Origin of the sequence: Variovorax sp. YR634 (assembly GCF_900106655.1) — a bacterium.
GTDB lineage: Bacteria > Pseudomonadota > Gammaproteobacteria > Burkholderiales > Burkholderiaceae_C > Variovorax.
This window is the reverse complement of record NZ_FNOL01000013.1, coordinates 1-112,805: the sequence shown is the minus strand read 5'-3', so window position 1 is coordinate 112,805 and position 112,805 is coordinate 1. Positions and strand designations below refer to the sequence as shown.

Genomic DNA, 112,805 nt, shown 5'->3' with positions numbered 1-112,805 from the left:
GTGCCGTCGTAACCGGCTATGCCCTGGAGCCTTCGACGACGCCCAGCCTTCATGCGCTCGCAGCGGCCCAAAGCAGCGCCACATCGGTGATCGGCGACGTTCGGGATCTTGAGTCGCTGCGCGTCGCGCTGCGGGAATCGCGCGCGGAAGTCGTGTTTCACCTGGCGGCCCAGCCACTGGTGAGGCGCTCCTACGTCGAGCCAGTTGAGACCTACGCCACCAACGTGATGGGCACGGTTCACCTGCTGGAGGCTGTTCGCACATGCGACACCGTGCGGTCCGTGGTAGTTGTCACGAGCGACAAATCCTACGAGAACAAGGAGTGGGCCTGGGGCTATCGCGAATCGGACCCCATGGGCGGCTACGACCCCTACAGCAATAGCAAAGGCTGCACGGAACTTGTCGCCGCGGCCTACCGGAATTCGTTTTTCAATGAGTCCGCTTACGCCAAACACGGCGTGGCGGTGGCAACCGTTCGCGCTGGCAACGTGATCGGCGGCGGCGACTGGTCGGAAGACCGGCTCGTCCCCGACCTACTGCGAGCCTTTGGCGCAGGGCAGAGCGCGCTCATCCGCAACCCGCATTCGGTGCGCCCCTGGCAGCACGTTCTCGAACCGTTGCAGGGATATCTCATGCTTGCGCGGAAGCTATATGTCGAAGGTCCCGCGTGGGCTCAGCCCTGGAACTTCGGGCCGGCCGACTCCGATGCTCGCCCTGTATCGTGGATCGCCGATCGGCTGACCCATGTCTGGGGCGGCAGTGCAACATGGCACACCGACCCGGCGACAGACCATCCTCATGAAGCGAACTGGCTCAAACTGGATTGCTCGAGGGCGCGGCAAGTACTGGGTTGGGTCCCGCGCTGGAATCTCGAGCAGGCGCTTGACGCGATCGTCGAGTGGCAGCTGGCTTGGCACAAAGGCGAGGACATGTCGAGCATCACACTCTCGCAAATCAAACAATTTGAAAGCACCCCACAAGATGACTGAAATCTCATTCAAGCAGAACGAACTGCGCAAGAAAATCCTGGCGATGGTTGCGGAATACGGTGCGCTGTCGAGCACGCCCGCCTTCGTGCCCGGCGAATCGTTGATACCGCCTTCGGGCAAGGTCGTCGGTGCGCCCGAAATGCAACTCATGGTCGAGGCCTCGCTGGATGCATGGCTCACGACGGGGCGCTTCAACACGATGTTCGAAAGCCGGCTTGCAGGATTTCTAGGCGTCAAACACTTGCTGACGGTGAACTCCGGCTCCTCGGCCAACTTGGTCGCGTTTTCGACGTTGACCTCGCCCAAGCTTGGCGACCGAGCCATTCTTCCGGGTGATGAAGTGATCGGCGTGGCGGCAGGCTTTCCCACCACCGTCAATCCAATCCTCCAATGCGGTGCGGTGCCTGTGTTTGTCGACGTCGATATCCCGACGTACAACATCAACGCCGACCTTCTCGAGGCCGCCATCGGCCCGCGGACCAAGGCCATCATGCTGGCCCACACGCTAGGCAACCCATACAACCTCGCCGTCGTCAAGGCCGTGTGCAAGAAGCACAACCTCTGGCTCGTCGAAGACTGCTGTGACGCATTGGGCTCGCGCTACGAGGGCCAACTCGTTGGCACTTTCGGCGACATCGGTACGCTGAGTTTCTACCCCGCCCACCACATCACGATGGGCGAAGGCGGCGCAGTGTTCACCAACAGCGACGAGCTTCGCCTGATCGCCGAATCGATCCGCGACTGGGGCCGCGATTGCTATTGCCCTCCCGGCAAGGACAACACCTGCGGCAAGCGCTTCTGCTGGAAGCTGGGCGACCTGCCAGAAGGCTATGACCACAAGTACACCTATTCGCACCTGGGCTACAACCTCAAGATCACCGACATGCAGGCAGCATGCGCGCTCGCGCAGCTCGACCGTCTGGATGGTTTTGTGGACGCCCGCAAGAAGAACTTCAACTACCTGAAGGACCGCCTGCGCAGCTGCGAGGAGTTCCTGATCCTGCCGGAAGCCACCCCCGGTTCCGATCCCTCGTGGTTCGGCTTCCCGATCACACTGCGCGAAGCGGCAAACACCCGCCGTGTCGACTTGCTGACCTACCTCGACCAGCAAAAGGTCGGCACGCGTCTGCTCTTCGCGGGCAATCTGCTGCGTCAGCCTTACATGATCGGTCGCAACTACCGGGTCGTCGGCGAACTCACCAACACCGACCGAATCATGAACGACACCTTCTGGGTCGGCGTGTATCCGGGCTTGTCGGAATCGATGCTCGACCACGTGGTGGAAAGCATCGAAACCTATCTGGGCCTGCGATTTGACTGATGGACTGCCGCCTGTCGCGCGTCAGGATCTCGACGAGATCCTGCGCCTGACCGCGCCCGACACTTGGGAGGCGTTGAGGCGGCAGTCCGTGTTCATCACCGGCGGCACTGGTTTCGTCGGCAAGTGGCTGCTCGAGGCTTTGCTGCACGCCGACCGCTCGCTGGGCCTCGGGATGGGCATTTCTGTCTTGACCCGCTCGCCCGATGCATTTGCGGTTGCCAGTCCACATCTGGCACAGGCGAGTGCCGTTGAACTGGTGCGCGGCGACATCCTTGATTTACCTCAGCCCACTCGGCCCTACACATCTGTCATTCATGCCGCGCTGCCGGTGACGACGCTTCACGACAGCCTTGTGGGCCTCGAAACGGTGGCGGCTGCAGGCACCCAGGGGGTCTGTCGTTTCGCCGCGGCCGCTGGCGCGCGCAGGTTGCTGCACGTCAGCTCCGGCGCCGTGTATCCACCGCCCGATGGGCCCACGCCGCTGCCAGAAGACCAAGGCTGGGAGGAGGATCTTGGATCTTCCAACGTTTACGCCCGTGCCAAGCGACGGTCTGAAGCCGTCGTGAACGAAGGCGGCTGGCCGTTCGAAACCGTGATCGCGCGATGCTTCGCATTCTCCGGTCCGTACCTGCTTCCCTCCAGCGGCGTCGCGTTGGCTGGCTTCATGGAACGAGCCATCGAGGGGCAGCCTCTCGTCATCCAGGGTACCGGAAAGGCCGTGCGCACCTACCAGTACGCGGGCGACATGGCGCGCTGGTTGCTGACCTGTCTTGTGCATGGAACGAAGGGCAGCAGCTACAACGTCGGCAGCGACGAGCCTGTCACCATTCTTGAACTCGCGCGCACGGTCGGTCGCCTCGCCGGCAACGCGGAGGTCCGCGTCGAAGGTCGTGCCGCTGAAGGCTTGGCAGGCGCGTTCTACATACCCGATACGCAGCGCGCTCAAAGTGAATTGGGCCTGCGCAACAGCGTCGGCCTTGAAGACGGAGTGCAACGCATGCTCCAGTGGCGCCGCAGCAAGGTCGCTACCTCATTGACATCACACGAATGAAACCAAGCTTCGAACCCTCCGCATTGCGCAAGACCGTGGTCGAGATGGCGTGCGCCGGCAACGCGGTGCATCTGGGCTGCGCCTTCTCGATCACCGAACTGCTGTCGTGCCTCTACGCATCCCACCTGCGTTACGACGAAAGCGATCCGGACAGCGCCTCGCGCGACTACCTGGTCTTGAGCAAGGGGCACGGCGTCATGGCACAGTACGCCTGCCTCTACGAGCTGGGTTGGCTGAATCGCCAGGATATCGACGAATACTTTCATGACGGTTCGCGACTCAAGGGATTGTCCGATGCGCATATCCCGGGTTGCGAAGTTACCTCCGGGACGCTGGGGCATGGCTTGTCCGTGGGCGTCGGCCTAGCGCTCGCTGCCGCGCGCCGCAATACGGGCCAGCGCTGCTACGCGATCGTGGGCGACGGTGAAATGAACGAAGGCGGAATTTGGGAGGCCATGCTCTTCGCCGCCCACACCAAACTCGACAACCTCATGGTGATCGTCGACAAGAACGGTTTCCAGGCGATGGGGCCGACTGACGAAGTCATGAAGCTCGGGGACCTCGAAGCAAAGTTTTCGGCGTTCGACTTCGACACCCTCAGCATCGACGGTCACGACATGGCCGCGATTTCATCCGCCATCGAGAAGCTCAACGCGATGAAGAACGGCCGGCCCAAGGCGTTGATTGCACGCACCGTCAAAGGAAAGGGCGTGTCTTTCATGGAGAACGTCAATGCCTGGCACTACTCGCGGCTGACACCCGAACTGCGCGCACAGGCGATGCAGGAACTCGAAGGGAGCAAGGCATGAGAGCCGCTTTCTCCAGTGCGCTGGTCGCAGCTGCAAAAAACGACGAGCGTGTCGTGTTGTTGACGGGCGATCACGGCTATGCCCTGTTCGACGAGTTTCGTCGGCAGTGCCCTTCGCAATACATCAATGCTGGCATCGCCGAGCAGAATATGGTGGGTGTCGCCGCAGGCATGGCCAAGGCGGGCTTCCGCCCCATCGTCTACGGATTGAGTGCCTTCGTGCCTGTGCGTGTGCTCGAACACATCAAGATCGACGTCTGCTACGAAAATCTGCCCGTCATCTTTACCGGCGACGGTGCGGGCCTTGTCTACAGCACGCTCGGAACCAGCCATCAGAGTTTCGAGGACATCGCCTGTCTTCGCGCCGTGCCCCAGATCGACATCATGTCGCCCTGCGACGCGCATGAGCTGACAGCCTGCATGTCGAGCGCACTGGCATTGGCCAGCCCTGTTTATATGCGTATGGGCAAAGCCGACGTTGGCGCTGTGTATAAAACTCTGCCTCAGCTCGACCGCGGAGCGCTCGTGAAAGTGCGCACCGGCACACACCCTGTCTCTCTCGTAGCAACAGGATCGATGGTCAACACCGCGTGCACGCTGGCACAAGAACTCGACGCTTCCGTCTGGAGTGCACCGTGGATCAAGCCCCTGGACACCTTGCAAGTTCGCCGAATTGCGGCCGAGGCCAAGGCCATCGTGACACTGGAAGAGCACTCCGTTGCAGGTGGCCTCGGCGGTGCGCTGCTGGAAGCTATGGCCGAGGAAGCGCCGGTTCCCGTGTTGCGCATCGGCATCGGAGAGCGCTTCTCGCACACGGCTGGCAGCCATGCGCACGCGATGCGCGAGCACGGCCTGGATATCGCAACCGTGCGAGACAGATTACAGCCCTTCGCGTCGCGCTGGAAACCGGACTGACGTGCTGCGCCTTCAACTGCTGCGCTTTCTGCTGGTAGGAGCGCTGAACACGGCAGTGGGCTACTGCCTGTTCGCGCTGTTCACTTGGATGGGCCTGGCGTATCCCGCAGCGATTGCCTTGGCGACGCTCCTTGGCATCGCCTTCAATTTCCAGAGCACCGGCCGGCTTGTTTTCGGGGGTGCTCCGCTGTCGCGGCTCCTGCGCTTCGTTGCTGTCTATGTCGTGATCTACGGCTTGAACGTTGGCGGGGTCGCCGTGCTGTTGCGCACCGGCGCCAACGTCTATCTCGCCAATGGGCTTGTCATTCTTCCCTTGGCCCTTGTCGCCTTCGTTCTCCAGCGGCGCTTCGTCTTCACAGCATTATGAAACACATCACCGTCGTCACGCCCTGCTACAACGAAGAGGACAACATCGAAGAGGTCTACCGGCAAGCGCGCGCGATCTTCGAATCCATCGAAGACGTCAGCTACAAGCACCTGTTCATCGACAATTTTTCGAGCGACAAGACGCCTGACATCCTTCGCCGCATGGCGTTGGAAGATCCCAACGTACAGGTCATTTTGAATGCGCGCAATTTCGGCCATATTAGGTCGCCGTATCACGGTCTATTGCAGGCAGAAGGCGATGCGGCTATTTTGTTGGTCGCCGACCTGCAGGATCCACCAGAGTTGATGCGCGAATTCGTGCGGCACTGGAAGGAGGGTGCGAAGCTGGTGGTTGGCGTCAAACCCAGCGCAGACGAATCAGGGCTGATGTTTGCGGTACGCAGGGCCTACTACCGGTTTATTACGCGCATCGCGGATGTCAAACTGATCCAGAATTTCACCGGCTTTGGTCTTTATGACCGCCGGGTCCTCGAAGTCCTGCGAAGAATTGACGATCCTTATCCGTATTTACGCGGCCTGGTTTCGGAGGTTGGATTCGAACCGATCAAGCTTCCCTACAACCAGCCTTTGCGCAAACGTGGCATCACGAAGAATAACTTCTACAGCCTATACGACATGGCCATGCTGGGCATCACGTCGCATTCGCGCGTGCCGCTGCGTATTGCGACCATCGCCGGGTTCCTCTTGTCAGGGCTGAGCCTGGCGATCTCCCTTGTCTACCTACTGCTCAAACTCGTGTTCTGGAATCAATTCGCGGCAGGCACTGCGCCAATCTTATTTGGATTGTTCTTTTTCACATCGGTCCAATTGTTTTTTATTGGTTTGTTGGGCGAATACGTGGGCGCCATCCTAACGCAAGTCATGAAGCGACCGCTGGTTGTGGAGCGCGAACGGATTAATCTGGACGCCGCGCCTGATGCTTGAAATCTCTTCATCGAAGTCAACGCGAACCGAAAATAGACTCGGAGGGCTCGACGCAATCGCCATAGCCGCGCTGGCGGTACTTGTTCTTTGGGGTGCATGGAAATTGATGGGAGGTAGCACCATCGATTGGAAGGCGCCTCTGATGTATGAAGGCGATTCAATATTACATCTTCTACTGATAAAAAGACTCTGGGATGGGCATGGCTACCTGCTCAATACCGCCGCTGGATTCCCGTTTGGGTCGTCATTTCACGATTTTCCTGGCTCTGACGGTTTCAGTCTTGCGGCATTATGGCTATTTGCAAAGATTACAAAAAGCGTTGCCATCAGCTTTAACGCATACTATTTGCTTGGCTTTCCCGCTGCTGCCATATCTGCGTTTGCAGTATTTCGATCCCAAGGCATCGTGCGCGTGCCTGCAATTGCAGCAGCAATACTTTTCGCTTTTTCCCCATTTCATTTTTTAAGACTCGGGCATTTGTATTACACCTGGTATTTTGTCATACCAATTTTCTTTTGGTACGGCATCCGGATCAGTGAAAACCTCACCCCCGTATTCAAGAAAAGATCACAATCTTCTTCCCGCTGGGGTCATGCGTTTGCGCTTTTCCTACTTTCATCTTTTGGAGTTTATTACGCATTTTTTGGTTGCATCGTCATAGGTTTGTCAGGTTTTTTTGGCACAATTAAGCATCACTCCCTGCAACCATTCAAACACGCCATTATTGCAGGACTCATTATTGCGCTCGGTGTTTTAGCAAACATTGCACCAAACATTGCATATTTCTCTGAGCATGGAAAGAACGATGTCATTGCAGTGCGCAGCCCATCGGAGGCTGAAGTACACGGGCTCAAGCTCATTCAAATGTTGCTGCCACAACGGTTGCATCGCTCGGCCAAACTACGAGAGATTGCCGAGCAATACAACAACAATTTCCCCCTCGTCGCCGAAAACTCTTTTGCATCCCTTGGCGCAATTGCGAGTATTGGATTTCTTTTAATGCTCGGCATTGCGGTGCTTCCAAGGCGTTCGCAGATCGAAGAATCTTCGATTCTTTTGTTGGCATTTTTGACAATTTCATTGGTTCTGATTGCAACGATAGGTGGCTTTTCTGCCATTTTTGCCGAATTTGTTTCAGCGCAGATCAGAGCATGGAATCGCATTAGTATTTTCATTGCATTTTTGGGCATTTTTGGTTTCGCATATGTGTTAAGCCAAGTGCAGCCTCGCGCCCCAATTTATTGCACCGTCCTGACGATTTTACTGATTGCATTTGGCATCTGGGACCAGTCTCCAGCGCAAAATGTGAAGCACATCAGTCACATCCAGGAGAGTTATCGAAGCGATGCCGTCTACGTCAAGGAAATAGAGGCTGTGGCAGGTCCAACTGCGGCGGTCTACGAATTGCCTTATATGCAATTCCCGGAATCCCCCGGCGTAGGGACACTCAATTCGTACGACTTGGGCAAGCCTTACTTGCACTCCAAAAACATGCGATGGAGCTTTGGCACCATGGCAGGTCGCGAGGGAGATAATTTTTTTCAGGAACTATCGCAACAACCACTGTCAGTCCAGCTAGAGATCGTTCGTCATCTGGGTTTTACAGGTCTCTACATCGACCGGCGCGGTTATGCCGATGGGGGAGTTGCAATCGAGGGTGAGTTACACAAACTGGTGCCGAACTCGTTACCGCTCACAAACACCCAAGGCAATGTCGCGTTTTACCAGCTTGCAACAACGAATACGACAGCACAAATGCCGCTTTCGCTCGCAGCGCGTTCGCTGCTGGACAGTTTCTCACTGTCCATTAAAGATGGGAATGTTATTTTTGGTGAGATTTCGCCATGGCAAATCAACTTCAGTCGCTCTGCATTGATGCAATTGCGCGCAGTCACTGGACTGCAAAAGTACGAACCCTGGGGAGTCTGGTCAGAGGGTGCAACGATCGCTTTGCGATTCAGGGAAGCATTGCCAAAAAAATTTACATTGACACTGACTGCCAAGGCCTTTGGGCCCAATATTGGTCAACCATTCATTGTGAAAATTCAAGACGTTCAACGAACATTCGTTCCGCAAACTGAATTTGAAACCGTCAAACTGGAAGTTGAATTAAAAAATTCAACCGACCTACTGCTTATCTCCGTACCTCATCCTGTATCGCCAAAAAGCTTGGGAATCAACGAAGATGTTCGCGTGATAGGACTAGGGCTGAAGGAATTGAGAGTAACACCCCAATAACGCCGCGGACAATGCCCGACCGCTTGCCCCTCTTAGTCAAATAGCATCGCGACATTCAGTAGCAGGCCCGATCGATCTTTCTCGGACAATTTGGGAGGGATATCGGTCAGGGGCCATGCGATATTCAATGTTGAGTCATTCCACAAGATACATCGCTCGGCGGCTGGCGCATAAAAATCGGTAGTCTTATACAGAAAATCGGCAGTCTCACTCAAAACGAAAAAGCCGTGCGCAAAACCCTCGGGCACCCACAGCTGTCGATGGTTTTCTTCAGTCAACTCAACCCCCACCCATTTACCGAAAGTTGGCGAACTGCGCCGTATGTCCACAGCCACGTCGAAGACGGCACCTCGTACAACCCGCACCAGTTTTCCTTGGGTCTGCGTCAATTGGTAGTGCAGTCCACGCAGCACCCCCTTGGCCGACCGCGAATGATTGTCCTGAACAAACTCTACATGCCGCCCCACGGCCTCATCGAAGACCTTGCCGTTAAAGCTCTCATAGAAAAACCCTCGCGCATCGCCAAACACCTTGGGTTCGATTACGAGGACGTCGGGAATGGCGGTGGGCGTGGCTTTCACGAGCGAACCTCGTCGCTCAGCAGGTGCTTGAGATATTTCCCGTAACCACTCTTTTCGAGCGGTGCCGCAAGCTTCGCGAGCTGCTCAGTAGTGATGAATCTGTTGCGCCACGCAATCTCCTCCGGACAGGCGATCTTCAGTCCCTGGCGATGCTCAAGCGTCGCGATGAACTGGCCGGCTTCGAGCAGGCTGTCGTGCGTGCCCGTGTCCAGCCATGCGTAGCCTCGCTGCATGATTTGCACATTCAACTGGTCGCGGTCGAGATAGGCTTGGTTCACTGCGGTGATCTCCAACTCGCCTCGCGCGCTGGGCTTCACGGCCTTGGCAATATCCACCACATGGTTGTCGTAGAAATACAGCCCCGTGACAGCGTAGTTGCTCTTGGGCTTGAGTGGTTTTTCCTCGATGCTGCTGGCCTTGCCATTGGCATCGAACGCGACCACGCCATAGCGCTCAGGGTCCTGCACATGGTACGCAAACACGGTCGCACCGCTCTGCTTGGTATCGGCGTCCGACAGCAGATGCACGAAGTCGTGCCCGTAGAAGATGTTGTCCCCCAGCACCAGTGCACTCGGAGAGTTCCCGACGAACTTGTCCCCGATGATGAACGCCTGCGCCAGCCCGTCAGGGCTCGGCTGCACCGCGTACTGCAGGTTGATGCCCCACTGGCTGCCGTCGCCCAGCAGTTGCTGGAAGCGCGGCGTGTCCTGCGGCGTGCTGATGATCAGGATGTCGCGCATGCCGCCCAGCATCAAGGTGCTCAGCGGGTAGTAGATCATCGGCTTGTCGTACACCGGCAGCAGCTGCTTGCTGAGCGCCAGGGTCGCGGGGTGCAGGCGGGTGCCCGAGCCACCGGCCAGGATGATGCCTTTGCGTTGCGTCGTCTTGGTCATGTTCTTTTTCTCGTGAAAGTTCAAAGAATCTCGCGCAGCATGCGCGCGACGCCTTCCTGCCAGGGCGGCAGGCGCAGGCCGAACGTGGCCTGCAGCTTGGTGGTGTCCAGGCGCGAGTTGTGCGGGCGCTTTGCCGGGGTCGGGAAGGCACTGGTCGGCACGGCCTCGACGGCCTCCGGGCCGGCCTTGAGTTCGACACCCGCTACCTTGGCTTGCTCGATCACGAAGCGCGCATATCCGTACCAGCTGGTCTCGCCGCCGGCGATGGCGTGATAGAGGCCAGCCTTGGCCGGGTCCTGCAGCGTCGCCCGGATGGCATGCGCCGTCACGTCGGCCAGCAGCTCCGCACCCGTGGGCGCGCCGAATTGGTCGTCGATGACGGTCAGCTTGTCGCGCTCCTTCGCCAGCCGCAGCATCGTCTTGGCAAAGTTGCCGCCGCGCGCCGCGTACACCCAGCTGGTGCGGAAGATCAGGTGCTTCGCGCAGTGCTGGGCCACCAATTGTTCGCCTTCGAGCTTGGTGCGCCCGTACACGCTGAGCGGGCCGGTCGCGTCGTCTTCCTTCCAGGGCCTGGTGCCGCTGCCGTCGAAGACATAGTCGGTCGAGTAATGCACCATCAGCGCGCCGATCTGCTGCGCCGCCTCGGCCACGATTCCCGGCGAGGTCGCGTTGAGCTTGCGCGCGAAGTCAGGTTCGCTCTCGGCCTTGTCGACGGCCGTGTGCGCCGCCGCATTGACGATCACGTCGGGGCGAACCTTCAATACCGTCTCGGCCAATTGCTCCGGCCGGCTGAAGTCGGCGTTGAAATCCGTGCTGTCGAAATCGAGCGCGACCAGTTCACCCAGTGGCGCCAGGCTGCGCTGCAGCTCCCAGCCGACCTGTCCGCCCTTGCCCAGCAGCAGCAACTTCATGCCGCAGCCTTCGTCGTGTCGTATTGCTTCTCGACCCACTCTCGATACGCGCCGCTTTGCACGTTGCGCACCCACTCGCCATTGGCCAGATACCACTCGACGGTCTTGCGGATGCCGGTATCGAAGGTCTCGGCGGGCTTCCAGCCAAGCTCGGCCTCGAGCTTGCGCGCATCGATGGCGTAGCGGCGGTCGTGGCCGGGGCGATCGGTGACGTAGGTGATTTGTTCCTTGTACGGCTTGCCGTCGGCGCGGGGACGCAGTTCGTCGAGCAGCGCACACACGGTGTTGACGATCTCGATGTTGGGCTTCTCGTTCCAGCCGCCCACGTTGTAGGTCTCGCCCAGCTTGCCGGCTTCGAGCACGCGGCGGATGGCGCTGCAGTGGTCCTTCACGTAGAGCCAGTCGCGCACCTGCATGCCGTCGCCGTACACGGGCAGGTTCTTGCCGGCCAGTGCGTTGACGATCATCAGCGGGATGAGCTTCTCGGGAAAGTGGAAGGGGCCGTAGTTGTTGGAGCAGTTGGTGGTCAGCACCGGCAGGCCGTAGGTGTGGTGCCAGGCGCGCACGAGGTGGTCGCTGGCGGCCTTGCTGGCCGAGTAGGGGCTGTTGGGCTCGTACTTGTTCTCTTCGGTGAAGGCGGGGTCGGTCTTCGACAGCGAGCCGTAGACCTCGTCGGTGGACACGTGCAGGAAGCGGAAGGCCGTCTTCTGCTCGGCTGGCAGCGCGCTCCAGTGCCCGCGCACGGATTCGAGCAGGCGGAAGGTGCCCAGCACGTTGGTCTGCACGAAGTCTTCGGGACCGTGGATGGAGCGGTCCACGTGCGATTCGGCGGCGAAGTTGACCACGGCGCGCGGCTTGTGCTCGGCCAGCAGGCGATCGATGAGGGCGCTGTCGCCGATGTCGCCCTGCACGAAGATGTGTTTCGGGTTGCCCTTGAGCGACGCGAGGGTCTCGAGGTTGCCTGCGTAGGTCAGCTTGTCGAGGTTCACGACCGGCTCGTCGCCGTTGGCGATCCAGTCGAGTACGAAATTGGCGCCGATGAAGCCAGCGCCGCCGGTAACCAGGATCATGAAGTCCCCTGCTGATATATGGAACGATCGCCTTGCGGCAAATCAACAGGCGATTATCCCATTCGGCCAGAGGAGAGAAATCAAAGGTTGGCGCCCGCGCAAGCCCCGCCTACAATCACCCCCACTGCAGGAGAGCGGGCTACCCCGGTGGCCCTACCGAAGGCGCAAACTCCCATAAACGCTCAGGTCGGTCCGAACAAGGGACCTGTACTGCACCAACTGAAACGCCGTCTGGAGAGCCATCACACCGCCCAACGTGGTCGTGATGCACCGAAGGAGCAAACCCTCTGCGGGCGCAGCGGGTGAATCTCTCAGGTACCGAGGACAGGGGGAGCGGCAACTTGGACAGCGGTCGTCCGGTTGCTTTGCTATTTATTCAATAGCACACCACGCCCGTCGTTCAAGCACTGCAACCTCAAAGGTACTTGAAATGCGCGTGATCGTTCTTGGCGCCGGCCTGCTCGGCGTGACCTCGGCTTACTACCTCCAGCAACTCGGCCACGAAGTGACCGTGATCGACCGGCAGGCCACCCCGGCCGCCGAAACCAGCTTCGCCAATGGCGGGCAGATTTCCGTCAGCCATGCCGAACCCTGGGCCAACCCCAGCGCACCGCTCAAGGTGCTGCAGTGGCTGGGCAAGGAAGATGCTCCGCTGCTCTTCCGCATCCGCGCCGACATGCGCCAGTGGCTTTGGGGCCTCCAGTTCCTGCGCGAATGCACGCCGGCGCGCACCCGCCACAACATCGAGCAGATCGTGCGTCTCGGAACATACAGCCGCTCGATGTTGCAACAGTTGCGCCGCGACACCGGCCTGAACTACGACCAGCGCACGCAGGGCATCCTGCACTTCTATACGACGCAAAAAGAGTTCGACGGCGCCCTCGCGCCCGCCGAGCAGATGCGCGCCCTGGGCTGCGAGCGCCAGGTCATCTCGGCCGACGAAGCCGTGAAGATCGAGCCCGCCCTCGCCCACATCCGCCCGAAGCTGGCCGGCGCCACCTACACGGCCGAGGACGAGTCCGGCGACGCCAACCGCTTCGCGCGCGAACTGGTGGGCCTGGCCACCGCGGCGGGCGTGAAGTTCCTGATGAGCCACACCGTGACCGCGCTGCGCGAAGCCGGCGGCAGCATCGATCACGTCGAAGCCACCGACAGCGAAGGCCGCTTCCAGCGCATCCGCGGCGACGCCTTCGTGCTGGCGATGGGGTCACTGAGCCCGCTGTATGCCGCGCCGCTGGGCATCCGCCTGCCGATCTACCCGGCCAAGGGCTATTCGGTGACGCTGCCCGTCAAGGACGCGTCGAAGGCCCACCAGGTCTCGCTGACGGATGACGAATTCAAGCTCGTGTTCTCGCGCTACACCTCGGAGTCGGGCGACCGCCTGCGCATCGCCGGCACGGCCGAGCTCAACGGCTACGACCGCGACCTGAACCGCGTGCGCTGCGAAGCCATCGTGCGCCGCGTCGAAGAGCTGTTCCCCGGCGCCGGCGACACCACGCAGGCCCAGTTCTGGACCGGCCTGCGCCCCGCCACGCCGAGCAACGTGCCGCTGATCGGCAAGACCAGGCTGCCGAACCTGTTCCTCAACACGGGCCACGGCACGCTCGGCTGGACGCATGCCTGCGGCTCGGGCAAGTCGATCGCGCGGATCGTGAGCGGGCTGGCGCCGGAGGTCGATTTCGCGTTCACCGGCATGCCTGCGCCCGCGCCGCGCGCGCTGCAGCCGGCCTGATCGCGTTCAGTCCTTGCTGGTAAACACCGTCAGCACCCCGGTATAGCCATACAGGTGATGCCGGGCAATCTCGCCCGCAGCGAAGAACCCGACCAGCGGCACGTCGCCCAGCGCGTGCCGCACGATCTGCAACTCAGCGCCCGGTGCGCCGAAGTGCGGCCCGCCGCGCCCCGAGCAGCTCACGTACACCGCCCCTGCGATGCGCCGTGCCGGATGCGGCGCCGCCTCGGCCTCGCCCGCCGCCACGGCGCGCGCAGTGGCGAGTGTCTGCTCTTCGGGCTCCAGCTCCTCGCGGATTTCCGCGCAGATGCGCATCAGGTCGGCCCGCGCGGCCTGCGCGTTGCGGCGGCAGAAGGTCAGCCGCATGCCGGCCTCGGCCACATCGGCAATGGCGATGCCGCGCCGCGTCGGGTCCAGCCCGATGATGTGGCGCACCAGCACGTCGGCGCCCAGGTCGCCGGTGCGGCGGATGCCGTCGCTACCGGCATCGGCCAGGCCGACCAGCGTGTTGCGCACGGCGTCGATGGCCTCCTGCGGCCGTTCGAGCGACACCTGCAGATCGGCCAGCAGCACGTCGAGCGCCGGCTCGCCGTCGAGCTTCAGCAGCAGATTGCCGTCGGCCTCGGTGATCTCGCGCTCGCGCACCGCCCCCGAGCGCAGCGGCTGGCAGCCCTGCGTGACGCGCGACACCAGCCGTACGCCTTCGCCGAACACCACGCCCGACAGGCCGCCCGAGAACACCCCACCCGCCGCCCCGTGCCCGCGGATGTTGCCGTTGCCGCCGACTGCGAATTGCAGCGCGCTGCCGCGCCCCGAAGACAGCCCGCCGAACAGATAACCCGTGTCAGTGCGCCCCGCCATCTCGGCGATCAGCTCGGCCAGGTCGGGCGTTGCCGGGTCGGCGTGCACCAGTGCCGTGTGCGCCTCGAAGCCGCTCATTTCGGAATTGCCCAGCGGCGCCACGCCCGAGAACACGCGGTACTGGTCGCTGGGCAAAGCGCAAAGCATCAGGCTCATGCCGGGTTCGTCGAAGTACTCGGCGTTGTTGGCCGACACGCCGATGCCGACGGTACCCGACCAGTCGGTCACTTCGGGCAGCTCGGCGCTCAGGTGGTCGAGGATGTCCTGCGCCTCGCTCGCATAGTGGTCGGTGATGTAGAGCAGCCCCAGCGTCGGCGACGAGGCGTAGTCGGGCAGGGCCATCTGTGCGCGCAGCTGGGCCAGCACGAGGCCGGCCGCCATGCGCCATTGCGGATGGGTGGCGTGACCGGAGGGAAACAACTTCATGATGCGTGCCAACCCGTTCTCTTCAACAAATGGATGTGTATGACGTCAACGCCGGGCGGAGGTTCGCTTGCGCGCGGCTGTCGATGTCTTCTTTTTGGCAGCCGGCGCTGCAGCCTTCTTGGCCGCAGCAGGCTTGCGGGCGGCCGTTGTTGCCGGCTTGCCCATGACCTTGCCGACCGCATCGGCCAGCGGCTGGGCCATGGCCGGCACCTTCAGCTGGGCCGCGTCCTGCAGCGCCGAGCTGGCGATCTGCTGGAACTGTTCGGTGAGCGAGCCCCACCACTGCATGGGATCGACCACGCCGGCGCCATCGGCAGCCGCGGTCTTTGCCTTGGCCGAAGCCGGCCTGCTGCGCGGCTTCGTCGGTGCTGGCGCTTCCTCTTCTGGCAATTCGTCTTCTTCCTCTACCTCTTCTGGCTCAGGCTCCGGAGCCGCTGCGGCGGGTGCAGGCGCCGGCGCCATCGCGGCTGCCTGCTTGGTGAACGCGCTGGCGATGTCTTCCATCCGCACGTTCATGCCGCGCAGCGTCGACAGCGTCATCTTCTGCACTTCGAGCGCCTGGATCGTGGCCTTCAGGGCATGGCCGTTCTGCTCGAGCCAGTACTGCACCGTCTTGAGCTCCTGGATGCGCTTGTCGACCTCTTCCACGCTCAGCGTGGGCGCCACCCAGCTCGCAAGGCTCGGAATCCCTGGCACCGACCCGGCGCCGGTGCCCGCTGCGGCGCCACCGGCGAGGTTCTTCAGGAAGTCGAATCCGGGGACGAACTGGCTGAAGTCGAAGGGCTTGCTGGCGGTGCTCATGCGGGTGGTCTCCTGGGTGGGTTTTCTTGTGTTGCCAGCTTACTCCAAGCCTCCGGCCTTTTGGCCCGGACCTCCCCACCTTTTACCTGCCATCAGAGCTCGTTTCGGACCTTGCTGAACACCTTCCAGAAGGTCGCATCCTGCGACGTGGCGAAGTTGATCCGCATCATCGTGCTCGGCGGCCGGCGCGCATGGAACAGCGAGCCCGGCGCCAGCAGGTAGCCCTGGTCGAGCATGCGCTGCGTCAGCGCGTCGGTGTCCACGCCTGTGTCGACCCAGCCGAACAGCCCCGCCGGCTCCGAGGCGAAGGTGCAGCCGTGCGACATCGCCAGCTTCACCGCCCGCCCCCGCGCCCCGTCGAGGCGGATGCGCACGCGCTCCGAATGCCGGCGCAGCTGCCCCTGGTCGATGCACCACGACAACGCCCGCTCGAACAGCGTGGGTGAGGTGAGCGTGGCCAGCAGCTTGGTTTCGAGCAGCCGCTCCTTCAGCGCCGGGGGCGCGGCCAGGAAGCCGATGCGCCAGTTGGGCGCCAGGATCTTGGCAAAGCCGCTCACGTAGATGGTGCGCTGCAGCCCGTCGAGCGCGCTGAGCCGCGTGGCGTGCTCGGGCGCGAGGTGGCTGTAGGTGTCGTCCTCGACGATGTGGAAGTCGTATTCGTTGGCCAGCTTCAGCACCCGGTGTGCGCTGCCCGGCGTGAGGCTGTAGCCGGTCGGGTTGTGCAGCACGCTCACACTGACGAAGAGCTTGGGTTGGTGCAGCGCGCAGTACTGCGCCATCACCTCCAGGTCGGGCCCGTCGGCGCGCCGCGGCACCGGCAGGATGCGCATGCCCAGCGCCTCCAGCCGCGCGAACTCCAGCGCCCAGCCGGGCTCCTCGACCATCACAGGGTCGCCGGCGCGCAGCAGCGTGCGGCTCACGATGTCCAGCGCATGCGTGGCGCCGATGGTGGTCACGATCTGGTCGGGCGAGGCCGGCACGTTGATGCCCACCAGCTTCTGCGAGAGGCTGCGCCGCAGGCTCATGTCGCCGGCCGGCTCGCCGTACTGGAGCGACAGCTCCTGCAGGGCGGCTGTACTGGTCATGCGCCGCACGGCCGTGGGCATGAAGGTGGACGACATCCAGTCCGGCGGAAACACCCCCATGCCCGGCTGCGGCTTGTCGCTCGGGCGGTGGAACATGCTGCGGATCAGCGAACTCGCGTCGGCCGGTATGCGCGAGGCCATCATCTGCACCGCCATCGCCGCTGGCATGCCGCTCGCGCCACCGGCGTCCGCGCCGTGGTTCGGACGGCCGTCCTGTACTGGTGCCGAATCCCGCACATAGAAGCCGCGCTGCCGGCGGGCCTCGACCAGCCCCTGCGCCAGCAGCTGGTCGTACGCGGCGACGACGGTGTACGGGCTCACGCCCTGCTGCCGCGCGCATTCGCGCACCGAGGGCAGGCGGGCGCCGGGCGGCAGCAGGCGGGTGCGGATGCGCTCGGCCAGGCGGTCGGCCAGTTGCCCCGTCAGCGACTGTGTGGAAGTGCGTGTCAGCATGCGTTGTTTTGGGCTGTGCCGGCTTCTGTGTCGAAGGAGTGACCAATACAGATTGCCCGATTGTTCGACCAACTGTACTGGAACTGTAATGGTCTCAAGTTTAGAGTGTGTGTCATGAACTGGCAAGAATTCACCGCGCTGCTGGTGCTGGCCACGGCGATGAGTTTCTCGCCCGGTCCCAACACCACGCTCTCCACCGCCCTGGCGGCCAACGGCGGCCTGCCGCGCGCCATGCGCTTCGTGGTCGCGGTGCCCGTGGGCTGGACGCTGCTGCTGGCGCTGTGCGCCGCCGGCATCGGCGCGCTGGTGGTGGCAATGCCTTCGCTGCGCCTGGCCATCAAGGCGCTGGGCATCGGCTACCTGCTGTGGCTCGCGTACAAGCTCAGCGGCAGCGCCACGCTCGGCAAGGCCGACGGCACCAAGCTGTCGGTCGGCTTCGGCCAGGGCGTGATGCTGCAGTTCGTGAACATCAAGGCCTGGCTGCTGGCGCTCACGCTGGTGGCCGGCTGGATCGCCGGGCAGCCCGATGCGCTGCGCCGCTTCGCCATCGTGGCGCCGGTGATGCTGACCTATGCCTTCATCAGCAACTTCGCCTACGCACTGGTCGGCGCGTTGCTGCGCGAATGGCTGGCCAAGGGTTCGCGGCTGCTGTGGTTCAACCGCGCGATGGGCTTGGTACTGGTGCTCACGGCCTGGTGGATGGTGAGCGTATGAAGCTCGCCATGAAAGACGAGACGCTGGGCATGTGGCTCGGCGTTGTAGGCGTGGCCATGTTCGCCGTCACGCTGCCGATGACGCGCCTGGCCACCGGCACGCAAGACGCACCGCAGCTGTCGCCGTGGTTCGTCACGCTCGGGCGCGCGGCGCTGGCGGGCGTGCTGTCGGCCATCTTCCTGCTGGCAACGCGCTCGCCGCGGCCTGCAGCGCACCAGTGGAAGCCGCTGGCCTTCGCGGTGCTGGGCAATGCCATCGGCTTTCCGCTGCTGCTGGCCTATGCGCTACGCGTGGTCACGGCCAGTCATGCGGCGGTGGTGACTGCCCTGCTGCCGCTGGTCACGGCCGCCGTCGCGGCCCTGGTGCTGCACCAGCGCGCGCGGCTCGGCTTCTGGCTCTGCGCCATTGCGGGCAGCCTGCTGGTGGTGGCGTTCTCGGTGCTGCGCGCGAGCCAGAGCGGCCATGGCTTCGGCTTCGAATGGGCCGATCTGCTGCTGGTCGGCGCGGTCATTGCCGCCTCCATCGGCTACATCTACGGCGCGCAGGTCACGCCGTCGCTGGGCGCCGAGCGCGTGATCTGCTGGGTCTGCGTGATGGCGCTGCCCTTCACGCTGCCGGCCGCGCTGGCGCTGTGGCCGCAGCAGCCCGTCGCCACGTCGGCCTGGCTGGGCTTCGTCTACGTCGGCACGTTCTCGATGTGGATCGGCTTCTTCGCCTGGTATCGCGGCCTGGCCCTGGGCGGCGCGCTGCGCGTGAGCCAGACCCAGCTGCTGCAGCCCTTTCTCTCGATCCTCGCGTCGATCCCGCTGCTGGGCGAGCCGCTCGACATGGTCACGCTGGGCTTCGCCGTCGCGGTGGTGGCCACGGTGGTCATCGGCAAGCGCCTCTCGCAGCCGCAAGACAACAAGGCCCGCGTCGTATACCGTGGCGACATCCAGCCGGATTGAGCGCCGCCGCGCCTGCCCGCATCATTCGAATCTCACCTCACCGCCTGAAAGAAGAAAGCCATGAACTGGAAACTCGCCGCCCGCGCCGCCAAGATGAATCCCTCGGTGCTGCGCGAAATCCTCAAGGTCACCGAGCGCCCCGGCATCATCAGCCTGGCCGGCGGCCTGCCCTCGCCCAAGACCTTCCCGATCCAGGCTTTTGCCGACGCCTGCGCCGAAGTGCTGCACAACGACGGCCAGGCCGCCCTGCAGTACGCCGCCAGCGAGGGCTACGCGCCGCTGCGCCAGGCCGTGGCCGACATGCTGCCGTGGGACGTCGACGCCTCGCAGGTGCTCATCACCACCGGCTCGCAGCAGGGCCTCGACCTGGTCGCCAAGGTGCTGATCGACCCGGGCAGCAAGGTGCTGGTCGAAACGCCCACCTACCTCGGCGCGCTGCAGGCCTTCGGCCCGATGGAGCCGCACCCCGTGGGCGTGGCCAGCGACGATGACGGCGTGATCGTCGAAGACCTGCTGGCCAAGGCCAAGGACGCACGCTTCGTCTACCTGCTGCCCAACTTCCAGAACCCCACCGGCCGCACCATGACCGAAGAGCGCCGCGCCGCCGTGTCGGCCGCCGCCGCTGCTGCCAACCTGCCGATCGTCGAGGACAACCCCTACGGCGAACTCTGGTTCGACGAAGCCCCGCCGCTGCCGCTGGCCGCGCGCAACCCCGAAGGCGTGATCTACCTGGGCTCGTTCTCGAAGGTGCTGGCCCCCGGCCTGCGCCTGGGCTTCCTGGTGGCACCGAAATCCATCTACCCGAAGCTGCTGCAGGCCAAGCAGGCGGTCGACCTGCACACGCCGATCTTCACGCAGCGCATGGTCTCGGCCGTGATGAAAGACAAGTTCCTCGACCGCCACGTGCCCACCATCCGCGCCCTCTACAAGCGCCAGCGCGACGCGATGATCGCCGCGCTCAAGCGCGAGATGGCCGGCCTGGACGTGAAGTTCAACGCGCCCAAGGGCGGCATGTTCCTCTGGGCGCGCCTGCCCGAGGGCATCGACACCGTGACGCTGCTGCCCAAGGCGGTGGAGCGCAACGTGGCCTTCGTGCCCGGCGCGCCGTTCTACGCGGGCGAAGGCGATCCGCGCACGCTGCGCCTGTCGTTCGTGACGGCCAGCGTCGAAGAGATCGACACCGCCATCGCCGCGCTGGCGCAAACGCTGCGCGAAGAGCTGGTGCTGCTCGGCGACAAGAAGCTGGCCGCCGCACAGGTCTGAAAGCACAAACCAGGAGCCTCCCTTGATCGGCCTTGCAACGCTGTCGCTCTTCCTGCTCGCGGTTCTGGCGCTGTTCCTGTCGCCCGGCCCGAACATGGCTTTCGTGCTCTCGCACGGCGTGGCCCATGGCCCGCGCGGCGGTTTTGCGGCGGCCATCGGCATCTCTGCGGCCGACCTGGTGCACACGCTGTTCGCGGCCACCGGCGTCACCGCGCTGGTGGCCGCGTGGCCGTCTTCGTTCGACGTGCTGCGCTATGCGGGGGCGCTGTACCTGGTGTGGCTGGCGGTGCAAGCGCTACGCACCGGTGGCGGACTTCGCATCGGCGCGCAGGCGCAGCCCGCCGGCTTCGGCCGCATCGTGCGCATGGCGCTGCTGAACAACCTCGTCAATCCGAAGGCGCTGCTGTTCTTCATGGTGTTCCTGCCGCAGTTCGTCGATCCCTCGCGCGGCAGCGTGCCGCTGCAGCTGGTGCAGCTCGGCGTGGTGCTGTCGATGGCCGCGCTGGCCTTCAACACGCTGCTGGGCGCGTGCAGCGGCCAGGTCGGCCGCTGGCTGCACAACCGGCCCGGCGCGGCGCGGTTCCAGAGCGGCCTGCTGGCCGCCGTGATGCTGGGGCTGGCCGTACGCCTGCTCTTCCTCGATCGTCCCTCGCCCCGCTGAAGCGGGCAGCAAAGAAAAGATAGAAAGAAACCGACCATGCTCAACATCTGGGGCCGCATCAGTTCGATCAACGTCCGCAAGGTGGTGTGGTGCGCGCAGGAGCTCGGGCTCGACTTCCAGCGCACCGAGGCCGGCGGCAAGTTCGGCGTGGTGCAGACGCCTGAGTACCTCGCGCTCAATCCGAATGCGATGGTGCCCACCATCGACGACGGCGAAGGCGCCGAGCGCGTGACGCTGTGGGAATCGAACGTGATCGTGCGCTACCTCTGCGCGAAGCATTCGCACGGCAACTTCTACCCGAGCGAGCTGCCCGCGCGCTTCGACGCCGAGCGCTGGATGGACTGGCAGCAGACCACGCTCAACCGCACGAGCCGCGACGCCTTCATCCAGTGGGTGCGCACGCCGCCGTCGGAACGCCAGAGCGCGCTCATCGAGGCGTCCGTCCGCGACAGCGAAGCACTGTTCTCGATGCTCGACGCGCATCTTGCGAGCCAGCCGTACATGGCCGGCCAGCGCTTCACCATGGCCGACATCCCGGTCGGCTGCGAGGCGCACCGCTGGTTCAACCTGCCGGCTGCCGAATACCGCCGGCCGAACTGGCCGAACGTCGAACGCTGGTATTCAGAGTTGCTTTCCCGCCCGGGCACGCGCGGCGTGCTCGACCTCCCCCTCGAATGAATCCGATGAAATCCCGCCCCTTCAAGCAAGTCGACGTCTTCACCGCCACCGCCTACTACGGCAATCCGCTCGCGGTGGTGATCGATGGCCAGGACCTCGACGACGCCGCCATGCAGCGCTTTGCGCAATGGACCAACCTGTCCGAAACCACCTTTCTGCTGCCGCCCACCGATCCGGCCGCCGACTATCGCGTGCGCATCTTCACGCCCGGTGGCGAGCTGCCCTTTGCCGGCCACCCGACCATCGGCAGCTGCCATGCGTGGCTGCAGGCCGGCGGCAAGCCCAAGGCTGCGGGCCTGGTGGTGCAGCAGTGCGGCGCCGGCCTGGTGCCCCTGCGGCGCGACGGCGAGCGCCTGGCCTTCGCCGCACCACCCCTGAAGCGCAGCGCTCCGAGCCCCGCGCTGCTGGCCAAGGTGGCCGGCGCGCTGGGCCTGAAGGCGCAGCAGGTCATCGCGGCGCAGGTGCTCGACAACGGTCCGGTCTGGTTCGGCCTGCTGGTGAACGACGCCGACGCCGTGCTGGCGCTGCAGCCCGACCACCGCGCCCTGAAAGAGCTGGGCGTGAAGGCCGGCGTGGCGGGCGTGCCCGCGGCGCACGACACCGCGCTGCTCATCGGCCGCTCGAACCGCGAGGCGCGCGCCTTCGGCAACCGGCCCGCGACCCCGAACGAAGACGGCGCGAAGATCGACCTCGAAGTGCGCGCCTTCGCCGAGCCCATCGGCGTGCAGGAAGACCCGGTTACCGGCAGCCTCAACGCCAGCCTGGCCGAATGGCTGATCGCCGACGGCCACATGCCCGAGCGCTACCTTGCCGCGCAGGGCCAGTGCCTGGGCCGCGCGGGCCGCGTCTACATCGAGCGCGACGCCGAAGGAAAGATCTGGGTCGGCGGCGACGCCGTGACCTGCGTCGACGGCCACGTCACGCTGTAAGCACAACGCCCGAGGCCCGCCATGCACGCGCAACTCGACCACCTCGTGATTGCCGCCGCCTCGCTCGCCGAGGGCGTGGCCTGGTGCGAGGCAACGCTCGGCGTCACGCCGGCCCCGGGCGGCTCGCATCCGCTGATGGGCACGCACAACCGCCTGCTGAACATCGCGAGCGACGCCTTCCCCGCGGCCTACGCGGAAATCATCGCGATCGAGCCGGGCAAGCAGCCCTCGCGCCCCAAGACGCACCGCTGGTTCGACCTCGACGATGCCGCGCTGCAGGCCGGGCTCGCACAGCATGGCCCGAAGCTGATTCATTTCGTCGCCCGCGTGCCCGACGCGCATGCGGCAACGCGGGCGCTCGCACATGAAGAGCACGCGCACATCGACCGGGGCCAGTTGCTCGAAGCCTCGCGTGACACGCCCGCCGGCCGGCTCGAATGGCAGATCACCGTGCGCGACGACGGCCAGCGGCTGTTCTATGGCGCACTGCCCACGCTCATCCAATGGGGCCCCGTGCACCCCACCGACGCCATGCCGAAGTCTGGCCTCGCCATGCGCGCGCTGCGCGCCGTGCACCCGCGCGCGCCCACGCTGGTCGCCGCGCTGTCGGCCATCGGCATGACCGGCATGGACATCAGTGCCGGCCCGCCCAATCTCATCGCCGTGCTCGACACGCCGCGCGGCCCCGTCACGCTCGAATCGCAAGGACTCTGACCCGATCATGCTGAGCCTCACCGAAATCGCCTGGTTCGCCCTCGCCTCGCTGCTGCTGGCGCTCACGCCGGGGCCGAACATGATCTATTGCGTCTCGCGCACGCTGGTGCAGGGTCGACGCGCGGGGCTCATCTCGCTGGGCGGCGTGCTGCTGGCGTTCCTGGCGCATCTGTTCGCCGCGGCGCTCGGGCTCACCGCGCTGCTGCTGGCAGTGCCGCTGGCGTTCGACGCGATCCGCATCGCCGGCGCGGCCTACCTGCTGTGGCTCGCGTGGCAGGCGGTCAGGCCCGGCGGCAATGCACCCTTCGAGGCGCGCGCACTGCCGGCCGATCCGCCGGGCAAGCTGTTTCGCATGGGCTTTCTCACGAACCTGCTGAACCCGAAGGTGGCGATGTTCTATCTCTCGTTCTTTCCGCAGTTCATCCACCCCGAGCGCGGCTCGGTGCTGCTGCAGAACCTGCAACTGGGCATCGCGCAGATGGCGACCAGCGCGGTGGTCAACACGGTGATGATCGTCGGCGCCGCCAGCATCACGGCCGTGCTGTCGCAAAGCGCGGGCTGGCTGCGCGCGCAGCGCTATGTGATGGGCAGCGTGCTGGCCGCGCTGGCCGTTCGCGTGGCACTCACCGAACGCAAGTAAGGACATCCCGTGAAATTCACCCGCGAAGAAATCGAAGCCGCGCAGCGCACCGTGCATGCGGCCATGCCGCCCACGCCGCAGTACGCCTGGCCGTTGCTTTCGCATCGCCTGGGCGCCACCGTATGGGCCAAGCACGAGAACCACACGCCAGCTGGCGCCTTCAAGATCCGCGGCGGCCTGACCTACTTCGAAACCCTGGCGCGCGAGCAGCCCGGAGTGCTCCACGCCATCAGCGCCACGCGCGGCAACCACGGCCAGTCGGTCGGCTTCGCCACGCGGCGCCACGGGCTGGCCGCGACCATCGTGGTGCCGCACGGCAATTCGACCGAGAAGAACGCCGCGATGCGCGCGCTCGGCGTCACGCTGGTCGAGCATGGCGACGACTTCCAGGCGGCCTCCGAGCATGCGGCCGTGCTGGCCGAACGCGACGGCTTGCACCGCGTGCCCTCGTTCCACCGCGAACTGGTGCGCGGCGTGTCGACTGCGTATGTGGAGTTCTTCGACGCGTTGAAAGACGCGCCACCGGACGTGCTGTTCGTTCCCATCGGCCTGGGCTCCGGCTTTGCCGCCGCGGCTGCAGCGCGCGCGCATTGCGGCGTGTCGACCAAGCTCATCGGCGTGGTGTCGGCGCATGCCACGGCGTATCGCGATTCCTTCCGCGCCGGCAAGCCCGTCGAGTCGCCCGTCACCACGCGGCTGGCCGACGGCATGGCCTGCCGCGTCCCGGTGCCCGAATCGGTCGAAGTGATCCTGCGCGAAGCCGACGACGTTGTCACCGTCACCGACGACGAGATCGCAGAGGCCATGCGCATCCTTTTCAGCGACACGCACAACGTGGCCGAAGGCGCCGGCGCAGCCGCACTGGCGGCCGCGCTCCAGCAGCAGGAACGCTGGCGCGGCAAGACGGTGGGCGTGTGCGTGAGCGGGGGCAATGTCGATACCTGCATGTTCGCCGGCGTGCTCGGGCGCAACGCGTCTTGACGCTCCTCTACAGCATCGACTCGGGAATCACGAGCGACTGCAGATAGAGCTTCGCGCGCGTCGCCAGGTCGGCGCCGGGCTCCTCGTCGGTCACCTTGACCGGCTGGTCGCCGTCCACTCGCCACCATTCCAGCTCACTGTCGCTGCCCGGCTTGAGCCGCACCTGGAAGGCCGAGTGCTGCATGAGTTCGCCGAAGAAGGCGCGCGCCTCCTCGGCCAGCGCGGGGCAATCGATGCGCAGGCCGAACTCGGTGTTCAGCGCGTCCGAGCGCGGGTCCATGTTGACCGAGCCCAGGAAGAGGGTCTTCCTGTCGATCACGAGCGCCTTGGTGTGCAGCCGCACCTGCGTGCCTGCGCCGATGCTGCCGACGAACAGCGCCCGGCCCGCGTTCGGGTGGATCTCGTAGATCTGCATGCCGTCGCCCAGCAGCCGGGCTCGGTAGCGGCGGTAGCCGGTGTGGACCACCGGCTCGTCGGTAGCGGCCAGCGAGTTGGTGATGAGCGTCTGGCGAATGCCCCGTGCCGCGTTGCGGCGCATGCCGTCGAGTGCCACCGGACCCGGCACGAAGTACGGCGACGACGTGATGATTTCAACCTGCGCCTGTTGCGCCGCCTCGCCCAGCAGGCGGCGGCTGGTGTCGATGAGCGCACCGCTGGGCAGGCGCTGCGTCTCCGCCTGGCCCCAGGCCTTGGCCGGCGAATCGGCAAAGGCCTGCGCCGTGCCGAACGCAAGCTTCACACGGCCCGCCCCCAGTTCGTCGCCGAGGGTGACGCGGCCCAAGGGATCGACGGTGCGGAACGGCACCGGCTCGGGCGTGTCGGCGCCATCCACCCGCGCATCGAAGTCCCGGCGCGCGGCTTCGGTGTCGCCCGACGGGCGCAGCACCGACGCTGCGGTGCGCACCTGCGGCGCATTCCAGTACTCGTCGAAGATGCTCGCCATCTGCGGCAGCACTGCGCCCGCCACCAGCACGTCGTAGTCGAAGAAGTTGTCGTCGGTGTCGCGCATGAAGTAGACGTCGCCGAGGTTGCGCCCGCCGGCCACGGCCAGCACGCCGTCCGCCACGAACAGCTTGTTGTGCATGCGACGATTGACGCGGGCAAAGTCGAACAGGGCGAAGCCGAAGCGGGTGGCCATGCCGCCGCGCGTGGGAAAGGGATTGAAGATGCGCACTTCCACGTTCGGATAGGCGCCCAGGCCCTCGAGCAAGGGGCCGATGTCTTCCGTGTACAGATCGTCCACGAGCAGCCGCACGCGCACGCCGCGCTGGGCCGCGTTGCGCAGCTCCCGCAGCACCAGCCGACCGGTCGCGTCGTCATGCAGGTGGTAGTACTGCAGGTCGAGCGAGCGTTGCGCGCCGCGCAGCAGCACGAGGCGAGTGTCCATGCTGGCAAGGCCCAGCATCAGGCGAAAGCCGCTGGCTCCGGGCTCTGCCCCCTCCATCGACGCGGTGGCGATCCGGTCTAGCGGCGTGGCGGGGCCCTGTACGGGCAGCGAGGTGCTGGCGGTGCGCGGCCCTTCGTCGGGAAGCGTTGCGCATCCGGCGAGCGACAGGGCAACGCAGGCTGCAGCGGCCAGCAGGAGCTTGCGAGTCAGTGCGACAAAAGAGGCTGCGGCGGGCATGGCGGTGCCATTCAAGCACGCATCGGCAGCCCGGGCAGCAGTTTGTCGAGCGTGATCGGGTAGTTCCGCACGCGCACGCCGGTGGCGTTGTAGATCGCGTTCGCCACCGCCGCGCCCGAGCCGCAGGTGCCCAGCTCACCGATGCCCTTCGACTTGATCGGGCTCGCGAGATCGTCGGCGTCCTGCAGGTAGATGGCGTCGATGTCCGGAATGTCGGCGTGCACCGGCACCAGGTACTCGGCCATGTCGTGGTTGACGAAGTAGCCGTGGTGCACGTCGACCACTGCCTCTTCCGTGAGCGCCGCGCCCACGCCGAACACCATGCCGCCGATGGCCTGGCTGCGCGCGGTCTTCATGTTGAGGATGCGGCCCGCCGCGAACACGCCGAGCATGCGGCGCACGCGCGTCTCGCCGGTGTCGATGTCCACCCCCACTTCGCAGAAGTGGGCGCCGAACGCGGCCTGCGCGTAGCGGCGGTGCAGGTCGCCGGGCTCGACGTTGCCGAGCACGCTCAGGCCTTCCGCGCCGGCCAGCTCGCCGAGCTCGTGCGAGCGGCGCCCAAGGGCGATGCGGCCGCGCTCGAAGCGCGCCTTCTGCGCGTCGAAGCCGGCGCGCTCGGCGAGCAGGCGGCACAGCTGCTGGCAGCCATCGAACACCGAGGCACCGGCGCTCGACGCGCCTATCGAGGCGATCGAGCCCGCGCCCATGGGAAACGCGGTGTCGCCCAGCCGCACGCCGATGCGGTCCATCGGAATGCCCGTCATCTCGGCCGCGATCTGCGCCAGCACGGTGTAGGTGCCGGTGCCGATGTCGGTCATCGACGTCTCGATCAGCAGCCGGCCCTGCGCGTCGAGGCTCAGCTTCGCGCTCGACGGCCGCAACGAGTGGTGATGGATGGCGCTGGCCACGCCCATGCCGACCAGCCAGCGGCCGTCGCGCACCCGCCCCGGCACAGTGCTTCTCTTCGCCCAGCCGAAACGCTGCGCGCCTTCTCGCAGGCATTCGACCAGCTTGCGGCCCGAGTACGGGCGCGACGGCCCGCGCTCGGGGTCATGTTGGCTGTCGTTGAGGATGCGCAGCTGCACCGGGTCGATGCGCAGCTTCTCGGCGAGTTCGTCGAGCGCCACCTCGAAGGCCAGCTGGCCGCTGGCGGTAGCCGGTGCGCGCATGGCCGCGGCCTCGGGCAGGTCGAGCGCGGCCAGGCGGTGCGCCGTCATGCGGTTGGGGGCGGCATAGAGCAGGCGCGTCTGGCGCGATGCGCCCTCGTAGTAGTTGCGGCCCGGCAGGTTGCTGGTCCAGGTCTCGTGGCCGATGGCGGTGAGCCGGCCGTCGGGCGTGGCGCCGAGCCGCACGCGCTGGATGGTCGCGGCGCGGCGCGTCGTATGGTTGAGCAGCTGCTCGCGCGCCAGCGCCGTCTTCACCGGCCGGCGCAGTTCGCGCGCCGCGAAGGCAGAGAGCACCGCGTCCGCATGCGTGCGCAGCTTGGAGCCGAAGCCGCCGCCCACGAAGGCCGAAACCACGCGCACCTGCGCGGCCGGCACGTCGAGCATGGCGGCCACGTCGCCTGAGGCCCAGTTCGGCATCTGGTGCGAGGTGTAGATCGTGAGCCGGTCGCCGTCCCAGCGCGCGGTGGTGGCCTGCGGCTCCATCATCGCGGGATGCTGGTCGGGCGTGGTGTAGTTCTGGTCGAGCGTGATGGGCGCGGTGTCGAATGCGCCCTGGAAGTCGCCCACCGCCGTGTCGGCCGCGCTCTCGCTGCCGGCGCTCGGGTCGTCGCCGGGCTTGGGGGCGCTCGCCTGCGCGGCCGCAAGATCGAAGCGGCCCGCGCTGCGCTCGTAGTCGATGCGGATCATGAACGCGGCCGCGCGCGCCTGCTCGAAGGTCTGCGCCACCACGAAGGCCACTGCCTGGCCGTGCTGCTGAACTTCCGGCCCCGAAAGCTGCGAGACCACGTTGGCACGCCCCTTCGGCACCATGCGCGGAACGTTGGCGTAGGTGTAGACCAGCAGCACGCCCGGCGCACGCTGCGCCTCGGCGGTGTCGATGCGCGTGATGCGGCCCTTGGCGATGCCGGCGAGCACGACCCAGCCGTAGACGGCATCGGGTACTTCGTCGTGGCACTCGTAGCTGTAGTGCGCGCGGCCGCTGACCTTGAGCGGCCCGTCGATGCGGTCGAGCGGGCGGCCCAGCACGCGTTCGCGGTCCAGGGCGCTCGGCCCTGCGGCTTCGGTGAATTGCATGGTGCCTGCTCCCTTCAGGTGGTTTCGATCGCCTGCGCCAGCGTGGCGTGCAGGGTGCGGCGCAGCAGCGGAATCTTGAAATCGTTGTGCCCGTGGCCGCGCGCATCGGCGAGCAACAGGTCGGCAACCGCATCGCGTGCCTGCGTGCCGCCGTCGGTGCCTATCAGCCGCCGCTCGGCTTCCTCGTTGCGCCACGGCTTCGCGGCCAGGCCGCCGAAAGCCAGGCGTGCGGCGGTCACGGTGCGGCCCTCGCGCACCACCACGGCCGCGACCGAGACCAGCGCGAAGGCATAAGACGCGCGGTCGCGCACCTTGCGGTAGAGCTGCACGCCGCCGAGCGGCGCGGGCAGGGTCACGCCGGTGATCAGCTCATCCGGTGCCAGCACGGTCTCGACCTCCGGCGTGGTGCCCGGCAGGCGATGCAGTTCGGCGATGGGGATATGGCGCACGGCACCGCTGGCCGACACGGTTTCCACCTGCGCATCGAGCGCGCGCAGCGCCACCGCCATGTCGGATGAATGCACCGAGATGCACTGCGCGCTCGCGCCGAGGATCGCGTGGATGCGGTTGAAGCCTTCCATGGCCGCGCAGCCGCTGCCCGGCGTGCGCTTGTTGCATGGCTTGGTCGTGTCGTAGAAATAGAAGCAGCGCGTGCGCTGCAGCAGGTTGCCGGCGGTGGTCGCCTTGTTGCGCAACTGCGCGCTGGCGCCGGACAGCAAGGCGCGCGACAGCAGCGGATGGCCGCGACGCACGCGCGCATCGGCGGCGAGGTCGCTGTTGCGCACCAGCGCGCCGATCTTCAGCCCGCCGTCGGGCAGGGCTTCGATGCGGTCGAGCCCCAGGCGATTGACGTCGATCAGGTGCGTGGGCTGCTCGATGTCGAGCTTCATCAGGTCCAGCAGGTTGGTGCCGCCCGCGATGAAGCGCGCGCCCGGATGCTGCTGCATTGCCAGCGCCGCGGCGGCTGGCGTGGCGGCGCGTTCGAAGGTGAAGGCCCTCATGTCGCAACTCCCGCCACTTCGCGGATGGCCGCGATGATGTTCGGATAGCCCGCGCAGCGACAGATGTTGCCGCTCATGCGCTCGCGCATTTCCTCGCTGCTGAAGACCGTTGGCGCCGAGAGGTCGTGCGTGACATGGCTCGGCATGCCGCCGCGCATCTCGCCGAGCATGCCGACCGCCGAACAGATCTGGCCCGGCGTGCAGTAGCCGCACTGGTAGCCGTCGTGCTTGACGAAGGCGGCCTGCATCGGGTGCAGCTTCTTCGGCTCGCCCAGGCCCTCGATGGTCGTCACCTGGTCGCCCTCGTGCAGCACCGCCAGCGTGAGGCAGCTGTTGATGCGCCGCCCGTTGACCAGCACCGTGCAGGCGCCGCACTGGCCGTGGTCGCAGCCCTTCTTGGAACCCGTGAGGTGCAGCTGCTCGCGCAGCAGGTCGAGCAGCGTGACGCGCGGGTCGATGGAGAGGGCGTGCAGTTGGCCGTTGATGCGCAAGCTCACATCCGTTGTCGGGCCCTGCGCGGCGGCGTCATGCGCCACCGGCTCGGCATCCACCGCCAGCGGCAACGCGGCAGCCGCCACACCGGCCGCGCCGGTCACCAGCACCGTGCGGCGGGTGTAGCCGTCTGGGGTTTCGGGATTCATCGTGGGTTCCCCCGGTGTTTTTGCTTCAGAGTCGGCTGTCGTTCACAGCGCTTGCGGCAGACCGCGCGGGCGGCATCGTGGAGATGACGACGCTGTTGACGCGCGAGCCGCTGGTCACGTTCTGGTCGGGCGCATTGGCGGCCGCCACCGCGACCTGGCGCATGGCCTCGCGCGAGACGGTGGAGGTGAAGGGATCGGGCCCGCGCGAGCCGCGCGTCACGTTCTGGTCGGGGGCGTGGGCCGTGGCCACGGCCTGGGCCGCCACGTCGTCGCGCGCGAGCAGGCCAGGGCCCTGGTGCACGCCGTCGTAGCTTTCTGCATGGGCCGCACCGGCCAGGATCAGGATGGCCAGGAGGCCGAGGGTCTTTCGCATGTGAACTCCTTTAGAAGACTGGGTTGGCGCCTTGCGGCGCGACCGCTTTGGCGGCTGGAGTCACTGTAGGAAGCCCGCTTTATGCGACCTTTAAGCGAGAGTTACCTGAGCGTTAAGCCGCGCGGCCCACCCCGTGATCGCGCAGGTGATCGCGCAGGTGGACGCGCGCCTGCAGCCCCGCAGGCCGGCCCTGAGCGTCATGGCGGTTGGCCAGCACGATGCGCAGGCCGTTGCGCAGCGCGGCCATGCGCGCGATTGCCAGGCCCAGGCCGCTGCCTTCGGTCGGGTTGCCCGGCACCCGGAAGAAGCGGTCGAAGGCGCGGTCGATCAGCTCGGGCGGAATGCCCGGCCCGTTGTCCAGCACATCGACCACCGGTCGCCCTTCCACCTCGTGCAGCCGCACGTCGACCACCCCGCCCTCGGGCGAATGGCGCAACGCGTTGTCGATCAGGTTGTCGAAGACGCTGCGCAGCTCGGCCGGGGGCGCGGTCACCGTCGCGGAGGTCTCGCCCTCGAAGCCGATGTCGATGCGGCGGCGGTCGGCCACGACCATCAGCTGGGCCACGCTGTCGCGCAGCACCGAGGCCACGTCGAGCGACTCCGGCGCCTCGGGCTCGGTGCTGCTTTCCTGGCGCGACAGGCGCAGCAGCTGCTCGATCAGGTGCTGGGCACGCGTCACGCCGCCCTTCAGGTGCGTGTAGTGCTCGGCGATGCTCTCGGCCGGCACTTCGGCGCGCATGTTGTCGAGTTGCAGGCCGATGGCGGCGATGGGCGTGCGCAGCTCGTGCGCGGCGTCCTGCACGAAGCGGCGCTGCGCGGCAAAGGCCTGGCGAAGCCGCCCGAGCAGGCTGTTGAAGGCCTCCACCAGCGGCGCGATCTCGTCGGGCACGCGCGACACCGACAGCTCCGAGAGGCTGCGCTCGTCCTGCGCCGCGACGTCGAGCACCACGCTGCGCAGCTTGCGCGACGAGGCCCACACCACCAGCCACAGCACGGCCAGCGACAGGGGCAGCAGCAGCGCGATGGGCGCCGTCGAAGACAGCGCGCGCTTGGCCACCAGCCGGCGCACGAAGCCGCCGTTCTGGATCACCTGCACCTGGAAGCGGTCGGCGTCGGCCACCGGCGCCGTGGAATAGATGCGCCAAACACCGTCGTCGCCGGAGCCCATGCGCACGGTGCTCAGCCCCTCCGCCGGCTGGCGGGCCACGGCCAGCGCGGGCCATGAACTGACCAGCAGTTCGCCCCGCCCGTTCCAGATCTGGATGACGAAGGCGCCGCGACCGAAGATGCTGCGTTCGTCCGCTGGCCTGAGTTCGGGCACTGCCACGTTGCTGGCGTAGGAGTCGGCCAGCATCTGCATCTGGTCGTCCTTGAAGGTGACGATGAGCCTGTCGTAGCTGGCGTAGGTGAACCACGCGACGCCGGCCGCCGCGAGAAGATGCACCACCACCAGCCACATCAGCAGCCTGTTGCGCAGCGAACTCGGCGAGTACCAGGGCCGGCCTGGCGCGGCGGTCATTGGAGAACTCATGAATCCACCACGCGCCAGCCCAGGCCGCGCACGTTGCGGATGGTGTCGGCACCGAGCTTGCGTCGCATGTTGTGGATGATCACGTCGACCGCGTTGCTCATCACCTCCTCGCCCCATCCGTAGATGCGGTTCTCGAGTTGCTCGCGCGACAGGATCGCGCCCGGCCGCTCGAGCATGGCGTGCATCAGCGCGAACTCGCGGGCCGAGAGCGTTTCGCGCGTGCCCTGGTAGAGCACCTCGCGCGTGGTGAGGTCGAGCTGCACCTTGCCGCTGCCGATGATGGAGTTGGAGGCGCCGTGGCGGCGGCGCACCACCGCACGCATGCGCGCCAGCAGTTCGGGCAACTCGAAGGGTTTGAGCAGGTAGTCGTCGGCGCCGAGGTCGAGCCCCTCCACGCGCTGGCCGAGGCCGTCGCGCGCGGTGAGGATGAGGATCGGCGTGTCGTTCTTGAGGCCGCGCGCGTGGCGCAGCACCTCGATGCCGTCCATTCCGGGCAGGCCCAGGTCCAGCAGCACGCAGGTGTAGTCGCCATCGGCCAGTGCGCTGCGCGCGAGCAGGCCGTCGCGCACCCAGTCCACCGCCCAGCCCGATCTCTCGAGGCCGCGCAGCAGGCTCTTCCCGATCATTTCGTCGTCTTCGACAAGCAGCACGCGCACGCCGTCTCCCGTTGTTTGGTTGGTGCGCCGCGAAGGTAGCGCAGAACCGTTAGGTCAACGTTAACGCCACGGGGGCGCCATCAACTCAAGGCAGTGGGCCGGTGTTTGCCGTGCCCAGCGGCAGTCGCGACACCTCTGCCAGCAACAGCGCCAGTTGCCTCGCCGCCGCATCGATCACCGCCTGGCCATGCTCCGCCGTGGCGGCAGCCGCGTTGCCGGCGGCACCGTGGGCGTTGTAGTCCTCCATGGCCCAGCCGAGCTTGGCGCTCTTGCCGTTGCCCAGGATCGCGTAGTCGGCCGCGCGCTGCTCGGAAGTGGAGCGAAAGTCTTGCGCCTCGCCCATGCGCACGAGTTGCGGCGTCAGCGCCAGCATCATCGAAGTCTCGATCTCGCCCGCGTGCACGCCGAAGCGGTGCTCCTGCGCGCTGAACTGCGTGCCCGCGTCGCCCAGCGGCAGGTTGAACCAGCTCACGCTGTAGACGATGAGCCCGTGTGCCGCGCGCAGCTCGCGCGCCACGATGTCCATCGCGCCCACATGGCCGCCGTGCGCATTGAACAGCACCAGCTTCTTCACGCCCGCGCGCGCCACGCCGGCACCGATCTCGTTCCACAGGCGGATCAAAGTCTCGGCCGACAGCGTGAGCGTGCCCGCGAAGCGCGCGTGCTCGGGGCTCAGGCCGATCTGCTGGGTCGGCAGGAAGAGCACCGGTAGCTCGGCCGGCAGCAGGGGCAACGACGCGGCGACGATGCCGTCTGCCAGCACCGTATCCACGCCCAGCGGCAGGTGTGGGCCGTGCTGCTCGGTAGCGCCCAGCGGCAGCACCGCGACGGTGGTTGCCGCATCGAGCGACGCGAAGTCGCGCGTGGTGAGGCGGGACCAGAAGCGGGGAAGTAGCGAAGGCGAAGGGGCCTGGGTAGCAGCGTTCATCGCGCGATCTTAGGCCGGTCGCGAGCCGGCATCGATGGCTTCCGGACCACAAAAGTAAACGACGGGGATGCCAAAAACGCGAATCTGTTCACACATACAACCAGTTCGTGACACTTTGGTTTGCCATTGTTAATGATCCTCTCTAGAGTGATTCCCAAGTGAGTTTTCAAGGTTGCCGGCCTGTCACATACGCCGGCGGCCCGGTTTTCGCTGCGGCTTCGGTCGCCGGAAACCGCCGTCCGAATTCAAGGGAGCAGAGTGTTCATCCAGAAAAAAGCTGGAGGCACGGTCATGGCCGGGCGCAAAGCTGCGCTCGCCTGCTCGTTGTCTCATCGCCTTGCACATACATCACAAGGATTTCCACCTCTAGCAGCCTGCGCACTGGCCCTCGTCACGCCCGCAGTGCTCGCGCAGCCGTCTGCCGCTATCGCCGCCACGACCTACGACGTCCGGCAGCACGATGCGCTGATCGTCGCGCGGCGCGAAGGCCGCGTTACCGCGACCCAGGCGCTCCAGCAATTGAAGGCCTGGCTTGCGGCGCCCATCGGCGACGAGGCCCGCCAGCGTGTGGCTTCCGATGCCATCGTGATCGCCGCGGGCGACGGCCAGTTCGCCGAAGCCGTGGCGCTGGGCCGCCAGCTCGCACCGTCGAAGCTGAACGACTATGCCCTGGGCCCGCTCGCGCTGGCCGCGCGGCGCACCCATGAGCTCGCCCTGCAGGGCGAGGCCGTGGCCGTCTGGCGCGCCCGGCAACCCGGAGCGCGCGAGCCGCGCCTGCACGAAGCCTGGTGGCGCATCGACAGCGGCGACGTCGCGGGCGCGCAGGCGCTGTACCGCGCGCTGTCGCAGCCGGCGCCCACGCAGATCGAAGACCGCGTCGCGCTGCTGGAGCTGCGCGCCGCCCTGGCGCGCGCGGCGAAAGACCCGCTGCAGGCGCTCGCTGCCTACACCGAGGCCGGCGCGCTGCGGCCCGAACGCCGCGACATCCGCCGCGAGGCCGACTTCCTGCTCGCCAGCGCCGGCGCCGCATCGAGCGCCTTCGAAGACGCAGAGGCGGCGGAGCGTGCCGCGCCGGGCAGCTTCTCGCCGCTGGCGCTCTCGCCCCTGCAGCAGGAGGCGCTGGCGCAGCGGCTGCGCTGGGCGATCCAGGCGCGCGACCAGCGACTGGGCGCGGAGCGCCTCGTCGCGCTCGACCGCGTGCTCGCCGACCAGGAGGCCGCGATGGCACGGGCCGATGCCGCGGCCCTGAAGGCGGACGCCAGCGACGCCGATGCATGGCGCACCGTGCGCGTGCGCCTGCTGTCCGACCGCCTGCTGGCGCTGGTCGAAAGCGGCCGCCCGGCCGACGCCATCGCGCTCTACGACACGGCGCGCGCCACTGGCATGGAGCTGCCCTTCTACGGCCTCGGGGCCGCGGCACGCGCCCTCGCGCAGGAGCGCCGCTCGGCCGAGGCCGTGCCGGTCTACGAGGCGGCCGTGGCACGCGGCGGCGCCGAGCTGCAGACGCCCGACCCGCTCTACTTCGGATTGCTCTACGCCTACCAGGACACAGGCCGCTTCGAGGACGCCGAGGCGCTGCTGCAGCGGCTGGAGCACGGCACGCCGGCCCTGCTGCGCCTCACGCCCGAAGCCGGCCGCCCCAACGGCGAGTACACCGACGTGAGCGGCCTGCGCGGCCTGACGCAGCTCTACACCGACCGGCCGGCGCTGGCGCAGCAAAGCTTCTCGGTGCTGACGCGCGAAGCGCCGCTCAACCCGGGCTATGCCTACGGCGCGGCCCTCACCGAGCGCCTGCGCGAACACCCCGAAGCCGCGCTCGCGCGCTTCGAGGCGCTGGCAGCCGACTCGCCCTACGACATCAGCGCGCGCACCGGCCATGTCGAGGCCCTGCTCGATGCCGGCGAATTCGCCGAAGCCCGCCGGCGCGCCGAATCGCTCGCGGCCGACCTGCCGGACTCGGTGCAGGTGCGCGACATGGAGCGCAAGCGCCGCGCCCAGGTCGGCCCGCGGCTCGACGTGGACGCCGAAGCCTCCTCCGGCGGCGCGGCCATCTCCAGCCGCGAGTGGCGCATCGACAGCCGGCTCAGCTCCGGCCTCATCGACGACCAGTGGCGCGTGTTCTACGACCAGTCGCTGGGCCGCGGCGTCACCGACATCGGCAACGCCAACTGGGCGCGCGGCGGCCTCGGCCTGGGCTGGCAGCGCGGCCGCTGGTTGGCCGAAGGCGCGCTGCAGCACGCCAACAGCGGCCCCTACCGCAACAGCGTGGCCGGCCGGCTCGACTACCGCGCAGGCGACGCGTGGCGGCTGTCGGCCACCTATGACGGCGACAGCAAGGAGCTGCCGTGGAAGGCGCGCGTGGCCGGCATCGGCGCGCGCGAGGCCGGCGCGAGCGTGGGCTATGTGGTGAACGAGTCGCGCCGCTTCGACCTGAAGTGGCAGCAGCTGGACTTCAGCGACGGCAACCTGCGCAACGGCTTCGACATCGGCTGGAGCGAGCGCTGGGTCAGCACGCCGGGCTTCCAGCTCGAAACGAAGCTTGGCGCCGACGCGAGCCGCGGCCGCGCCATCGACACCGCGCCCTACTTCAACTCCTCGAGCGACAGCAGCGTGCAACTCAGCGTGCGCGCGCAATGGCTCAACTGGAAGAGCGACGACCGCCAGTTCTTCCAGGCCGTGGAGCTCGGCGGTGGCAGCTACCGGCAGGCCGGCTTCGGCAGCGGCCCGATGTGGACCCTGCGCTACGAGCACCGCTGGAACCTCGGCCCCAGGCTCGCGCTGCGCTACGGCCTGAGCATTTCCAGCCATCCCTACGACGGCGTGCGCGAACGACAGCGCGGCGTCTTCCTGAACCTCTCGACGCCCCTGCCGTGATGCGAAGAACGACGAAGAACCCTTTCACCTTCCTGCGCGCGGCCCTGCCATGGCTGCTGCTGGCGCTCTGCCTGCCGGCCCTCGCACAGCCGCTGCCGAGCGCCGACCCCGACGACGGCCTGAGCTTTCGCGTGATCTCCTTCCACGACGTGCGCACCAACGTGCGTGCGAGCTTCGAGACCTCGCCCGACGAGACTGCCGTGGACGAGCGCACCTTCGCCGAAGTGTTCGCCTGGCTGCAATACAGCGGCTACCACCCGGTGAGCCTGCAGCAGATCGTCGACGCGCGCGCCGGCGGCAAGCCGCTGCCGCCCAGGCCCGTGCTGCTGACCTTCGACGACGGCTACCGCAGCGCCTACACCAAGGTGTTTCCGCTGCTCAAGCGCTATAACTACCCCGCGCTGATGGCGCTGGTGACCAGCTGGCTCGAAGTGCCCCAAGGCCAGCAGGTGCACTGGGGCGACAAGCCCGCGCCGCGCGAAGACTTCCTGCTGTGGAGCGAAGCCGCCGAGATGGCGCGTTCGGGCCTCGTCGAGTTCGCGAGTCATACCGACGCAATGCACACCGGCATCCTCGCCAACCCGCAGGGCAACATGCTGCCGACCGCGGCCACGCACCGCTACGACCCGAAGACCGGCCGCTACGAGGACGACGCCGCCTACACCCGGCGCATCGAGACCGACCTGCGCCGCAGCCGCGAGCTCATCGAGAAACGCACCGGCGCGAAGGTGCGCGCCATGGTGTGGCCCTACGGCGCCTACAACGACGCGGCGCTGAAAGCCTCCGCGCGCGCGGGCATGCCCATCACCTTCACGCTGGACGACGGCTCGAACACGCCCGCCGTGCCGCTCTCGCGCATCCGCCGTGCGCTCGCTGCCTACGACAACGAGGCGCCCGAATACGCGCAGCTGCTGCGCAGCCCCGTGGGCGGCGAGGTGCGGCCCGTCAACCGCGTGATGCACGTCGACCTCGACTACGTGTACGACCCCGACCCGGCCCAGCAGGAGCGCAACCTCTCGGCACTGATCGACCGCGTGGCCGCCGTGCGCCCGCGCTCGGTGTTCCTGCAGGCGTACGCCGACCCCGACGGCGACGGCGTGGCCGACGCGCTGTACTTTCCCAACCGCCACCTGCCGGTGCGCGCCGACCTGTTCGGCCGCGCTGCGTGGCAACTGCGCAGCCGCACCGGCGTGAAGGTCTACGCGTGGATGCCGGTAACGGCCTTCCGGCTGCCGGCCTCGAACCCGCTCGCCACGCACACGGTGGCGGCGCAAGGCGGCGCGATGCCGGCCGACCGCTACCACCGGCTCACACCCTTCGACCCCGCGGTGCGCGCGCTGGTCGGCGACATCTACGAAGACCTTGGCAGCCACGCCTTCTTCGAAGGCCTGCTGTTCCACGACGACGCGACCCTGTCGGACGACGAGGACGCGAGCCCCGCCGCGCTGGCCACCTATGCGCAATGGGGCCTGCCGGCCGACGTGGCCGCGATCCGCGCGAACCCCGAGCTGATGGCGCGCTGGACCACCGCCAAGACCCGCTACCTGATCGCGTTCACGCAGGAGCTCGCCGCGCGCGTGGGAGCCTGGCGGCCCGCGCTGGAAACTGCGCGCAACCTCTACGCGCGCCCGGTGCTGGAGCCCCAGGCCGAGCAGTGGTTCGCGCAGAACTACGAAGCCTCGCTCGCCGCCTACGACTACGTCGCGTTGATGGCGATGCCGCGGATGGAGCGCGAGACCGATGCGGACGCGTGGCTGGGCCGGCTCGCGCGTCGCGTGGCTGACACGCCGCGTGGCCTCGACGGCACGGTGTTCGAGCTGCAGGCGCGCGACTGGCGCACCGGCAAGCCCGTGCCCGACGCGGAGCTCGCGCGCCAGTGGACGCTGCTGCAGCGCGCCGGCGTGCGCCACCTGGGCTACTACCCCGACGACTTCCTCGATAACCAGCCATCGCTGGAGACCGTGCGCCGCGCGATCTCGGTGCGCACGCTGCTGCCGCGTGCATTGCGCGCGCAAGCCACGCCAGGAGAACGGTCGCCATGACCACCACACAGTTCCTCGCGCAGACGCTGCCCACGCTGCTGTTCGGCTTCGTCTTCTACTACCCGTTCTTCATGGCCTATGTGTGGATGGCGGGCGGCCTCTCGCATGCGTGGGTGTTCGAGCGCAAGCGCGACGTCGACGTGAACCCGCTCACCCTGCTGCCCTCGCACCCGCTGGTCACGGTGGTGGTGCCATGCTTCAACGAAGCGCCGCACCTGCGCGAGGTGATCGAGCAGCTGATGCGCACGCGCTACCCGCACTACGAGGTCATCGCCGTGAACGACGGCAGCACCGACGGCACCGGCGAGCTGCTCGACGAGATGACGAAGGAGTACGGCCGCCTGCGGGTGATCCACAACGCAAGCAACCAGGGCAAGGCCGTCGGGCTCAACACCGCCTGCCAGCTCGCGCGCGGCGAATACATCCTGGGCATCGACGGCGACGCGCTGATCGACGAGGACGCCATTGCGTGGATGCTGCAGCCGATGCTGGCGTCGGAGCGCATTGGCGCGGTCACGGGCAACCCGCGCATCCGCACCCGCACCACGCTGCTGGGGCGCATGCAGGTGGGCGAGTTCTCTTCGATCATCGGGCTCATCAAGCGATCGCAGCAGCTGGTGGGCACGCTGTTCACGGTGTCGGGCGTGATTGCGATGTTCCGCCGCCGCGCCGTGCTGGAAGTGGGCTTCTGGAGCCCCGACGTGCTCACCGAGGACATCGACATGAGCTGGAAGCTCCAGCTCGGCGGCTGGCAGCTGCGCTTCGAGCCGCGCGCGCTGTGCTGGATCTTGATGCCCGAGACCTTGCGCGGTCTCTGGAAGCAGCGCCTGCGCTGGGCCGTCGGCGGCATCCAGACCATGCTGCGCTACACCTCGAAGATCCTGCGGCCGCGCCACTGGCGCATGTGGCTCATCTACTTCGAGTACATGACGAGCGTGGTCTGGGCCTATGCGATGGCCGGGGTGCTGCTCGTCAGCCTGGTGCGGCCGTTCCTGCCGGCCGACTCGTCCTGGCACTCGGCATTGCTGCCGCACTGGCAGGGCACGCTGCTGGCCATGACCTGCATCCTGCAGATGCTGCTGAGCCTGTGGATCGACCGCCGCTACGACCGCGACCTGATGCGCTATTTCGCCGGAACGATCTGGTATCCGATCGCCTTCTGGACCATCACGATGGCGAGCACCGTCGTCGCCCTTCCCAACGCTCTGATACGCCGCCGCGGCAAGCGCGCGGTGTGGACGAGCCCTGACCGAGGAGTTTCCGATGCACCTTGAGACCCATGCCCACAGCCGCCCGCACGACGACAAACCGCCGCCGAGCCGCCAGCGCTCCTGGGGGCAGCCCGCCGTGGACGAACCGATCATCGACGCCGCGCGCATCTCGCTGCGCGCGTTCGGCAGCGGCCGCTCGCCGCAGCGCACGCTGGCCATGTACCTGTGGCTGCGCGTGCTACGCCCGGCCATCACCATCGCCATCTGGTTCTGCGCGGTCTGGTATGCGTGGCCCTATGTGCTGGGCGCGCGCTCGCAACCCGAGGTGCTGCACCTGCTGGGCCTGTATGCGGTGGTGATCGGCGTGATCCTGGTTTCGATGCTGGCGATGGCGCCGTGGCGCCGCCGCCAGCACCGGCGCGAGGCCCCGCCGGAGCAGGAGCAGTCGTCGCTGTTCGCGCTGGCTTCGTACATCGAGGTGCCGCCCGCGCGGCTGTCGGCCTGGCAGCGCACGCGCCAGCTGCTGGTGCACCACGACAACAACGGCCACCTGCGCGACGCCACCGACACCGCGCCGGGCGCGCTGGAGCCCGAACCGCTGCAGCGCGCGGCCGCGCGGCGCTGAGGGGCACAGCCGCGTCCGTGCAGGGGTTTCGCGGCGATGCTTCAATCGCCGATTCACACCACTCATCACGGCAAGGACTCTTTCATGGACCTCCAGCTCCAGGACCAGCACGTACTCATCACCGGCGGCAGCAAGGGCATCGGCCTGGCCTGCGCACTGGGCTTTTTGCGCGAAGGCGCGCGCGTGAGCCTCGTGTCACGCGACATCGCCAACCTGGAGCAGGGCCGCAAGACGCTGATCGAGACCTTCGCGCAGGCCGAAGGCCGAGTCTCCGTGCATGCGGCCGACCTCAAGGACCCGGCCAGCGCAGTGGCCGCGCTCGATGCGGCAGAGAAAGCCTTCGGTGCGGTCGACGTGCTAGTCAACTCGGCCGGCGCCGCGCGCCGCACCCCGCCCGACGATCTGACGGCCGCCTCGTGGCACGACGCGATGGACGCGAAGTACTTCACCTACATCCACATGATCGACCCGGTCGTGAAGCGCATGGGCCAACGCGGCCGCGGCGCCATCGTCAACGTGATCGGCCAGGGCGGCAAAGTCGCGAGCCCCGTGCACATGGCCGGCGGCGCGGCCAATGCGGCGCTGATGCTGGTGAGCGCCGGCATGGCCGCTGCCTACGCCGCCAAGGGCGTGCGTGTGAACGCGGTGAACCCCGGACTCACGCTGACCGAGCGGCTGCAGGAAGGCATGAAGGCCGACGCGAAACTGCAAGGCATCGGCACCGACGAAGCACTGCAGCGCGCCAAGGCCCGCTTGCCGCTGGGCCGTATCGCAACGCCCGAAGAGATCGCCAACACGGTCGTATTCCTGGCATCGCCAAAGGCGAGCTACGTGACCGGCGCCATCGTGGCAATGGACGGCGCCGTCACCCCCATGATCTGAGGCCGAGCGAAGCAAAGGCCCGCCCGTCTCCCTCTCCCCTCTGGCTGCGCCGAGGAGCGCAGCGTTTCGCGGATCAGGGCTCGCCCTTGTCTGAGCGAAGCGAGTTTGGGCGAGACCCCGCGAAACGCGAGCACCGCAGGTTGCCCCGTAGCGCAGCGAAGGGGTCGCAGACAGTGGGGTCGCCTTTCTTTTGCCTACTTTTCTTTGGCGAAGCAAAGAAAAGTAGGTCGCCCGCCGGGGCGAGTCCCGGCCTCGGGAAAAAACCTCACCCCAGCGCCAACAACCCCTCAAACTTCAACCCAAGAAAATCAACAAACGCCCTTACCCGCGCAGGCACAAAGCGCCCACTCGGCAGCAACGCGTGCAGCGGATAAGGCTCGGTCTCCCAATCAGGCAGCAGCCGCACCAGACGGCCTTCGCGAATGTCGTTCCGCACATCTAGCGCCGACTTGAGCGTCACGCCATACCCCGCCACAGCCCATTCACGCGCCAGCGAGGCATCGTCCACGCTGCGGTTGCCATTCACCCGCACCTCGGTCCACTGCCCGTTCTGCGCAAACCGCCACACGCGATGCCGCCGCCCCGAGCGGTTGAAGGTCAGGCAGTTGTGGTGCACAAGGTCTTGCGGCACCTTCGGCGCGGAATGGCGGCGCAGGTAATCGGGCGAGGCGGTGAGCACCGGGTTGGTCAGGGCGAAGGGCCGCGCCACCAGCCGCGAATCGGCCAGCGCGCCGTAGCGCAGCGCCACGTCGACCTCGTCTCGCATCACGTCCAGCGGGCGGTCGCCCACCGAAAGCGACAACTGCACGCCGGGGTGCAGCGCCAGGAATTCGTCGAACCACGGCAGCAGCGTGCTGCGCGTGAGATCAGACGGCGAGGCCACGCGCAGCGTGCCGACCAGCTCGCCGCGGTCGGCCGTGACCAGCGATTCGCCCTCGTCCAGCAGCTCGAACGCACGCACCGCGTAATCGAGCAGCGTCTGGCCCTGCGGCGTGAGGCGCATGGCGCGGGTGGAGCGCTCGAACAGGCGCGCGCCGAGCTGGGCCTCCAGCCTCTTGAGCGTGGCGCTGGCGGCCGCGGGCGTGATGCCCAGCGCATGCGCCGCCGCCGTGAGCGTGCCGCCGCGCGCCGTGTGCACCAGCACCTGCAGGTCGGAGAGATTTTCAATCTTCATTTGAAAGTGTTGCTGGTTTGAGCCACCTTATCAAACCAGTCTTGCGATCCTACATTCGAGGCATCGTTACTGAAAGGTTCCCGTCATGAAAGCCGTCGGCTATTACCAGCCCCTCTCCATCGACAACCCCGAATCGCTGCAGGACATCGAGCTGCCCGCCCCCGTGGCGGGCCCCCGCGACCTGCTGGTGCGCGTGAAGGCGGTGTCGGTCAACCCGGTGGACACCAAGGTCCGCAAGAACGCCGCGCCCGAGGCCGGCCAAGCCAAGGTGCTGGGCTGGGACGCCGTCGGCACGGTCGAGGCCATCGGCAGCGGCGTGAAGAACTTCAAGGTGGGCGACCGCGTGTACTACGCGGGCTCGATCATCCGGCCGGGCGCGAATGCCGAGCTGCACGCGGTGGACGAGCGCATCGCCGCCATCGCACCGAAGAGCCTGGACGACGCACAGGCCGCCGCGCTGCCGCTGACCACCATCACCGCGTACGAGCTGCTGTTCGACCGCCTGCAGGTGCCCAAAAACGGTAGTGCTGGCGGCGGCGAAGGCCAGACGCTTCTGATTACCGGTGGCGCGGGCGGAGTGGGCTCCATCCTCATCCAGCTGGCGCGCCAGCTCACCAAGCTGCGCATCGTGGCCACCGCCTCGCGTGCCGAAACGCGCGCATGGTGCCTGGAATTGGGCGCACACGTGGTCATCGACCATTCGAAGCCGCTCGCGGCCGAGCTCAAGGCGGCCGGCATCGGCGAAGTCGACATGGTCGCCAGCCTCACGCAGACCGAGCAGCACTACGCGCAGATCATCGAAAGCCTCAAGCCCCAGGGCCAGCTGGCGGTGATCGACGACATGAAGGTGCTCGACGCGATGCCGCTGAAGACCAAGTGCATCTCGCTGCACTGGGAAATGATGTTCGCGCGCTCTCGCTTCGAGACGCCGGACATCGCCGAGCAGGGCGCGCTGCTGGCGGAAGTGGCGGCGCTGGTCGACGCGGGCCGAATCCGCACGACAGCGAACGCGAGCTTCGGCACCATCAACGCCGCGAACCTTCAGCGTGCCCATGCGCTGGTCGAGAGCGGCAAGGCGCAGGGCAAGGTGGTGCTGGCGGGGTTCTGAGTCAGCACAATCGGTCGCATGACCGATAACGCTGCCCGTCCTCGCCTCATCATCGAATTCGAAACCGAACGCCTGCGGATGCGCCAGTGGCGCGAGAGCGATCTCGCGCCATTTTTTGCGCTTGCCTGCGACCCGCAGGTGATGGAATTTCTGCTGCCGCTGGCCACGCGGGCCGACAGCGATGCGATGGTCGAGCGCATCAGGACGCGCATTGCCGAGAACGGCTGGGGCTTCTGGGCCGTGGAGCACAAGGCGTCCGGCGAGTTCATGGGCTTTACCGGGCTGAACTCGCCGCTGGCCGACCTGCCGTTTTCGCCATGCGTCGAGATCGGCTGGCGCTTCGCTCGCAAGTGGTGGGGCCAGGGGTTTGCGAGCGAGGCGGCGCGCGGTGCGCTGCAGGTCGGCTTCGAAAAGCTTGGGCTCGCTGAGATCGTGGCATTCACCGCCTGGAACAACACCCGATCGGCAGCGGTTATGGAACGCATCGGAATGAAGGAAGACGTGGCCGGTGCATTCGATCACCCGCTGGTGCCCGAGGGGCATCCGCTGCGCCGGCACCGCCTCTACCGAATCCAGCGCTGAAGAAGCGTTACCTCGCCTTCGACACACGCCATACGGCGTTGCCCACGTCGTCCGCCACGATCAGCGCGCCGCCCTTGTCCAGCGCCACGCCCACCGGCCGGCCCTGCGCCTTCTCGTCGGCCGTCAGGAAGCCGGTCAGCACGTCGACCGGCGGTCCGCTGGGCTTGCCGCCGATGAAGGGCACGAACACCACCTTGTAGCCCGACTTGGGCTTGCGGTTCCACGAACCGTGCTCGCCGATGAAGACGCCGCTGGCGAACTGCTCGGGCATGCCGCCCGCGCGCGAGAACGCCAGGCCCAGCGGCGCGACGTGCGAGCCCAGCGCGTAGTCGGGTGCGATGGCCTTGGCCGCCATCTCGGGGTTCTGCGGCGTCACGCGCGCATCGACGATGCCGCCGTAGTAGCTCCAGGGCCAGCCGTAGAAGGCGCCGTCTTTCACCGAGGTGAGGTAGTCGGGCACGAGGTCGCTGCCGATCTCGTCTCGCTCGTTCACCACGGTCCACAGCGCCTTGGTGTCCGGGTCCCAGCCCATGCCGTTGGGGTTGCGCAGGCCGCTGGCGAACAGGCGCTTCTCGCCGGTCTTCGTGTCGACTTCCCAGATGGCGGCGCGGCCCTCTTCGGCCGCGAGTCCGTTCTCGCCGATGTTGCTGTTGGAGCCGACCGTCACGTAGAGCTTGCTGCCGTCGGCATTGGCGATCACGTTCTTGGTCCAGTGATGGTTGATGCCGGCGGGCAGCGGCGTCACCAGCGTGGGGTTGGCGCTGATAGAGGTCTGGCCCTCTGTGTAGGGCACCTTCACCAGCGCATCGGCATTGGCGATGAAGAGTTCGTTGCCGACCAGCGCCATGCCGTAGGGCGACATCAGGTTGGTCATGAACACCTGCCTGACTTCGGCCAGGCCGTCGCCGTTGGCGTCGCGCAGCAGGGTGATGCGGTTGGCGCTGGGCACGCCGGCGCCGGCGCGGCCCATGACCTTGCCCATGACCCAGTTGCGGATCTTGGCCATGAGGCCATCGCCGCCATCGGTGGCGCCGCCGCCGGGCTTGGGCGGCTTGTTGCTCTCGGCCACGAGGATGTCGCCGTTGGGCAGGGTGTAGACCCAGCGCGGGTGGTCGAGGCCGCGTGCCAGCGCCGTCACCTGCAGGCCTTCGGCCGGGGTGGGCGAGGCGGTGTCGGTCCAGCCGACGGCGGTGGCCACGTTGACGGTGGGAATCAGGGTCTTGTTCGGCTCGGCCAGCTGTGGGCGGGGGCCGGTGGTCAGCTCGGGCGCCAGCTTGGCGGCCTCGCCGCAGCCGGCGACCAGCAGTGCGGCGGCCAGGGCCAGGGCGGTCGTCTGCCAGGGAAACACTGTGCGGGTGGGTGCTTGCTGCGGTTCATTCATGCATGGTCCTTGCGCGGCCGGGGGCCGCATGCACCGGATCATCCACAGCCGGGCGGCCCGGGGGTTGTCGGTCGTGGGCGCTTTCTGGCGTGGGCGCACCTCATTTGCGCATCGCCGCTACCATCGCCGGATGACCGACGACCTGTTCCGTGCCGACGCCTACCTGCGTACCTGCGAAGCCCGCGTGCTGCGCATCGACGACACCGGCATCGTGCTGGACCGCACCGTGTTCTACCCGCTGGGCGGCGGGCAGGCTGGAGACAGCGGCGTGCTGGCCCTGGCCGACGGACGTGAACTGGTCATTGCCGACACCCGCAAGGCCAAGGATGCGGAGGGCCTGCCGACCAACGAATTCGTCCACGTGCCGGCCCCCGAGCAAGCCGAGCTGCTGGCCGCGCTGAAGCCCGGCGACACCGTCACCGCCCGCCTCGACTGGGAGCGCCGCCACCGGCTCATGCGCTTCCACACCGCCACCCATCTCCTGTGCCATCTGGTGCCGCAGCCGGTGAACGGCTGCTCCATCACCCCCGAGTACGCACGGCTCGACTTCCACATGACCGACCCGCTGGACAAGGAAGCGCTGACCGCCGGCCTCGCCAGGCTGGTCGAAGCCGCCCACCCGCTGACCGTGGGCGCCATCACCGACGAAGAACTCGACGCCAACCCCGCGCTGGTCAAGAGCATGAGCGTGCAGCCGCCTCGCGGCACGGGCACGGTGCGCACCATCCGCATCGGCGGAACGGGCGAAGGCGACGCGCAGATCGACTTCCAGCCCTGCGGCGGCACGCATGTTGCAAACACTTCGGAAATCGGGGCGGTAGTGGTCACCAAGATCGAGAAGAAGAGCGCCAACAGCCGGCGCGTGGTGCTGGGCTGGGCCTCATCAGCCGATTTGGCCGCCTGAAACACCCGGAACTTCGCCCCCACTGAATGCTCCGACTGACGGCATGATCTTTTCGCGCATCCATTTCGCTACGCTTCTGATAGCAACAGCCGCAGCCAGCATGCCGGCTGCGGCGCAATCGACCACCAGCCTGCCATCCAAGCCGGGCGCGGTTGTAACCACTCCCCACGTACGCGCCGAACTGATCGCCCACGCCCCCGACGGCGTGACGCCCGGCGCCCCGGTGTGGGTCGGCCTGCAGATCACGCACCAGCCCGAGTGGCACACCTACTGGAAGAACGCCGGCGATTCGGGCCTGCCCACCGAAATGACGTGGACCCTGCCGGCCGGCGTGTCCACCGGCGAAATCGCCTGGCCGGTGCCGAAGAAGATTCCGGTCGGCAGCCTCGCCAACTACGGCTACGAGAACACCGTGCTGCTGCCGGTGCCGCTGGAGGTGTCGACGCTCTACAAGCCGCCGGTGGCGCTGGGCGGCACGCCGGCGATGGACATCCAGCTCAAGGCCTCCTGGCTGGTCTGCCGCAAGGAATGCATTCCCGAAGAGGGCACGTTCACGCTGGCCCTGCCGCTGCAAGGCTCGACCGCGCTGCACAAGGCCGATTTCGACACCGCCGCGGCAGCCCAGCCCCAGCCGCTGGCCAAACCCGGCACCGTCGAGGTCGACGGCCACAACCTGAAGGTGCGGCTCGAAGGCCTGCCGGCCGCAGTGCAGGGCAAGACACTTGGCTTCTTCCCCGAGACTCCCGAGGTGATCCGCACCGCGGCCGTCTCCGGCAAGGACTGGACCCAATCCTGGCAGGGCGGCACCTGGACCGCGACGATGCCGTTGGCCGACCAGCGCAGCGCCAGCCCCACGGTGATGCCGGTGGTGGTGGCGCTGGCCGAGGCCGACCGGCAAGCCGGACAGCCGGTGGCCTGGCGCGCCGAAGCGCCGGTCACGGGCGCCTGGCCCGCGGGCGCGGCGCCGCGCGCCGAGGTGTCGCCAGCGCTGCAGGCCGCGCTCACCGCCAACGCTGCCAACCACGGCGCAGCAGCAACGCCGGCCGGCGAGCTGCCCGCCCCCTCCTCGACCACCTTCATGGCCGCCCTGCTTGGCGCGCTGCTCGGTGGCCTGCTGCTCAACCTCATGCCCTGCGTGTTCCCGATCCTCGCGATCAAGGTGCTGGGCTTCGCGCGGCAGGCGGGCAACGCCAGCGCGCACCGCAAGGCCGGGCTGGCCTACACGGGCGGCGTGATGCTGTCCTTCCTCGCGCTGGGCGGCGGCATGCTCGCGCTGCGCGCGGCCGGCGCCGGGCTGGGCTGGGGCTTCCAGCTGCAGTCGCCGGGCGTGGTCGCGGCGCTGGCGGCGCTGTTCACGCTGATCGGGCTCAACCTCGTGGGCGTGTTCGAGTTCGGCCGGGCCGCACCCTCGTCGGTGTGCAGCGCGCAGGCCAAGCACCCGCTGGCCAACGACTTCCTCTCCGGCGTGCTTGCCGTGGTGATCGCCTCACCGTGCTCCGCGCCGTTCATGGGCGCGTCGATGGGTTTCGCCATCGGCCTGCCGGCCGCCCAGGCGCTGCTGCTGTTCGTTGCGCTGGGCTTCGGGCTGGCGCTGCCGTATCTGCTGGCCGGCTTCGTGCCCGCCGTCGCGCACCTGCTGCCCAAGCCCGGCCCGTGGATGCACACGCTGCGCCGCCTGCTCGCATTCCCGATGTTCGCCACCGTGGCGTGGCTGGTGTGGGTGCTGGGCCAGCAAAGCGGCATCGACGGCGCGGGCACGCTGCTCGCGCTGCTGGTCTGCCTGGCCGCCATCGTCTGGGCGTTCACGCTGCGCGGACGCACGCGGGTCGTGATCGCGACGATGCTGATCGGCTTCACCGCCGTGCTCACCGCCACCATCGGCCGCAATGTGTTGCAAGTGGTGGAGCCGGCCAGACTGGCATCTGCCCAGGGCACCGCCAGCCAGCGCTGGCAGCCATGGTCCGCCGAGCGCGTGGCCGAGCTGTCGGGCGCCGGCCAGCCGGTGTTCATCGACTTCACCGCCGCCTGGTGCGTGACCTGCCAGTACAACAAGAAGAGCACCCTGGCCGACACGCAGGTGCTGGCCGACTTCGACGCCAAGAAGGTCGCCATGCTGCGCGCCGACTGGACCCGGCGCGACCCCGCCATCACCGCGGCGCTCACCGCGCTGGGCCGCAGCGGCGTGCCGGTGTACGTGCTGCAGGCGCCGGGCAAGCCGCCGGTCGTGCTGACCGAAATCCTCGGTAAAGACGAGGTCCGCGCCGCGCTCGCCGCGCTTTGACCACCGCCGTGACATGGGTTGTCACATGCACTTGAAGAAACCGTTCTAAGCTGCACTCGTTGTTTGGAATTTTGTTTTGGAGTTCAAGCTGGCCATGTCTCTTTCGCCATCCACAGACTCGCGTTCCCGTCGTGCCGCGCGTCATGCCCGCGCCGCCCTGAGCCGTGCCTCCCGCCGTGCCGTAGTCGCCGCCGCCGTGGCGCTCGGCGCCACCTTCCTGATGGGCAGCAATGCCGCCGCCGCACCCGCCGTGGGCCAGCAGGCGCCCGATTTCGTTGCCGTAGACACCAGCGGCGCCAAGCACAAGCTTTCGGACTTCGCCGGCAAGTTCGTGGTGCTCGAATGGACCAACCCCGGCTGCCCCTTCGTGCGCAAGCACTACGGCAGCGGCAACATGCCCGCCACGCAGAAGGCCGCGACCGACAAGGGCGTGGTGTGGCTGGCCATCAACTCCACCGAGCGCGCCGCCACCGACTACCTGAAGCCCGATGCGCTCGACGCGTGGATGAGGTCGCAAAAGGCCGCGCCCACCGCCGTGCTGATGGACGAAGACGGCCTGATCGGCCAGGTCTACGGCGCGCGCACCACGCCGCACATCTTCATCATCGACCCCAAGGGCACGCTGGTGTACGCGGGCGGCATCGACAGCATCGCTTCGGCGCGGGCGGACGACATCAAGACCGCGACCAACTACGTGAACCAGGCGCTGGGCGAGGCCTTCGGCGGCAAGCCGATATCGGCCGCCAGTACGCGGCCCTACGGCTGTTCGATCAAGTACAAAACCTGAAGTCCGTCCGCGCGACGCAACGTAACGCAATGCGCGCGTGACAGCTACCTGACCTGCGCAGTCAGGTAGCGGTCGGGGAGTCCGGCCTACCCTTGTGCGAGCACATCGCCAATACAGCCCAAGGGGACAAAAAGATGAATCCTGCGCCCAACGCTGCGCAATCGGGCACGGCCGCCCACGCCTCCACCGCCTCGTCCTCCAAGGTCGCCACCGTCCTGCGCGTGACCGGCGGCAACTTCATGGAGATGTTCGACTTCTTCCTGTTCGGCTTCTACGCCACGCAGATCTCGAAGGCGTTCTTCCCCGCGGGCAACGAATTCGCCTCGCTGATGCTGACCTTCATGACCTTCGGCGCAGGCTTCCTGATGCGGCCGCTGGGCGCGATCTTTCTCGGCGCGTATGTCGACCGCGTCGGCCGCCGCAAGGGCCTGATCGTCACGCTCGCGCTGATGGCCGTGGGCACGCTGCTGATCGCCTGCGTGCCGGCCTACGCCACCATCGGCCTGGCGGCGCCGCTGCTGGTGCTGATCGGCCGGCTGCTGCAGGGCTTCTCGGCCGGCGTGGAGCTGGGCGGCGTGTCGGTGTACCTGTCGGAAATGGCGACGCCGGGCCACAAGGGCTTCTACGTGAGCTGGCAGTCGGCCAGCCAGCAGGTGGCCATCGTCGTCGCGGCGGCGCTCGGCTACTGGCTCAACGTGACCTTCACGTCGCAGGAGATCGGCGACTTCTACTGGCGCATTCCCTTCTTCGTGGGCTGCCTGATCGTGCCGGTGCTGTTCATCATCCGCCGCTCGCTGCAGGAAACCGAGGAGTTCATCGCGCGCAAGCACCGCCCCGACGCGCGCGAGATCTTCCAGTCGATGGTCGCCAACTGGGGCCTCGTGGTCGCCGGGATGATGCTGGTGTCGATGACCACGGTGTCGTTCTATCTGATCACCGTCTACACGCCCACCTTCGGCAAGGCCGTGCTGCACCTGAGCACCACCGACGCGCTGATCGTCACGCTGTGCGTAGCCATCTCCAACTTCATCTGGCTGCCGATCATGGGCTCGCTGTCGGACCGCGTGGGCCGCAAGCCGCTGCTGATTCTGTTCACGGTGCTGACCATCCTCACGGCGTACCCGTCGCTCAAGTGGCTGGTGGGCGCGCCGAGCTTCGCGCGCATGCTCGAAGTGGAGCTGTGGCTGTCGTTCCTCTATGCGAGCTACAACGGCGCGATGGTCGTGGCACTGACCGAAGTGATGCCAGTGAACGTGCGCACCGCCGGCTTCTCGCTGGCGTACAGCCTGGCGACGGCGCTGTTCGGCGGCTTCACGCCAGCCATTGCAACCGGGCTGATCGAGATGACCGGCGACAAGGGCGCGCCGGGCCTGTGGATGACGGCAGCCGCGATCTGCGGACTGATCGCGACGCTGGTGCTCTACCGGCGCAACGTGAGTCCGGCGGACGCACGGCGCGTGCCGGCGGTCTGATTTTTCTCCTTCACACCAGCCGCAACCCGCCGTCGCACTCGATCACCGTGCCCGTGGTGTAGCCGTTCTCGATCAGGAACTGGATAGCGTGCGCCACGTCCTGCGGCTGCCCCACGCGGCCGACGGGCAGCGTCTCGACCTGCTGGCGGAACAGGTCGTCCTTCATCGCGGTGGGCACGCGGTTCCACCAGGGCGTGTCGATGAGGCCGGGTGACACTGCATTCACCCGGCTCGGCTTCAGTTCGCGCGCCAGGCTACCCACCATCGCTTCGATCGCGCCGTTGATCGCGGCCAGCCCGGCAGTGCCGGGCAGCGAATTGCGCGCGGAAATCGCCGTCACGAAAGTCAGGCTGCCGCCCTTGCGCAGCACCCGCGCACCGGCTTGCGCCGCTTCGAGCTGCGGCCAGAACTTGGCCTCGAAGCCGCGGCGCAGCGACTGAAGATCGAGTTGCGCGAACTCGCCCGCGCCCTCGCCGCCGCTGAGCGTGAGCACCAGGTGGTCGACGGGCCCCGTCTTCTCGAAGAAGGCATCGAGCGCACCGCGATCGCAGGCGTCGAAGGCCGCGCCGCTCACGTTCTTGCCCAAGCCGCCGATCGCTTCCTGCAGCTTGCCGCTGTCGCGCCCAGTCGCGATCACGCGGGCACCGGTTGCCGCAAGCCGCCGCACGGTTTCGAGCCCCACGCCCGACGAGCCGCCGACCACCACCACTGCCTGTTGTTCCAAAGCCATGTCGACTCCTTTGAATGCCTGATGAAGAAAGTGCCTTCAGGTTAGGGAGCGGCGCCCTATCATTCAAATCGTTTGAAACCATGGAATACATCAACGAAAGTGATTTCAGGCGGCTCGACCTGAACCTGCTGCTGGTGTTCCACGCGCTGCTGCACGAACGCAGCGTCACGCGTGCGGCGCAGCGCCTGTTCATTGGCCAGCCGGCCCTGAGCGGCGCGCTCAAGCGCCTGCGCGCCGCGCTGGGCGACGAGCTGTTCGTGCGCACCTCGCACGGTATGACGCCGACGCCGCGCGCGCTCGAACTCGCGCGCGTCATCGAGCCGCTGCTGCTGTCGCTGCAGCAGGCGCTGCATGCACAGCCGGCGTTCGACCCCGCCACGGCCAAGCGCGTGTTCCGCATCGGTTTGAGCGACGCGCTCGAGGTGGCGCTGATGCCGCAGCTCATGCAGCGACTTTCCGAACAGGCGCCGGGGGTGCGGCTCATCGCACGCGCGGCCGACCGCACCAACGCGCCCGGCATGCTCGATGCGACCGAAATCGAACTGGCGGTGGGCGTGTTCATCGAGTGCGCCGCATGGCACCGGCAACGCGCGCTGTTCGGCTGGCACTTCGTCTGCGTCTACAACGCCGCGCTCGTGAAGACACGCGGCAAGCGGATCACGCTCCAGGAATACCTGCACCACCCGCACCTGCTGACCTCGTTCAGCGCCGACCTGAGCGGGCTCGTCGACGATCTGCTGCGCGAGCAGGGGCATGCGCGCCAGGTCGTGTTCTCCAGTCGCAACTTCGCGACCAGCCCTTTCATCGTGCGGCAGATGCCCGCCATCACCACCGTACCCACCTTCGCCGCCGCCACGTGGCGCGACGCGCTCGGGCTGGCCGTGAGCCCGTTGCCTTTCGAAACACCGGCCTACGAGGTGTCGCTGCTGTGGGCGGCAGCGCGCGACGGCGATCCGGGCCTGAAATGGCTGGTGTCGCTGATGGCCGAGGTGTTCGGCGGCAAGCCCGTCAACTGAGAGGCCAGGACACACCCCTGCGACAATCGCGGGATGCCTTTCGCCCCACTGCAAAACGACACTTTCCTGCGAGCCTGCTGGCGCCAGGCCACCGACCACACGCCCGTCTGGCTCATGCGCCAGGCCGGCCGCTACCTGCCGGAGTACGTCGCCACCCGCGCCAAGGCGGGCAGCTTCATGGGGCTGGCCACCAACACCGACTACGCCACCGAGGTCACGCTGCAGCCGCTGGAGCGCTATCCGCTCGACGCGGCCATTTTGTTTTCCGACATCCTGACGGTGCCCGACGCGATGGGCCTGGGCCTGTCGTTCGAGGCCGGCGAGGGCCCGCGCTTCGCGCGCCCGGTGCGCGACGAAGCGGCCGTGGCCGCGCTCGAAGTGCCCGACATGGACAAGCTGCGCTACGTGTTCGATGCCGTGGCCTCGATCCGCAAGGCGCTGGACGGCCGCGTGCCGCTGATCGGCTTCTCGGGCAGCCCGTGGACGCTGGCCTGCTACATGGTGGAAGGCGCGGGCTCCAGCGACTACCGCCTCGTGAAGAGCATGCTCTACAGCCGCCCCGATCTCATGCATCGCCTGCTGGCCGTGAATGCCGACTCGGTGGCCGCGTACCTCAATGCCCAGATCGACGCCGGCGCGCAGGCCGTGATGGTGTTCGACAGCTGGGGCGGCGTGCTGGCCGACGGCGCGTTCCAGGAATTCAGCCTCGCCTACACGGCCCGCGTGCTGGCCGGCCTCAAACGCACCGGCGCCGACGGCCAGCCCGTGCCGCGCATCGTGTTCACCAAGGGCGGTGGCCTGTGGCTCGACGCCATGCGCGAGCTCGACTGCGAAGTGCTGGGCGTCGACTGGACCGTGAACCTGGCCTCGGCGCGAAAGCAGATCGCCGAAGGCTCGGACGGCAAGGCCAAGGCCCTGCAGGGCAACATCGACCCCAACGTGCTGTTCGCGCCGCCCGCGCAGATCGAGGCCGAGGTGGCGAAAGTGCTGCAGGCCTTCGGCAAGCCCCACGCCGACCGCAACGCCCAGGGCCCGACGCACATCTTCAACCTGGGCCACGGCATCAGCCAGTTCACGCCGCCGGACCACGTGGCGGCGCTGGTGCAGGCGGTGCACGCCCAATCGCGCGCGCTGCGCGGTTAACACTGCAGTCTTCGGGAACGGGTCGGCGGGGCACAGAGGCGCCCCGTAAAGTTGGTACGAAGCCGTTTGTCAAGCGCAAAAACGGCATATCGGTCTGACTTATGCACAAAACCCGTGTTGCACTGCGCAAGATTTTCCGGGGGACCTCCCTCTTTGCTCCTAAAGAGATAGCGACGCTAAGTTATTGATTTATATAGGATTTGAACTTTGCTTTTTTTCCGGGCATTCCAGCCAGAGCCTTGATTTTCAAGGCCCCGCAGCGAATCGAGCCGGCTTGTCAACAAAGTTATCCACAGAAACTCTGGACGGCCTCCAAAGCTCTGAAAAATCAACGACTTAAGCGCTCTTGCTCAAAGTCTCCTTAACAAACCTTTCCAAGAAGGACCGCTCATCTCCACAGCCGGCCTCCCCTTAGACAGCGCTTCCCAGCCGACGAACGGTGCGCCGCCAGCACTGCCGTGGCGACTCGACATCGCGGTGCAGACGCCCGCGCATGCCGCGCTCGGCGACCTGCTGAGCTACGCCAGCGCCGAGCCGATGCCGCCCGGCACGCTGGTGCGCGTACCGCTGGGCAAGCGCGAAGTGCTGGGCGTGGTCTGGAACGAGCCGGTTTCGCTGGTGGGTGCCGAGCCCGACATGGCGCTGAAGCCTGTGGGCGCGGCGCTCGACGCGCTGGCCCCGCTGGGCGAGGCGTGGCGCGACCTCGTGGCCTTTGCAGCGCGCTACTACCAGCGCTCGATCGGCGAGATCGCGCTGGCCGCCCTGCCGCCGCAGCTGCGCGACCTGTCGACGACGCAGCTGGCGCGCCGGCTCAAGCGCAAGACGACGGCCGGGCCAGTGGCCGAAACAGCCGAGTCGGCGAACCTGATCGCGCTGAGCGCGGAGCAGACGGCCGCCCTGGCGCGCATCGAGGCCGAAGCAGGTACTTTTTTGCTGGTCGGCAGCACCGGCAGCGGCAAGACCGAGGTCTACCTGCGCTGCGTGGCCGACCTGCTCGCGCGCGACCCCGAGGCGCAGGCACTGGTGATGGTGCCCGAGATCAACCTCACGCCGCAGCTCGAAGCCCGCTTCAAGGCCCGCTTCGGCGAAGAAGCGGTGGTGTCGCTGCACAGCGGCATGACCAACCCGCAGCGGCTCGCGAGTTGGCTGGCGGCGCACAGCGGCGCGGCGCGCATCGTGCTAGGCACGCGCATGGCGGTGTTCGCGTCGATCCCGGGGCTCAAGCTCATCGTGGTCGACGAAGAGCACGACCCGAGCTACAAGCAGCAGGAAGGCGCGCGCTATTCCGCGCGCGACCTCGCCGTGTGGCGCGGCCAGCGCGAAAAGGCCAAGGTGATCCTGGGCTCGGCCACGCCCTCGCTCGAAAGCTGGCACCAGAGCCGGCCCGCCGAAGGCGAAGACCCGGGCGGGCGCTACGTGCGGCTGGCCATGCCCTCGCGCATCGGCGCGGGCGAGTTGCCGGCCGTGCGGCTGGTCGACATGAACCTGCAGCCGCCGAAGACGGTGATTTCGGGCGCGCTGCTCGACGCCATCGGCCAGCGCATCGCGCGCGGCGAGCAGAGCATGATCTTCTTGAACCGGCGCGGCTACGCACCGGTGCTGGCCTGCGGCGACTGCGGCTGGAAGAGCGAATGCCCGCACTGCAGCGCGTATCGCGTGTTCCACAAGATCGACCGCACGCTGCGCTGCCACCACTGCGGCTTTACCGAGCGCGTGCCGCGCGCCTGCCCGGCCTGCGGCAACCCCGACATCGCGCCCGTGGGCCGCGGCACCGAGCGGCTCGAAGAGCACCTGGCCGAGCTGTTCTCGGCCGTGAAGCACCCCGACGGCAGCGCAGTGCGCATCGCACGCATCGACGCCGACAGCACAAAGAAACAGGGCGCGCTCGAATCGCAGCTCGCGGCCGTGCACGCGGGCGAGGTCGACGTGCTGGTCGGCACGCAGATGATCGCCAAGGGCCACGACTTTCGCCGCATCACGCTGGTGGCGGCGGTGAACCCCGACGGCGCGCTGTTCTCCAGTGACTTTCGAGCGCCCGAGCGGCTGTTCAGCCTGCTGATGCAGTCGGCCGGCCGCGCGGGCCGCGATGCCGCGTATCTCGCGGCGCAGGGCGCAAAGGCCGAAATGTGGATCCAGACGCACCATGCGCAGCACCCGCTGTTCATGGCGCTGCGCAAGCACGACTACGCCAGCTTCGCGCAGCAGCAACTCGACGAGCGCCGCGCGGCCGGCATGCCGCCCTTCGCGTTCCAGGCGCTGCTGCGGGCCGACGCGCGAGAGCAGTCGGTGGCGCAGGGCTTCCTGAACATCGCAGCCGATCAGGCCGAGGCGCTGCCGGGCTCCGACCTCGTCACGCGCTACCCGGCGGTGCCGCTGGCGATCCAGCGCGTAGCCAATGTGGAGCGCGCACAGATGCTGATCGAAAGCCCCTCGCGCGCCGCGCTGCAGCGGCTGCTTGCGAGTTGGCAGCCGCTATTGCACGAACTGCGGCGCACGCCGGAGGGCAAAGGCGTGATCCGCTGGCTCGTCGACGTCGATCCGCACAGCATCTGAGCCGATGGATCGGCGACTGGTCGACCTGAGACCGCGGTTTCAGTGGTAGCCAGTGGGCTCCTTGCCCATGTCCACATAACGCAGCTCGTTGTGCCTGCGCCGCGCGATGCTCACGGGCCAGGCGAACACCACGAGGCTCAGCGCGGCGAGCGCGAGCCCGGTGGCGGTACCGAACTTGCCGGCATGCCAGAACCAGCCGACGCCGGCGAGACATACCAACCACAGCAGGATGCGAAAAAGAATTGCCATTGCGCGCCCCTTCACACCTTTGACTTGCAAGCACTGTAGCAGCGCATCTGCAAACTCAAGCATTCATCTGAAGTCATAGCGATATCTATGTCTTACGGCCTGCCTCGGCCTACCCGAAAATTTGTGAAAAAAGAGTTGACGACATGCCTCGTCGCTGTTCAAGCTGTAACAGCGCGCGAACTCCTCGCGGGTTTCGCGTTCCAAACTGGCTCGCTCATCGAAGGCAAAGGGTAGGTCGCCGTGAAACCGCCGTCTTTCTCAGGTTGGGTTCTCTCGCTCGCGTCATGCCTCGCCTGCGTTTTTGCCGCACCCGCCGCCTCAGCGGCCGAGCTCGATCTGCAGGGCAGCCGCCTGGTGGTGTCGGGCATGCTCGACGGCACTGCAATCAAGGAATTCACCGACCAGCTGGGCAGCGGAACAGTCCATACCGTGGTCTTCGAAGACTCATTCGGCGGCACCGCCGAGGCAGCGGGTGCATATGCCGACGCCATCCGCGCGAGCGGCGTGCAGACCGAAATACGAGGCCAGTGCATGGCCGCCTGCGCTTATGCCTTCCTGGCCGGCAAGACGCACCGCTTCGGCTATGGCCTGCAGGTCAACGGCATCCTGCTGCCGGTCGCGTCGCGCCCCACGGCCGCCGAGCTGGCAATACGCTGGCGCGGCGAGGAGGCCCACAAGACGCTGGCCGACTTCACGCCCACCACCACCTCGGCAGCCAAGCCGGTGGAAGCCAGCGCCCCGCCCGTCGTCAAGGACAACTGGCAGCCCGACCACGGCGTGCTCTTCACCGCGAGCCCGACGCTCTTCGGCCGCATCTACAACACCTACTACTGCGACGGCACGCAGGGCCGCGACTTCTCGAAGTGCGAGCGCCTTGCCGATGCCGATCCGTACAAGCTCGGCGTCCTAACCCCGTAGCACGCTCACCGCGAGCGGAAAGCTGAGGAAGGCAATCGCCGTCGTCCACAGGATGATGCGCGCGATGCGTCCGTTGTCCGCACCGAAACGCTCGGCCAGCATCGACACATTGCTCGCGCTCGGCAGCGCCGCGACCAGCACGATCACCACCAGCGCCTCGTGCGACAGCGGCAACCCGAGCGCGATGGCGCCCAGCCCCAGGCCCCACACCAGCAGCGGATGCGCGAGCAGCTTCACCGCCACCACCGGCAGCACGTCGCTCCACGGTGCCTTGGTCGCAGGGCTGCGCGCCGTGGTGCCCATGGCCTCGGCCACCGCGGCGCTGGCGCCATGCTCGCGCGCCAGCAGTGCCGAACGGGCCAGCACCGCCCCGATGGTGAAGAGCGCCACCGGCGAGGCCGCATCGGCCAGCATGGCGATGGTGCGCTCGATGGGCCCGGGCAACGGCCAGCGCGCGGCCGACAGCAGCACGCCCAGCAGGATCGACCACGGCATCGGGTTGACGACGATCCCGCGCAGCGCCTTGCGCGCGGCCTGCGTGGCACCATGCCGTCCCGCGCCGCCTGCACCGTCGAGGCGCGACAGCGCAATGCACAGCGACGAAGTCACCACGAGATCGAACGCGATCGTGATGATCATCGGCCCCGCTGCCTGAGCCCCAAGAATGGCCACCAGCAGCGGCACGCCCATGAAGCCGGTGTTCGGAAACGCCGCCACCAGCGCGCCGAAGGCCGCGTCGTTCCAGCCGATGCGCGCATTGCGCGTGAACGTCACCACGCCCGCCACCACGGCCAGCGCGCTGATGCCCCAGACCAGTGCGACGCTGCCGTCCAGCAACTGGCCGATGGGCGTGCCCGCGCCGAAGCGCAGCAGCATGCACGGCAGCGCGAAATACAGCACGAAGGTGTTGAGGCCGGGAATGGCATCCAGCGGCAGGATGCGGGCGCGGGCCGCGCCATAGCCGGCCGCGATTAACGCGAAGAAAGGGAAGGTAACAAGGAATACAGGCAGCACCGGACCATTGTCGTTGCCCACCAGCAGGCTGCATCGGCGTGTCTGGCCTACAACCCCGCGGGGGGCCGGCCCCGTATCATTGCCCGCTTTGCGCCTGCCGTTCCCCACGGCGTTCTTCACGGCCTTTTTCCGGTTCTCTTTTTCTCCAATGTCTCACGGTCTCAATCCCGCGCAGCTCGAAGCTGTCAACTACATGTACGGACCCTGCCTGGTGCTTGCCGGTGCGGGCTCGGGCAAGACGCGGGTGATCACTCACAAGATCGGCCGCCTCATCCAGTCGGGCATCGCGCCCCAGCGCATCGCGGCCATCACCTTCACCAACAAGGCAGCCGCAGAAATGCGCGAGCGCGCAAAAGACCTGATCGGCAAGGACGCACGCAAGGTCGTTGTCTGCACCTTCCACGCGCTGGGCGTGCGCATGATGCGCGAGGACGGCGCCGTGCTCGGCCTGAAGAAGGCCTTCAGCATTCTCGACAGCGACGACGTCACCAAGATCCTGAAAGACGCCGGCGGCACCACCGACGCGGCCACCGCCCGCATCTGGCAGTGGACCATCAGCAAGTGGAAGAACATGGGCCTGAACGCCGCGCAGGCCGAGGCCCAGGCCGCGGACGACAACGAGCGCATCACCGCGAAGATCATGGGCCGCTACGAAGAGCGCCTTGCGGCCTACCAGAGCGTGGACTTCGACGACCTGATCGGCATGCCGCTGAAGCTGCTCTACGAATTTCCCGAGGTTCGCGCCAAGTGGCAGGCCGCGCTCGGCCACATCCTGGTGGACGAGTATCAAGACACCAATGCCACCCAGTACGAAGTGCTCAAGGCCCTGGCCGGCGAGCGTGGCCACTTCACCGCGGTGGGCGACGACGACCAGTCCATCTACGGCTGGCGCGGCGCCACGCTCGACAACCTGCGCAAGCTGCCGGTCGACTATCCCAAGCTCAAGGTCATCAAGCTGGAGCAGAACTACCGCTCCACCAGCGCCATCCTGCGCGCGGCCAACAACGTGATCGGGCCCAACCCCAAGCTGTTTCCGAAGACGCTGTTCTCCGAGCTCGGCGAAGGCGAGCCGGTGCGCATCGTCGATGCCGACAGCGAAGTGCACGAGGCCGAGCGCGCGGTGGCGCGCATCGTGAGCATTCGCGCGGGCGACGCCATCACGCAGGGCAAGCAGCACAAGGAGTTCCGCGACTTCGCCATCCTGTACCGCGCCAACCACCAGGCACGCGTGTTCGAGCAGGCGCTGCGCAAGGCGCAGATTCCGTACAAGGTCTCGGGCGGCCAGAGCTTCTTCGACCGCGCCGAAATCAAGGACCTGTGCGGCTGGTTCCGCCTGTGGGTCAACAACGACGACGACCCGGCATTCCTGCGCGCCATCACCACGCCCAAGCGCGGCATCGGCCACACCACGCTCGCGAGCCTGGGCACCTTCGCAAGCCAGTACAAGCTGAGCCTGTTCGAGGCGCTGTTCAGCCCCTCGCTGCCCAGCGTGATGCCCAAGCGCACGCTCGAGGGAATCCACGAGTTCGGCCGCTACATCAACGACCTGGAATACCGCGCGCGCCGCACCATGGGCGCGGAAGACTCGCGCACCTTCATGCTCGACTGGCTGAAGGAGATCGACTACGAGAAGCACCTCTACGACGGCGAGGACAGCGAAGCCGCCGCGGCCTCGCGCTGGACCAACGTGCTCGAATTTGTCGACTGGATGTCGCAGCGCGCCGGCGGCACGCTGGACGACGCCTCGGGCGCCAACGACAACATCGAGACCGAACGCAAGAGCCTGCTCGAGGTGGCGCAGACCATCTCGCTGCTGTCGACCATCAGCGAGCGCGAGCAAGACCAGGACGTGGTCACGCTCTCGACGCTGCACGCCTCCAAGGGCCTCGAATGGCCGCACGTGATGCTGATCGGCGTGAGCGAGGGCCTGCTGCCCTTCAAGCTCGACGACGACAACGGCCGCCAGCAGAAGGTGAGCGAAGACACGCTGCAGCGGCTGCAGGAAGAGCGCCGCCTGATGTACGTGGGCATCACGCGCGCGCAACGCAGCCTGGCCGTGAGCTGGACCAAGAAGCGCAAGCAGGGCCGCGAAATGGTGCCCTGCATACCCAGCCGCTTCATCGCCGAGATGGGCCTCGACAAGGAGACCATCAAGGAAGACCCGCGCGAAAAACTCAAGGCGCTGCGCGCCGAATTCGCGCGCAAGGCGCAGGACAGCGCGGCAAAGGCGGCGGCAGCCGCAGCGGCGCCATGAGGACGACCGCCACTGCCGCGCTGCTGGCCGGCGCCCTCCTCGCACTGTCGGGCTGCGCCTCCACCCGGGGCAGCGCCGACTGCCCCGCCGACGCGCGCGACCTGCCGGTGCAATCGCTCTACGGCCGCTGGGAAGCACGCTTTGACAACCTGCCGGCCGTGGCCGCCGTGCAGCTCGGCAAGCACCCCGACTACGACGGCGTGCGCGGCACCATCACGCGCAACGGCGCCAACCCCGCGAAGGCCACGGTCGCGCAGCTCGCGGGCGACGTGGACGACGAAGGCGCGCTCTCCATCGACGAATCGCAGGACGGCCGCGCCATCAGCGGCGTGTGGTCGGGCAAGCTGCAGGCCGGCTCCTGCGGGCGCGAATTCAGGGGCACGTGGCGCAACGCCGCGGACGAAAGCACGCATCCCTTCGTGCTCAGCAAGACGGTTGCCCAGGAAGGAAAGCAATGATGACGACGACACGACGACAACCCCGTTTCAACCTCCGCGCGCTCGCGGCCGTGGCAGCCTGCCTCGGCGGCGGCGCCGCGGTGCACGCACAGGCCGTGGACAAGCCAGCGAGCCCGCTGGCCGACTCCCAGCTCACCTGGCAGCAGTGCGCCGCGCTCGGCGCCAACAACGAAGCGCGCCTGGCCTGCTTCGACCGCTGGGCGCAGCAGCAGACGCTGCCTTCGGTGTCGGTGCCCGTGGCGCCGCCCGTGCTGGCGACCACGCAGCCGCCGGTGGACTCATCGATCCCGGCCACGCGCATCGTCTCGGTCGCCACCACCGAAGGCTGCCGCGACCGCCAGTACTCGGCGCTCTCGCGCTTCTGGGAACTGGAGAACGCCACCGACTGCGGCACCTTCGGCTTCCGTGGCTACCGCCCGCTCAACGTGTCGGTCTCGGCTGCCACCAAGAAGCCCGAGACGCCGACCTCGCCCTCGGCCGGCCACACCGCCGACCCGGTGGCCTACCAGGCCAACGAGATGCGCATCGGCCTGTCGGTGCGCACCAAGCTCGCGCAAGGCATGCTCACGCAGGACGACCCGACCAAGAAAGACTCGCTGTGGTTCGCCTACAGCCAGCAGTCGACCTGGCAGCTGTTCAACGGCGCCATCTCGCGGCCCTTCCGCACCACCGACCACGAACCCGAGCTGATGTATGTCTACCCGACCGACTTCAAGCTGCCGGGTGGCTGGCGCTGGCGCTATTCGGGCCTGGGCATCGTGCACCAGTCGAACGGCCAGACCCTGCCGCTGTCGCGCAGCTGGAACCGCGTGTACCTGATGGGCGGCGCCGAACTCGACGACCGCTTCACCATCACCGGCCGCATCTGGAAGCGCATTTCCGAGAATGCCGCCAAGGACGACAACCCCGACATCGCCGACTACTACGGCCGCGCCGAAATCACCGGCCGCTGGAACCTCAACCGCGACAACCAGCTCGCAGTGACCGTGCGCAACAACCTGCGCGACAGCGGCCGCGGCTCGGTGCGCCTCGAATGGCTCAAGGCGATCGGCGACCCGACCAAGAGCAACCTGCGCTTCCACACGCAGCTGTTCTCGGGCTATGGCGACACGCTGGTGGACTACAACCGCAAGCGCACGGTGCTGAGCATTGGTCTCAGCCTCGTCGATTTCTGATTCACTTCACACGTCGTATCCCACAATGAGCGCAGACCTCACTCCCGTCGACGACACGCAGCGCGAGATCATCGCGGCGCTGCATGTCGCGCCCGTCTTCGATGCCGCCCACGAGCTGGAGCGCCGCACCGACTTTCTCGCCAGCTACCTGAAGCGCACCGGCCTGAAGACGCTGGTGCTGGGCATCAGCGGCGGCGTCGATTCGCTGACCGCCGGCTGCCTCGCGCAGCGCGCCGTCGAGCGGCTGCGCGCCACGGGCTACGACGCCACCTTCATCGCGATGCGCCTGCCCTACGGCGTGCAGAAGGACGAAGCCGAAGCGCAGGCTTCGCTCGCGGTGATGAAGCCCGACCGCACCATCACCGTCGACATCCGCCCCGCCGCCGACGGCATGCTCGCCGCCCTGAAGGCCGGCGACCTGACGTTCCGCGACGCGGCGCACGAAGACTTCGTGCTCGGCAACATCAAGGCGCGCCAGCGCATGATTGCGCAGTTCGCGGTGGCCGGCGCGCACGACGGCATCGTCATCGGCACCGACCATGCGGCCGAGGCGCTGATGGGCTTCTTCACCAAGTTCGGCGACGGCGCGGCGGACATCACGCCGCTCACGGGCCTCAACAAGCGCCGTGTGCGCGCGGTGGCACAGCTGCTGAGCGCGCCCGACGCGCTGGTCTACAAGGTGCCCACCGCCGACCTCGAATCGCTGGTGCCGGGCAAGCCCGACGAAGATGCCTTCGGCGTCACCTACGAACAGATCGACGACTTCCTCGAAGGCAAGCCGGTGTCGGCCACGGCCCGCCAGACCATTCTTGCGACGCATCGCAAGAGCGCCCACAAGCGCGCGCTGCCCGTCGAGCCCTTCTGACGGCGGCGGCCGTGGAGTGCGCGGCGGCAAGGTGCAGGATCGCTGGCCGGTGTATCAACAAGCGGGCTTAGGCCTTCGCAAAAAACCATGACACACAACGACATGCGACAGACCTTCGACACGATGCGTGCCGCGAGCCTGCGCGCACAGACGCCGCCGTGGAACGAGCGCGCCGACCGCTTGAAGCGCCTGCGTGCGCTGGTGACAGACAACCGCCAGGAAATCGCCGCCGCCATCAGCGCCGACTTCCATCACCGGGCTGCGCAGGAAACCGAGCTTGCAGAAGTGTTCCCCAGCATCGAGGGCCTGCAGCACGCGCTCGCGCACGGCAAGGCATGGATGCGCGTGCGCCGCCGCTCCACGGGCCTGTGGTTCAAGCCCGCGTCGTCGCGGATCATGCCGCAGCCGCTGGGCGTGGTGGGCATCGTGGTGCCGTGGAACTACCCGCTGTACCTGGCGGTGGGCCCGATGACCGCGGCGCTGGCGGCGGGCAACCGCCTGATGGTGAAGCAGTCGGAGTTCACGCCGCGCTTCGCCGAGCTGTTCGCCGCGCTGGTGCGAAAGCAGTTTGCCGAAGACGAGATCGCCATCGTCAACGGCGACGCAGAAACCGCGCGCGCCTTCTCCAGCCTGCCCTTCGACCATTTGCTGTTCACCGGCTCGACCGCTGTCGGCCACCACGTGATGCGCGCCGCGAGCGAGCACCTCACGCCGGTGACGCTGGAGCTGGGCGGCAAGTCGCCCGCGATCATCGGGCCCGATGCCAACTTCGACAAGGCCGTCGAACGCATCCTGGTCGGCAAGACGCTCAACGCGGGCCAGACCTGCATCGCGCCCGACTACGTGCTGCTGCCCGAAGGCCAGCAGCAGCGCTTTGCCGACAGCGCCCGGCGCGTGTTCGCCTTGATGTACCCGGCGCTGGCCACCAACACCGACTACACGAGCATCGTGAGCCCGCGCCACTTCGCACGGCTGCAGGAGCTGTCGGCGCTGGCGCAGGAGCAGGGCGCCTCTGCCCTGCCCTTGTCCGACACCGCACCCGACCCTGCGACGCGCCGCTTTCCGCCGGTGCTGCTGACCGGCGTGAACGACGGCATGCGCTTGATGCAGGAAGAAATCTTCGGCCCGCTGCTGCCGGTGCTGACCTACAAGGGCATCGACGAAGCCATTGCGTACGTCAACGCGCACCCGCGCCCGCTCGCGCTGTACCTGTTCGAGAAGAACCGCGCGACCATCGACAGCGTGATGGAAAACACGGTGACTGGTGGGGTTTCAATCAACGAGACCCTGCTGCACGTCGCACAAGACAACCTGCCCTTCGGCGGTGTAGGCGCCAGCGGCATGGGCGCGTACCACGGCGAGCACGGCTTCGAGACCTTCTCGAAGATGAAGCCGATCTTTCACCAGTCGGCGCTGAATGGCCTGGGCCTGTTCAAGCCGCCCTACGGCAAGACCTTCGAACGGATGATGAAGCTGCTGGTGCGCTGAAGAATCAGGGTGCGGGAATGCTGGCGCCGTCGCCGTTGTCGCGGACGACGACGTAGCTGCAGACGGCCTGGCCCCTTGCGTCGTACAGGGACCAGCGCACCCGCGTGCCGTCGGGCGCCGCGTGCGCCACCTGCATCGAAGACGCGTCGATGTTCGCGCCCACATGGGCATAGCGCGCGTCCACGGTCATGGGCACATGGGGCGAAAAGGCTTGGTAGCCGGGCAGGTCGAACCATTCGTCATGCGCGAGCATGCTGCGCTCGGCGACCTTCCGGACGCGATGCCGCAGGAAGTGCTGGTCGGCGTCGCGGGCGCAGAACGGTCTGCTCTTCAGGTACGCACGCATGTCGCCCGCGATGTCCGCAAAGACGCCCTGGCATGCGCCCCGCATGCCGGCGAGCTGTTGATTTCCACGGAATCCTGACCCCATAAGACTCGAGCTACTTACTTGAACTCGTCCACAGTCACGCCCAGCTTGCGCACCTTGTCGTGCAGCGTCTGGCGCGCAATGCCCAGCGCGGCGGCTGTGGCCGGCTGGTCGCCGTGCTGGCGGCGCAGCTCCTCGACGATCACCGCGCGTTCGAACGACTCCACCTGCTGGGGCAGCCCGCGCGGCAGGGCGGGGACGCCTTCGGCGCTGTTGCCGCCACGCGTCTGCGTCAGGCGCTCGCCGAGCAGGCCCAGCACGAAGCGGTCGGCCACGTTGCGCAGCTCGCGCACGTTGCCGGGCCAGGCGTAGGCCATCAGGTCGGCGAGCTGCGCATTGCTCAAGAGCGGCGCGGGGCGCTCGTAGCGGCTTGCGGCCTGCAGGGTGAAGTGCTCGAACAGCAGCGGAATATCTTCGCGCCGCTCACGCAGCGGCGGCAGCTCGATGAAGGCCACGCCCAGGCGGTAGTACAGGTCGGCCCTGAACTTCTGCTGGTCGCTCATGGCCTTCAGGTCGTCCTTGCTCGCGGCCACCACGCGGCAGTCGAAGGGAATGGTCTTGTTGGAGCCGATGCGCTCGATGCTGCGCTCCTGCAGCGCGCGCAGCAGCTTGATCTGCACCGCCATCGGCATGCTCTCGATCTCGTCGAGGAACAGCGTGCCGCCGCTGGCGTATTCGAACTTGCCCACGCGCATGCGGCTGGCGCCGGTAAAGGCGCCGGCCTCGTGGCCGAACAGCTCGCTCTCGGCCAGCGACTCGGGCAGGCCGCCGCAATTGAGCGGCACGAAATGCTGGCGGCGGCGCCCGCTGTGGTCGTGCAGGCAGCGCGCGACCAGCTCCTTACCGGTGCCGGTCTCGCCGTAGACCAGCACGTCGGCCGAGGTTTCGGCCAGCGTCTTCACGGTCTGGCGCACCTGCTGCATCTGCGCCGAACGGCCGATCAGCACCGACTGGATGCCCTGCCAGTTCTCCAGCGCGTCGCGCAGCGCGCGCACCTGCAGGCTGAGCTGGCGGCGCTCGATGGCGTGGCGCACGATGGCCACCAGCCGCTCGGAGCTGAAAGGCTTTTCGATGAAGTCGTAGGCGCCCTCGCGCATGGCCTGCACGGCCATCGCGATGTGGCCGTGGCCGGTGACCAGGATCACGGGCAGTTCGGCATCGACGTTGCGCAGCTCGGGCAGCCACTCGGTGCCGCTCAGGCCCGGCAGGCGCACGTCGCTGATGACGACGGCCGGCACGCCGAAGCCGATGTGCGGCCGCGCGCGCTCGGCGCTGGCGAAAGATTCGACCTCGAAACCGGCCAGGGTCAGCACCTGGGTGGTGCTGATGCGAACGTCTTCGTCGTCCTCGACCAGCAGCACCCGGATGGCAGGGGCTTCGCTCACTTGGGGGTCACTCCTGTTGTGCAATGGAAAGGGGGGAATGGGAGGGGACAGGCGGGTTGTGGATCACGGCAATGGCAGCGGGCAGGTCGATGACGAAGCATGCCCCGCCGCCGTCCAGGTTGGCCGCGCGCAGCGAACCGTCCATGGACCGCACCAATTGTGCCGAGATCACAAGCCCCAGGCCCAGCCCCGAGCCCGCGGCCTTGCCGGTGACGAAGGGTTCGAACAGGCGCGGCAGGATGTCGGGGCGGATGCCCGGGCCGGTGTCTGTCACCGACAGGAGCACACGTCCCTCCTTCGGCCGCGCCTCCAGGCGCAGCGTGCGGACCGGCGCGTCCTGCATGGCGTCGATGGCGTTGCGCATCAGGTTGGCGAGCACGCTGCCCAGCGCGGCGTCTTCGGCCATGACGCTCAGCGCCGGGGGTTGCACGTCGACCTCGATGGTCACGCGCTGCTTCTTCGAGGCCTCGGCGACGATCACCTGCGCGTCGGCGATGGCATGCGACAGCTGCACGGGCGCCAGCGGCAGCTCGCCCTTGTAGGCAAAGGTTCGCAGCTGCGAGGTCAGCCGCGCGAGCCGGTCGACCATGCCGCGGATGCGCTCGAGGTTGCCGCGCACGTCGTCAAGGCGGCTCTTGTCGAGCAGGATGGTGGCGCTCTCCGACAGGGTGCGCATGGCCGTGAGCGGCTGGTTGAGTTCGTGCACCACGCCGGCCGACATCTGGCCCAGCGCGGCCATCTTGCCGGCGTGCACCAGCTCGCCCTGTGCGGCGCGCAGCTGCGCGGTGCGCGCCACCACGGTCGATTCGAGCGTGTCGTGCGCCGCCTGCAGCGCGGCCTGGTTGGCCAGCTTCTGGCGCACCGCGCGGCGGCGCTGCCACAGCGCAACAGCCACCAGCAGCAGCACCGCCATCGCGAGGCTGGCGGTAATGGCCGCATTGCGCGCCGCCACGCGCAGCGGCGCCAGGTCGTCGAGCACCACCAGCTGCCAGGGCGCGCCGCGCAGGGTGCGGGCCGAAGCGAGCTGGTCCACGCCGTCGAGCGAGATCACCTGCACGTCGCGGTCGAGCGCTTCTTTCTGCGTCCACTGCAGCGGCTGCAGGGTGGCCTCGCCGTAGGGGCGCGAGCGCAGCACCTCGGCGCGCTGCAGCGCATCGAGCGGCAGCAGCGGGCGGAACTTCAGGTTGTCGCGTGTGGAAAGAATGACCACGCCGCGCTGGTCGATCAGCGCCACGTCGCCGGGCAGCTTGCGCCAGGCGCGCTCGGTCTCTTCCAGGTTGATCTTCACGGCCACCACGCCGCGCGCGGACTGGCCGCGGCGCAACGCATACGAAAGGTAGTAGCCCGGCCGCTTGCTGGTGATGCCCACGCCGTAGAAGCGGCCCCTGCCCTGCCCCAGCGCATCGATCACGTAGGGCCGGAACGACAGGTCCTGCCCGACGGTGGTGCCGGGCTTGTCCCAGTCCGATGCCGCCAGCGAAGTGCCGGCGGCGTCGAGCACATAGAGCATCTCGGCACCGGCGGTGGCGTTGACGCCGTCGAGGTAGCGGTTGACCACGTCGCGCAGGCGAGTGTCGGTCGGCGTGCCGAGCAGCGCCGGCACGACGGGCGTCATCTCCAGCAGCGCGGGGAGGTAGTCGAAGCGGGCCAGGTCGGCGTCGAGCCCGGTCGCGAGCATGTCGAGCCGGTGTTCAGCCGCCTCGCGCAGGCGCGCCAGGCCGGCCTGCATGGCGATCTGGTGGCCGGCGAAGGCGGCCACGGCCACCAGGGCCAGTGCGCCGCACCAGCGCGGCAGGCCGCGCCATCCCCTGGCATTGTCGGAAGGTCCATCGAAACGCCGGGCCGGCTCCCTTGAAATCATGGGAGCGTTATTGCACAAGGCCGGGCCGTCCGCATCGGTGGCAGCCCGATGGCCCTGCGCCGCCCCGCTTTCGCGGGGCCGGCAAGGAAAGGGTCAGGCCTGCCGTGCCGGGCTGGCAGGCATGTGCGCTTCGGTTGCGTCGAGCACGCGCTCGGGCTCGTCGGCTTCCACCGTGCTCTCCTGGTCCAGGTGCTGATGCATGCGCACGGTGTCGAGGTCGCCGGTCCACTTGGCGACCACGATGGTGGCCACGCCGTTGCCGATCAGGTTGGTGAGCGCGCGAGCTTCCGACATGAAGCGGTCGATGCCCAGGATGAGCGCGAGCCCCGCCACCGGCACATGGCCCACGGCCGACAGCGTGGCCGCCAGCACGATGAAGCCGCTGCCCGTGACACCGGCCGCGCCCTTCGAAGTGAGCAGCAGCACGGCCAGCAGCGTGAGCTGCTGCGTCAGCGTCATGTCGGTGTTGGTCGCCTGCGCGATGAACACCGCCGCCATCGTCAGGTAGATCGAGGTGCCGTCGAGGTTGAACGAGTAGCCCGTAGGCACCACCAGCCCGACCACCGACTTCTTCGCGCCCAGGTTCTCCAGCTTGGCCATCATGCGCGGCAGCACCGACTCGCTCGACGAGGTACCCAGCACGATCAGCAGTTCTTCCTTGATGTACTTGATGAACTTCCAGATGCTGAAGCCGTGGAACCTCGCTATGAGCCCCAGCACCACGAAGATGAAGAACAGGCAGGTGGCATAGAAGGTGGCCATCAGCTGGCCCAGCTGCAGCAGCGAGCTCACGCCGTACTTGCCGATGGTGAAGGCCATGGCGCCGAAGGCGCCGATGGGCGCGACCTTCATGATGTAGCCGACGATCACGAAGAGCACGTGCGAGCCCTTCTCGATCACGTCGAACACCAGCGTGCCGCGGCCGCCGAACTTGTGCAGCGCAAAGCCGAACATCACCGCGATCAGCAGCACCTGCAGGATCTCGCCCTTGGCGAAGGCATCGACCACCGTGTTCGGGATGATGTTGAGCAGGAAGTCGGTGGTGCTCTGCATCTTGCCCGGGCCGGTGTAGGCCGCAATGCTCTTGGTGTCGAGCTGGCTCACGTCGACGTTCATGCCCGCGCCGGGCTTCACGATGTTGATGATGACCAGACCCACCACCAGTGCGATGCTGCTCACGACCTCGAAGTACAGCAGCGCCAGGCCGCCGGTCTTGCCAACCTTCTTCATGTCTTCCATGCCGGCGATGCCCACCACCACCGTGCAGAAGATGATCGGCGCGATGATCATCTTTATCAGCTTGATGAAGCCGTCGCCCAGCGGCTTCATCGAAGCGCCGGTGTCGGGGTAGAAATGCCCCAGCAGCACCCCGAGCACGATGGCCGTGATGACCTGGAAATACAGGGATTTGTAGAAGGGCTTGGGTGCGGTGGTGTGTTCCACGGGGTGGCTCATCGGGTTGTCTCCAATTTCGTGGCCAGGCTCCGCAGCGGGGCGCGCGGCCGGCCTCGTGGTTCAGCAATCGACATGCCACGCACGGCACCGGTCGCACCGCGCGCTAAGTCCTTGATTTGATGGACCTTTTGGTGAGCGTGCGAACCGCGACCCGCCGACGATCCGGATGGCGCGGGCAACGCCCGTCCGATCCACCGGATCAACATCTCGGGGAAAACCCTAGCCCTCATTCAACGATGTCAGACTTGCCGCATGAACGACAACGCCCAGCCGGCAGCGGCCACGGACAGCGCCTCCAAGCGCATCGCGCTCACGGTGGCGGCCGCCTTCTTCATGGAGACGCTGGACGCCACCATCATCGTCACCGCCCTGCCGGCCATCGGAGCCGGCTTCGGCATGGGCGCGCTGGACGCGAGCCTGGGCGTCACGGTCTACCTGATCGCTATGGCGGCGCTGGTGCCGGCGGCGGGCTGGTGCGCCGGGCGCTTCGGGGCGCGGCGGGTGTTTGCGCTCGCGGTCGGCACCTTCACCATGGCCTCGCTCGCCTGCGGGCTGGCGCCCACCTTCGAGGTGTTCGTTGCGGCGCGCGTGCTGCAGGGCGCGGCCGCGGCCTTCATGTCGCCGGTGGGGCGGCTCGTGGTGCTGCGCGAAACGCCGAAGCACCGGCTGATAGAGGCCATCGGCACCATCACCTGGCCGGGGCTCATCGCGCCGGTGATCGGCCCGCCGCTGGGCGGGCTCATCGCAACGCACGCGTCGTGGCGCTGGATCTTCCTGCTGAACGTGCCGCTGGGCCTCGTGGGCCTGTGGCTGATCATGCGGCTGTTCCCGCGCCGCACCGACGTGGCCCCGACGCGCTTCGATGCAATCGGCTTCGTGCTCACCGCCGTTGCGCTGGCCGCGCTGGTCGAAGGCCTCACGCGCCTGGGCGGCTCGCAGCCGGGCTCGGCCACCACCCTTGGCCTGCTGGCCGTCGGCGCCGTGGCGGCAGCCGCCGCAGTGCGCCATGCGCGACGCACGACGGCGCCCCTGCTCGACCTGCGCGCGCTGGCTGTGCCGACTTATGCGCTGGCCACCGCGACGGCCGGCTTCGTCTCGCGCATCGCGATCAACGCCTCGCCCTTTTTGCTGCCGCTGATGTTCCAGATCGGCTTCGGCATGAACGCGTTCCAGGCGGGCTCGATGCTGCTGGTTTACATGGGCGGCAACCTCGTGATGAAGAGCGCCACCACGGCGGTGCTGCGGCGTTTCGGCTTTCGCAATGTGCTGACGGTGAACGGCGCGATCTGCGCCGCCACGCTGTTCGGCTGCGGGCTGCTGTCACCGGGCGACCCGCTGCCGTGGGTGTGCGTGCTGCTCTTCGTGGCAGGCATGGCGCGCTCGATGAACTTCACGGCCATCAACACGCTCGCCTTTGCCGACGTGCCCGACGAATCCCGCGCCGGCGCAAGCACGCTCGGCACGATGCTGCAGCAGGTCTCGCTCGCGCTCGGCGTCGCGCTGGGCGCGATGGTGCTCGGCGCTTCGAAGGCGCTGCGCGGCGCGCCGGCGGTGCAGCTCGCGGACTTCCACCACGCCTGGTACGTGGTCGGCCTGCTGATGGCCATCGCAACGCTGATGACGCTGCGGCTCGACCGCCATGCGGGCATGGCAGTGTCGCGAAGGCCGTGAGAACATCGTTCGCCCTGCTGTTTCCCTTTCGGAGATTTCTTCCATGCCACTGCACATCGGCATCGTCGGCTGCTCGGCCGAAGGCGCGGCACTCTGCTATCGCACGCTGTGCGTCGAAGGCGCCCAGCACATGGGCCGGGCCCACGCGCACCCCGAGGTTTCGATGCACACGCACTCGCTCGCCAGCTATGTGGACTACCTCGATCGCGGCGATGTCGACGGCGTCGCGCAACTGATGCTGTCGTCGGCGGGCAAGCTCGCGGCATCTGGCGCCGACTTTCTGATCTGCCCCGACAACACGATCCACCAGGCGATGCATCAGGTGCTGCCGCAGTCGCCGCTGCCGTGGCTCCACATTGCCGAAGTGGCTGCAGCAGAGGCGGTGTCGCGGGGCTTTCGCCGCGTGGGCGTGCTGGGCACGCGCTGGCTGGTCGACAGCGAGGTCTACCCGCAGGCGCTGTCGGCCGCCGGGCTGGAAGCCGTGCGGCCTGATGCCGATGAGCGTGCAACGCTTGGCCGCATCATCATGGACGAACTGGTGCGCGGCGTGGTCCGGCCCGAGTCCACCGCGGTGCTGCAGCAGATGATCGAAGGCCTGAAGGCGCGCGGCTGCGATGCAGTGGCGCTGGGCTGCACCGAACTGCCACTGGTGCTGAACGACGGCAACTCGGCACTCCCGACACTCGACTCGACGCGCCTGCTGGCGCGCGCGGCGCTGCGGCGCGCAACGACCGGCTGAGGCGCCTCGCCCGTCTGGCCGTACCCCCGCCTATTTGCGCGCCTTGTCGATCTCGGCCATCAGCTCTTTCACGGTGGCCTCGCCGACCGAGGCCGAGTACTTGTCGATGACCGGCTTCACCTTCGTGCGCAGCTTCGCCATCTCCTCGGGCGGCAGCTCCGACACGGTCATGCCCGCCTTCTTCAATGCATCGAGCGCGCTGTCGGCGGCGCCGCGCGAGGCCTCGCGCTGGAACGCGGTCGATTCGGCCGACGCCTCGGTGATGATCTTCTTCTCTTCCGCGCTCATGCCGTCCCAGGTCTTCCTGCTGATCAGCAGCGCCTGCGGGTTGTAGATGTGCCGGGTCTGGGTGATGTACTTCTGCACCTCGGCGAACTTGGACGACAGGATGGTGGTGTTCGGGTTCTCCTGCCCGTCGACCGCCTTCTGGTCGAGAGCGGGATACAGCTCGGGGAACGGCAGCGGAGTGGCATTGGCGCCCAGCGCACTGAACAGGTCGATGTAGATCGGCGACTGGATCACGCGGATCTTCAGCCCCGCGATGTCGTCCGCCTTCACGATCGGCCGCTTGCTGTTGGTGAGGTTGCGAAAGCCCAGATCCCAGTAGCCCAGGCCATGCAGGCCCTTGTCTTCCAGCCTGGCCATCAGCTTCTGGCCGAAGGGTCCGTCGGTGACCGCATCGGCCTCCTTGCCACTGTTGAACAGGAACGGAAAGTCGTAGGCCGCGAACTCCTTGACCTGCGCCGAGAGAATGCCCGCGTTCAGCACCGTGAGTTCGACCGTGCCGCCCTGCAGCGCCGACACGGTCTGAAGATCGCCGCCGAGCGCGCCGCCCGCGAACAGCTTGACGGTGATCTTGCCGCCCGACTTGGCGGCCACGAGGTCGGCGAACTTCTGCGCGCCCTGCGCCTGCGGATGGCCGGTCTGGTTCTGGAACGCGAACTTGAGCGTCCGCTCCCTGACCTGCGCACCGGCGCCGCACATGGCGAACAACGCAACGGCGGCGACCAGCAGTTTCAGCATCGAAGGCTTCTTCATGGCAACGTCTCCTTGTATGTATGTGTCTATCCGTGGAACAGCCTGGCCGGCCCCGTCACCAGCCACGGGAACAGCACCATCAGGAACATGACGGCGAACTCGGCGATCATGAAAGGCACCACGCCGCGCGTGACGTCGTCCATCGAGATCTTTCCGACGCCGGCCACCACGTTGAGGACCGTGCCCACCGGCGGCGTGACCAGGCCGATCGAGTTGTTGATGATGAAGAGCACGCCGAAGTAGACCGGGTCGATGCCCGCGGCCTTCACGATGGGCATCAGCACGGGTGTGAGGATCAGGATCGTCGGCGTCATGTCCATCGCGGTGCCCACGATCATCACGAGCACCATGATCGCGATCATCAGCAGGATCTGGTTGCCCATGAAGGGCTGCAGCAGACCCACCACCTTCGAAGGCAGGTCGGCTACCGTGATGAGCCACGCGCTCACCATGGCCGCGGCGATCAGGAACATCACGATGGCGCTGGTCTTGGCCGCCCCCACGAACACCGTGTAGAGGTCCTTCCAGCTCAGCTCGCGATAGACGACGGTCGACACGAAAAGCGCATAGACGGCGGCCACCACGGCCGCCTCGGTCGGCGTGAACACGCCCATGCGCAGACCTACGAGGATGATCACCGGCAGCATCAGCGCCCACAGCGCCTTGCGGAACGCGGTGAAGATTTCGCCGCCCGACTTGCGCGGCGGAGGCACGATCTTCTCGCGCCGCACCAGCCAGGCCCAGGTGATCCACAGCGCGCCGCCGATCAGCAGGCCCGGCACGATGGCCGCGAGGAACAGCTTGGAGATCGAGACGTTGGCCGCCACGCCGAAGATCACGAGCCCGATGCTCGGCGGGATCACCGGGCCGATCACGCCGGTGGCCGCGATGAGCCCGCCCGCGCGCGCCTTGTCGTGGCCCGCCTTGACCATCATCGGCAGCAGCAGCGCCGTCAGCGCGGCGGCGTCGGCCACGGCCGACCCCGAGAGCGCGGAGAGCAGGCAGCCCGCCATGATGGTCACGTAGCCGAGGCCGCCTTTCACATGGCCGACCAGCGCGAGCGCGAAGTCGACGATGCGCTTGGAGAGGCCGCCCACGTTCATGATCTCGCCGGCCAGCATGAAGAACGGCACGGCCAGCAGCGGAAAGCTGTCGGCGCCGCCGATCACGTTCTGCGCAAGGATCTGCGCGTCGAACAGGTCGAGGTGCCACATCAGCGCGACGCCGCTGGCCAGCAGCGAGAACGCGATGGGAATGCCCATCGCCATGGCCAGGAGCAGCGAGCCCACGAAGACGACGATGGTCACTTGCGTGCTCCCTGTTGTGCATCCCCTTGAGCGGTGCTGTCGTGCGAACCGAGGATCTGCTGCAGCTGCACCGCTTCTTCGGACTCCTGCACCATCACCAGATCGCTCTCGGCAATGCGCCCTGTGAGCAGGCGCAGCAGGTCGAGCACGAGGATGAACGCGGCCAGCACCGAGAACACCACGCCCGACAGGTACACCACCGCCATCGAGGCACCGGTGACCGGCGCGGTCACGTCCCAGTTGATGCGCGTCTGCGCCGTGCTGCCCTGGAACAGCAGCCACACGATGTAGAGCATCACCACGTGCCCTATCGCAAGGCAGATCTTCTTGCCGATGGGCGGCAGCTTCTGCACCACCATGTCGACGCCCAGGTGGCCATGCTCCTTCAGCGCGACGACCGCGCCGAGAAAGGTCATCCAGATGAAGAGCCAGCGCGAGACTTCCTCGGACAGGGTGATGCCCGAATTGAAGCCGTAGCGCAGCACCACGTTGCCGAAGACCAGCACGACCATGACCGCAAGCGCGGCTGCGATCAGGGCTTCGATGCCGGCGCAGCACCGGTCGATCCATCGGTTCATGGCCATGCTCTGCGTTCAGGCCGGCGCGGCCTGCCTGTGCATCTCGACCAGCGCGCGCAGCGCAGCCAGGTAAGACTGCGGGCCCAGGCCCTGAACCGTGCCCTTCACCGCCGGCGAGATGATCGAATGCGCGCGCCATGTCTCGCGCGCGGCGATGTTGGACATGTGCACCTCGATGATGGGGAACGGCATCGCCTTGATCGCGTCGTGCAGCGGCACGCCGTGCTGCGTGAGGCCGGCCGGGTTGACCAGCGCACCCTGAGCCTCGTCGATGTGGGTGTGCAAAAAGTCGATCAGGTCGCCTTCGTGGTTCGACTGGAGGATTTCCAGCGTCACACCGAGTTCGGTGGCGAGCTGCTGCAGCTGCGCATTGATTTCGGCCAGCGTGGTCTTGCCGTAGATGTGGGGTTCGCGGCGGCCGAACAGGTTGAGGTTGGGGCCGTGCAGGACGAGGATCTTCATGAGGCGCCTTCGGTCGGAGGTCTTACTGCTTGCGGATGCGCGCGAGTTCGTCGGTGTAGAGCTTGACGATGGCGGGGTCATAGCTCGCGGCGAAACGCTCGGTGACAGGCTTGGCAATCTGCCGCATGCGGGCCTGCTCGGCGGGCGCGAGCTCGTTGAACTGCGCCCCCTTGGCCTGCAAGTCGCCTACGGCGCGCTGCGCGGCGGCGCGGCTCACCTGGCGCTGATAGCCGCGCGCTTCGTCGGCGGCCTCGCGCATCATCTTCTGCTCGGCGGGGCTCAGCGAGTCCCAGAACTTCTTGCTGACCAGCACGATGTTGGCCGCATACACATGGTTCGTGGCACTCACGAACTTCTGCACCTCGTAGAACTTGTTCGACAGGATCACCGCGTACGGGTTCTCCTGGCCATCGACCGCCTTCGACTCGAGCGCTCCGTACAGCTCGGCGAAAGGCATCGGCACCGGGTTGGCCTTGAAGGCCTTGAAGGTTTCGAGGAACACGGGGTTCGGAATGACGCGGATCTTCAGGCCTTCGAGGTCCTCGGGCCTGGTGATGGGCCGCTTGCTGTTGGTGACGTTGCGAAAGCCCAGGTCCCAATAGCCCAGCGCCACCAGCCCCTTCTCCGGCAGCTTCGCGATCAACGCCTGGCCCAGCGGGCCGTCGAGCAGCGCATCGGCCTGCGCAAAGCTGCCCACCGCGAACGGGAAGTCGACAAGGCCGAACTCCTTGACGATGCCCGCGAGCGACGTGGTGGCCGGTGCCGACATCTGCTGCACGCCGCCCTGCAGCGCCGACTGCTGCTGCATCTCGTTGCCCAGCTGCGAGGCCGGAAACTCCTGCACCTTCATCTTGCCGCCGCTCTTGGCCGCGAGCAGTTCGGCAAAACGCTTCACGCCGAAGCTCACCGGATGGTCTGCGTTGTTGAGATGACCGAAGCGGATCACACGGTCCTGCGCGCCCTGCGCGAACGCGGGAATGGCCAGGGCGAGGGTCAGGCCGGCCGCTGCCAGCTGGCGATGAAGCGTTCTCAAGATGTGATCTCCAACTGTGTGAAGGTGCAAGGGCGGCGCGATCTTAGGGCGGAATTGGAAAATATTTCCACTAGTGAAAACACTTGGCAAAAGCGCTAGAGTGACGTCATGACAGCCATACTCGAACGCAGCTTCAAGGTCCTCGAACACCTGGCCGGCCACCCCGAAGGCCGCGCGCTGTCGGCACTGTCGGCCGAACTGGAAATGCCGCTGAGCGCCACGCACCGCCTGCTGACCGAGCTCATCCGCTGCGGCTATGTGCGGCAGGACCAGAGCCATGGCGACTACATGCTCACCATCAAGCTGGTGTCGCTCGGCCTGAGCTTTCTCAGCAACAGCGGTATCGTCGACGTGGCGCAGCCGCTGCTCGACCGGCTCGCCGCCGAATCGGGCGAACTGGTGCGGCTGGCGGTGGTCGACGGCGACGAGCTCACCTTCGTCGCCAAGGCGCAGGGTGCAACGCGCGGCCTGCGCTACGACCCGGACATGGGCCTTTCGGTGAACCTCTCCTGCAGCTCCGCCGGCCACGCCTGGCTGTCGACAATGACGGACGAGCAAGCGCTGCAACTCGTGGCGAAGCAGGGCTTCGGCAAGCCCGAGGACTACGGCCCGAAGGCGCCGACCACAGTGAAAGCGCTGCTGGCGTATCTGCGCGCGGCACGCAAGCGCGGCTTCGCGATGATCAGCGAGGTGTTCGCGCCGGCAATGACTGCCATGGCCGCGCCGGTGCGCAGCGGCAACGGCGCGGTGATCGGCGTCATCACCATCGCAGGGCCACTGGTGCGGCTGACAGAGGAACGCATGCTCGAACTGGGGCCGGCGCTGCTCGCGTCGGCCGACGATGTGGCGCAGGCCAGCGGGGCTTCCGCGATGTTCAAGCGAAGGGCCTGACCGAACATCGCACAGCGGCCATGGCGTTTATTTAGTATGGAACCTCCCCAAAAGCCAAGGAGACATCCATGCACGACATCGCCGCGATCCAGAAACTGCTGGACGCGATCTTCCCCGGCCTGCTGGGCGTACGGCTCACCGAACTCGCACCCGACCGCGTGGTCGCGCAGATGGAGGTGCGGCAAGACCTGTGCACCGCTGGCGGCATCTTGCACGGCGGTGCCTACATGGCCTTCGCCGACACGCTGGGTGCGGTCGGCACCATCGCCAACCTGCCCGAAGGCAAGCGCACGACGACCACCGATTCGAGCACCAAGTTCATCGCGGGCGCGCGCCTCGGCACGACGGTCACGGGCACCTGCGTGGCGCTGCATCGCGGGCGCACCACGCATGTGTGGCAAACCTCGGTAACCAATGCCGACGGCAAGCTGTGCGCGGTCGTCACACAGACGCAACTGGTGCTGGGCGAAGGCGCATAGCCGGGCAAGCCCTATCCCGACGGCGTCGGCATGCGCTTACGGCCAGTTCGCGCAGCGTCCTATCGACGCATCGCCCATGGTTTCTAGTCTGGACTCCAGGCACCGGACATCCTTGTGCAACGAACACGGTGCCCAAAGGAGATGACCATGCAGAAACTCATATGGACCTGCGCCGTCGCGTCGTGCCTCACGGTGCTCTCGGCCCACGCGCAGATGAACCCGCCTCCGGCGGCGACCGTCGATCCGGCCATTGCCGAACTCAAGGCCGGTCGCGACAAAATTGCGGCCGACTACAAGGCCGACCGTGCGGCCTGCGACGCCATGAAGGACAACGCCAAGGACGTCTGCGTCGAAGAGGCCAAGGGCAAGGAAAAGATCGCCAAGGCCGAGTTGGACCAGAAGCTCAAGCCCAGTGACGGCAACGCTCGCAAGGTGGCGGAAGCCAAGGTGGACGTTGCCTACAGCATCGCAAAGGAAAAGTGCGACGACCAGAAGGGCGACGCCAAGTCTGCGTGCATGAAGCAGGCCAAGGCGGACGAAGAGAAGGGCAAGGCCGAGATCAAGGCGATGAAAAAGTAGATCGGGGCGACAGAAGGAGCCCTGAGCATGAAGCAGCAGGCGGGAAGCGACGAGCGTGACGACAGCCGCCGCGTATCGGCATGGGGCGTTGTGGCGGTCATCGTCGTGCTGCTTGGCGCGCTTGCGTACTTCCATGCACTCCAGAAACGCTTCGAAATCCCGGCAGAGATGATGCCGCCCGCGCAGAGCGCTCCCAGCGAAATGCCCGGCGTTCTTCCGGGCAGATAAAGCGTTCGGCGGTGCAGGCATCGCCGAGCGCATCGGAAGACACAGGCAAACCCATGGAACGACTCTTCGACTCCTTCGCCAACACCTTCGCCCGCATGGCCGGCAGCCCGGCCGCCTTTCTGATCTGCGTGGCCGTGGTCGTGGCCTGGGCGGCTTCGGGGCCGTTCTTCGGCTTTTCGGAAACGTGGCAGCTTGTGATCAACACGGGCACCACCATCGTCACCTTCCTGATGGTCTTTCTCATTCAGAACACCCAGAACCGCGACGGTGTCGCCTTGCAGACCAAGCTGGACGAACTGATCCGCTCCTCCAACGCGGAGGATGACTTCATAGGCATCGAGAAGCTCACGGACAGGGAGTTGATTGCGCTGCACGAGCGCTGCGAGGCGGCTGCGAAGAAAAGCCAGGAGACGCTGGAGAAAGCCCGGACCGAGCGCAAGCGCCGCGGCCACCACGACCACCGCGTGGACCGAGGCAGCAGCAGCGCCCGCTCAATCGATCCATAGCCGCTGGCAAGCGGCTACATCCAATATGGTGACGAGCTGTTTGTTGTGCAGTATCAGGCCACGCTCCGATGCCCGCCGGGTTTGCGCGTCAGTGTGTTCAGCCCGCTGTTCGTAGACTGTTCACTTCTTTACATCGGCCGTACTGGCGCCGCACCGATGCCGCCAGCGGTGGCGCCGCCGCCCAGGCTGACGTGCAGATCCTGACGATCTACGAACGGCCGAGCAGGAAGACCCTGGGCACGCACCTCTACCTCGTCGAGGTAGCGGGCCATCCGTCCGGGTGGACGCTCAAGAACCAAGGCGTGCCACGAGGCCATCGCCAGTCGACAGGCCGCGGTGATTTGCGTTCCCACGCTCATAGCGAAGGCCATGCGAAACGGCGTCGAGGAGGAGTCATACGGCCTTGCGCAGGAACCCCTGGTTGGCACCGTTGCGGTTCGGGGCGAAACCGTTTGCCAGCAGCGACTCTTCGGTGGTCTTGTAGAACACGCCGATCTTCGAGATCTCGCGCGCCTGCTGCGCCGTCGCCGTCGGCCGGCCGAACTCGCGCGCGATGTGCACCAGCTGCTCGATCTGCGCGACGGTGCCGTTTTTGGCGGAGCGCGTCTGGTTCCACAGCTGGGGCGCAATCGAAAAAACCGCAGACAACGCCATCCGCGCTGCTTCGACATCGCAGCCCTCCCTCTCAAGATCGTCTTCAGCACGAACTTCTGCCGAGCGTGCGACGAGGCTCGACTTTAGACAACTGCCAAATCTACTAGGCCTGCAGGAGCTCGCGTATCAACAGCGGCCCTCAGCCCCCCCAACCGAGCCTTTTCTCTTCACCGGCCGAACAGCTTTCGAACAATCGCCGGCCAGGCCCGAGTCGCCCTGTCAGGAACGGGTGGCATTCGACCAGCTTCTTGCCCCATGCAAACGCACTCGGCTCCTCGACCGTCTGCGCAACGTTGTCGATGCTGCCGGCAAGGCAATCACGACCTCTCACGTGTTCATCGGACTTGCGACCTCTGCAAATCGGTGAGCGTGCGTTCTGGCGCCCGGTTTCTGGCTTGCTCTTTCCAGCGGCCAGCCATTCGTTGCGCATCGGTCTGTACCTCCGGCATGCGCGCGACGAAACGATCCACCTGGGCAGCCAGATCACCTTCGCCCTGCCTTCGAAGTGCATTCGCCGTTGCGCGCCAATCCGCCGCCACCTCCTGCCGGGTCCCCTGCATCGCCTTCAGGCCAGCATCCAAGGTGCCCCACCCAGACCTGAGAACCTGGAGCACGCTCTCCAGCTTGGCGCGCACGAAGGTTGAAGTCTTCGGCATCCTCCGCTGGGTCCGCTCGCCGATCGGCAGTTGCCAGAACGCCCGAAGCGCACGGAGCCGATGATGGATCGCGTCTCTGTACGGCTTGCGGATCTGCCCTCGCACCTGGCGCGGCGTCGCATTGGCCGCCACGCCCTGCTCGCGCATCAGCGCGGCGAACTGTTCGCGCCATTGCCGCAGCGTGTCCTTGCGGATGTGCAGGCGCTGGCCGGGCTCGAACTCGTGCTCGCACTTGACCACCAGGTGCACGTGCGGGTGCGACTGGTCGGTGTGCAGCACCATGGCATAGCGATACCGCAGCGCGAAGTTCTCGCGCGCGAACAAGCGGGCCGCGGCCAGCACCTTCTGCGGCGGCGTGCCGGCCGGCATCGACAGCACGATGTTGTGAACGAGCTTGGCCCGAGGGTCCTTCTGCCCCTCGGCCGGCTTGGGCTTGTACTGGCTTCTGCAAAGGTCCAGTTGCCAGTCGGCCGTGATCTCCCTGGCGGCGCCTCGGCCCTGCAGCATCAGTCCCTCGTCGGTTTCCGTCGGCAGCTTGCCATGCCGGCCGATGTAGCGCAGGTGCGCTCCCACCCCGCCAACATCCCGCCCACCGCCGGAGACCTTCACTATCACCTCGGGCGTGCGACCCACCGTGCGCTGGATCTGCGCGATCTGGTCGGCGCCGAAGCGCAGGGTGCCGCTGGGCCCCCGCCGGCCATAGCTCACGATGTCCAAGGCCATGTCGCGCGATGCACCAGCCGAGCCGCGGCTGCTTCGGCCCGAGCGCACAGCCTGCTCAGGCATGGTCCGTCTCGATGCCGGTCTCCCAGCTGATGAGGTTCCGGCGCACGACGGCCGCTGTGGCTTCGCGTGCCACCTCGACTTCCCGCCGTGCCAGCGCGATCGCATCGCCCAGGTCCAATGCCACTGGCTCCGCCAAAGTGTTCGGCATGCCGAACCTTCGAAGCTGCCGCCCGAGCGCGGCCAGCTGCGCGCAGGTCACTCGGAGCTGATCCAGCTCTTTCGGAGGCAGCACCGCCGAGCGCCGAACATGGTTGTGGACCAGCATGGTCAGGTAACTGCTGGTCTTCATCTCACGAGCATCGGCCCGCTTTGCGGCCAGCATCCGGTCGCCGGGACGAAGTCGCAGTGTGATGAGATCCGTTACGCCAAGGCCACTCTCTGAATCGCGTGCGGACCGTTGTCCATCCGACCCGAGCGAGATTGCGCCATTGGTCTTGAGCACTTCGTCGACCATCTTCGCCAGCAGATCCGACGCGCTGAGCTGATGCCGCGCGGCCAGCGCGGCAAACCGCGTCCTCGTATCGGACGACAACCGGGTACTGATCACGCAGCTTGATCGGGAGGTTTTGACCATTGCAACGCCGTTGAGTAAACAATGTCTGAGGGCAGACTAGGCCTGCCCTCAACACCGCGCAAGGACTCTGCTCTCGAAATTTCAATGTTCCCCTGCAACTGCCAATTCCAGACTGCTCGCGCTTAGTCGATAGCCGTTCAAAGCTTCCTCAATGTTCGGCATGCCGAACATTGAGGGAAGGATGAGTGGAAGGGGAATACGGCACATAGCGAATGCGCGGGCGATCAGTTGGTTAGACATCCACCTCGCTCCACAACACGACAGCGTCGCCGCGAGCAGCCTACTCGCGCAGCGTGAAAACCACCGAGAGGTACGAAACAGGCCCCGAATGAATGGTATCGATGCCATGCAGCGCAGTCGCATCGAACAGCAGCGAGTCCCCTGCCCCCACCTCGACCGTCTTGCCAGCATAGCGGTAGCTGACCTCCCCGGACAGGAAGTACAGGAACTTCAGGCCCGGGTGCTGGAAGGTCACGTAGGGGTCGGCACCCGGCAGCAGCGTGACCAAGTAGGGCTCGACGAACAGGTTGCCCGACAGCAGGTGGCCCAGCAGTTCGTAGCGGTAGTCCGCCACGGCGCCGATGCGGTCGACAAGAACACCACGGCCAGCCCGCACATGGCAGAAGTCCGTGCGGCGCGCCTGGTCGCTGAAGAAGCGCGACGTCGGCACATGAAGCCCCTGCGCGAGGCGCTCCAGTGTCTCCACTGACGGCGAGACCAAACCGCGCTCGATGCGAGAAAGCATCGAGGCAGAAATCCCCGAGGCTTGCGCCAACGCACCGCCAGACATCTCCGCCGCCATGCGAAGCGCCCTCACCTGCGCACCGATGCGCGACGCAGACGCGCTGCGCACCACAGGTGCTGATCGCCTCAGCTTTGCGGGCAACGCAGAAGCGGGTAGTCGTATCGGTCGCGCAGTCGGCAGTGGCGACGGGAGCAATCTCATAGACATCTGGCTCGCCTTCCGCTTAGGTAACTATATCCCGTGATATTTTATCCCGTGGTGCTTTATTCCTTTAAAACTGACGATCTCCACATGGTGAATGGGGTTTCAGTTCGCAGGAAGAAAGTGCCAGAGCTCGTGCTTTTTGGCGAGGCGGTACGCGAGCGCCGAAAGGAACTGGGTTATTCCCAGGAGGCATTTGGTGACGCGTGTGGAATTGACCGCAGTTACATTGGCGGCATAGAGCGAGGCGAGCACAATCTCGCCCTTATCAACATCCTCAAAATCATCGTAACCCTGGAGATCCAGCCGTCTGAGTTCTTTCAGGTGCTCGACAAACCGCGTAAGAAGTTGAGATCAAGCTGAGTCGATCGATCTCGCATAAGAGTGATCGGGAACGCTATCAAGACGCTGCGCAAGGTTCGTGGCATCTCGCATGAAGAGTTCGAGCACCGCAGCTATATTGATCGCTCATAGATGAGCAGCCTCGAAAGAGGGATGCAAAATCCTGGCGTGATAAGTGTTGGGCAGGGCGCCGCAGGGATCGACGTGTTCGTGGCCGAACTGGAGGCCAAGGCGCGACTCTAAGAGCTTAGGTCGCGCTTCTCATCGTCGGTCTCTGCACGCCGCGCAGGGTGCTATCGACGGCTGACCACAACGATGAATGGTGCACGAACCGGCCGCGTGCCGCAATGGACGCGACTCGACGAGCGCACGAAGAGCGACTACACCGAGTACAGCATGAAGCTGCTGGAGGTGATGGGCAAGGTGTCGGCGCGCGTGCTCCGGCTGGCAGACATTGCGAGATTCCTGCGCGTCGAAAGAGCTGCGGCGCCGGTGCGCGCGAATCGCGAGGTCGCGCTGCTGGTCAACCTGATGCCCGTCGCCGTAGAGCGCGGCGACATCGACGTCAACCCATGCAAGCAGGTGAAGCGCAACCTTGAACGGCCGCGCACCGGAGCCTGAGACGTTCGCAGCGTTCCTCGCGTGGCTCAACACTCAGGGACCACAGCGCTCGGTCATCGGGCTGATGGCGGAGTTCGCCGCGATGGGCGGGTCACGGCGCATTGAGTTCCTGCACCTCACGCTCCCGCAGATCGACAGTCAGCGGTCCCAGCAGCGGCCGGCGGCTACGGCATGCGACCTGACCGGTCGCCAGATCGGCACAGCGTCCTGGTGACCAATCCCTAACCCCGAAGCGCTCGTGATCTGCCGGCAAACGCGCGAAGTATCAGTTGGAACAAAAGATTCGCATCGCAACGTTGGCACGTGCTGCCGATGTCTGGAGCGTAGCTAGAAAATAAGCCATCTGCAGTGACAACGGAGTCGGTCCTACAGGGCGGGTGAGCTGTCGGACAAGTTCGGCTTTGCTGAGCGTCCGGCCGGCAAAGATCCAGATCTCCTTGGGGTACTGGGCTGACTGGATGCTGCGTTTGATCTCTGCCCAAGTGGCTGCGAGATTCGGGCTCGAGGATCTCAGGATGCGATGCGGAACCTGCCGATGATCATCCGTCGACCAGGGCGATGCCCACCAGCCGGAGCGATCCTGGAGCCGCGCGCCGCGTGCTATGAAGGCAAGAGACGCCATCGCCTGACGACCAACGATCTGCATGGCACTCACGCTCATCGAGTTGTCGTTGCCCTTGGCGTGCACGAACACCACGCGACGGGGGCTCTCACCCTTAAACATGAAATCGGCCTGCTCCTGACCGCCGTCGTCGCACACCATCGTGTCAAACATCTGCAGCTCTTGAGCGAGCGCAGGGTCCAGCGTATGCAAGGACCGTGCCCTGGCATTTGAGCGAGCGCCGTGATTGGAGAGCCCGAACTTAGCGAAGACGCCGCCGAAGACGGAAGCCGAGTGTGTTCGACGTACTGATCACCCAGTTCATTGATCCATGTCTCGGCTTCAAACAGCCAATCAACGAAGTTACCTGACGCTTCAAGCTTCTGCGCCTCGGTCCGAAACCATCGCGCGGCCAGCTGCTGGATGTCTCGCTCACCCAGTGCGTCAAGACCTTCTGATTGAGCCCGAGCAAGCGCAAAAGCGTCGTCCGATCTCGCCCACTCCTCGGCAAATCTTGTCTTCGCTTCGGATGGATCGCGGGTCTTTAGCGATCTCTTGTACTCGTGGCCCAGCGCAGATCGCAACTCGGGCGGCACCTTGCGGCGCAATTGATAGATCCCAGTCGGGGACTTGAACGGCTGGGCCATGAACGAGCGTCGGCGAACAGTTGATGCGCCGCCGATTCTATGAAGCGTAGATGCCACGGTGTACCTGCTTGGTGTACCAAATCAAGCGGATAGCGAGGCGCCACAAACTGAAAAGCCCCTGATTCCGTTAAGAATCAAGGGCTTAGAAGAGTGGTGGCCCTGGGGCGGAATCGAACCACCGACACGCGGATTTTCAATCCATGCCCGAAACCAACATCCATGCGGGCTCCCGAGGCACCGGCGGGAATATACGGTCCCTTTCAACCTCAGACTTGCGCGGTGTTGCGCGGCGCCGTTCCCACCTGTTTGAGAGCCCTTTCTGCGCCCCAAGCCAGTCCAAGCGCGCCTCATTGCTGTGCTGGCTCCTACATCCCATGTTTGTGGTATTAGAGGGTTTTTCCCCTCGATTCGATGGGATTAAACAGGCGTAATCCTCCCGCGGCAGCCGCGTCACAAACCCGCGACATTCGAAAAAGGTCATTTGGACTAAGCACAAGGAGAGAGGGACGATGGCTACATCAAAGAGTGTGAGAAGCTTGGCTGCCTATGAAAAGGAGATGACCAGACTGGGAGAATTCAGGTTAATTTTTCTAATCGAACGCGATACAAATGTCATCAATGCCTTGGGATTTTCAACACCTGCTGTTGAAGGTGAATCTCTCACCCCGCCACCAAGCGGTCGGTTTACAGACTTCAACGCCAATGGCCGCCTCGTCGTACGCAAGGATCTACCAAAAGTAGATGAGACCTTTACCGTTCATAGCTCTTGGAATGATTGGCATGGCAACCCACATTCAGGCATCCGCGTAATTACGCGAAAAGTTTATCAAAAAGACCAAGTACCACCGCCGAGTGAATATCTAACGGTCTTACAGGCCACTCAAGGCCCTGTAGTCGCATCGCGCTCGCTTTCTTTGTCGTCGGTGACTGCTGAACAGATTTTGCACATCGTAAATCTGTTCTTGGAAATCTTTGGCCGATTCGAAATGGTAGGCAAAGATCTGCAGCCAAATGAGCGGCTCCAAATCCGACGGCTCAACTGGAAGGTTCTTCCATCAGGCACCTATCCATTTGAGCGAGCCAAAAGAGAATTGGCAAAATTTCTCTCTGATCTGCCAGACACGGCCCGACCAGTTGTAGAAGATCGAATCCGGACGATTACGCGATATGAACCCGACCTTATCGCTGTTGGCGTCGGCGGCTTCACCGACTATGTTGTCTTCGGTTTCACTCAGCGAGGGATCTATGTCCTCGAGAGCCATCGCTTAGGCAACGCGACGTATGTCCTTAAAAGTGACTGGGAGAACGTTTCGATGCTCTCCAAGAAAGAAATTCTTGATGGCTCTCTTCACGAGGCTCGAGTCATCCACAACCACGGGTGGCGAACGGCCGTAGGCCGCCTTATCTCCCCACGTAACTGACATGCGCTCGCGCCGGTGAATGGCAGCTAAGCCGAAGTGGTGACGATGTCCCAATGAAAAGTCCCGTCGCATAGACTGCGCGGGACTTCAAAATTTACAAGAATCAATTCTGGCGGAGAGTGTGAGAGCAAAAACTCTCGTTTCGACAACCACTTAGTCGATGGATATCATGGCAAATGCCATGTTCTCACGTTCTCTATCGCTTAACTGCTTCCTCGTGGTACCACCGCACCCACTGCCGTGTTAGCAGTGATTTCAAACTACGGCTGTCGCCTCATGCCTATGAGGCCGGATATAGGCAGATATAACTATACAGGAGCGCTTGGCTGGATATGGACGGAAAAGATCAAAAGGCGGCAGCACAAAATAAACTTCTGATAGTGACTGGGTTGCTCAGCTTTTTCTACTACGCAGAAGCCAAAATTCAAGGAATTTCATTAGTCGGCGCAACCATACAATTCAACAATGAAGCTGCCATTCTTCATTTTGGCTGGGTTATTTGGCTCTACTACTACCTTCGCACTTACCAATACTTTGTCGAAGATGGCGCAAAATCTTATAGAAAGGTTTTAGATGCCGTGTTTATGGATGAATTGGGCCATCGTCTGGCCGGCATTTCTCAGCATGATTTTAGGCTCATCCCTAACGATGATGGCCTTAAATCTAGCGTAATTCGCATCAAGCTATTTGGTGGCCCCGGGCCGCGACCACCGTCATTCTTGTCGTGGCTAGCCGCAAAGGTAGCTACTAAGATTAGCCATATGTTCGGGCTAACGTACCCCCGACATCAAAGTGGGCTATTGATGATAAATTTCCTAAGGCTGCAAGGGCAACGTCAATTATTGAAATTCCTTTACGCGCCTAGCTGGTTCAATCCCCACGCTGTAATTTACCCTCCTAGCAATCGTCATTCGTTACAAGGGCAGGAAAGGCAATATGTCCAGATTCGCGGGCACATAATCTCTCGATTGGCAATCATCTACTTTAAAGCCATGACAATGAGGCCAGCCTTTACCGAAAACTATGGCCCTTTAATCATTGGCCTTGTTCCGGTTTATTACTTGATTTACCTCAATAGGAACGCTATGGCTTGGCTTCTGGCGTTCTGAACACGTTTCTTTGCCTCGTGCAATCTTTCAAGAAAACACAACAAGAACATACCCGAGAGATGCGATCAATATCGCCTGACTTCAATCCGAAGAGGGATCACCCTGCCGGATGTGCGGCCAACAGCTTGGAAAAATAAATCCCATTTCGCTGCCCCTTGTCCTCGTGGCAGTTGTTGAAGATGACGTGCATGCGCTTAACTTTGAATGCTAGGCGAACGGCCTCGCCCGCCAACTCGGCCAGCTCGTCATCGAGATAGTCGGAATCGAAGCGCTCGGCCGCCGATTGCACCTTCGCGTTATAGGTGAGCACATTGCGCCCATGGAGCCGCAGAAGGGCGTAGTCGGGGTGCGTGGACTCCCACACCGCCCGCACGCTGTTGACGGCCCCTTGCGGCCCGTCCACGACGGTATGCACAGCGCCGATGTCGCGCAGCCAGGCGAGCGTATCGGCCGAGCGCTTCGGGCTCTCCCACCAGCTTTCATGCCGGAACTCGATGCTCAGCGTGTCCTCTGGCAAGCGCGCGACGCACTGCTCGACGTGCTGCACGGGCCGACGCGCACAGGTCCCAGAGGGCGGGAACTGAAAGTGGATCAACCCCAGTTTCCGGGCTGACCGCAGCGGCTCTAACGAGGACTCGAAGCGCTGCCACAGCTCCGCCTTCAGATCCTCGCCCACATCCTTGTAATAGATCCGCCGATGCGTCCCGAGCTGCAGGCACAGGTCGGCCGGGAGCACCTCTGCTTGCGTCACGTGCCCAGTGAACAGCCGGAACGCCTTCACATTGAACATGAAGCTCTCGGGCGTTCGCTCGGCCCAGCGGCGCGCATTCGCTTCCGAGGGCATCGCGTAGTAGCTGCTATCGACCTCCACCAGCGGAAAAATCGAGGAGTAGTGTCGAAGTCGCGCCTTGGGCGTCTTCGCCTCCTTCGGATAGAAGCGCCCGCAGTCGAGAAGGGTCTTATCGGTCCATGAGGCCGTGCCGACGAGCGTTTCCATGGCACCTCCTAGGGAGTCAGCAAATCTTCCGGCGGTCCGTAGCACCAATCAACGGCGTCCTGCATCTTCACTGCGCGGTGCATATCGGCTTCAACCAATCGACAGCCGCCTCGTCCGGCGGCATCGCTCGCAGACGTTCGTCGCACCAAAGGTCGCGCGCGACTTCCTCCAACTGGAGAGGGTCGACCGTATGCCATTGCTGCTGCAGCCGGTGCGCGCAGGCAGCAATCCAGAGGGTTGCGGGCACGTTTTCCATGAGTACATATTACTGTATATTTATACAGTGCAATGTGACATTCACATCCTCTACCAATCCGGCGAACCGCTGCCCGAAGGCCAGGCGAAAGCCCATCCGGTTCGCGGCTGGCTGTGTTTCGGGGATGCGGGCCGCAGCTACCCGCACGCGGAAGCGCACCTGTACCGAAGCAGGACAGACCCGACCGAGGTAGTTGCCTTCGTGGACTACGCGCATGTGAAGAAGATCAAACACGGGGGCTGCGAATCGAGGGCCAGCAGGAGCACGGCTATCGGCAATATTGGCGACAGGTTTGGTGGTGCATTCCGGTGACCAAGGAAGAGCAGGCAGACAGCGATTCCGAACCCATCCGCACCATCGTCTCGAAGGTTGATGCGACCGGCATCGCCTGCGCCCTCGGCAGCGACTATTTCAAGCGCACGCCCCCCGGCTAAAGACCGCTGCCGACGGCTTTGCCCCCTCTCTGCCGCCGCAAGCTGTGTCGACGCGACAGCGTGGCGACCATGGCGCTCGTGTCACTTACACGTCGCCATTCCGGCTAGGTCCACGCTTCGCTCGCTTGGTTTCGCGAACATTCGCACTACTAAAACCGGGGCACACGGCACAATCTTGGAGATCGGAAACATGGGAATCGTGATGACGTCTGCTACAGAAGCCAGTAAAGAAGAACCTGCAATCTCCTTGAAGGAGTTCTTCGAAGATGTACCCCCGGCAGCCCAGAAGTCCGTCAAAGAGGCCTTCGCATACTCAAATGGCGACCTCGTGCTCGCACTGCCGCAGATCATGCTCCATTGCTCTTCTGATATCTGCTCGGGTCGCAGGCTGTTTCATCACACGAAAGCTCCAACGCTATACATCTCGCCACAGCGCCAGCCCAATGACGTGTATATCTATTACTTTTGCAAGAATTGCGGGGGCTCGCGCAAAACATTCGCTCTTACCGTAAGGGTTCCAGAGGAACCTTCAACAGGACTTGCTAGCCTGATGAAGCTAGCCGAACACCCGCCGTTTGGGCCACCCACACCTGCGCGTGTTGCAACGCTGGTCGGCTCAGATCGTGACCTCTATTTCAAAGGTCTGCGTGCAGAGAACCAAGGTCTTGGAATCGCAGCCTTCGCCTATTACAGGCGCGTTGTGGAAGATCGAAAAGGAGCCATCATCGACGAGATAATTCGCGTCGCTGAAAAAGTCGGCGGGACCCCCGAACTGCTCGCCGAACTGGCTGCGGCGCGAAAAGAAACGCAATTCTCAGCGGCAGTCGATACCGTGAAAATTGGTATTCCTCCAGCGCTACTGATAAACGGCCACAATCCTCTGACGCTACTGCACTCTGCATTAAGCGAGGGTCTGCATGCAGATTCAGATGCTGTCTGCCTAGAACTTGCCACCAGCATTCGGGTCGTGCTCGCTAGTTTTGTCGAGCGAGTCCAGAGTGCATTGAGTGATGAAAAAGAATTGAGTAACGCGGTTTCACGCCTTCTTCAGAAGAATAGCAGCAAGCAAAAAAATGCTGGCTCCTCCTAACTGCACTCACTCAAAAATTCTCTTCTCCGATGGCACCACTGCATGCGTGAGAGATATGCACTGCCTGAGGGCTACACGCAGTTCCCCTTCGTAGCCCTCACGCAGTTCTGACCTGCTCGGTTTAATCGAGACAGTTTTTCCTAGAAGACGGCGGGTTGCAGTTCTTTGCGGAGTTCGAGTTTGAACTCCGCCGGGGTCAAGTATTGCAGGCTGCTGTGGGGACGTACCTCGTTGTAGTGATTGCGCCAGGCTTCGATCAGGACGGCGGCTTCGCGGCGCGAGCGGAACCACTCGATGGACAGGCACTCATCACGGAATTTGCCGTTGAAGCTCTCGTCGGTGCCGTTCTGCCAAGGCTTGCCCGGGTCGTTGAGCACGGTGGCGATGCCGGCGTGCGCGATCCACTCCAGGATGGCCTGGCTGACGAATTCGGGCCCGTTGTCCGAGCGCATGAACAGCGGCGCCCCATGCAGGCTCCCGCCGAGCAGATGAAGCACGCTGTCGCGAAACTTCTTCATCTTGATCGTGTCGTCGCCGCCCCCGCCCTTGCGCCGCGCGGCCTGCACAGCGGGCACGCCGTCACGCGCATCAAGGATCGGATCGCTTTCGCTCTTGACGTAGCTATCGCGGTCGTCGTCTGTAGCCCGAGACGTTCGCGGCGTTCCTCGCGTGGCTCAACACACAAGGGCCGCAGCGCCAGGTGATCGGCTTGATGGCGGAGTTTGCTGCGATGGTGGGCTCACGTCGCATCGAGTTCTTGCATCTCACGCTGCCTCAAATCGACAGCGAGGCCAACACGATTCGATTAATGCGCGCGAAGCAGCATGGCGGAGCGACGCGCGTTGAGAGCGTGTCGATCACTGCCGGCATGGAAGATCTGATTCGGCGACTGCGCGCGCTGCCGCGGCCCGATGAGTGCCTGCACGTCTTCACGACGCGCGACGGCAACCCCTATACCGATGACGGTTTCGCGTCAACGTGGCAGCGTGCGATGGCGAAGGCGCTGGAGGACAAGATCATCCCGAGGCGATTCACGTTCCACGACCTGCGGGCCTACTACACGACGCAGCACAAGGCGCAATACGGAGCGCTACCCGAGCTGCATGCCGACAGCAAGACGACCGCGAAGATCTACGACAGGTCCCGAATATCAACGCGCAAAGGACTTAGTTAGCACAAACGTCTTGGAACTCAGGCAAGGGCTGCCCATTGCTGCGGAAGTGGTCTAAGCCTCAGTTCCTCTCTCACACCATTCCAGACGTCGCCACCGCGGATTGATCGACGGTGCAGGACACCACGTTCATTGAACACCCTCAGTAGCTCAGCGCGATACTCAACATGATCCGCTTCTGGAATTCGTTGTGCGCAGTGGATTTCAGCGTGCGCCGGATTCTCAGGCAGCGCCGCATCTGCGACACAGAAGCTCTGTGTATCTCCATCGCCCAACTGAACGCTTCGGATCAAGCTCGCTGGTGCTTCCACGTAGCCTAGCCACATACGATCTTCGCCGCCACCGACCAAAGCTTCTACGCATCCGATGAGCTCTCCATCGGATGCGAATTCCAAGCGTTGCACGGACGCGCCGAATGTTGCGACGTGAGAGAAAAAGCTAGATTTGAGCTCAGCCCTTTTCGAGTGAACGTGCATCGGCACACAGACCATTCGAATGATGGTCTCCTCGTCTTGAACCAATCCAGGTGAATACTCTGAAAGGGTCTCCTGCTCACAAGCGCAGCTTGGTTTTGCGTCGGCAAACGAGCCAACTCTGTCCGGAAGACCTTCGGTTGCGCGGTCCAGATCCGCGCAACTCTGCACACCATTCATCTCAGATGGGAAGCAATGCCTCAAGTGCGGGGGGGATAGAACGCGCCGCGAGTGTTAGCACACCCTTGTGCTTATCCTTGCCACGCGCAACGTAGTAAGCGATGACGCCATCCTGCAAAAACTCGAGTTCGCCGTAGTAGCCCTCTGAACTCCAAGACAGACCTGCTCGCCCAGTTGCATGAAGCAACGGCTCCGGCATCTCCGCACCCGCAGGGAGTTGGCACACGAAGTCTCCGGCGGCGCGCACCGACTTCACGTCAGGTGCTAGTGCACCCTCTCCGTCCCAGTTGGCACCAGCTTCCTCAAAACGCCGGATGGTAGCAATAAGATGCTCTTGTTCGGTCGTCTCGCGAACTGCCGCCGTGTCAACGAGAGGTTCCTCGACATAAAGGAACACCTGACCATCCGTGCTACCCCCCTGCCAGTACATATTTCCATCACGGGGCAGTCGAAACTGATCGCGATTCACCCGTCCATACGAACTCACGTCGGCGTAGACGGGACTTGTACCCACCAAACAAGTAGCCGCAAAAGCGGCCAATGAGAACCTGTAATCTGACGTGCTTCTAAGCATCATTTGGAATCATCCCTACGCGAACTGCGTATTCGTGACTAATTATTTCGGAGAATACACGTTTTAGTTCGCCATGCAATACCGGGAACGAGTGAGCCGCTGCGTCCACGGCTGCCCCGCCGCTCAGTTCTCGGCGCTCGTAACCAGGTTGATTGAACAAGTCAGTGATAGCCGTAGCGATTCGGACGACGCGTCTTGTTTGTTGAGGCGCTTGCCGTACATCACCGACCTCGTCAACACAATCCACATCAATCGCTTCCAGCCGTTTCACATCCCCCGAGACACCCCGGAACTGTCCGGAGTGGCAATGCCACAAATCCTCGGATGTCAGGACCTGGGGAGAGATGTAGGGCGATGCCGGTGCAATCAAGGTATGCGGACGGCAACGGGATGAGTCCCCCATCCAAATGAACTTGTCGATGTACTGCAGCGCAAACGACGCAACGTTGACAGCGCCCAGCACGGGAAGCAACACAGAAAAATAACGTTGGGCCTCAGCCCACACCGAGTCCCATCGAGTGTAAGCCTGCGTGCGGAATGCTAAGGACTGCCGTTCAACGCGCAGCTCTTTAATGATTGCACCTCGGCCATCCGTGAGAAAGCGAATAGTTCCGTTGCTTGAAGGGGGGATCGGGACAAGTCCCGCCAATCCGATCTGAAAGCCAACGCCGCGAATGTCCTGAACGCCTGGCAAATCCGGCTCGAACTGCGCCATGGCATCCAAAGCCGCTCGCATGGACTCATCAGAATGAGGTTGCTCAAACTGAATCGAAGCGATCAACTGCTCTATCGCATGCGCATCGTGCACCGGCTCAAATCGCTCCCGTGCATCAGCGGTTGCCATGACCATCTCCTTCGACCTTGACTATAGATATGTGGGTAGAGTAACACCCGCACGCAAGATTCCTAGCAAGTCCTTTGGTCTACCCCAAGCTTCTGAATTCCCATCGCGGGAATAAAACGAGAAAGGCGCTACAACCTTGATAGCTGTAGCGCCTTACGGGATATGGTGGCCTGGGGCGGAATCGAACCACCGACACGCGGATTTTCAATCCGCTGCTCTACCAACTGAGCTACCGGGCCATTGCATTTGTGTGCAGCCCTAAATTATACAGCGCTTCTGCGCCCTCTTGAAAGATCGACGCCAAGTTGTTTGAGCTTGCGGTACAGATGGGTGCGTTCGAGGCCGGTTTTCTCGGCGACGCGGGTCATCGAACCGTTCTCCATCGCCAAGTGAAACTCGAAGTACGCCTTCTCGAAACCATCGCGCGCATCGCGCAGGGGGCGGTCGAGGTCGAAGCTCTGTGTCGATTGCGGGCCGGCGTCGACCACGGGCACGGACGCCAGCGAGGCCATCAGCAGGCTGTCGCCTGTCGTCGTGATGGCGGCCGCCTGGTTGCCGGTGACCGGCGCGGGCACCACGCCTGCCGCGGCGCGGCGTGCGCTCTCGCGCGCCAGGCCCTGCTCCACTGCCTTGAGCAGCTTCTGCATGGTGATGGGCTTTTCGAGGAAGGCGAAGGCGCCGATGCGCGTGGCGTCGACCGCGGTGTCGATGGTGGCGTGGCCGCTCATCATGATGACGGGCATGCTCAGCAGGCCCGCGGTGGACCACTCCTTGAGCAGCGTGACGCCGTCGGTGTCGGGCATCCAGATGTCGAGCAGCACGAGATCGGGCCGTGCGCGCTGGCGCGCAGCGCGGGCTTCTGCGGCGTTTTCCGCGAGCTCCACGTTGTGGCCTTCGTCATTGAGAATTTCGAAGAGCAGGTCCCGGATGCCCAGCTCGTCATCGACCACGAGAATGTTTGCCATGAGTGCTGCTTGTTGTTTGCGCTGGTGTCTGCAATGTATTGAGGGTCCGCTGGCCCATCCATCGCCTGTGCGACGACGGAGATTCGTGCGGCTCAGGCGGCGGAAGACTTCGAATCTTCGGTGTGAGCGACCGCTGCCCGCGGCTCGCCTGCCAGCGCGAATGATAGCGAGACTTGTGCCCCTGCTACAGCCCCATCGACGACGCGGTTGGAAAGCTCGATGCGCGCGCCGTGTTCGTCCGCGATTTTCTTCACGACGGCAAGGCCCAAACCAGTACCTTTTGTTTTCGTGGTTACGTAGGGTTCGAAGGCGCGCTTCAAAATATTTTCGGCAAAGCCCGGGCCGCTGTCCTGCACTGTCAGGCGCACGCGCTGCCCCGAATCGCCGAGCCGCGTGCGGATGACGACCTCGCCCGCCTTGCCCGTGCCGCTGGCGGCAGCTTCGGCGGCGTCCTGCGCGTTCTGCAACAGGTTGTGTATGACCTGGCGGATCTGCTGCGCGTCGCCGCGGATGGGCGGGCAGCGCTCGTCGAGTTCGGAGCGCAGCGTGATCGGCAGGCTCTCGGCGTTGTAGAGCTGGAGCACGTCGGTCAGCAAGGCGTTGAGGTCCACCGGCTTGAGGTCGGCCGCGGGCAGGCGCGCGTAGTCGCGGAATTCGTTCACCAGCCGCTTCATCGCATCGACCTGGTCGACGATGGTCTTCACCGACTTCACGAGCACGGCTTGTTCGGGCGGCGGGACCTTCCCCGAGAGCTTCATCTCGAGCCGCTCGGCCGAGAGCTGGATCGGCGTGAGCGGATTCTTGATCTCGTGCGCGAGGCGGCGCGCCACTTCGCCCCAGGCCTGCGCGCGCTGGGCCGAGACGATTTCGGAGATGTCGTCGAACACCAGCAGCCGCGCGGCGCCGGGCAGTTCCGCGCCGCGCGCGACGATGTTGATGGCGCCGTCCTGCTGCGGCAGGTCGGTGCCGGAGGCGTGCAGCTCGAAGGCGTGCTGCCAGTGGTCGAGGCCGTGCTGCATGCGCTCGACGAGAAAGTCGTCGAACTGCTGCTGCACCTTGGCACCGAACTCGGCCAGGCCCGGCACATCGACGAGCGCCCGGCCTTCGTAGGCCGCGAGCGGCGCGCGCAGCACGCGGGTCGCGCCCGGATTGGTGGACAGCACGGTGCCCTTGGCGTCGAGCACGATCACGCCCGATGTCAGGTTGTCGAGAATGGTCTGCAGGTTGGCGCGCGCAGCGTCGAGCTGGCCCATGGTCTTCTCGACCGCGCCGCGGGCGTCGGCCAGCTGCTGCGTCATGACGGCGAACGAGCGCGTAAGGCCGCCGAGTTCGTCCTTGCCCTGCAGCACGGCGGTGGGCCGCAGGTCGCCGGCCGCCACCTGGCGCACGCCGTCTGCCAGCACGAGCAGCGGCCGCGCGAGCTGATTGCCGAACAGCACGGCCAACAGCACCGCACCGAACACGGCGAGGAACAGGCTCAGCGTGAGCGTGCCGATGTACATGCGACGCAGGCCCTCGCGCGCGAGCGCCCGCTCCTGGTATTCGCGGTTGGCCTCCTGCACGGCGAGCGCGTTGGCGACCACGGCCGGCGGCAGCGGCCGCGTGACCTGCAGATAGCGCGGCGCGGTGTCGAAGTCGAAGCCCGGCCTCTGCACCATGGCGAGTGCACGCACGCTCGCGACGGGCGGGGTTGCGCCCGGCGCGGCGGTTTCGTCCAGCCCCTCGACATGCGCGACGGCGCGCTCGGGGCGGACCTGGCGGAACTGCTGCACGGTTGGCCGCTCGGGGTTCAGCTGGAAGCGCGAGGAGCCGGCGCTGGCCACGAGTTGCCCGTTGCCGGTCCACAGGATCACGTCGGTGGCCTCGAGCTGATCGCGGATGCGTTCCAGCACCAGGCCCGCGCTCGTGTCGGGCACTTGCGCCAGCTGTGCGCTGGCGCTGCGCGTCTTGGCAGCGAGGTCGTCGGACAGCGAATCGAGCGTGGCGCGCCCGAGGTTCAGGCCGGCATCGAGCGCACCCTCGACCTTGACGTCGAACCAGCTCTCGATGGAGCGTGCGACGAACTGATAAGACACCACGTAGACCAGCGCCCCGGGCACCACGCCCACCAGCGCGAAGATGGCCGCCAGCTTGATGAGCAATCGGCTGCCGAACTTGCCCTGCCGCAGCCGCCGCAGCAAGCGGAAGGCAACCCAGCCGATCACCAGCACCAGCAGCACCGCCACCACGACGTTGATGCCGAACAGGCGCACGTAGTAGCGCTCGTACAGTGCGCGGTTGTTGGTGGCCTGCGCCAGCAGGAACATCAGCACCAGGCCGATGGCCGTGACCAGCGCGGCGCCGACACCAATGGCCCAGCGCGTGGCCCGCGCGCGGCGCGCGGCCGGCGTGGCCGCTGCGCCGCTGCGCCCGGAAGTGCTCACTTCTGCTTCTCCAGAGGGAGCTTTGCCGTGCGTTCGGCGGCGATGTTCCAGTCGGCCTGCCCGACCACGCCGATCTGGAACGGGCGCGGCAGCTGCGAGGTGTCGAGCCGGAAGCGGAAAGTGACCTGGTGCTGCGGGTCGTCGCCGATCTCGGCCACATCGCCCAGCCGCAGGCGGCCGATGCGCTTGATGGCGTCGAGCGCATCACCGAGGGTGTCGAAGTTCTGGTTCAGCGAGATGCCCAGGCCGGCCGCGCCGGTCATCGGCGCCGCCGACACATTGAGTCGCCAGCGCCGCGTGAGTGGCTGGTAGGCCAGCCGCATGTGGCGCGCGACCTGGGCGACCTTGCGATCGGTCCAGTACCAGCGCTCCTGGTAGAGCTCGGCCTCGGCCACGAAATAGATGGCGATGCCCTTGTCGAGCACCTCCTCCACCAAGGAGGGCAGCTCGAACTGCACGGCCGCGCTGAAGTAGACGCCGTCGTCGGACTGCTCGAGGCGCATCTGGGTGATCGACGTGCCGTTGCGGCCCTGGGCGGCCGCCGGGGCCGGCAGCAGCAGGACCATCCACATTGCCCAGGCCCAGAGCAGGACGGCCAGCAAGGCCGGCCAGCGCCGTTCAGTGCGGGCGCTTCTCAAGCAGGGCGTAGAAGAAACCGTCGTGGTCACCAGAGGGATTGTCCGGGACGCCACGGGCATTCGACCCGCTTTGGGGCAGCAAATGGCCTGGCGATGGCAGCAATCGTGCGTCGGTGTTGTGTACAAGAAACGCATCAATTTGTTGCGAACCCTCTTCGCGGAACACGGAGCAGGTGCAGTAAAGGAGCCGGCCGCCGGGCCGCACCAGCGGCCAGAGCGCGGCCAGGAGAGCGGCCTGCTGGGCTGCGAGCTGGGCGGTGTCGCTCTCGCGGCGCAGCCAGCGCACATCAGGATGGCGTCGCACGATGCCCGAGGCCGTGCATGGTGCGTCGAGCAGGATGGCGTCGAAGGGCGTGCCGTCCCACCATTGGTCCGGACGCCCCGCGTCGGCGACGAGCACCTTGGCCTTGAGGCCGATGCGGGCCAGGGTTTCATCGATACGGCGGCTGCGGACGGCATCGACTTCCAGGGCTGTCACGTCGATGGCGCTGGGGGCGGCCATTTCGAGCAGGTGCGCGGTCTTGCCGCCGGGGGCGGCGCAGGCATCGAGCACGCGCAGTGGCACCGCCGCACCCGGCTTCGTCGGCAAGAGGCCTTCGAGCAGCAGCGGCGCGGCCATCTGCGCGGCGGCATCCTGCACCGAGCAGGCGCCGTCGGCAAAACCGGGCAGCTGCTGCACGGGGCGCGCGCGCGTCAGCTGCAGGCCGCTGGGGCCTACGCGTATCGCACCGAGGCCGACGGCCTCCAGCTCCGCCAGATACGAAGCCACGGTCGATTTCTGAGTGTTGACCCGCAGCGTCATCGGCGCCTGCGCGTTGTCGGCGCCCAGCACCCGCTGCCAGTCGCGCGGATGGTCGCGCTTGAGGCGCTCGATCCACCAGCGCGGGTGGTTCCATTGCGCGACGGGTTCTGTGTCGGTGGCGGCCACGAGCTCGTCGCGTTCGCGCAAGAAGCGCCGCAGACAGGCATTGATGAAGCTGGCCTGCGCCCGCGTGGCCGGGTTGCGCTTGGCGGCCTCGACGGCCTGGTCGACCAGCGTGAAGGGCTCGTAGGGTGCACGCTCGCTGTCCCACGCCAGCGCCAGCGCGGTGCACAGCAGGGCATCGGGCAGCGGCGGCGGCGTGCGCTTGGCCAGGTGGCGACGCAGCGCCTCGGCGCGGCCGAGCCAGCGCAGCACCTGGAAGCCGAGCGCCTGCACGCCGGGGCGCAGCGAAGGCTCGACCGCCTCGAAGGCAACCGAGCCCGAGGTGCCGGCGCGAATCGACGCCAGCGCCACCGCGGTCAGTTGCAGTTGGCGCCAGAGCGGAGGCTGCAGCGACGGCGCACCGTTGTTGCTGCTGGAGGAAGGATCGGAAGGTAGTTCTGACAAGTTGGGGCGATGGTAACGGGCGACCGTAAAGCCGGACGCCGTGCAATGGAAAGAAGAAAGAGCCGCGCCGGGCGCCGAACTCAGAGCAGCGGAGCGGCTGGACGCAGACGCACGGCCCATGCCACCAGCAACGCCGGAAACTGCGCGATCGCAGCGTTGTAGTGCCCCACCGCCTGATTGAACTGGCTGCGCGCGATCTCCGCCGCGGCCGAAGGCTCGGGCCACGCGATCGGCTCGATGGCGCTGGGCACCGTGGCCTCGGTCCCGGGCTGAAGTTGCGCCGGCCGCGACAGAGTGCCGTCGGCGTCGAACACCGTCACATCGTCCGGGTGCTGGCGTCGCCACGCATTGATCCACACCTGCAGCGCAGTGGCCAGCGCGGCCATGACGCCGGTGTCCAGCGGGTGCAGCCGGGTCGCGCCGAGCAGGGTCGCGAGCTGGGTGGTCGCGGCCTGCAATGGCGCGATGGACGACAGCGACTCACCCGTCGGCGACGCCTCCACCGGTGGCGCAGCGGTGATGCTGGCCTGCACGAAGTCGAGCTGCTTGCCCAGGGCCGCATCGAGCAGGCCGTAGGCCTGCAGCACGGCCGCGCGCAAACGCACCAGCCGGTTGTAGGCACCGACAAACCAGAACAGCAGGACCGCGATCACGATCCAGCTGGTCAGCGATTCGGGCAATACGCTCATCGACGACAACGCCTCATCATTGAAAACACAAAGAAAAACGCCCCCCAACCGGAGGCGGTCGGGGGGCGTGGTGTACCGGTCATGGCCGGTGATGCTACCGAGTTACTCGGTCGCAGCGCCTTCGCTGGCGTCAGCCGTGCTGGCCGCTGCATCGCTGTCGGCGGAGCCTGCCAGTTCGGCAGCTTCCGATTCGGCGATGGCACGGCGCTCGGCTTCGTCCATGGCGTCCTTGACCTTGCGGGCCTGGTGGTAAGCCATGCCGGTGCCTGCGGGGATCAGGCGGCCGACGATGACGTTTTCCTTCAGGCCGCGCAGCTCGTCGCGCTTGCCCATGATCGCGGCTTCGGTCAGCACGCGCGTCGTTTCCTGGAACGAAGCAGCCGAGATGAACGAGTCGGTCGACAGCGACGCCTTCGTGATACCCAGCAGCAGGTTGGTGAACGTCGCGGGGATCTTGCCGTCGGCGCGCAGGGCGTCGTTGGTGTTGAGCATTTCGCTGCGTTCGACCTGTTCGCCGGAGATGTAGCTCGTGTCGCCGATGTTGTCGACCACGACGCGGCGCAGCATCTGGCGAACGATCACCTCGATGTGCTTGTCGTTGATCTTCACACCCTGCAGGCGGTACACGTCCTGCACTTCGTCCACGATGTAGCGCGCCAGTTCTTCCGAACCCAGCAGGCGCAGGATGTCCTGCGGGTCCGCCGGGCCGTCGACCACGGATTCGCCCTTGTTCACCACCTGGCCTTCGTGCACCAGGATGTTCTTTTCCTTCGGCACGAGGTCTTCCCAGACCGTGCCTTCCGGATCGGTGATCTGCAGGCGGATCTTGCCCTTCGTTTCCTTGCCGAACGACACGGTGCCGGTCATTTCGGCCAGCATGCCCTTGTCCTTCGGCGAACGGGCTTCGAACAGCTCGGCAACGCGCGGCAGACCGCCGGTAATGTCGCGGGTCTTCTGGCCTTCGACCGGAATACGCGCCAGCACTTCGCCGGGGCCCACGTCCTGACCGTCACGGATCTGGACCAGAGCGCCGATCGGGAAGCCGATCGTCACCGAGTGGTCGGTGCCCGGGATCTTCACTTCGGCGCCGGAGGCGTCGATGAGCTTCACCTGCGGGCGCACGACCTTGGCAGCGCCGCGGCGCTTCGGGTCGATCACGACCAGGGTCGACAGACCGGTCACTTCGTCCACCTGCTTGGCAACCGTGAGGCCTTCCTCGACGTTTTCGAACTGCGTCTTGCCGGCGAACTCGGTAATGATCGGGCGCGTCAGCGGATCCCAGTTGGCAAGCACGTGGCCGGCCTTGATCTGCTGGTCGGCCTTGACCGTCAGGGTCGCGCCGTACGGCACCTTGTGGCGTTCGCGCTCACGGCCGTGCTCGTCATGAATGACGATCTCGCCCGAACGCGAAATCACGACCAGCTCGCCCTTGCTGTTGGTCACGTAGCGCATCGTGGCGTTGAAGCCGATCGAGCCGTTCGACTTGGCTTCCACGCTCGAAGCGATGGCAGCGCGCGAAGCGGCACCACCGATGTGGAAGGTACGCATCGTCAGCTGCGTGCCGGGTTCGCCGATGGACTGAGCGGCGATCACACCGACGGCTTCGCCGATGTTGATCAGGCCGCCGCGGCCCAGGTCGCGGCCGTAGCAGGTCGCGCAGATGCCGAAGCGGGTTTCGCAGGTCAGCGCCGTGCGGACCTTGACCTCGTCGACGCCTTGCGCTTCCAGCGCTTCGATGTTGTCTTCGTCGAACATCTCGCCGGCCTTCAGCAGCACCGAACGGTTTTCCGGGTGCAGCACGTCGTCCGCAGCCGAGCGGCCGAGGATACGGTCGCGCAGCGACTCGATCACTTCACCGCCTTCGACGATGGCGCGCATCAGGTAGCCGCCGTGCGTGCCGCAGTCCTGCTCGGTCACGACCAGGTCTTGCGTCACGTCGACCAGACGACGGGTCAGGTAGCCCGAGTTCGCCGTCTTCAGCGCCGTGTCGGCCAGACCCTTACGGGCACCGTGGGTGGAGATGAAGTACTCCAGCACGTTCAGGCCTTCGCGGAAGTTCGCGGTAATGGGCGTCTCGATGATCGAGCCGTCCGGCTTGGCCATCAGGCCCCGCATACCGGCCACCTGGCGAATCTGGGCCGCGGAACCGCGGGCGCCCGAGTCGGCCATCATGTAGATCGAGTTGAAGGACTCCTGCTCGACTTCCTTGCCGTGGCGGTCGATAACGCGTTGCTTCGACAGCTTGGCCATCATGACCTTCGACACTTCGTCGCCGGCCTTGCCCCAGATGTCCACCACCTTGTTGTAGCGTTCGCCGGAGGTCACCAGACCCGACACGTACTGCTGCTCGATCTCCTTCACTTCCTTGGCGGAGCGCTCGATGATGCCGTGCTTCTCGGCGGGCACCAGCATGTCGTCGATGGCGATCGAGATGCCGGCCTTGGTCGCCAGACGGAAGCCGTTTTGCAGCAGCTTGTCGGCGAACACGACGGTCTCTTTCAGGCCGCACTTGCGGAACGAGACGTTGATGAGCTTGGAGATTTCCTTCTTCTTCAGCGCCTTGTTGATGTTCGAGAACGGCAGGCCCTTCGGCAGGATCTCGGACAGCAGGGCACGGCCCACGGTGGTGTCCACGAGCGAGGTCGACGGCGTGAATTCGCCGGTTTCCTTGTTCTTGGTGTATTCCGTGATGCGCACTGCCACCTTGGCGGTGAGTTCGACTTCGTTGGCGTCGAGCGCGCGCTGCACTTCACCGATGTCGGAGAAGATCAGGCCCTCGCCCTTGCCGTTGATGCGGTCGCGGGTCGTGTAGTACAGACCCAGCACCACGTCCTGCGAAGGAACGATCGACGGTTCGCCCGAAGCCGGGAACAGCACGTTGTTGGAGGCCAGCATCAGCGTGCGAGCTTCCATTTGCGCTTCCACCGACAGCGGCACGTGAACAGCCATCTGGTCGCCGTCGAAGTCGGCGTTGAATGCCGCGCAGACGAGCGGGTGCAGCTGGATGGCCTTGCCTTCGATCAGGATCGGTTCGAAGGCCTGGATGCCCAGACGGTGCAGCGTAGGAGCGCGGTTCAGCATGACCGGGTGCTCCTTGATGACCTCTTCCAGGATGTCCCAGACCACCGGCGTGCCCGATTCGACTTCCTTCTTGGCAGCCTTGATCGTCGTCGCGATGCCCATGGCTTCGAGGCGCGAGAAGATGAAGGGCTTGAACAGCTCGAGCGCCATCAGCTTCGGCAGGCCGCACTGGTGCAGCTTGAGCGTCGGGCCCACCACGATGACCGAACGGCCCGAGTAGTCGACGCGCTTGCCCAGCAGATTCTGGCGGAAGCGGCCGCTCTTGCCCTTGATCATGTCGGCCAGCGACTTCAGCGCGCGCTTGTTGGCGCCCGTCATGGCCTTGCCACGGCGGCCGTTGTCCAGCAGCGAGTCGACAGCTTCCTGCAGCATCCGCTTTTCGTTGCGCGCGATGATTTCCGGAGCCTTCAGCTCCAGCAGGCGGCGCAGACGCGAATTGCGGTTGATGACGCGGCGATACAGGTCGTTCAGGTCGGAGGTCGCGAAGCGGCCGCCGTCCAGCGGCACCAGCGGACGCAGGTCCGGCGGCAGCACGGGCAGCACGTCGAGCACCATCCACTCGGGCTTGATGCCCGACTTGCGGAAGGCTTCCAGCACCTTCAGGCGCTTGGAGTTCTTCTTGACCTTGACTTCGGAGCCGGTCAGGTCGCCGCGCAGGCGTTCGATCTCGCTGTCGAGTTCGATGCCTTCGAGCAGGTCCTTGATGCCTTCGGCGCCCATCTTGGCGACGAATTCGTCACCGTATTCCTTGCGCTTCGCGTCGTAGTCGTCCTCGGACATGATGCCGAACTTCTTCAGCGGGGTCATGCCGGGGTCGGTGATCACGTAGGCTTCGAAGTACAGCACGCGTTCGATGTCGCGCAGCGTCATGTCGAGCACGAGGCCCAGGCGCGACGGCAGCGACTTCAGGAACCAGATGTGGGCGCAGGGCGCGGCCAGGTCGATGTGACCCATGCGCTCGCGACGCACCTTGGTCTGCGTGACTTCAACGCCGCACTTCTCGCAGATCACGCCGCGGTGCTTCAGGCGCTTGTACTTGCCGCACAGGCACTCGTAGTCCTTGATGGGGCCGAAGATCTTGGCGCAGAAGAGACCGTCGCGCTCGGGCTTGAACGTGCGGTAGTTGATCGTCTCGGGCTTCTTCACCTCGCCGAAAGACCACGAACGGATCTTCTCGGGCGAAGCCATGCCGATCTTGATGGCATCGAAATGCTCATCAGGCGTGAATTGCTTGAACAGGTCGAGTAGCGATTTCATAAGACTCTTTCCCTTTTCAAATTAAGAACGCTCGAGCTCGATGTCGAGGCCCAGCGAACGAATTTCCTTGACCAGCACGTTGAACGATTCCGGCATGCCGGCTTCGATCGAGTGCTCGCCCTTGACGATGCTTTCGTACACCTTGGTACGGCCTTGCACGTCGTCGGACTTCACGGTCAGCATTTCCTGCAGGACGTAGGCGGCGCCGTAAGCTTCCAGCGCCCACACTTCCATTTCCCCGAAACGCTGGCCGCCGAACTGCGCCTTGCCGCCCAGCGGTTGCTGCGTGACGAGCGAGTACGGGCCGGTGGAACGCGCGTGCATCTTGTCGTCGACCAGGTGATGCAGCTTCAGGAAGTGCATGTAGCCGACGGTGACGGGACGCTCGAACTGGTCGCCGGTGCGGCCGTCGAACAGGTACGCCTGCGTGCGCGTATCGGTCAGGCCCTTGAGCTTGGCGATGTCGTCCGGGTAGGCGAGCTTCAGCATGCCGCGGATTTCTTCTTCCGAAGCACCGTCGAACACAGGCGTCGCGAAGGTCGCGCCGTTCTGCAGATTCGCTGCCATTTCGAGCAGTTCGGTGTCGTTCAGCGAGCTGATGTTTTCCTGGCGGCCCGAGCCGTTGTACAGCTGCTCCATGAACTTGCGCAGCTCGGCCACCTTGGCCTCTTGCTGCAGCAGGTCACCGATGCGCTGGCCGATGCCCTTGCCGGCCCAGCCCAGATGCACCTCGAGCACCTGGCCCACGTTCATCCGCGAAGGCACGCCCAGCGGGTTCAGGCAGATGTCGCACGGCGTACCGTCGGCCATGTGGGGCATGTCTTCGACCGGAACGATCTTCGACACCACACCCTTGTTGCCGTGGCGGCCGGCCATCTTGTCGCCGGGTTGCAGGCGGCGCTTGACGGCCAGGTAGACCTTGACCATCTTGAGCACGCCCGCGGGCAGCTCGTCGCCCTGCGTGAGCTTCTTGCGCTTTTCTTCGAACGCGAGGTCGAAGCTGTGGCGCGTCTGCTCCAGCGAGTTCTTGATCGACTCGAGCTGCGAAGCCACTTCGTCTTCCGCCGGGCGGATGTCGAACCAGTGGAACTTCTCGACCGACGACAGGTAGGCCTTGTCGAGCTTCGTGCCCTTGGCCAGCTTGTTCGGGCCGCCGTTGGCGACCTTGCCGGTCAGCAGCTTCTCGATACGGTCGAACGCGTCGGCTTCGACGATGCGAAGCTGGTCGTTCAGGTCGAGGCGGAAGCGCTTGAGCTCGTCGTCGATGATCTGCTGGGCGCGCTTGTCGCGCGTGATGCCTTCGCGGGTGAACACCTGCACGTCGATCACGGTGCCTTGCGAGCCCTGATCCACACGCAGCGAAGTGTCCTTCACGTCGGAAGCCTTCTCGCCGAAGATGGCGCGAAGCAGCTTCTCTTCAGGCGTCAGCGTGGTCTCGCCCTTCGGCGTGACCTTGCCCACCAGCGTGTCGCCCGGCTGCACTTCGGCGCCGACATAAATGATGCCGGATTCGTCGAGGCGGTTGAGCTGCTGCTCGGCCAGGTTCGGGATGTCGCGCGTGATTTCTTCTGCGCCCAGCTTCGTGTCGCGCGCCATCACCACCAGTTCCTCGATGTGGATCGAGGTGTAGCGGTCTTCGGCCACGACGCGTTCCGAGATCAGGATCGAGTCTTCGAAGTTGTAGCCGTTCCACGGCATGAACGCGATCAGCATGTTCTGGCCGAGGGCCAGTTCGCCGAGGTCGGTCGATGCGCCGTCGGCCACCACGTCGCCCTTGGCGATCTTGTCGCCGCGCTTGACGATGGGACGCTGGTGGATGTTGGTGTTCTGGTTCGAACGCTGATACTTGATCAGGTTGTAGATGTCCACACCGACTTCACCGGCAGCCGCTTCGGCGTCGTTCACACGCACCACGACACGGGTCGCATCGACGTAGTCGACGATACCGCCGCGGGTGGCCGTGACCACGGTGCCGGAGTCGACCGCGGAGACGCGCTCGATACCCGTACCGACCATCGGCTTCTCGGGGCGCAGCACAGGCACGGCCTGACGCTGCATGTTGGCGCCCATCAACGCGCGGTTCGCGTCGTCGTGCTCGAGGAACGGCACGAGCGATGCGGCCACCGACACGATCTGCGCGGGCGACACGTCCATGTACTGGATGCGTTCGGCACCGACCAGGATCGATTCGCCGGCTTCACGCGCCGAGACCAGGTCGCCGGTCAGCTTGCCGTCCTTGTCCAGGGCCGCGTTGGCCTGGGCGATGACGTACTTGCCTTCCTCGATGGCCGACAGGTAGTCGATGTCCATCGTGACCTTGCTGTCGATCACGCGACGGTACGGCGTCTCGATGAAGCCGTATTCGTTCAGGCGGGCGTACAGGGCCAGCGAGTTGATCAGGCCGATGTTCGGGCCTTCAGGCGTTTCGATCGGGCACACGCGGCCGTAGTGGGTCACGTGCACGTCGCGCACTTCGAAGCCTGCACGTTCACGCGTCAGACCACCCGGGCCAAGGGCCGACACGCGGCGCTTGTGGGTGATTTCGGACAGCGGGTTCGTCTGGTCCATGAACTGCGACAGCTGCGAGGCACCGAAGAATTCCTTCAGCGCGGCCGAGATCGGCTTGCTGTTGATCAGGTCGTGCGGCATCAGCGGCTCTTGTTCCGCTTGACCCAGACGTTCCTTCACGGCCTTCTCGATACGTGCCAGGCCGGTGCGGTACTGGTTTTCGGCCAGTTCGCCGACGCAACGCACGCGGCGGTTGCCCAGGTGGTCGATGTCGTCGACTTCGCCGTTGCCGTTGCGCAGGTCGACGAGGATCTTGACCACGGCCAGGATGTCTTCGTTGGTCAGCACCATCGGGCCGGTCGATTCGTCGCGGCCGACCTTGGCGTTGAACTTCATGCGGCCGACGCGCGACAGGTCGTACGTGTCCGGGTTGTAGAACAGGCGCTGGAACAGGGCCTGCACGGCGTCCTCCGTCGGCGGCTCGCCGGGGCGCATCATGCGGTAGATGGCCACGCGCGCAGCGAATTCGTCCACGGTTTCGTCGATGCGCAGGGTCTGCGAGATGTACGCGCCCTGGTCGAGTTCGTTCGTGTAGATCACCTGCACGTCTTGCACGCCGGCCGTGCGCAGCTTCTTCAGCAGCGCTTCGGTCAGCTCGTCGTTGGCCTTGGCCAGGATTTCGCCGGAGTCGGCGTCGACGATGTTGCGGGCGATCACGCGGCCGATCAGGAAGTCTTCCGGCACGCTGATGTGCGTGGTGCCGCCCTGCTCGAGCTCACGCGTGTGGCGCGCGGTGACGCGCTTGTCCTTGGCGACCACGACCTTGCCCGACTTGTCGGTGATATCGAAGCGCGCGACTTCGCCGCGCAGGCGCTCGGAGACGAACTCCATCTGCGCGCCGCTGTCCATCAGGCGGAAGTTGTCGTTCACGAAGAAGTTCGCGAGGATCGATTCCGGGTTCAGGCCGATGGCCTTCAGCAGGATCGTGACCGGCATCTTGCGGCGACGGTCCACGCGGAAGTACAGCATGTCCTTCGGGTCGAACTCGAAGTCGAGCCACGAACCGCGGTAGGGAATCACGCGGGCCGAGAACAGCAGCTTGCCCGAGCTGTGCGTCTTGCCCTTGTCGTGTTCGAAGAACACGCCCGGCGAACGGTGCAGCTGCGACACGATCACGCGTTCGGTGCCGTTGATGATGAACGAACCCTTTTCGGTCATGAGCGGCACTTCGCCCATGTAGACCTCTTGTTCCTTCACTTCCTTGACCACCTTCGACTGCGAAGTCGACGACTCGCGGTCATAGATGATGAGCTGGACCTTGGCGCGCACGGCCGAGGCGAAGGTCAGACCACGGGTCTGGCACTCGCGCACATCGAACGCCGGCTTCGCCAGGTTGTACTCGAGGAACTTCATCTCGACGAAACCGTTGTGCGAGACGATCGGGAAGGCGGCGTCGAACGCGGCCTGCAGGCCTTCGACGGTGCGTTGTTTCGGGGGAATGCCGGCTTGCAGGAACGCGGTGTACGCGTCTTTCTGCATCTGCAGCAGGTAGGGAATTTCGACGACGCTGTCGCGATTGCCGAAACTTTTTCGGATGCGCTTGCGTTCGGTGTAACTGTACGCGGACGATTGGGCCATGAGAGCTCCGGTGCTTGAGATCTTCAGCGACTTGTCAGCAGTGCCGAGGCACCACTGCTTGGCGGCTGGCCACTACCAGCCGTTGGCGGACAGCGATGCGTTGCACATCGCCCGAACCAAGGGGTCTTCTGCAGTCGGGGTCAGAAGACACTCAAAAAACGTCTCGTCTTGGCTTTTCCGTCGACCTGAAGGTCTCCGGGAAAACCGGCAACGAGCCGGCTTTTGGGTGCGCTCTGAAAGCGGCAAAGGCTGGAGGGCCTTTTCAGGCGCCTCCAGCCCTCCAGGGGGTCTGAATTACTTCAGTTCCACCTTGGCGCCGGCTTCTTCCAGCTTCTTCTTGGCAGCGTCAGCGTCAGCCTTCGACAGGCCTTCCTTGACAGCCTTGGGAGCGGCTTCCACCAGATCCTTGGCTTCCTTGAGGCCCAGGCCGGTGATTTCGCGCACAGCCTTGATGACCGACACCTTGTTCGCGCCGACATCAGCCAGCACGACATTGAATTCGGTCTTTTCTTCGACCACAGCAGCGGCTGCGCCACCACCAGCGGCCGGAGCCGACATTGCAGCGGCGCTCACGCCGAACTTCTCTTCGATGGCTTTCACCAGGTCGTTGAGTTCCAGGACCGTCATGCTGTCGAGCGCGGTCAGAAATGCGTCTTTATCGAATGCCATTTTTGTTTCCTAACAATTGGGTTGAATATTTCAAACGCGAGGCTCAGGCGGCCTGCGCTTCTGCCGGTGCATCGGCAACGGGTGCAGCTTCGCCACCACCGCGCTTCTCGGCCAGCGCCGCGAGCACGCGGGCGGTACGAGAGATCGGGGATTGCATCAAGCCCAGCAATTGCGCCAGCAGCACTTCCTTCGAAGGGATGTTGGCCAGTTGCTTCACGCCGTCGACGTCCAGGGCCTTGCCACCGAAGGCGCCGCCGCGAATGACCAGCTTGTCGTTGGTCTTCGCGAAATCGGCCACCACCTTGGCGGCGGCCACAGCGTCTTCGGAGAAGCCGTAGATCAGCGGACCGGTCATCTGGTCGCCAACAATCTCAAACGGGCTACCAGCGACAGCACGGCGGGCCAGGGTGTTCTTCAGAACACTCAGGCTCACACCCTTGCTGCGCGCTTCGTTGCGCAGTTTGGTCATATCGGCCACCGTGATGCCACGGTATTCCGCCATCACGAGCGTTTGAGCTTTTGCGGCGAGGCTGGTCACATCACTGATGACCGCTTCTTTCTCACTGCGATTCAGACTCAAGGTCTACTCCTTTTAATGCGATCTTCGGCCGGGGCCTGGGATCGCGCTTCATGCAGCGACCAACTGTTTCGGAACAAAAATCAAATTCCTTGCAGCGGGATCGCCATCTGCGCTGATTGCCTGACGGAAAGGTCCGGCGATTAAGTGCAGCACCCTGCACACCAGCGGTCTTGGATGGCCCGCGGCAACCGAAGCTGCCGCGACCCACCACATTCGCCCCACCCTTTCGGGCGGAGCAAATCTCTTTAGCTCGCCGAGATGGTTTGCGTGTCCACGCGGACACCCAGACCCATGGTCGACGACACAGCCACCTTGCGCAGGTACACGCCCTTGCTGGTCGCGGGCTTGGCCTTGACCAGAGCATCGATCAGCGCTGCGAGGTTGCCCTGCAGCTTGTCGTTGTCGAACGAGCGACGGCCGATCGTGCCGTGCACGATGCCGGCCTTGTCGACGCGGAACTGAACCTGGCCAGCCTTGGCGTTCTTCACGGCCGTGGCGACGTCCGGGGTCACCGTGCCAACCTTCGGGTTGGGCATCAGGCCGCGCGGGCCGAGGATCTGGCCGAGCGTACCGACGACGCGCATGGCGTCCGGTGCGGCGATCACGACGTCGAAAGGCATGTCGCCAGCCTTGACCATGGCAGCCAGGTCGTCCATGCCGACGATGTCGGCGCCGGCGGCCTTGGCTTCTTCAGCCTTGGCGCCTTGGGCGAACACGGCGACGCGCTTGGTCTTGCCGGTGCCGTTGGGCAGCACGACGGCGCCACGCACGACCTGGTCCGACTTCTTCGCATCGATGCCGAGTTGCACGGCCACGTCGATCGATTCATCGAACTTGGCGGTGGCGGCTTCCTTGACGATGGTGATCGCGTCAACCAGCGGGTACAGCTTGTTGCTGTCGACCTTGCCTTCGAGCGACTTCTGCTTCTTGGTGATCTTGGACATTTACACGCCCTCCACATTCACGCCCATCGAGCGGGCCGAGCCGGCGATGGTACGAACTGCTGCGTCGAGGTCGGCGGCAGTCAGGTCCTTCATCTTGGCCTTGGCGATTTCTTCGAGCTGAGCGCGCGTGATCTTGCCGACCTTGTCGGTGTGCGGACGGGCCGAGCCCTTTTCCAGCTTGATGGCCTTCTTGATCAAGGTGATCGCCGGGGGCGTCTTGATGATGAAGGTGAAGCTCTTGTCAGCGAACGCGGTGATGACCACCGGCAGCGGCAGACCCGGCTCGACGCCTTGGGTTTGCGCGTTGAACGCCTTGCAGAACTCCATGATGTTCAGACCGCGCTGACCGAGTGCGGGACCGATCGGCGGGGACGGGTTGGCCTTACCAGCTGGCACTTGCAGCTTGATGAAGCCGACGATTTTTTTCGCCATGCTATTTGCTCCTTGCGGGTGATATCGCCTTGGCTTGCGGCCGCGGCTCCCCGGGGTTAAACGACTCTTCGATCAAGGCCGCGCGCCGAGTCGGACAACGCGCAGCCGGAAACAGTAACGCCGACCCGAAGGCCGGCGGGGCGTCAGGTCTTCTCGACCTGGCTGAATTCGAGTTCCACAGGTGTCGCGCGGCCGAAAATCATGACCGACACGCTGACCTTGCTCTTCTCGTAGTTGACTTCTTCGACAGTGCCGTTGAAGTCGGTGAACGGGCCTTCCTTGACGCGCACGAATTCGCCAACGGTGAACTCGACCTTGTGGCGCGGCTTCTCGGTGCCCTGCTGCATCTGGCTGACGATGTCCTCGACCTCTTTCTGCGAGATCGGGGCCGGACGGTTCTTGGCGCCGCCCACGAAACCCGTCACCTTGTTGGTGTGCTTCACCAGGTGCCAGCTTTCGTCGTCCATGATCATTTCGACCAGCACGTAGCCCGGGAAGAAACGACGCTCAGTGGTGCGCTTCTGGCCGTTCTTGATCTCGACCACTTCTTCGGTCGGAACCAGGATGCGGCCGAACTTGTCCTGCATGCCGGCGCGATTGATGCGCTCGGTGATGTTGCGCTCGACGGCCTTCTCCATGCCCGAATAGGCATGCACCACGTACCAACGCAGATCTGGGTTGGCGGCGGGAGCCAGCACCGAGGTGTTTTCTTCCTCTGGCGCGCCCGGCGTGGTTTCAACTGCATTCACTGGATCAGCGGTCATTTATTTTCTCCAGCCCAGAATGAGGTCGAAAAACACCCATTCGAGCGTCTTGTCGGTGAGCCAGAGGAAGACGGACATGATCGCCACGAAGGCGAACACATAAGCCGTCATCTGCATCGCTTCCTTGCGGGTCGGCCAGACGACCTTCTTGACCTCGCGCCACGAGTCGCGGCCGAAGGCCCACAACTGACGACCATTCTCCGAACTGCCGAAGGCAGCCACCGCTGCGGCCAAGCCGACCAGCAGCGCAGCCCATTGCACCAGCGAGCCTTGGCGCGACAGCAGATAGAACGCCACGATGGCGCCCACTGCCAGCACGACAGCCACGGCCAGTTTGGCCTTGTCGGCGCCGGTACTCACGGTTTCGATTTGAGAAGTGGCCATGTTTGGCTGATTTCCTGTGGCCCTGAGGCCTTCAATTCAATGCGTCTCTTGAGACGCCGAAGCCCGTCGGGACGCGACGGGCTTTTTTCGGAGTGCCACCTAAGTGGCAGGGGCAGTAGGAATCGAACCTACAACCTTCGGTTTTGGAGACCGACGCTCTGCCAATTGAGCTATACCCCTCCGGTACTCTTTGCGCCCGACTTAGATGTCGAGGATCTTGGCCACGACGCCCGAACCCACGGTACGGCCGCCTTCACGGATGGCGAAGCGCAGGCCTTCTTCCATCGCGATCGGG

At 65.5% G+C, this 112,805-nt stretch carries 105 protein-coding genes, 2 tRNA genes, 4 pseudogenes and 2 riboswitches (1 of these 113 running past the window's edge); of the genes and pseudogenes, 56 read left to right on the top strand and 55 right to left on the bottom strand.

Features of this window, described 5'->3' with window-relative positions:
• The 8 genes in view from rfbG to BLV60_RS34150 are tightly spaced (at most 1 nt apart) and all read left to right on the top strand, a layout consistent with a single transcriptional unit that may run on beyond the window.
• A protein-coding gene (rfbG, locus tag BLV60_RS21295; protein WP_093057266.1) for a CDP-glucose 4,6-dehydratase crosses the window boundary here: on the top strand, positions 1–989 show its 3' portion. Its footprint begins 94 nt before the window's first position; 989 of the gene's 1,083 nt are visible here — the last part of the coding sequence; the start codon falls outside the window, past its left edge; the stop codon is at positions 987–989.
• The gene (gene rfbH, locus BLV60_RS21290; protein ID WP_093057265.1) at positions 982–2,310 is read left to right on the top strand and encodes a lipopolysaccharide biosynthesis protein RfbH; all 1,329 of its coding nucleotides are present in this window, start codon (positions 982–984) and stop codon (positions 2,308–2,310) included. The genes rfbG and rfbH overlap by 8 nt, the downstream gene beginning before the upstream one ends.
• On the top strand, positions 2,303–3,361 hold the full coding sequence (locus BLV60_RS21285) for an NAD-dependent epimerase/dehydratase family protein (RefSeq protein ID WP_176928857.1): 1,059 nt from the start codon (positions 2,303–2,305) through the stop codon (positions 3,359–3,361). The genes rfbH and BLV60_RS21285 overlap by 8 nt, the downstream gene beginning before the upstream one ends.
• Complete coding sequence (locus BLV60_RS21280) at positions 3,358–4,170, top strand: transketolase (protein WP_093057263.1); 813 nt, start codon at positions 3,358–3,360, stop codon at positions 4,168–4,170. The genes BLV60_RS21285 and BLV60_RS21280 overlap by 4 nt, the downstream gene beginning before the upstream one ends.
• Positions 4,167–5,084 (top strand): transketolase family protein, encoded by a 918-nt coding sequence (locus BLV60_RS21275; protein ID WP_093057262.1) that lies wholly within the window; start codon positions 4,167–4,169, stop codon positions 5,082–5,084. The genes BLV60_RS21280 and BLV60_RS21275 overlap by 4 nt, the downstream gene beginning before the upstream one ends.
• 1 nt (position 5,085) lies before the next feature.
• A complete protein-coding gene (locus tag BLV60_RS21270; RefSeq protein ID WP_256329401.1) occupies positions 5,086–5,451 on the top strand; it encodes a GtrA family protein in 366 nt (121 codons plus the stop codon).
• Positions 5,448–6,395: a glycosyltransferase family 2 protein gene (locus BLV60_RS21265; protein WP_093057260.1), complete on the top strand. Its 948-nt coding sequence runs from the start codon at positions 5,448–5,450 to the stop codon at positions 6,393–6,395. The genes BLV60_RS21270 and BLV60_RS21265 overlap by 4 nt, the downstream gene beginning before the upstream one ends.
• Entirely contained in the window at positions 6,388–8,634 is a 2,247-nt protein-coding gene (locus BLV60_RS34150; protein ID WP_143042622.1) for a DUF7024 domain-containing protein, read from the top strand. Before BLV60_RS21265 ends, BLV60_RS34150 begins: the two co-directional genes overlap by 8 nt.
• Before the next feature lie 32 nt (positions 8,635–8,666).
• On the opposite strand, the gene rfbC is transcribed toward BLV60_RS34150, so the two are convergent.
• The 4 genes from rfbC to rfbB are packed head-to-tail and all read right to left on the bottom strand — an operon-like array spanning position 8,667 to position 12,089.
• Positions 8,667–9,215, bottom strand: coding sequence for a dTDP-4-dehydrorhamnose 3,5-epimerase (gene rfbC, locus BLV60_RS21260; RefSeq protein WP_093057259.1), 549 nt, complete (start codon positions 9,213–9,215; stop codon positions 8,667–8,669).
• A complete protein-coding gene (gene rfbA / locus BLV60_RS21255) occupies positions 9,212–10,108 on the bottom strand; it encodes a glucose-1-phosphate thymidylyltransferase RfbA (RefSeq protein WP_093057330.1) in 897 nt (298 codons plus the stop codon). The genes rfbC and rfbA overlap by 4 nt, the downstream gene beginning before the upstream one ends.
• A gap of 20 nt (positions 10,109–10,128) precedes the next feature.
• Positions 10,129–11,019 (bottom strand): dTDP-4-dehydrorhamnose reductase, encoded by an 891-nt coding sequence (rfbD, locus tag BLV60_RS21250; RefSeq protein ID WP_093057258.1) that lies wholly within the window; start codon positions 11,017–11,019, stop codon positions 10,129–10,131.
• Positions 11,016–12,089, bottom strand: a complete 1,074-nt coding sequence (gene rfbB, locus BLV60_RS21245; protein ID WP_093057257.1) for a dTDP-glucose 4,6-dehydratase — start codon at positions 12,087–12,089, stop codon at positions 11,016–11,018. Before rfbB ends, rfbD begins: the two co-directional genes overlap by 4 nt.
• 117 nt (positions 12,090–12,206) lie before the next feature.
• Positions 12,207–12,307, top strand: a riboswitch (glycine riboswitch).
• A 3-nt stretch (positions 12,308–12,310) separates the two neighbouring features.
• Positions 12,311–12,427: riboswitch (glycine riboswitch) on the top strand.
• 92 nt (positions 12,428–12,519) lie between these two features.
• Here rfbB and BLV60_RS21240 point away from each other — a divergent pair.
• On the top strand, positions 12,520–13,821 hold the full coding sequence (locus BLV60_RS21240) for a D-amino acid dehydrogenase (protein WP_093057256.1): 1,302 nt from the start codon (positions 12,520–12,522) through the stop codon (positions 13,819–13,821).
• Between the two features lie 6 nt (positions 13,822–13,827).
• Here the strand turns inward: BLV60_RS21240 and BLV60_RS21235 are convergent, their stop codons facing one another.
• The 3 genes from BLV60_RS21235 to BLV60_RS21225 form a co-directional block, all read right to left on the bottom strand.
• A complete protein-coding gene (locus tag BLV60_RS21235) occupies positions 13,828–15,108 on the bottom strand; it encodes an FIST signal transduction protein (RefSeq protein ID WP_093057329.1) in 1,281 nt (426 codons plus the stop codon).
• Positions 15,109–15,153: 45 nt separating this feature from the next.
• Positions 15,154–15,909, bottom strand: coding sequence for a PhaM family polyhydroxyalkanoate granule multifunctional regulatory protein (locus BLV60_RS21230; protein ID WP_093057255.1), 756 nt, complete (start codon positions 15,907–15,909; stop codon positions 15,154–15,156).
• Positions 15,910–16,001: 92 nt separating this feature from the next.
• Positions 16,002–17,447, bottom strand: a complete 1,446-nt coding sequence (locus tag BLV60_RS21225) for an aminotransferase-like domain-containing protein (RefSeq protein WP_093057254.1) — start codon at positions 17,445–17,447, stop codon at positions 16,002–16,004.
• A gap of 114 nt (positions 17,448–17,561) precedes the next feature.
• Here BLV60_RS21225 and BLV60_RS21220 point away from each other — a divergent pair, with 114 nt between their 5' ends.
• From BLV60_RS21220 to BLV60_RS21180, 9 genes are read left to right on the top strand one after another with little or no spacing between them, the layout of a single operon-like run.
• Positions 17,562–18,161 carry a LysE family translocator gene (locus BLV60_RS21220; RefSeq protein WP_093057253.1) on the top strand — a complete coding sequence of 200 codons (600 nt, stop codon included), beginning with the start codon at positions 17,562–17,564 and terminating at the stop codon, positions 18,159–18,161.
• An 8-nt stretch (positions 18,162–18,169) separates the two neighbouring features.
• Complete coding sequence (locus BLV60_RS21215) at positions 18,170–19,108, top strand: DMT family transporter (RefSeq protein ID WP_371127392.1); 939 nt, start codon at positions 18,170–18,172, stop codon at positions 19,106–19,108.
• Positions 19,109–19,168: 60 nt separating this feature from the next.
• Entirely contained in the window at positions 19,169–20,371 is a 1,203-nt protein-coding gene (locus tag BLV60_RS21210) for an aminotransferase-like domain-containing protein (RefSeq protein ID WP_093057251.1), read from the top strand.
• 22 nt (positions 20,372–20,393) lie between these two features.
• Entirely contained in the window at positions 20,394–21,032 is a 639-nt protein-coding gene (locus BLV60_RS21205; RefSeq protein ID WP_093057250.1) for a LysE family translocator, read from the top strand.
• Between the two features lie 36 nt (positions 21,033–21,068).
• Positions 21,069–21,710 (top strand): glutathione S-transferase family protein, encoded by a 642-nt coding sequence (locus tag BLV60_RS21200; protein ID WP_093057249.1) that lies wholly within the window; start codon positions 21,069–21,071, stop codon positions 21,708–21,710.
• Positions 21,711–21,715: 5 nt separating this feature from the next.
• Positions 21,716–22,639 (top strand): PhzF family phenazine biosynthesis protein, encoded by a 924-nt coding sequence (locus BLV60_RS21195; RefSeq protein WP_176928856.1) that lies wholly within the window; start codon positions 21,716–21,718, stop codon positions 22,637–22,639.
• A 21-nt stretch (positions 22,640–22,660) separates the two neighbouring features.
• Positions 22,661–23,353, top strand: coding sequence for a VOC family protein (locus BLV60_RS21190; protein ID WP_093057247.1), 693 nt, complete (start codon positions 22,661–22,663; stop codon positions 23,351–23,353).
• 7 nt (positions 23,354–23,360) lie between these two features.
• Positions 23,361–23,993 carry a LysE family translocator gene (locus BLV60_RS21185; RefSeq protein ID WP_093057246.1) on the top strand — a complete coding sequence of 211 codons (633 nt, stop codon included), beginning with the start codon at positions 23,361–23,363 and terminating at the stop codon, positions 23,991–23,993.
• Positions 23,994–24,002: 9 nt separating this feature from the next.
• On the top strand, positions 24,003–24,974 hold the full coding sequence (locus tag BLV60_RS21180) for a threonine dehydratase (RefSeq protein WP_093057245.1): 972 nt from the start codon (positions 24,003–24,005) through the stop codon (positions 24,972–24,974).
• Between the two features lie 7 nt (positions 24,975–24,981).
• Here the strand turns inward: BLV60_RS21180 and BLV60_RS21175 are convergent, their stop codons facing one another.
• From BLV60_RS21175 to BLV60_RS21140, 8 genes are all read right to left on the bottom strand, one after another.
• On the bottom strand, positions 24,982–26,598 hold the full coding sequence (locus BLV60_RS21175) for a phospholipase D family protein (RefSeq protein WP_143042621.1): 1,617 nt from the start codon (positions 26,596–26,598) through the stop codon (positions 24,982–24,984).
• An 11-nt stretch (positions 26,599–26,609) separates the two neighbouring features.
• Positions 26,610–28,838, bottom strand: a complete 2,229-nt coding sequence (locus BLV60_RS21170) for a xanthine dehydrogenase family protein molybdopterin-binding subunit (protein WP_093057243.1) — start codon at positions 28,836–28,838, stop codon at positions 26,610–26,612.
• A 14-nt stretch (positions 28,839–28,852) separates the two neighbouring features.
• On the bottom strand, positions 28,853–29,839 hold the full coding sequence (locus BLV60_RS21165) for an FAD binding domain-containing protein (RefSeq protein ID WP_093057242.1): 987 nt from the start codon (positions 29,837–29,839) through the stop codon (positions 28,853–28,855).
• On the bottom strand, positions 29,836–30,480 hold the full coding sequence (gene paoA / locus BLV60_RS21160; RefSeq protein ID WP_093057241.1) for an aldehyde dehydrogenase iron-sulfur subunit PaoA: 645 nt from the start codon (positions 30,478–30,480) through the stop codon (positions 29,836–29,838). The genes BLV60_RS21165 and paoA overlap by 4 nt, the downstream gene beginning before the upstream one ends.
• Positions 30,481–30,505: 25 nt before the next feature.
• A complete protein-coding gene (locus BLV60_RS21155) occupies positions 30,506–30,853 on the bottom strand; it encodes a hypothetical protein (protein WP_093057240.1) in 348 nt (115 codons plus the stop codon).
• A 112-nt stretch (positions 30,854–30,965) separates the two neighbouring features.
• Positions 30,966–32,372, bottom strand: a complete 1,407-nt coding sequence (locus BLV60_RS21150) for a sensor histidine kinase (protein ID WP_093057239.1) — start codon at positions 32,370–32,372, stop codon at positions 30,966–30,968.
• An 8-nt stretch (positions 32,373–32,380) separates the two neighbouring features.
• Positions 32,381–33,040, bottom strand: coding sequence for a response regulator (locus tag BLV60_RS21145; protein ID WP_093057238.1), 660 nt, complete (start codon positions 33,038–33,040; stop codon positions 32,381–32,383).
• Between the two features lie 85 nt (positions 33,041–33,125).
• A complete protein-coding gene (locus tag BLV60_RS21140; protein WP_093057237.1) occupies positions 33,126–33,968 on the bottom strand; it encodes a creatininase family protein in 843 nt (280 codons plus the stop codon).
• Between the two features lie 291 nt (positions 33,969–34,259).
• On the opposite strand from BLV60_RS21140, the gene pgaA reads away from it, so the two are divergent.
• The 5 genes from pgaA to BLV60_RS21115 all read left to right on the top strand — a co-directional run bounded on the left by pgaA (position 34,260) and on the right by BLV60_RS21115 (position 41,602).
• Positions 34,260–36,842: a poly-beta-1,6 N-acetyl-D-glucosamine export porin PgaA gene (gene pgaA / locus BLV60_RS21135; protein ID WP_093057236.1), complete on the top strand. Its 2,583-nt coding sequence runs from the start codon at positions 34,260–34,262 to the stop codon at positions 36,840–36,842.
• Positions 36,842–38,884, top strand: coding sequence for a poly-beta-1,6-N-acetyl-D-glucosamine N-deacetylase PgaB (gene pgaB, locus BLV60_RS21130; protein WP_093057235.1), 2,043 nt, complete (start codon positions 36,842–36,844; stop codon positions 38,882–38,884). The genes pgaA and pgaB overlap by 1 nt, the downstream gene beginning before the upstream one ends.
• Positions 38,881–40,158 carry a poly-beta-1,6-N-acetyl-D-glucosamine synthase gene (gene pgaC, locus BLV60_RS21125; protein ID WP_093057234.1) on the top strand — a complete coding sequence of 426 codons (1,278 nt, stop codon included), beginning with the start codon at positions 38,881–38,883 and terminating at the stop codon, positions 40,156–40,158. The genes pgaB and pgaC overlap by 4 nt, the downstream gene beginning before the upstream one ends.
• Positions 40,148–40,720, top strand: a complete 573-nt coding sequence (gene pgaD / locus BLV60_RS21120) for a poly-beta-1,6-N-acetyl-D-glucosamine biosynthesis protein PgaD (RefSeq protein ID WP_093057233.1) — start codon at positions 40,148–40,150, stop codon at positions 40,718–40,720. Before pgaC ends, pgaD begins: the two co-directional genes overlap by 11 nt.
• A gap of 84 nt (positions 40,721–40,804) precedes the next feature.
• Positions 40,805–41,602, top strand: a complete 798-nt coding sequence (locus BLV60_RS21115; RefSeq protein ID WP_093057232.1) for an SDR family oxidoreductase — start codon at positions 40,805–40,807, stop codon at positions 41,600–41,602.
• A gap of 265 nt (positions 41,603–41,867) precedes the next feature.
• On the opposite strand, the gene BLV60_RS21105 is transcribed toward BLV60_RS21115, so the two are convergent.
• Entirely contained in the window at positions 41,868–42,776 is a 909-nt protein-coding gene (locus BLV60_RS21105) for a LysR family transcriptional regulator (protein ID WP_093057231.1), read from the bottom strand.
• Between the two features lie 85 nt (positions 42,777–42,861).
• Here BLV60_RS21105 and BLV60_RS21100 point away from each other — a divergent pair, with 85 nt between their 5' ends.
• Together BLV60_RS21100 and BLV60_RS21095 are read left to right on the top strand one after the other, a co-directional pair.
• The gene (locus tag BLV60_RS21100; protein ID WP_093057230.1) at positions 42,862–43,884 is read left to right on the top strand and encodes a zinc-binding alcohol dehydrogenase family protein; all 1,023 of its coding nucleotides are present in this window, start codon (positions 42,862–42,864) and stop codon (positions 43,882–43,884) included.
• 18 nt (positions 43,885–43,902) lie between these two features.
• Positions 43,903–44,466 (top strand): GNAT family N-acetyltransferase, encoded by a 564-nt coding sequence (locus tag BLV60_RS21095; RefSeq protein ID WP_093057229.1) that lies wholly within the window; start codon positions 43,903–43,905, stop codon positions 44,464–44,466.
• Positions 44,467–44,473: 7 nt separating this feature from the next.
• Here the strand turns inward: BLV60_RS21095 and BLV60_RS21090 are convergent, their stop codons facing one another.
• Positions 44,474–45,847: a PQQ-dependent sugar dehydrogenase gene (locus BLV60_RS21090; protein ID WP_093057228.1), complete on the bottom strand. Its 1,374-nt coding sequence runs from the start codon at positions 45,845–45,847 to the stop codon at positions 44,474–44,476.
• A 130-nt stretch (positions 45,848–45,977) separates the two neighbouring features.
• On the opposite strand from BLV60_RS21090, the gene BLV60_RS21085 reads away from it, so the two are divergent.
• The 4 genes from BLV60_RS21085 to BLV60_RS21070 all read left to right on the top strand — a co-directional run bounded on the left by BLV60_RS21085 (position 45,978) and on the right by BLV60_RS21070 (position 51,291).
• Positions 45,978–46,751, top strand: a complete 774-nt coding sequence (locus tag BLV60_RS21085) for an alanyl-tRNA editing protein (RefSeq protein WP_093057227.1) — start codon at positions 45,978–45,980, stop codon at positions 46,749–46,751.
• Positions 46,752–46,794: 43 nt separating this feature from the next.
• Positions 46,795–49,032 (top strand): protein-disulfide reductase DsbD family protein, encoded by a 2,238-nt coding sequence (locus BLV60_RS21080; protein ID WP_176928855.1) that lies wholly within the window; start codon positions 46,795–46,797, stop codon positions 49,030–49,032.
• Between the two features lie 94 nt (positions 49,033–49,126).
• Positions 49,127–49,819, top strand: coding sequence for a thioredoxin family protein (locus BLV60_RS21075; protein WP_176928854.1), 693 nt, complete (start codon positions 49,127–49,129; stop codon positions 49,817–49,819).
• Positions 49,820–49,953: 134 nt separating this feature from the next.
• Complete coding sequence (locus tag BLV60_RS21070) at positions 49,954–51,291, top strand: MFS transporter (protein ID WP_093057225.1); 1,338 nt, start codon at positions 49,954–49,956, stop codon at positions 51,289–51,291.
• A 10-nt stretch (positions 51,292–51,301) separates the two neighbouring features.
• Here BLV60_RS21070 and BLV60_RS21065 read toward each other — a convergent pair whose 3' ends face one another.
• Positions 51,302–52,021 carry an SDR family oxidoreductase gene (locus BLV60_RS21065; protein WP_093057224.1) on the bottom strand — a complete coding sequence of 240 codons (720 nt, stop codon included), beginning with the start codon at positions 52,019–52,021 and terminating at the stop codon, positions 51,302–51,304.
• A gap of 80 nt (positions 52,022–52,101) precedes the next feature.
• On the opposite strand from BLV60_RS21065, the gene BLV60_RS21060 reads away from it, so the two are divergent.
• From BLV60_RS21060 to priA, 3 genes are all read left to right on the top strand, one after another.
• Positions 52,102–53,037, top strand: coding sequence for a LysR family transcriptional regulator (locus tag BLV60_RS21060; protein ID WP_093057223.1), 936 nt, complete (start codon positions 52,102–52,104; stop codon positions 53,035–53,037).
• A 33-nt stretch (positions 53,038–53,070) separates the two neighbouring features.
• Positions 53,071–54,180: a uroporphyrinogen decarboxylase gene (gene hemE, locus BLV60_RS21055; protein ID WP_093057222.1), complete on the top strand. Its 1,110-nt coding sequence runs from the start codon at positions 53,071–53,073 to the stop codon at positions 54,178–54,180.
• A gap of 477 nt (positions 54,181–54,657) precedes the next feature.
• On the top strand, positions 54,658–56,733 hold the full coding sequence (gene priA / locus BLV60_RS21050) for a replication restart helicase PriA (RefSeq protein WP_093057221.1): 2,076 nt from the start codon (positions 54,658–54,660) through the stop codon (positions 56,731–56,733).
• 39 nt (positions 56,734–56,772) lie between these two features.
• Here the strand turns inward: priA and BLV60_RS21045 are convergent, their stop codons facing one another.
• The gene (locus BLV60_RS21045; protein ID WP_093057220.1) at positions 56,773–56,982 is read right to left on the bottom strand and encodes a hypothetical protein; all 210 of its coding nucleotides are present in this window, start codon (positions 56,980–56,982) and stop codon (positions 56,773–56,775) included.
• A gap of 240 nt (positions 56,983–57,222) precedes the next feature.
• Here BLV60_RS21045 and BLV60_RS21040 point away from each other — a divergent pair, with 240 nt between their 5' ends.
• On the top strand, positions 57,223–57,900 hold the full coding sequence (locus BLV60_RS21040) for a hypothetical protein (protein WP_093057219.1): 678 nt from the start codon (positions 57,223–57,225) through the stop codon (positions 57,898–57,900).
• Here BLV60_RS21040 and BLV60_RS21035 read toward each other — a convergent pair.
• The gene (locus BLV60_RS21035) at positions 57,889–58,914 is read right to left on the bottom strand and encodes an AEC family transporter (RefSeq protein WP_093057327.1); all 1,026 of its coding nucleotides are present in this window, start codon (positions 58,912–58,914) and stop codon (positions 57,889–57,891) included. The genes BLV60_RS21040 and BLV60_RS21035 overlap by 12 nt on opposite strands.
• 148 nt (positions 58,915–59,062) lie before the next feature.
• Here BLV60_RS21035 and BLV60_RS21030 point away from each other — a divergent pair, with 148 nt between their 5' ends.
• The 5 genes from BLV60_RS21030 (at position 59,063) to BLV60_RS21010 (ending at position 65,154) form a co-directional block, all read left to right on the top strand.
• Positions 59,063–61,168: an ATP-dependent helicase gene (locus tag BLV60_RS21030; protein ID WP_093057218.1), complete on the top strand. Its 2,106-nt coding sequence runs from the start codon at positions 59,063–59,065 to the stop codon at positions 61,166–61,168.
• On the top strand, positions 61,165–61,626 hold the full coding sequence (locus tag BLV60_RS21025) for a hypothetical protein (protein WP_093057217.1): 462 nt from the start codon (positions 61,165–61,167) through the stop codon (positions 61,624–61,626). The genes BLV60_RS21030 and BLV60_RS21025 overlap by 4 nt, the downstream gene beginning before the upstream one ends.
• Complete coding sequence (locus BLV60_RS21020) at positions 61,626–62,801, top strand: phospholipase A (protein WP_093057216.1); 1,176 nt, start codon at positions 61,626–61,628, stop codon at positions 62,799–62,801. Before BLV60_RS21025 ends, BLV60_RS21020 begins: the two co-directional genes overlap by 1 nt.
• Positions 62,802–62,826: 25 nt before the next feature.
• Entirely contained in the window at positions 62,827–63,666 is an 840-nt protein-coding gene (nadE, locus tag BLV60_RS21015) for an ammonia-dependent NAD(+) synthetase (RefSeq protein WP_093057215.1), read from the top strand.
• An 87-nt stretch (positions 63,667–63,753) separates the two neighbouring features.
• On the top strand, positions 63,754–65,154 hold the full coding sequence (locus tag BLV60_RS21010) for a coniferyl aldehyde dehydrogenase (RefSeq protein ID WP_093057214.1): 1,401 nt from the start codon (positions 63,754–63,756) through the stop codon (positions 65,152–65,154).
• Positions 65,155–65,158: 4 nt separating this feature from the next.
• Here BLV60_RS21010 and BLV60_RS21005 read toward each other — a convergent pair whose 3' ends face one another.
• From BLV60_RS21005 to BLV60_RS20990, 4 genes are all read right to left on the bottom strand, one after another.
• Positions 65,159–65,545: a hypothetical protein gene (locus tag BLV60_RS21005; protein ID WP_093057213.1), complete on the bottom strand. Its 387-nt coding sequence runs from the start codon at positions 65,543–65,545 to the stop codon at positions 65,159–65,161.
• 53 nt (positions 65,546–65,598) lie between these two features.
• On the bottom strand, positions 65,599–66,966 hold the full coding sequence (locus tag BLV60_RS21000) for a sigma-54-dependent transcriptional regulator (protein ID WP_093057212.1): 1,368 nt from the start codon (positions 66,964–66,966) through the stop codon (positions 65,599–65,601).
• 7 nt (positions 66,967–66,973) lie between these two features.
• Positions 66,974–68,827 (bottom strand): sensor histidine kinase, encoded by a 1,854-nt coding sequence (locus BLV60_RS20995; RefSeq protein WP_093057211.1) that lies wholly within the window; start codon positions 68,825–68,827, stop codon positions 66,974–66,976.
• Between the two features lie 93 nt (positions 68,828–68,920).
• On the bottom strand, positions 68,921–70,282 hold the full coding sequence (locus BLV60_RS20990) for a dicarboxylate/amino acid:cation symporter (protein WP_093057210.1): 1,362 nt from the start codon (positions 70,280–70,282) through the stop codon (positions 68,921–68,923).
• A 252-nt stretch (positions 70,283–70,534) separates the two neighbouring features.
• On the opposite strand from BLV60_RS20990, the gene BLV60_RS20985 reads away from it, so the two are divergent.
• Together BLV60_RS20985 and BLV60_RS20980 are read left to right on the top strand one after the other, a co-directional pair.
• Complete coding sequence (locus BLV60_RS20985; RefSeq protein WP_093057209.1) at positions 70,535–71,953, top strand: MFS transporter; 1,419 nt, start codon at positions 70,535–70,537, stop codon at positions 71,951–71,953.
• Positions 71,954–71,996: 43 nt separating this feature from the next.
• The gene (locus BLV60_RS20980; RefSeq protein ID WP_093057208.1) at positions 71,997–72,692 is read left to right on the top strand and encodes an aspartate/glutamate racemase family protein; all 696 of its coding nucleotides are present in this window, start codon (positions 71,997–71,999) and stop codon (positions 72,690–72,692) included.
• A gap of 30 nt (positions 72,693–72,722) precedes the next feature.
• Here the strand turns inward: BLV60_RS20980 and BLV60_RS20975 are convergent, their stop codons facing one another.
• From BLV60_RS20975 to BLV60_RS20955, 5 genes are read right to left on the bottom strand one after another with little or no spacing between them, the layout of a single operon-like run.
• Positions 72,723–73,730, bottom strand: coding sequence for a TRAP transporter substrate-binding protein (locus BLV60_RS20975; protein WP_093057207.1), 1,008 nt, complete (start codon positions 73,728–73,730; stop codon positions 72,723–72,725).
• 26 nt (positions 73,731–73,756) lie between these two features.
• On the bottom strand, positions 73,757–75,037 hold the full coding sequence (locus BLV60_RS20970) for a TRAP transporter large permease (protein ID WP_093057206.1): 1,281 nt from the start codon (positions 75,035–75,037) through the stop codon (positions 73,757–73,759).
• Positions 75,034–75,615, bottom strand: coding sequence for a TRAP transporter small permease (locus tag BLV60_RS20965; RefSeq protein WP_093057326.1), 582 nt, complete (start codon positions 75,613–75,615; stop codon positions 75,034–75,036). The genes BLV60_RS20970 and BLV60_RS20965 overlap by 4 nt, the downstream gene beginning before the upstream one ends.
• 15 nt (positions 75,616–75,630) lie before the next feature.
• The gene (locus tag BLV60_RS20960) at positions 75,631–76,077 is read right to left on the bottom strand and encodes a type II 3-dehydroquinate dehydratase (RefSeq protein ID WP_093057205.1); all 447 of its coding nucleotides are present in this window, start codon (positions 76,075–76,077) and stop codon (positions 75,631–75,633) included.
• A 22-nt stretch (positions 76,078–76,099) separates the two neighbouring features.
• On the bottom strand, positions 76,100–77,110 hold the full coding sequence (locus tag BLV60_RS20955) for a TRAP transporter substrate-binding protein (RefSeq protein ID WP_093057204.1): 1,011 nt from the start codon (positions 77,108–77,110) through the stop codon (positions 76,100–76,102).
• A 108-nt stretch (positions 77,111–77,218) separates the two neighbouring features.
• Here BLV60_RS20955 and BLV60_RS20950 point away from each other — a divergent pair, with 108 nt between their 5' ends.
• The 6 genes and pseudogenes from BLV60_RS20950 to BLV60_RS34870 all read left to right on the top strand — a co-directional run.
• Positions 77,219–78,001 carry an IclR family transcriptional regulator gene (locus BLV60_RS20950; RefSeq protein ID WP_093057203.1) on the top strand — a complete coding sequence of 261 codons (783 nt, stop codon included), beginning with the start codon at positions 77,219–77,221 and terminating at the stop codon, positions 77,999–78,001.
• Between the two features lie 68 nt (positions 78,002–78,069).
• Positions 78,070–78,480, top strand: coding sequence for a PaaI family thioesterase (locus tag BLV60_RS20945; protein WP_093057202.1), 411 nt, complete (start codon positions 78,070–78,072; stop codon positions 78,478–78,480).
• Positions 78,481–78,627: 147 nt separating this feature from the next.
• Complete coding sequence (locus BLV60_RS20940; protein WP_093057325.1) at positions 78,628–79,059, top strand: hypothetical protein; 432 nt, start codon at positions 78,628–78,630, stop codon at positions 79,057–79,059.
• A 27-nt stretch (positions 79,060–79,086) separates the two neighbouring features.
• Positions 79,087–79,287, top strand: a complete 201-nt coding sequence (locus BLV60_RS20935) for a hypothetical protein (protein ID WP_093057201.1) — start codon at positions 79,087–79,089, stop codon at positions 79,285–79,287.
• Between the two features lie 53 nt (positions 79,288–79,340).
• On the top strand, positions 79,341–79,793 hold the full coding sequence (locus BLV60_RS20930) for a low affinity iron permease family protein (RefSeq protein WP_093057200.1): 453 nt from the start codon (positions 79,341–79,343) through the stop codon (positions 79,791–79,793).
• A 179-nt stretch (positions 79,794–79,972) separates the two neighbouring features.
• Positions 79,973–80,065: pseudogene (locus BLV60_RS34870) on the top strand (prephenate dehydratase); the annotation flags it as partial.
• A gap of 121 nt (positions 80,066–80,186) precedes the next feature.
• Here the strand turns inward: BLV60_RS34870 and BLV60_RS20920 are convergent.
• The 4 genes and pseudogenes from BLV60_RS20920 to BLV60_RS20905 all read right to left on the bottom strand — a co-directional run.
• Positions 80,187–80,411, bottom strand: a pseudogene (locus BLV60_RS20920) (3-keto-5-aminohexanoate cleavage protein); the annotation flags it as partial.
• A gap of 371 nt (positions 80,412–80,782) precedes the next feature.
• Positions 80,783–81,889 carry a relaxase/mobilization nuclease domain-containing protein gene (locus BLV60_RS20915; RefSeq protein WP_176928853.1) on the bottom strand — a complete coding sequence of 369 codons (1,107 nt, stop codon included), beginning with the start codon at positions 81,887–81,889 and terminating at the stop codon, positions 80,783–80,785.
• Complete coding sequence (locus BLV60_RS34685) at positions 81,882–82,463, bottom strand: hypothetical protein (RefSeq protein WP_256329391.1); 582 nt, start codon at positions 82,461–82,463, stop codon at positions 81,882–81,884. The genes BLV60_RS20915 and BLV60_RS34685 overlap by 8 nt, the downstream gene beginning before the upstream one ends.
• Before the next feature lie 280 nt (positions 82,464–82,743).
• Complete coding sequence (locus tag BLV60_RS20905) at positions 82,744–83,316, bottom strand: helix-turn-helix domain-containing protein (protein ID WP_093057322.1); 573 nt, start codon at positions 83,314–83,316, stop codon at positions 82,744–82,746.
• On the opposite strand from BLV60_RS20905, the gene BLV60_RS34455 reads away from it, so the two are divergent.
• The 4 genes from BLV60_RS34455 to BLV60_RS20885 all read left to right on the top strand — a co-directional run bounded on the left by BLV60_RS34455 (position 83,291) and on the right by BLV60_RS20885 (position 84,586).
• Entirely contained in the window at positions 83,291–83,452 is a 162-nt protein-coding gene (locus BLV60_RS34455; protein ID WP_176928849.1) for a hypothetical protein, read from the top strand. The two genes, BLV60_RS20905 and BLV60_RS34455, sit on opposite strands and share 26 nt — an antisense overlap.
• On the top strand, positions 83,449–83,772 hold the full coding sequence (locus BLV60_RS20900) for a helix-turn-helix domain-containing protein (protein ID WP_371127391.1): 324 nt from the start codon (positions 83,449–83,451) through the stop codon (positions 83,770–83,772). Before BLV60_RS34455 ends, BLV60_RS20900 begins: the two co-directional genes overlap by 4 nt.
• Positions 83,773–84,066: 294 nt before the next feature.
• On the top strand, positions 84,067–84,372 hold the full coding sequence (locus tag BLV60_RS20890) for a hypothetical protein (RefSeq protein ID WP_093057198.1): 306 nt from the start codon (positions 84,067–84,069) through the stop codon (positions 84,370–84,372).
• Positions 84,347–84,586, top strand: coding sequence for a hypothetical protein (locus BLV60_RS20885; RefSeq protein ID WP_093057197.1), 240 nt, complete (start codon positions 84,347–84,349; stop codon positions 84,584–84,586). Before BLV60_RS20890 ends, BLV60_RS20885 begins: the two co-directional genes overlap by 26 nt.
• Before the next feature lie 51 nt (positions 84,587–84,637).
• Here BLV60_RS20885 and BLV60_RS20880 read toward each other — a convergent pair whose 3' ends face one another.
• Together BLV60_RS20880 and BLV60_RS34865 are read right to left on the bottom strand one after the other, a co-directional pair.
• Positions 84,638–85,147: a hypothetical protein gene (locus BLV60_RS20880; protein ID WP_143042620.1), complete on the bottom strand. Its 510-nt coding sequence runs from the start codon at positions 85,145–85,147 to the stop codon at positions 84,638–84,640.
• Positions 85,030–85,620, bottom strand: coding sequence for a DUF6538 domain-containing protein (locus BLV60_RS34865; RefSeq protein ID WP_371127390.1), 591 nt, complete (start codon positions 85,618–85,620; stop codon positions 85,030–85,032). The genes BLV60_RS20880 and BLV60_RS34865 overlap by 118 nt, the downstream gene beginning before the upstream one ends.
• Before the next feature lie 509 nt (positions 85,621–86,129).
• On the opposite strand from BLV60_RS34865, the gene BLV60_RS34140 reads away from it, so the two are divergent.
• Together BLV60_RS34140 and BLV60_RS34135 are read left to right on the top strand one after the other, a co-directional pair.
• Positions 86,130–87,041 (top strand): hypothetical protein, encoded by a 912-nt coding sequence (locus BLV60_RS34140; protein WP_143042619.1) that lies wholly within the window; start codon positions 86,130–86,132, stop codon positions 87,039–87,041.
• Positions 87,042–87,373: 332 nt separating this feature from the next.
• The gene (locus BLV60_RS34135; protein WP_143042618.1) at positions 87,374–88,150 is read left to right on the top strand and encodes a hypothetical protein; all 777 of its coding nucleotides are present in this window, start codon (positions 87,374–87,376) and stop codon (positions 88,148–88,150) included.
• A 97-nt stretch (positions 88,151–88,247) separates the two neighbouring features.
• Here BLV60_RS34135 and BLV60_RS20870 read toward each other — a convergent pair whose 3' ends face one another.
• On the bottom strand, positions 88,248–89,147 hold the full coding sequence (locus BLV60_RS20870) for a DUF72 domain-containing protein (protein WP_093057194.1): 900 nt from the start codon (positions 89,145–89,147) through the stop codon (positions 88,248–88,250).
• 190 nt (positions 89,148–89,337) lie between these two features.
• On the opposite strand from BLV60_RS20870, the gene BLV60_RS34450 reads away from it, so the two are divergent.
• The 3 genes from BLV60_RS34450 (at position 89,338) to BLV60_RS34130 (ending at position 90,927) form a co-directional block, all read left to right on the top strand.
• Positions 89,338–89,715 (top strand): hypothetical protein, encoded by a 378-nt coding sequence (locus tag BLV60_RS34450; RefSeq protein ID WP_176928852.1) that lies wholly within the window; start codon positions 89,338–89,340, stop codon positions 89,713–89,715.
• Complete coding sequence (locus tag BLV60_RS34680) at positions 89,712–89,837, top strand: hypothetical protein (RefSeq protein WP_256329387.1); 126 nt, start codon at positions 89,712–89,714, stop codon at positions 89,835–89,837. The genes BLV60_RS34450 and BLV60_RS34680 overlap by 4 nt, the downstream gene beginning before the upstream one ends.
• Before the next feature lie 190 nt (positions 89,838–90,027).
• Positions 90,028–90,927 carry a hypothetical protein gene (locus tag BLV60_RS34130; protein WP_143042617.1) on the top strand — a complete coding sequence of 300 codons (900 nt, stop codon included), beginning with the start codon at positions 90,028–90,030 and terminating at the stop codon, positions 90,925–90,927.
• 140 nt (positions 90,928–91,067) lie between these two features.
• On the opposite strand, the pseudogene BLV60_RS20850 reads toward BLV60_RS34130, so the two are convergent.
• Positions 91,068–91,403, bottom strand: a pseudogene (locus BLV60_RS20850) (integrase core domain-containing protein); the annotation flags it as partial.
• A gap of 224 nt (positions 91,404–91,627) precedes the next feature.
• Here BLV60_RS20850 and BLV60_RS20845 point away from each other — a divergent pair.
• Positions 91,628–92,101 (top strand): site-specific integrase, encoded by a 474-nt coding sequence (locus BLV60_RS20845; protein ID WP_143042616.1) that lies wholly within the window; start codon positions 91,628–91,630, stop codon positions 92,099–92,101.
• Between the two features lie 651 nt (positions 92,102–92,752).
• Here BLV60_RS20845 and BLV60_RS20840 read toward each other — a convergent pair.
• The 18 genes and pseudogenes from BLV60_RS20840 to BLV60_RS20755 form a co-directional block, all read right to left on the bottom strand.
• Positions 92,753–93,220 carry a hypothetical protein gene (locus tag BLV60_RS20840; protein ID WP_176928851.1) on the bottom strand — a complete coding sequence of 156 codons (468 nt, stop codon included), beginning with the start codon at positions 93,218–93,220 and terminating at the stop codon, positions 92,753–92,755.
• 97 nt (positions 93,221–93,317) lie between these two features.
• The gene (locus BLV60_RS20835) at positions 93,318–94,169 is read right to left on the bottom strand and encodes a TIGR04255 family protein (RefSeq protein ID WP_176928850.1); all 852 of its coding nucleotides are present in this window, start codon (positions 94,167–94,169) and stop codon (positions 93,318–93,320) included.
• Positions 94,170–94,332: 163 nt separating this feature from the next.
• Positions 94,333–94,408 (bottom strand) — tRNA-Phe (locus tag BLV60_RS20830).
• Between the two features lie 24 nt (positions 94,409–94,432).
• Positions 94,433–95,134: a response regulator gene (locus BLV60_RS20825; protein WP_093057187.1), complete on the bottom strand. Its 702-nt coding sequence runs from the start codon at positions 95,132–95,134 to the stop codon at positions 94,433–94,435.
• 92 nt (positions 95,135–95,226) lie between these two features.
• Positions 95,227–97,557: a sensor histidine kinase gene (locus BLV60_RS20820; protein ID WP_093057186.1), complete on the bottom strand. Its 2,331-nt coding sequence runs from the start codon at positions 97,555–97,557 to the stop codon at positions 95,227–95,229.
• Positions 97,554–98,129 (bottom strand): DUF4390 domain-containing protein, encoded by a 576-nt coding sequence (locus BLV60_RS20815; protein WP_371127394.1) that lies wholly within the window; start codon positions 98,127–98,129, stop codon positions 97,554–97,556. The genes BLV60_RS20820 and BLV60_RS20815 overlap by 4 nt, the downstream gene beginning before the upstream one ends.
• A gap of 46 nt (positions 98,130–98,175) precedes the next feature.
• Complete coding sequence (gene rsmB, locus BLV60_RS20810) at positions 98,176–99,564, bottom strand: 16S rRNA (cytosine(967)-C(5))-methyltransferase RsmB (RefSeq protein ID WP_371127389.1); 1,389 nt, start codon at positions 99,562–99,564, stop codon at positions 98,176–98,178.
• Between the two features lie 80 nt (positions 99,565–99,644).
• Positions 99,645–100,253, bottom strand: a complete 609-nt coding sequence (locus BLV60_RS20805; protein ID WP_093057184.1) for a LemA family protein — start codon at positions 100,251–100,253, stop codon at positions 99,645–99,647.
• Positions 100,254–100,355: 102 nt separating this feature from the next.
• The gene (gene rpoC, locus BLV60_RS20800) at positions 100,356–104,591 is read right to left on the bottom strand and encodes a DNA-directed RNA polymerase subunit beta' (protein ID WP_093057183.1); all 4,236 of its coding nucleotides are present in this window, start codon (positions 104,589–104,591) and stop codon (positions 100,356–100,358) included.
• Positions 104,592–104,612: 21 nt separating this feature from the next.
• Entirely contained in the window at positions 104,613–108,737 is a 4,125-nt protein-coding gene (gene rpoB / locus BLV60_RS20795) for a DNA-directed RNA polymerase subunit beta (protein WP_093057182.1), read from the bottom strand.
• A gap of 294 nt (positions 108,738–109,031) precedes the next feature.
• Complete coding sequence (rplL, locus tag BLV60_RS20790; RefSeq protein ID WP_093057181.1) at positions 109,032–109,406, bottom strand: 50S ribosomal protein L7/L12; 375 nt, start codon at positions 109,404–109,406, stop codon at positions 109,032–109,034.
• 43 nt (positions 109,407–109,449) lie between these two features.
• Complete coding sequence (gene rplJ / locus BLV60_RS20785; RefSeq protein ID WP_093057180.1) at positions 109,450–109,986, bottom strand: 50S ribosomal protein L10; 537 nt, start codon at positions 109,984–109,986, stop codon at positions 109,450–109,452.
• Between the two features lie 245 nt (positions 109,987–110,231).
• Positions 110,232–110,930 (bottom strand): 50S ribosomal protein L1, encoded by a 699-nt coding sequence (gene rplA / locus BLV60_RS20780; protein WP_093057179.1) that lies wholly within the window; start codon positions 110,928–110,930, stop codon positions 110,232–110,234.
• On the bottom strand, positions 110,931–111,362 hold the full coding sequence (gene rplK, locus BLV60_RS20775; protein WP_007831051.1) for a 50S ribosomal protein L11: 432 nt from the start codon (positions 111,360–111,362) through the stop codon (positions 110,931–110,933).
• A 143-nt stretch (positions 111,363–111,505) separates the two neighbouring features.
• On the bottom strand, positions 111,506–112,126 hold the full coding sequence (gene nusG / locus BLV60_RS20770; protein WP_256217011.1) for a transcription termination/antitermination protein NusG: 621 nt from the start codon (positions 112,124–112,126) through the stop codon (positions 111,506–111,508).
• Positions 112,127–112,510, bottom strand: coding sequence for a preprotein translocase subunit SecE (secE, locus tag BLV60_RS20765; RefSeq protein WP_093057178.1), 384 nt, complete (start codon positions 112,508–112,510; stop codon positions 112,127–112,129).
• 104 nt (positions 112,511–112,614) lie between these two features.
• Positions 112,615–112,690, bottom strand: a tRNA-Trp gene (locus BLV60_RS20760).
• A gap of 21 nt (positions 112,691–112,711) precedes the next feature.
• Positions 112,712–112,805: pseudogene (locus BLV60_RS20755) on the bottom strand (elongation factor Tu); the annotation flags it as partial.

Coding starts and splice junctions, on each gene's coding strand:
- BLV60_RS21085 (WP_093057227.1), top strand. CDS start 45,978: ATGACCGACGACCTGTTCCGTGCCGACGCCTACCTGCGTACCTGCGAA.
- BLV60_RS21075 (WP_176928854.1), top strand. CDS start 49,127: ATGTCTCTTTCGCCATCCACAGACTCGCGTTCCCGTCGTGCCGCGCGT.
- BLV60_RS21240 (WP_093057256.1), top strand. CDS start 12,520: ATGCGCGTGATCGTTCTTGGCGCCGGCCTGCTCGGCGTGACCTCGGCT.
- BLV60_RS20880 (WP_143042620.1), bottom strand. CDS start 85,147: ATGTTTGACACGATGGTGTGCGACGACGGCGGTCAGGAGCAGGCCGAT.
- BLV60_RS21165 (WP_093057242.1), bottom strand. CDS start 29,839: ATGAGGGCCTTCACCTTCGAACGCGCCGCCACGCCAGCCGCCGCGGCG.
- BLV60_RS34135 (WP_143042618.1), top strand. CDS start 87,374: ATGGACGGAAAAGATCAAAAGGCGGCAGCACAAAATAAACTTCTGATA.
- pgaC (WP_093057234.1), top strand. CDS start 38,881: ATGACCACCACACAGTTCCTCGCGCAGACGCTGCCCACGCTGCTGTTC.
- BLV60_RS20995 (WP_093057211.1), bottom strand. CDS start 68,827: ATGATTTCAAGGGAGCCGGCCCGGCGTTTCGATGGACCTTCCGACAAT.
- BLV60_RS21025 (WP_093057217.1), top strand. CDS start 61,165: ATGAGGACGACCGCCACTGCCGCGCTGCTGGCCGGCGCCCTCCTCGCA.
- BLV60_RS21275 (WP_093057262.1), top strand. CDS start 4,167: ATGAGAGCCGCTTTCTCCAGTGCGCTGGTCGCAGCTGCAAAAAACGAC.
- BLV60_RS21265 (WP_093057260.1), top strand. CDS start 5,448: ATGAAACACATCACCGTCGTCACGCCCTGCTACAACGAAGAGGACAAC.
- BLV60_RS21030 (WP_093057218.1), top strand. CDS start 59,063: ATGTCTCACGGTCTCAATCCCGCGCAGCTCGAAGCTGTCAACTACATG.
- pgaA (WP_093057236.1), top strand. CDS start 34,260: ATGGCCGGGCGCAAAGCTGCGCTCGCCTGCTCGTTGTCTCATCGCCTT.
- BLV60_RS21020 (WP_093057216.1), top strand. CDS start 61,626: ATGACGACGACACGACGACAACCCCGTTTCAACCTCCGCGCGCTCGCG.
- paoA (WP_093057241.1), bottom strand. CDS start 30,480: ATGAATCCCGAAACCCCAGACGGCTACACCCGCCGCACGGTGCTGGTG.
- BLV60_RS21215 (WP_371127392.1), top strand. CDS start 18,170: ATGAAAGACGAGACGCTGGGCATGTGGCTCGGCGTTGTAGGCGTGGCC.
- BLV60_RS21065 (WP_093057224.1), bottom strand. CDS start 52,021: ATGGCTTTGGAACAACAGGCAGTGGTGGTGGTCGGCGGCTCGTCGGGC.
- BLV60_RS34865 (WP_371127390.1), bottom strand. CDS start 85,620: ATGGCCCAGCCGTTCAAGTCCCCGACTGGGATCTATCAATTGCGCCGC.
- secE (WP_093057178.1), bottom strand. CDS start 112,510: ATGGCCACTTCTCAAATCGAAACCGTGAGTACCGGCGCCGACAAGGCC.
- BLV60_RS21095 (WP_093057229.1), top strand. CDS start 43,903: ATGACCGATAACGCTGCCCGTCCTCGCCTCATCATCGAATTCGAAACC.
- BLV60_RS20930 (WP_093057200.1), top strand. CDS start 79,341: ATGGAACGACTCTTCGACTCCTTCGCCAACACCTTCGCCCGCATGGCC.
- BLV60_RS21150 (WP_093057239.1), bottom strand. CDS start 32,372: ATGACCGCCGCGCCAGGCCGGCCCTGGTACTCGCCGAGTTCGCTGCGC.
- BLV60_RS21155 (WP_093057240.1), bottom strand. CDS start 30,853: ATGCGAAAGACCCTCGGCCTCCTGGCCATCCTGATCCTGGCCGGTGCG.
- pgaB (WP_093057235.1), top strand. CDS start 36,842: ATGCGAAGAACGACGAAGAACCCTTTCACCTTCCTGCGCGCGGCCCTG.
- BLV60_RS21235 (WP_093057329.1), bottom strand. CDS start 15,108: ATGAAGTTGTTTCCCTCCGGTCACGCCACCCATCCGCAATGGCGCATG.
- BLV60_RS34140 (WP_143042619.1), top strand. CDS start 86,130: ATGGCTACATCAAAGAGTGTGAGAAGCTTGGCTGCCTATGAAAAGGAG.
- rplL (WP_093057181.1), bottom strand. CDS start 109,406: ATGGCATTCGATAAAGACGCATTTCTGACCGCGCTCGACAGCATGACG.
- BLV60_RS21010 (WP_093057214.1), top strand. CDS start 63,754: ATGACACACAACGACATGCGACAGACCTTCGACACGATGCGTGCCGCG.
- BLV60_RS20960 (WP_093057205.1), bottom strand. CDS start 76,077: ATGAAGATCCTCGTCCTGCACGGCCCCAACCTCAACCTGTTCGGCCGC.
- BLV60_RS34130 (WP_143042617.1), top strand. CDS start 90,028: ATGGGAATCGTGATGACGTCTGCTACAGAAGCCAGTAAAGAAGAACCT.
- BLV60_RS34450 (WP_176928852.1), top strand. CDS start 89,338: ATGCCATTGCTGCTGCAGCCGGTGCGCGCAGGCAGCAATCCAGAGGGT.
- rplK (WP_007831051.1), bottom strand. CDS start 111,362: ATGGCGAAAAAAATCGTCGGCTTCATCAAGCTGCAAGTGCCAGCTGGT.
- BLV60_RS20805 (WP_093057184.1), bottom strand. CDS start 100,253: ATGAGCGTATTGCCCGAATCGCTGACCAGCTGGATCGTGATCGCGGTC.
- BLV60_RS34455 (WP_176928849.1), top strand. CDS start 83,291: ATGCGCGACGCAGACGCGCTGCGCACCACAGGTGCTGATCGCCTCAGC.
- BLV60_RS21070 (WP_093057225.1), top strand. CDS start 49,954: ATGAATCCTGCGCCCAACGCTGCGCAATCGGGCACGGCCGCCCACGCC.
- nusG (WP_256217011.1), bottom strand. CDS start 112,126: ATGACCGCTGATCCAGTGAATGCAGTTGAAACCACGCCGGGCGCGCCA.
- BLV60_RS20825 (WP_093057187.1), bottom strand. CDS start 95,134: ATGGCAAACATTCTCGTGGTCGATGACGAGCTGGGCATCCGGGACCTG.
- BLV60_RS21200 (WP_093057249.1), top strand. CDS start 21,069: ATGCTCAACATCTGGGGCCGCATCAGTTCGATCAACGTCCGCAAGGTG.
- BLV60_RS20975 (WP_093057207.1), bottom strand. CDS start 73,730: ATGAAGAAGCCTTCGATGCTGAAACTGCTGGTCGCCGCCGTTGCGTTG.
- BLV60_RS20835 (WP_176928850.1), bottom strand. CDS start 94,169: ATGGCAACCGCTGATGCACGGGAGCGATTTGAGCCGGTGCACGATGCG.
- BLV60_RS21045 (WP_093057220.1), bottom strand. CDS start 56,982: ATGGCAATTCTTTTTCGCATCCTGCTGTGGTTGGTATGTCTCGCCGGC.
- rplA (WP_093057179.1), bottom strand. CDS start 110,930: ATGTCCAAGATCACCAAGAAGCAGAAGTCGCTCGAAGGCAAGGTCGAC.
- BLV60_RS20940 (WP_093057325.1), top strand. CDS start 78,628: ATGCAGAAACTCATATGGACCTGCGCCGTCGCGTCGTGCCTCACGGTG.
- rfbA (WP_093057330.1), bottom strand. CDS start 10,108: ATGACCAAGACGACGCAACGCAAAGGCATCATCCTGGCCGGTGGCTCG.
- BLV60_RS21080 (WP_176928855.1), top strand. CDS start 46,795: ATGATCTTTTCGCGCATCCATTTCGCTACGCTTCTGATAGCAACAGCC.
- BLV60_RS20935 (WP_093057201.1), top strand. CDS start 79,087: ATGAAGCAGCAGGCGGGAAGCGACGAGCGTGACGACAGCCGCCGCGTA.
- BLV60_RS20965 (WP_093057326.1), bottom strand. CDS start 75,615: ATGAACCGATGGATCGACCGGTGCTGCGCCGGCATCGAAGCCCTGATC.
- nadE (WP_093057215.1), top strand. CDS start 62,827: ATGAGCGCAGACCTCACTCCCGTCGACGACACGCAGCGCGAGATCATC.
- BLV60_RS20815 (WP_371127394.1), bottom strand. CDS start 98,129: ATGTGGATGGTCCTGCTGCTGCCGGCCCCGGCGGCCGCCCAGGGCCGC.
- BLV60_RS21170 (WP_093057243.1), bottom strand. CDS start 28,838: ATGCAATTCACCGAAGCCGCAGGGCCGAGCGCCCTGGACCGCGAACGC.
- BLV60_RS21105 (WP_093057231.1), bottom strand. CDS start 42,776: ATGAAGATTGAAAATCTCTCCGACCTGCAGGTGCTGGTGCACACGGCG.
- BLV60_RS20990 (WP_093057210.1), bottom strand. CDS start 70,282: ATGAGCCACCCCGTGGAACACACCACCGCACCCAAGCCCTTCTACAAA.
- BLV60_RS21225 (WP_093057254.1), bottom strand. CDS start 17,447: ATGCTGACACGCACTTCCACACAGTCGCTGACGGGGCAACTGGCCGAC.
- BLV60_RS21175 (WP_143042621.1), bottom strand. CDS start 26,598: ATGCCCGCCGCAGCCTCTTTTGTCGCACTGACTCGCAAGCTCCTGCTG.
- hemE (WP_093057222.1), top strand. CDS start 53,071: ATGCCTTTCGCCCCACTGCAAAACGACACTTTCCTGCGAGCCTGCTGG.
- BLV60_RS20870 (WP_093057194.1), bottom strand. CDS start 89,147: ATGGAAACGCTCGTCGGCACGGCCTCATGGACCGATAAGACCCTTCTC.
- BLV60_RS21115 (WP_093057232.1), top strand. CDS start 40,805: ATGGACCTCCAGCTCCAGGACCAGCACGTACTCATCACCGGCGGCAGC.
- BLV60_RS20985 (WP_093057209.1), top strand. CDS start 70,535: ATGAACGACAACGCCCAGCCGGCAGCGGCCACGGACAGCGCCTCCAAG.
- BLV60_RS21220 (WP_093057253.1), top strand. CDS start 17,562: ATGAACTGGCAAGAATTCACCGCGCTGCTGGTGCTGGCCACGGCGATG.
- BLV60_RS21185 (WP_093057246.1), top strand. CDS start 23,361: ATGCTGAGCCTCACCGAAATCGCCTGGTTCGCCCTCGCCTCGCTGCTG.
- rpoB (WP_093057182.1), bottom strand. CDS start 108,737: ATGGCCCAATCGTCCGCGTACAGTTACACCGAACGCAAGCGCATCCGA.
- BLV60_RS21140 (WP_093057237.1), bottom strand. CDS start 33,968: ATGAACGCTGCTACCCAGGCCCCTTCGCCTTCGCTACTTCCCCGCTTC.
- BLV60_RS20950 (WP_093057203.1), top strand. CDS start 77,219: ATGACAGCCATACTCGAACGCAGCTTCAAGGTCCTCGAACACCTGGCC.
- BLV60_RS21280 (WP_093057263.1), top strand. CDS start 3,358: ATGAAACCAAGCTTCGAACCCTCCGCATTGCGCAAGACCGTGGTCGAG.
- BLV60_RS20890 (WP_093057198.1), top strand. CDS start 84,067: ATGAATGGTGCACGAACCGGCCGCGTGCCGCAATGGACGCGACTCGAC.
- rfbD (WP_093057258.1), bottom strand. CDS start 11,019: ATGAAGTTGCTGCTGCTGGGCAAGGGCGGACAGGTCGGCTGGGAGCTG.
- BLV60_RS34150 (WP_143042622.1), top strand. CDS start 6,388: ATGCTTGAAATCTCTTCATCGAAGTCAACGCGAACCGAAAATAGACTC.
- BLV60_RS34685 (WP_256329391.1), bottom strand. CDS start 82,463: ATGGTCAAAACCTCCCGATCAAGCTGCGTGATCAGTACCCGGTTGTCG.
- BLV60_RS21090 (WP_093057228.1), bottom strand. CDS start 45,847: ATGAATGAACCGCAGCAAGCACCCACCCGCACAGTGTTTCCCTGGCAG.
- pgaD (WP_093057233.1), top strand. CDS start 40,148: ATGCACCTTGAGACCCATGCCCACAGCCGCCCGCACGACGACAAACCG.
- BLV60_RS20915 (WP_176928853.1), bottom strand. CDS start 81,889: ATGCCTGAGCAGGCTGTGCGCTCGGGCCGAAGCAGCCGCGGCTCGGCT.
- BLV60_RS21100 (WP_093057230.1), top strand. CDS start 42,862: ATGAAAGCCGTCGGCTATTACCAGCCCCTCTCCATCGACAACCCCGAA.
- BLV60_RS21210 (WP_093057251.1), top strand. CDS start 19,169: ATGAACTGGAAACTCGCCGCCCGCGCCGCCAAGATGAATCCCTCGGTG.
- BLV60_RS21005 (WP_093057213.1), bottom strand. CDS start 65,545: ATGCGGGGCGCATGCCAGGGCGTCTTTGCGGACATCGCGGGCGACATG.
- BLV60_RS21060 (WP_093057223.1), top strand. CDS start 52,102: ATGGAATACATCAACGAAAGTGATTTCAGGCGGCTCGACCTGAACCTG.
- BLV60_RS20945 (WP_093057202.1), top strand. CDS start 78,070: ATGCACGACATCGCCGCGATCCAGAAACTGCTGGACGCGATCTTCCCC.
- rfbB (WP_093057257.1), bottom strand. CDS start 12,089: ATGATCCTGGTTACCGGCGGCGCTGGCTTCATCGGCGCCAATTTCGTA.
- BLV60_RS21195 (WP_176928856.1), top strand. CDS start 21,716: ATGAAATCCCGCCCCTTCAAGCAAGTCGACGTCTTCACCGCCACCGCC.
- BLV60_RS21230 (WP_093057255.1), bottom strand. CDS start 15,909: ATGAGCACCGCCAGCAAGCCCTTCGACTTCAGCCAGTTCGTCCCCGGA.
- BLV60_RS21190 (WP_093057247.1), top strand. CDS start 22,661: ATGCACGCGCAACTCGACCACCTCGTGATTGCCGCCGCCTCGCTCGCC.
- rpoC (WP_093057183.1), bottom strand. CDS start 104,591: ATGAAATCGCTACTCGACCTGTTCAAGCAATTCACGCCTGATGAGCAT.
- rfbH (WP_093057265.1), top strand. CDS start 982: ATGACTGAAATCTCATTCAAGCAGAACGAACTGCGCAAGAAAATCCTG.
- BLV60_RS20980 (WP_093057208.1), top strand. CDS start 71,997: ATGCCACTGCACATCGGCATCGTCGGCTGCTCGGCCGAAGGCGCGGCA.